At 41.9% G+C, this 115,343-nt stretch carries 98 protein-coding genes, 1 tRNA gene and 2 pseudogenes (2 of these 101 running past the window's edge); 22 read left to right on the top strand and 79 right to left on the bottom strand.

Going from position 1 to position 115,343, the window contains the following annotated elements; all coding sequences use genetic code 11:
• The 6 genes from ACTU7M_RS00860 to ACTU7M_RS00885 all read right to left on the bottom strand — a co-directional run.
• Positions 1–514, bottom strand: the beginning of a protein-coding gene (locus ACTU7M_RS00860; protein WP_443472477.1) for an amidohydrolase family protein. It extends 716 nt beyond the left edge of the window; only the first 514 of its 1,230 coding nucleotides appear in the window; the start codon lies at positions 512–514; its stop codon lies beyond the left edge, outside the window.
• Between the two features lie 15 nt (positions 515–529).
• Complete coding sequence (locus ACTU7M_RS00865; RefSeq protein WP_443472478.1) at positions 530–1,888, bottom strand: citrate transporter; 1,359 nt, start codon at positions 1,886–1,888, stop codon at positions 530–532.
• A 191-nt stretch (positions 1,889–2,079) separates the two neighbouring features.
• Complete coding sequence (locus ACTU7M_RS00870; RefSeq protein WP_443472479.1) at positions 2,080–3,330, bottom strand: MFS transporter; 1,251 nt, start codon at positions 3,328–3,330, stop codon at positions 2,080–2,082.
• 174 nt (positions 3,331–3,504) lie between these two features.
• Positions 3,505–4,878, bottom strand: coding sequence for an allantoinase AllB (gene allB, locus ACTU7M_RS00875; RefSeq protein WP_443472480.1), 1,374 nt, complete (start codon positions 4,876–4,878; stop codon positions 3,505–3,507).
• A gap of 56 nt (positions 4,879–4,934) precedes the next feature.
• Positions 4,935–6,419 carry an allantoin permease gene (allW, locus tag ACTU7M_RS00880; protein ID WP_443472481.1) on the bottom strand — a complete coding sequence of 495 codons (1,485 nt, stop codon included), beginning with the start codon at positions 6,417–6,419 and terminating at the stop codon, positions 4,935–4,937.
• Between the two features lie 387 nt (positions 6,420–6,806).
• A complete protein-coding gene (locus ACTU7M_RS00885) occupies positions 6,807–8,018 on the bottom strand; it encodes a pyridoxal-phosphate-dependent aminotransferase family protein (RefSeq protein ID WP_443472482.1) in 1,212 nt (403 codons plus the stop codon).
• 169 nt (positions 8,019–8,187) lie between these two features.
• Here ACTU7M_RS00885 and ACTU7M_RS00890 point away from each other — a divergent pair, with 169 nt between their 5' ends.
• Entirely contained in the window at positions 8,188–9,816 is a 1,629-nt protein-coding gene (locus ACTU7M_RS00890; RefSeq protein ID WP_443472483.1) for a PucR family transcriptional regulator, read from the top strand.
• A 43-nt stretch (positions 9,817–9,859) separates the two neighbouring features.
• Here the strand turns inward: ACTU7M_RS00890 and allD (ACTU7M_RS00895) are convergent, their stop codons facing one another.
• The 9 genes from allD (ACTU7M_RS00895) to ACTU7M_RS00935 all read right to left on the bottom strand — a co-directional run bounded on the left by allD (ACTU7M_RS00895) (position 9,860) and on the right by ACTU7M_RS00935 (position 19,133).
• Positions 9,860–10,933, bottom strand: coding sequence for an ureidoglycolate dehydrogenase (allD, locus tag ACTU7M_RS00895; RefSeq protein ID WP_443472484.1), 1,074 nt, complete (start codon positions 10,931–10,933; stop codon positions 9,860–9,862).
• A 20-nt stretch (positions 10,934–10,953) separates the two neighbouring features.
• Positions 10,954–11,742, bottom strand: coding sequence for a (S)-ureidoglycine aminohydrolase (allE, locus tag ACTU7M_RS00900; RefSeq protein WP_443472485.1), 789 nt, complete (start codon positions 11,740–11,742; stop codon positions 10,954–10,956).
• 30 nt (positions 11,743–11,772) lie between these two features.
• Positions 11,773–12,999 carry an allantoate deiminase gene (gene allC / locus ACTU7M_RS00905; protein WP_443472486.1) on the bottom strand — a complete coding sequence of 409 codons (1,227 nt, stop codon included), beginning with the start codon at positions 12,997–12,999 and terminating at the stop codon, positions 11,773–11,775.
• A gap of 451 nt (positions 13,000–13,450) precedes the next feature.
• On the bottom strand, positions 13,451–14,284 hold the full coding sequence (locus ACTU7M_RS00910) for an alpha/beta fold hydrolase (protein ID WP_443472487.1): 834 nt from the start codon (positions 14,282–14,284) through the stop codon (positions 13,451–13,453).
• Between the two features lie 65 nt (positions 14,285–14,349).
• Positions 14,350–15,462, bottom strand: coding sequence for a VOC family protein (locus tag ACTU7M_RS00915; RefSeq protein WP_443472488.1), 1,113 nt, complete (start codon positions 15,460–15,462; stop codon positions 14,350–14,352).
• Between the two features lie 160 nt (positions 15,463–15,622).
• Positions 15,623–16,408: a 2-keto-4-pentenoate hydratase gene (locus tag ACTU7M_RS00920; RefSeq protein ID WP_443472489.1), complete on the bottom strand. Its 786-nt coding sequence runs from the start codon at positions 16,406–16,408 to the stop codon at positions 15,623–15,625.
• 9 nt (positions 16,409–16,417) lie between these two features.
• Complete coding sequence (gene dmpG, locus ACTU7M_RS00925) at positions 16,418–17,443, bottom strand: 4-hydroxy-2-oxovalerate aldolase (RefSeq protein ID WP_443472490.1); 1,026 nt, start codon at positions 17,441–17,443, stop codon at positions 16,418–16,420.
• A gap of 13 nt (positions 17,444–17,456) precedes the next feature.
• Positions 17,457–18,335, bottom strand: a complete 879-nt coding sequence (locus ACTU7M_RS00930; RefSeq protein ID WP_443472491.1) for an acetaldehyde dehydrogenase (acetylating) — start codon at positions 18,333–18,335, stop codon at positions 17,457–17,459.
• A gap of 21 nt (positions 18,336–18,356) precedes the next feature.
• Complete coding sequence (locus tag ACTU7M_RS00935; protein ID WP_443472492.1) at positions 18,357–19,133, bottom strand: 2-keto-4-pentenoate hydratase; 777 nt, start codon at positions 19,131–19,133, stop codon at positions 18,357–18,359.
• A gap of 209 nt (positions 19,134–19,342) precedes the next feature.
• Here ACTU7M_RS00935 and ACTU7M_RS00940 point away from each other — a divergent pair, with 209 nt between their 5' ends.
• Positions 19,343–20,128 (top strand): IclR family transcriptional regulator, encoded by a 786-nt coding sequence (locus ACTU7M_RS00940; RefSeq protein ID WP_443472493.1) that lies wholly within the window; start codon positions 19,343–19,345, stop codon positions 20,126–20,128.
• A gap of 63 nt (positions 20,129–20,191) precedes the next feature.
• On the opposite strand, the gene ACTU7M_RS00945 is transcribed toward ACTU7M_RS00940, so the two are convergent.
• Together ACTU7M_RS00945 and ACTU7M_RS00950 are read right to left on the bottom strand one after the other, a co-directional pair.
• On the bottom strand, positions 20,192–20,863 hold the full coding sequence (locus ACTU7M_RS00945) for an ABC transporter ATP-binding protein (protein WP_443472494.1): 672 nt from the start codon (positions 20,861–20,863) through the stop codon (positions 20,192–20,194).
• A gap of 9 nt (positions 20,864–20,872) precedes the next feature.
• Complete coding sequence (locus tag ACTU7M_RS00950; protein WP_443472495.1) at positions 20,873–21,958, bottom strand: ABC transporter permease; 1,086 nt, start codon at positions 21,956–21,958, stop codon at positions 20,873–20,875.
• A 498-nt stretch (positions 21,959–22,456) separates the two neighbouring features.
• Here ACTU7M_RS00950 and ACTU7M_RS00955 point away from each other — a divergent pair, with 498 nt between their 5' ends.
• Positions 22,457–23,707 carry a dicarboxylate/amino acid:cation symporter gene (locus ACTU7M_RS00955; protein ID WP_443472496.1) on the top strand — a complete coding sequence of 417 codons (1,251 nt, stop codon included), beginning with the start codon at positions 22,457–22,459 and terminating at the stop codon, positions 23,705–23,707.
• 142 nt (positions 23,708–23,849) lie between these two features.
• Here the strand turns inward: ACTU7M_RS00955 and ACTU7M_RS00960 are convergent, their stop codons facing one another.
• The 11 genes and pseudogenes from ACTU7M_RS00960 to ACTU7M_RS01010 all read right to left on the bottom strand — a co-directional run.
• Positions 23,850–23,972, bottom strand: coding sequence for a hypothetical protein (locus ACTU7M_RS00960; RefSeq protein WP_443472497.1), 123 nt, complete (start codon positions 23,970–23,972; stop codon positions 23,850–23,852).
• A gap of 209 nt (positions 23,973–24,181) precedes the next feature.
• Positions 24,182–25,072, bottom strand: coding sequence for a diacylglycerol/lipid kinase family protein (locus ACTU7M_RS00965; RefSeq protein ID WP_443472498.1), 891 nt, complete (start codon positions 25,070–25,072; stop codon positions 24,182–24,184).
• 18 nt (positions 25,073–25,090) lie between these two features.
• On the bottom strand, positions 25,091–26,260 hold the full coding sequence (locus ACTU7M_RS00970; RefSeq protein ID WP_443472499.1) for a GNAT family N-acetyltransferase: 1,170 nt from the start codon (positions 26,258–26,260) through the stop codon (positions 25,091–25,093).
• A gap of 18 nt (positions 26,261–26,278) precedes the next feature.
• Positions 26,279–29,146, bottom strand: a complete 2,868-nt coding sequence (locus ACTU7M_RS00975; protein WP_443472500.1) for a DEAD/DEAH box helicase — start codon at positions 29,144–29,146, stop codon at positions 26,279–26,281.
• 18 nt (positions 29,147–29,164) lie between these two features.
• Positions 29,165–29,563 (bottom strand): (deoxy)nucleoside triphosphate pyrophosphohydrolase, encoded by a 399-nt coding sequence (locus tag ACTU7M_RS00980; RefSeq protein WP_443472501.1) that lies wholly within the window; start codon positions 29,561–29,563, stop codon positions 29,165–29,167.
• Between the two features lie 153 nt (positions 29,564–29,716).
• A complete protein-coding gene (locus tag ACTU7M_RS00985) occupies positions 29,717–30,172 on the bottom strand; it encodes a hypothetical protein (protein WP_443472502.1) in 456 nt (151 codons plus the stop codon).
• The gene (locus ACTU7M_RS00990; RefSeq protein WP_443472503.1) at positions 30,169–32,190 is read right to left on the bottom strand and encodes an AAA family ATPase; all 2,022 of its coding nucleotides are present in this window, start codon (positions 32,188–32,190) and stop codon (positions 30,169–30,171) included. The genes ACTU7M_RS00985 and ACTU7M_RS00990 overlap by 4 nt, the downstream gene beginning before the upstream one ends.
• Positions 32,191–32,367 (bottom strand): hypothetical protein, encoded by a 177-nt coding sequence (locus ACTU7M_RS00995; RefSeq protein WP_443472504.1) that lies wholly within the window; start codon positions 32,365–32,367, stop codon positions 32,191–32,193.
• Positions 32,339–33,709, bottom strand: coding sequence for a DEAD/DEAH box helicase family protein (locus ACTU7M_RS01000; RefSeq protein WP_443472505.1), 1,371 nt, complete (start codon positions 33,707–33,709; stop codon positions 32,339–32,341). Before ACTU7M_RS01000 ends, ACTU7M_RS00995 begins: the two co-directional genes overlap by 29 nt.
• Before the next feature lie 17 nt (positions 33,710–33,726).
• Positions 33,727–37,377, bottom strand: coding sequence for a hypothetical protein (locus ACTU7M_RS01005; protein WP_443472506.1), 3,651 nt, complete (start codon positions 37,375–37,377; stop codon positions 33,727–33,729).
• Positions 37,378–37,557: 180 nt separating this feature from the next.
• Positions 37,558–38,808, bottom strand: a pseudogene (locus tag ACTU7M_RS01010) (type I restriction enzyme subunit R domain-containing protein); the annotation flags it as partial.
• Positions 38,809–39,579: 771 nt separating this feature from the next.
• Here ACTU7M_RS01010 and ACTU7M_RS01015 point away from each other — a divergent pair.
• A complete protein-coding gene (locus tag ACTU7M_RS01015; protein ID WP_443472507.1) occupies positions 39,580–40,770 on the top strand; it encodes an IS256 family transposase in 1,191 nt (396 codons plus the stop codon).
• Positions 40,771–41,282: 512 nt separating this feature from the next.
• On the opposite strand, the gene ACTU7M_RS01020 is transcribed toward ACTU7M_RS01015, so the two are convergent.
• The 20 genes from ACTU7M_RS01020 to ACTU7M_RS01115 form a co-directional block, all read right to left on the bottom strand.
• Positions 41,283–41,516 (bottom strand): hypothetical protein, encoded by a 234-nt coding sequence (locus ACTU7M_RS01020; RefSeq protein WP_443472508.1) that lies wholly within the window; start codon positions 41,514–41,516, stop codon positions 41,283–41,285.
• Between the two features lie 22 nt (positions 41,517–41,538).
• A complete protein-coding gene (locus ACTU7M_RS01025) occupies positions 41,539–41,961 on the bottom strand; it encodes a very short patch repair endonuclease (RefSeq protein WP_443472509.1) in 423 nt (140 codons plus the stop codon).
• A gap of 432 nt (positions 41,962–42,393) precedes the next feature.
• On the bottom strand, positions 42,394–43,152 hold the full coding sequence (locus ACTU7M_RS01030; protein ID WP_443472510.1) for an SDR family NAD(P)-dependent oxidoreductase: 759 nt from the start codon (positions 43,150–43,152) through the stop codon (positions 42,394–42,396).
• A 23-nt stretch (positions 43,153–43,175) separates the two neighbouring features.
• The gene (gene allD, locus ACTU7M_RS01035; protein WP_443472511.1) at positions 43,176–44,243 is read right to left on the bottom strand and encodes an ureidoglycolate dehydrogenase; all 1,068 of its coding nucleotides are present in this window, start codon (positions 44,241–44,243) and stop codon (positions 43,176–43,178) included.
• Positions 44,244–44,724: 481 nt separating this feature from the next.
• Positions 44,725–45,660, bottom strand: coding sequence for an ABC transporter ATP-binding protein (locus tag ACTU7M_RS01040; protein ID WP_443472512.1), 936 nt, complete (start codon positions 45,658–45,660; stop codon positions 44,725–44,727).
• Entirely contained in the window at positions 45,644–46,729 is a 1,086-nt protein-coding gene (locus ACTU7M_RS01045) for an ABC transporter ATP-binding protein (RefSeq protein ID WP_443472513.1), read from the bottom strand. Before ACTU7M_RS01045 ends, ACTU7M_RS01040 begins: the two co-directional genes overlap by 17 nt.
• 3 nt (positions 46,730–46,732) lie before the next feature.
• Positions 46,733–47,779, bottom strand: coding sequence for an ABC transporter permease (locus tag ACTU7M_RS01050; RefSeq protein WP_443472514.1), 1,047 nt, complete (start codon positions 47,777–47,779; stop codon positions 46,733–46,735).
• Positions 47,772–48,713: an ABC transporter permease gene (locus ACTU7M_RS01055; RefSeq protein ID WP_443472515.1), complete on the bottom strand. Its 942-nt coding sequence runs from the start codon at positions 48,711–48,713 to the stop codon at positions 47,772–47,774. Before ACTU7M_RS01055 ends, ACTU7M_RS01050 begins: the two co-directional genes overlap by 8 nt.
• A gap of 112 nt (positions 48,714–48,825) precedes the next feature.
• Positions 48,826–50,490, bottom strand: coding sequence for a peptide ABC transporter substrate-binding protein (locus ACTU7M_RS01060; RefSeq protein ID WP_443472516.1), 1,665 nt, complete (start codon positions 50,488–50,490; stop codon positions 48,826–48,828).
• A 579-nt stretch (positions 50,491–51,069) separates the two neighbouring features.
• Entirely contained in the window at positions 51,070–52,083 is a 1,014-nt protein-coding gene (locus ACTU7M_RS01065) for a LacI family DNA-binding transcriptional regulator (protein ID WP_443472517.1), read from the bottom strand.
• The gene (locus tag ACTU7M_RS01070; RefSeq protein WP_443472518.1) at positions 52,058–52,963 is read right to left on the bottom strand and encodes a DMT family transporter; all 906 of its coding nucleotides are present in this window, start codon (positions 52,961–52,963) and stop codon (positions 52,058–52,060) included. The genes ACTU7M_RS01065 and ACTU7M_RS01070 overlap by 26 nt, the downstream gene beginning before the upstream one ends.
• A gap of 4 nt (positions 52,964–52,967) precedes the next feature.
• Entirely contained in the window at positions 52,968–54,623 is a 1,656-nt protein-coding gene (locus tag ACTU7M_RS01075; protein WP_443472519.1) for an amylo-alpha-1,6-glucosidase, read from the bottom strand.
• A 13-nt stretch (positions 54,624–54,636) separates the two neighbouring features.
• Entirely contained in the window at positions 54,637–57,552 is a 2,916-nt protein-coding gene (locus tag ACTU7M_RS01080; RefSeq protein ID WP_443472520.1) for a glycoside hydrolase family 2 TIM barrel-domain containing protein, read from the bottom strand.
• Positions 57,553–57,568: 16 nt separating this feature from the next.
• Entirely contained in the window at positions 57,569–58,399 is an 831-nt protein-coding gene (locus ACTU7M_RS01085) for a carbohydrate ABC transporter permease (protein ID WP_443472521.1), read from the bottom strand.
• 1 nt (position 58,400) lies between these two features.
• Positions 58,401–59,333: a carbohydrate ABC transporter permease gene (locus ACTU7M_RS01090; protein WP_443472522.1), complete on the bottom strand. Its 933-nt coding sequence runs from the start codon at positions 59,331–59,333 to the stop codon at positions 58,401–58,403.
• A 70-nt stretch (positions 59,334–59,403) separates the two neighbouring features.
• Positions 59,404–60,633, bottom strand: a complete 1,230-nt coding sequence (locus ACTU7M_RS01095) for an ABC transporter substrate-binding protein (protein WP_443472523.1) — start codon at positions 60,631–60,633, stop codon at positions 59,404–59,406.
• Positions 60,634–60,810: 177 nt separating this feature from the next.
• Positions 60,811–61,083 (bottom strand): hypothetical protein, encoded by a 273-nt coding sequence (locus tag ACTU7M_RS01100; RefSeq protein WP_443472524.1) that lies wholly within the window; start codon positions 61,081–61,083, stop codon positions 60,811–60,813.
• A 129-nt stretch (positions 61,084–61,212) separates the two neighbouring features.
• A complete protein-coding gene (locus tag ACTU7M_RS01105) occupies positions 61,213–61,644 on the bottom strand; it encodes a DUF1801 domain-containing protein (protein ID WP_443472525.1) in 432 nt (143 codons plus the stop codon).
• A 71-nt stretch (positions 61,645–61,715) separates the two neighbouring features.
• Positions 61,716–63,518: a heme NO-binding domain-containing protein gene (locus ACTU7M_RS01110; RefSeq protein ID WP_443472526.1), complete on the bottom strand. Its 1,803-nt coding sequence runs from the start codon at positions 63,516–63,518 to the stop codon at positions 61,716–61,718.
• A 254-nt stretch (positions 63,519–63,772) separates the two neighbouring features.
• On the bottom strand, positions 63,773–65,371 hold the full coding sequence (locus tag ACTU7M_RS01115; RefSeq protein ID WP_443472527.1) for an ABC transporter ATP-binding protein: 1,599 nt from the start codon (positions 65,369–65,371) through the stop codon (positions 63,773–63,775).
• Between the two features lie 101 nt (positions 65,372–65,472).
• Here ACTU7M_RS01115 and ACTU7M_RS01120 point away from each other — a divergent pair, with 101 nt between their 5' ends.
• The 5 genes from ACTU7M_RS01120 to ACTU7M_RS01140 all read left to right on the top strand — a co-directional run bounded on the left by ACTU7M_RS01120 (position 65,473) and on the right by ACTU7M_RS01140 (position 70,486).
• Positions 65,473–66,372 (top strand): Rgg family transcriptional regulator, encoded by a 900-nt coding sequence (locus ACTU7M_RS01120; protein WP_443472528.1) that lies wholly within the window; start codon positions 65,473–65,475, stop codon positions 66,370–66,372.
• A gap of 62 nt (positions 66,373–66,434) precedes the next feature.
• Positions 66,435–68,402: a S9 family peptidase gene (locus tag ACTU7M_RS01125; RefSeq protein WP_443472529.1), complete on the top strand. Its 1,968-nt coding sequence runs from the start codon at positions 66,435–66,437 to the stop codon at positions 68,400–68,402.
• 115 nt (positions 68,403–68,517) lie between these two features.
• A complete protein-coding gene (locus ACTU7M_RS01130) occupies positions 68,518–69,105 on the top strand; it encodes an acetate uptake transporter (RefSeq protein ID WP_443472530.1) in 588 nt (195 codons plus the stop codon).
• Between the two features lie 77 nt (positions 69,106–69,182).
• Positions 69,183–69,497, top strand: coding sequence for a hypothetical protein (locus tag ACTU7M_RS01135; RefSeq protein ID WP_443472531.1), 315 nt, complete (start codon positions 69,183–69,185; stop codon positions 69,495–69,497).
• A gap of 98 nt (positions 69,498–69,595) precedes the next feature.
• Positions 69,596–70,486, top strand: a complete 891-nt coding sequence (locus tag ACTU7M_RS01140; RefSeq protein WP_443472532.1) for a serine hydrolase — start codon at positions 69,596–69,598, stop codon at positions 70,484–70,486.
• A gap of 42 nt (positions 70,487–70,528) precedes the next feature.
• Here ACTU7M_RS01140 and ACTU7M_RS01145 read toward each other — a convergent pair whose 3' ends face one another.
• The 4 genes from ACTU7M_RS01145 to ACTU7M_RS01160 form a co-directional block, all read right to left on the bottom strand.
• On the bottom strand, positions 70,529–71,143 hold the full coding sequence (locus tag ACTU7M_RS01145) for a CadD family cadmium resistance transporter (protein ID WP_443472533.1): 615 nt from the start codon (positions 71,141–71,143) through the stop codon (positions 70,529–70,531).
• The gene (locus tag ACTU7M_RS01150) at positions 71,140–71,658 is read right to left on the bottom strand and encodes a hypothetical protein (protein WP_443472534.1); all 519 of its coding nucleotides are present in this window, start codon (positions 71,656–71,658) and stop codon (positions 71,140–71,142) included. The genes ACTU7M_RS01145 and ACTU7M_RS01150 overlap by 4 nt, the downstream gene beginning before the upstream one ends.
• Positions 71,659–71,891: 233 nt before the next feature.
• Entirely contained in the window at positions 71,892–72,896 is a 1,005-nt protein-coding gene (locus ACTU7M_RS01155; protein ID WP_443472535.1) for a PfkB family carbohydrate kinase, read from the bottom strand.
• Between the two features lie 152 nt (positions 72,897–73,048).
• Entirely contained in the window at positions 73,049–73,828 is a 780-nt protein-coding gene (locus ACTU7M_RS01160) for an IclR family transcriptional regulator (protein WP_443472536.1), read from the bottom strand.
• Positions 73,829–73,957: 129 nt separating this feature from the next.
• Here ACTU7M_RS01160 and ACTU7M_RS01165 point away from each other — a divergent pair, with 129 nt between their 5' ends.
• On the top strand, positions 73,958–74,959 hold the full coding sequence (locus ACTU7M_RS01165; RefSeq protein WP_443472537.1) for a nucleoid-associated protein: 1,002 nt from the start codon (positions 73,958–73,960) through the stop codon (positions 74,957–74,959).
• Positions 74,960–75,060: 101 nt separating this feature from the next.
• Here the strand turns inward: ACTU7M_RS01165 and ACTU7M_RS01170 are convergent, their stop codons facing one another.
• Both ACTU7M_RS01170 and ACTU7M_RS01175 read right to left on the bottom strand, forming a co-directional pair.
• Positions 75,061–76,833 (bottom strand): ABC transporter ATP-binding protein, encoded by a 1,773-nt coding sequence (locus ACTU7M_RS01170; protein WP_443472538.1) that lies wholly within the window; start codon positions 76,831–76,833, stop codon positions 75,061–75,063.
• The gene (locus ACTU7M_RS01175) at positions 76,817–78,571 is read right to left on the bottom strand and encodes an ABC transporter ATP-binding protein (protein ID WP_443472539.1); all 1,755 of its coding nucleotides are present in this window, start codon (positions 78,569–78,571) and stop codon (positions 76,817–76,819) included. Before ACTU7M_RS01175 ends, ACTU7M_RS01170 begins: the two co-directional genes overlap by 17 nt.
• 167 nt (positions 78,572–78,738) lie before the next feature.
• Between ACTU7M_RS01175 and ACTU7M_RS01180 the strand changes: the two genes are divergently transcribed.
• Positions 78,739–79,575 (top strand): helix-turn-helix domain-containing protein, encoded by an 837-nt coding sequence (locus tag ACTU7M_RS01180; RefSeq protein WP_443472540.1) that lies wholly within the window; start codon positions 78,739–78,741, stop codon positions 79,573–79,575.
• A 137-nt stretch (positions 79,576–79,712) separates the two neighbouring features.
• Positions 79,713–81,050, top strand: coding sequence for a DUF1576 domain-containing protein (locus tag ACTU7M_RS01185; protein ID WP_443472541.1), 1,338 nt, complete (start codon positions 79,713–79,715; stop codon positions 81,048–81,050).
• Between the two features lie 189 nt (positions 81,051–81,239).
• Here the strand turns inward: ACTU7M_RS01185 and ACTU7M_RS01190 are convergent, their stop codons facing one another.
• The 6 genes from ACTU7M_RS01190 to ACTU7M_RS01215 form a co-directional block, all read right to left on the bottom strand.
• Positions 81,240–81,980, bottom strand: coding sequence for a sulfite exporter TauE/SafE family protein (locus ACTU7M_RS01190; RefSeq protein WP_443472542.1), 741 nt, complete (start codon positions 81,978–81,980; stop codon positions 81,240–81,242).
• A gap of 524 nt (positions 81,981–82,504) precedes the next feature.
• A complete protein-coding gene (locus tag ACTU7M_RS01195) occupies positions 82,505–83,725 on the bottom strand; it encodes a YcjF family protein (protein ID WP_443472543.1) in 1,221 nt (406 codons plus the stop codon).
• A gap of 22 nt (positions 83,726–83,747) precedes the next feature.
• Positions 83,748–84,347, bottom strand: coding sequence for a TetR/AcrR family transcriptional regulator (locus tag ACTU7M_RS01200; protein WP_443472544.1), 600 nt, complete (start codon positions 84,345–84,347; stop codon positions 83,748–83,750).
• Between the two features lie 162 nt (positions 84,348–84,509).
• Positions 84,510–85,214 carry a zinc metallopeptidase gene (locus ACTU7M_RS01205; protein WP_443472545.1) on the bottom strand — a complete coding sequence of 235 codons (705 nt, stop codon included), beginning with the start codon at positions 85,212–85,214 and terminating at the stop codon, positions 84,510–84,512.
• Between the two features lie 55 nt (positions 85,215–85,269).
• Positions 85,270–85,884 (bottom strand): 5' nucleotidase, NT5C type, encoded by a 615-nt coding sequence (locus ACTU7M_RS01210; protein ID WP_443472546.1) that lies wholly within the window; start codon positions 85,882–85,884, stop codon positions 85,270–85,272.
• 125 nt (positions 85,885–86,009) lie between these two features.
• Positions 86,010–87,344: a uracil-xanthine permease family protein gene (locus ACTU7M_RS01215; RefSeq protein ID WP_443472547.1), complete on the bottom strand. Its 1,335-nt coding sequence runs from the start codon at positions 87,342–87,344 to the stop codon at positions 86,010–86,012.
• Between the two features lie 448 nt (positions 87,345–87,792).
• Between ACTU7M_RS01215 and ACTU7M_RS01220 the strand changes: the two genes are divergently transcribed.
• Positions 87,793–89,349 carry an NAD(P)H-hydrate dehydratase gene (locus tag ACTU7M_RS01220; RefSeq protein ID WP_443472548.1) on the top strand — a complete coding sequence of 519 codons (1,557 nt, stop codon included), beginning with the start codon at positions 87,793–87,795 and terminating at the stop codon, positions 89,347–89,349.
• 57 nt (positions 89,350–89,406) lie between these two features.
• On the opposite strand, the gene ACTU7M_RS01225 is transcribed toward ACTU7M_RS01220, so the two are convergent.
• Positions 89,407–90,282, bottom strand: a complete 876-nt coding sequence (locus tag ACTU7M_RS01225) for an SDR family oxidoreductase (protein ID WP_443472549.1) — start codon at positions 90,280–90,282, stop codon at positions 89,407–89,409.
• A 72-nt stretch (positions 90,283–90,354) separates the two neighbouring features.
• Positions 90,355–90,954 carry a cob(I)yrinic acid a,c-diamide adenosyltransferase gene (locus ACTU7M_RS01230; protein WP_443472550.1) on the bottom strand — a complete coding sequence of 200 codons (600 nt, stop codon included), beginning with the start codon at positions 90,952–90,954 and terminating at the stop codon, positions 90,355–90,357.
• Positions 90,955–91,067: 113 nt separating this feature from the next.
• Here ACTU7M_RS01230 and ACTU7M_RS01235 point away from each other — a divergent pair, with 113 nt between their 5' ends.
• Positions 91,068–92,258: an AI-2E family transporter gene (locus ACTU7M_RS01235; RefSeq protein ID WP_443472551.1), complete on the top strand. Its 1,191-nt coding sequence runs from the start codon at positions 91,068–91,070 to the stop codon at positions 92,256–92,258.
• 120 nt (positions 92,259–92,378) lie between these two features.
• On the opposite strand, the pseudogene ACTU7M_RS01240 reads toward ACTU7M_RS01235, so the two are convergent.
• From ACTU7M_RS01240 to ACTU7M_RS01260, 5 genes and pseudogenes are all read right to left on the bottom strand, one after another.
• Positions 92,379–92,516, bottom strand: a pseudogene (locus tag ACTU7M_RS01240) (DUF2087 domain-containing protein); the annotation flags it as partial.
• Between the two features lie 48 nt (positions 92,517–92,564).
• Entirely contained in the window at positions 92,565–93,572 is a 1,008-nt protein-coding gene (locus ACTU7M_RS01245) for a hypothetical protein (RefSeq protein WP_443472552.1), read from the bottom strand.
• 3 nt (positions 93,573–93,575) lie between these two features.
• Positions 93,576–94,295, bottom strand: a complete 720-nt coding sequence (locus ACTU7M_RS01250) for a 16S rRNA pseudouridine(516) synthase (protein ID WP_443472553.1) — start codon at positions 94,293–94,295, stop codon at positions 93,576–93,578.
• Positions 94,285–94,665 carry a DUF1622 domain-containing protein gene (locus ACTU7M_RS01255; RefSeq protein ID WP_443472554.1) on the bottom strand — a complete coding sequence of 127 codons (381 nt, stop codon included), beginning with the start codon at positions 94,663–94,665 and terminating at the stop codon, positions 94,285–94,287. Before ACTU7M_RS01255 ends, ACTU7M_RS01250 begins: the two co-directional genes overlap by 11 nt.
• Before the next feature lie 87 nt (positions 94,666–94,752).
• Positions 94,753–96,210 carry an MFS transporter gene (locus tag ACTU7M_RS01260; RefSeq protein WP_443472555.1) on the bottom strand — a complete coding sequence of 486 codons (1,458 nt, stop codon included), beginning with the start codon at positions 96,208–96,210 and terminating at the stop codon, positions 94,753–94,755.
• Between the two features lie 327 nt (positions 96,211–96,537).
• Here ACTU7M_RS01260 and ACTU7M_RS01265 point away from each other — a divergent pair, with 327 nt between their 5' ends.
• The gene (locus tag ACTU7M_RS01265) at positions 96,538–96,828 is read left to right on the top strand and encodes a TIGR04104 family putative zinc finger protein (protein WP_443472556.1); all 291 of its coding nucleotides are present in this window, start codon (positions 96,538–96,540) and stop codon (positions 96,826–96,828) included.
• 18 nt (positions 96,829–96,846) lie between these two features.
• Here ACTU7M_RS01265 and ACTU7M_RS01270 read toward each other — a convergent pair whose 3' ends face one another.
• Complete coding sequence (locus tag ACTU7M_RS01270) at positions 96,847–99,027, bottom strand: DNA topoisomerase III (RefSeq protein WP_443472557.1); 2,181 nt, start codon at positions 99,025–99,027, stop codon at positions 96,847–96,849.
• A gap of 95 nt (positions 99,028–99,122) precedes the next feature.
• Between ACTU7M_RS01270 and ACTU7M_RS01275 the strand changes: the two genes are divergently transcribed.
• Positions 99,123–99,761 (top strand): HI_0552 family protein, encoded by a 639-nt coding sequence (locus tag ACTU7M_RS01275; RefSeq protein ID WP_443472558.1) that lies wholly within the window; start codon positions 99,123–99,125, stop codon positions 99,759–99,761.
• A gap of 245 nt (positions 99,762–100,006) precedes the next feature.
• Here ACTU7M_RS01275 and ACTU7M_RS01280 read toward each other — a convergent pair whose 3' ends face one another.
• Positions 100,007–102,427 (bottom strand): AAA family ATPase, encoded by a 2,421-nt coding sequence (locus ACTU7M_RS01280; protein ID WP_443472559.1) that lies wholly within the window; start codon positions 102,425–102,427, stop codon positions 100,007–100,009.
• A 240-nt stretch (positions 102,428–102,667) separates the two neighbouring features.
• Between ACTU7M_RS01280 and ACTU7M_RS01285 the strand changes: the two genes are divergently transcribed.
• The 3 genes from ACTU7M_RS01285 to ACTU7M_RS01295 are packed head-to-tail and all read left to right on the top strand — an operon-like array spanning position 102,668 to position 104,754.
• Positions 102,668–103,285: a phosphoribosyltransferase gene (locus ACTU7M_RS01285; protein ID WP_443472560.1), complete on the top strand. Its 618-nt coding sequence runs from the start codon at positions 102,668–102,670 to the stop codon at positions 103,283–103,285.
• 33 nt (positions 103,286–103,318) lie between these two features.
• On the top strand, positions 103,319–103,552 hold the full coding sequence (locus tag ACTU7M_RS01290; RefSeq protein WP_443472561.1) for a DUF1858 domain-containing protein: 234 nt from the start codon (positions 103,319–103,321) through the stop codon (positions 103,550–103,552).
• Positions 103,549–104,754 (top strand): DUF438 domain-containing protein, encoded by a 1,206-nt coding sequence (locus tag ACTU7M_RS01295; RefSeq protein ID WP_443472562.1) that lies wholly within the window; start codon positions 103,549–103,551, stop codon positions 104,752–104,754. Before ACTU7M_RS01290 ends, ACTU7M_RS01295 begins: the two co-directional genes overlap by 4 nt.
• Here ACTU7M_RS01295 and ACTU7M_RS01300 read toward each other — a convergent pair.
• Both ACTU7M_RS01300 and ACTU7M_RS01305 read right to left on the bottom strand, forming a co-directional pair.
• Entirely contained in the window at positions 104,751–105,317 is a 567-nt protein-coding gene (locus ACTU7M_RS01300; protein ID WP_443472563.1) for an NUDIX hydrolase, read from the bottom strand. The two genes, ACTU7M_RS01295 and ACTU7M_RS01300, sit on opposite strands and share 4 nt — an antisense overlap.
• 15 nt (positions 105,318–105,332) lie before the next feature.
• On the bottom strand, positions 105,333–105,569 hold the full coding sequence (locus ACTU7M_RS01305; RefSeq protein ID WP_443472564.1) for a hypothetical protein: 237 nt from the start codon (positions 105,567–105,569) through the stop codon (positions 105,333–105,335).
• Positions 105,570–105,691: 122 nt separating this feature from the next.
• On the opposite strand from ACTU7M_RS01305, the gene ACTU7M_RS01310 reads away from it, so the two are divergent.
• Both ACTU7M_RS01310 and ACTU7M_RS01315 read left to right on the top strand, forming a co-directional pair.
• Complete coding sequence (locus tag ACTU7M_RS01310; RefSeq protein ID WP_443472565.1) at positions 105,692–106,012, top strand: putative heavy metal-binding protein; 321 nt, start codon at positions 105,692–105,694, stop codon at positions 106,010–106,012.
• A 20-nt stretch (positions 106,013–106,032) separates the two neighbouring features.
• Positions 106,033–106,710, top strand: coding sequence for a Crp/Fnr family transcriptional regulator (locus ACTU7M_RS01315; RefSeq protein ID WP_443472566.1), 678 nt, complete (start codon positions 106,033–106,035; stop codon positions 106,708–106,710).
• Positions 106,711–106,935: 225 nt separating this feature from the next.
• On the opposite strand, the gene ACTU7M_RS01320 is transcribed toward ACTU7M_RS01315, so the two are convergent.
• The 5 genes from ACTU7M_RS01320 to ACTU7M_RS01340 all read right to left on the bottom strand — a co-directional run bounded on the left by ACTU7M_RS01320 (position 106,936) and on the right by ACTU7M_RS01340 (position 110,991).
• Positions 106,936–107,820 (bottom strand): VOC family protein, encoded by an 885-nt coding sequence (locus tag ACTU7M_RS01320; RefSeq protein WP_443472567.1) that lies wholly within the window; start codon positions 107,818–107,820, stop codon positions 106,936–106,938.
• An 18-nt stretch (positions 107,821–107,838) separates the two neighbouring features.
• On the bottom strand, positions 107,839–108,159 hold the full coding sequence (locus ACTU7M_RS01325; RefSeq protein WP_443472568.1) for a hypothetical protein: 321 nt from the start codon (positions 108,157–108,159) through the stop codon (positions 107,839–107,841).
• Positions 108,160–108,195: 36 nt separating this feature from the next.
• Positions 108,196–108,942, bottom strand: a complete 747-nt coding sequence (locus ACTU7M_RS01330) for a DNA/RNA non-specific endonuclease (RefSeq protein ID WP_443472569.1) — start codon at positions 108,940–108,942, stop codon at positions 108,196–108,198.
• 3 nt (positions 108,943–108,945) lie between these two features.
• Positions 108,946–109,407 carry a hypothetical protein gene (locus ACTU7M_RS01335; protein ID WP_443472570.1) on the bottom strand — a complete coding sequence of 154 codons (462 nt, stop codon included), beginning with the start codon at positions 109,405–109,407 and terminating at the stop codon, positions 108,946–108,948.
• A 75-nt stretch (positions 109,408–109,482) separates the two neighbouring features.
• The gene (locus tag ACTU7M_RS01340; protein WP_443472571.1) at positions 109,483–110,991 is read right to left on the bottom strand and encodes a DUF1846 domain-containing protein; all 1,509 of its coding nucleotides are present in this window, start codon (positions 110,989–110,991) and stop codon (positions 109,483–109,485) included.
• A gap of 126 nt (positions 110,992–111,117) precedes the next feature.
• Here ACTU7M_RS01340 and ACTU7M_RS01345 point away from each other — a divergent pair.
• Positions 111,118–111,189 (top strand) — tRNA-Val (locus ACTU7M_RS01345).
• A 149-nt stretch (positions 111,190–111,338) separates the two neighbouring features.
• On the opposite strand, the gene ACTU7M_RS01350 is transcribed toward ACTU7M_RS01345, so the two are convergent.
• From ACTU7M_RS01350 to ACTU7M_RS01360, 3 genes are all read right to left on the bottom strand, one after another.
• Positions 111,339–112,391, bottom strand: coding sequence for a winged helix DNA-binding domain-containing protein (locus ACTU7M_RS01350; RefSeq protein ID WP_443472572.1), 1,053 nt, complete (start codon positions 112,389–112,391; stop codon positions 111,339–111,341).
• A 13-nt stretch (positions 112,392–112,404) separates the two neighbouring features.
• Entirely contained in the window at positions 112,405–112,917 is a 513-nt protein-coding gene (locus tag ACTU7M_RS01355; protein ID WP_443472573.1) for a hypothetical protein, read from the bottom strand.
• An 80-nt stretch (positions 112,918–112,997) separates the two neighbouring features.
• Positions 112,998–115,343: the 3' portion of an ABC transporter ATP-binding protein/permease gene (locus ACTU7M_RS01360; protein ID WP_443472574.1), read on the bottom strand. The gene runs 261 nt beyond the window's last position; 2,346 of the gene's 2,607 nt are visible here — the last part of the coding sequence; the start codon falls outside the window, past its right edge; the stop codon is at positions 112,998–113,000.

A 115,343-nucleotide genomic window follows, 5' to 3' on the forward strand; every position in this document is an offset into this window, starting at 1 on the left:
CGCCCATGTCCATAGCCTTATACATTAACTCTTCCGTCCCGGGGGATTTGATGATTCCTTCTTGCGGGAAAGCAACGACCTGCATGTCCACAAACTCTTTATATTTTTCTTTTAGTTCCATGATGACTTCAAAGCCGTGGAAACCACCTACCGGATCAAATTCCGCATGCGTCCGGATATGGGTTGTCCCCCGCTTAATGATCATCTGTAAAGCTTGCTCCGCACGCTCTTGTACATCTTCGCGCGTGAAAGTCGATTTCAATTCGGCCGTCACTTTCAACGCTTCCTGCAGGGTACCTGACTTATTCGGAAGACGGTCCGCTATCAAAGCCTTATCGAGGTGAATATGCGACTCGACCAACCCCGGAATGACGACCCGACCTTCGCCATCGATAACACGACTGGCTTCTACTTCCAGTTTTTTTCCTATTTTTTCAAAGACACCATTTTTAACTGCGATATCAACCAACTCATTCGATTCATCCAGGATGACATTTTTGATTAAAATATCCATTTTAGCACTCCTTTTTTATAGCATGACTAAACCGATAACAACGAGTATAACCAATGAACCCAAGATATATTTGGTGTTACCTTTAACAACTTGCAGGATGGGGATATCAAATCCTGAAGATTGGGCTTGCATCGTGATATTAACGAAACTCATCTGACTTCCCAAACCAACACCCATCGTAATCAACCCGATAGCCAATAGCGGCAAATCAAGTGAAATCGCAATCGGCAAAATCAAGGAAAGAATAGTCGCGACATACGCCCCTGCCGGAACCCCGATTGCATAACCAGCAATAATCAAAGCAGGAACCAATATCGTTGCCGGTGCTGACTTAGCCACATCGACGATAGCGGTAAACGCACCCGTTTCACCAATAATGTTGATGAAAGTGATGAAGATACCCACTTGGAATAAACGGGTCAAGATGTATTGTGAGCCGTCAACCAAGGCTGTCGAGGATTCCTTGACATTAAAGTTTGTACAGAGGGCAATCAAACCTATCGTGATTACCAGATACATTAACGGTCCTAAAATCGGCATTCCTACCGCTTGGTTTATATAGGGCCCCACGATAACCGCAAACAGTAAAAAGATGGCCGGAATTGTGTTAATGAACAGTTCTCTGTTCGATTTAGCCTTGATTTCCTCGGACTCTTCACCAACGAAGGCTGCGCCTCGCATCTTGGTTCCTATAAAACCAATCAAAATCGCGATGGCTGTGAACAACATCCAATAAGGCCGCATCGTCACCACATAATCACCCACATTAGCGCCGCTCAACTGGGACACAATACTCGTTTCCAGGGAGGCAGGAGAAGTGGTGAAGGAAACCGCAGCTGCCAAACACATAGCGGCAATCAATTCCGGGACAGCACCCACGGCGGCGAACGCTAACGGAGCCAACACCATGGCTGTTCCGCCCCCGATACCGGACATATAGGTTGCAGCCGCCATCAAGAGCACAATGAAAGCAGCGAAATATTCCACCCTTCCGCCAATACCGCGACGTACAAGCGCGAGTGCAGATGCATAACCACCTGATTTAAATACGGCCGTGGCAATGGCGGAGTTGATAATCGGAACCGTTATCGAAAGCATGGCAGGAATCGATGACAGCAACAGTTCATTAGCACGGGTAAGGGAGATACCCCCAATAATCATCGCCAATATCCCGCCTGCCAAGCCGGCAACCAACATATCGACTTTTAAGAATAAAAGCACCAATATTACAATGATTGGGATGACACTAATAAGGGCCATAATCCCCTCAGGTGCGGGAATCGTAGTGATATCCTGACCGGAAGCGAAGGTGACTGTCGGCAATAGAAAAGCGGTTGCTAGCATCCCCAACAAAATAATGACAATACGTTTCATGATTATTCCTTCTTTCCTTGGTAGTCTAAAAAAAACGGTTACCTCTTCAAGAGCAATGCCTCCTGACCACGCTCGCCCTTATTGTAATTAAAAATGTATGCGCATACAACTCATATGATGGCTAAGTATCTGTTGTTTTTTTATCCCGCATAGATAAAAAAAAAGCCGAGAATCGCTCTCGGCCTGTCATACTATAAGTTATCTTTTCTTTCCTGAACTTTATTAAGCACATAGAATAGTGTCGCTCCGACAACGATAATCAAGACTGATAAATAAAAGGCATAAACTTTCGATCCCGTTGCATCAGAAATGACTCCCGTTAAGGATGGCACGATGACGGATGCGGTCATCCCGAAGAAGTTGAAGAAGCCAAGTGTTGTACCCAATCCCGTTTTCGGAACATTTTCCACTAACCAGGATAAAATAATCGGTTCAACTGCCAATTTCCCAAAGAATCCATATGCAATCAAGCCAGTCATCATCATGCCTGCATTCGGTGCGATGACTGCTAACAACATCATTGCACCTGCAACAAATTCAAGGAACATGATCAAGGCAATTTTTTTATGGTAGAACTTGTCGGCAATCCGACTGAAAATCAAAGCACCCGGAATGGCAGCGAAGAATACTAAAGATGTGGCTACCCCGATGGATGCCCCTTCAAAACCGCGTTCTGTCGCCAAGAAGTTCGGCAGCCATGTATCCGTCAAGTAATAAGCATAACATGTTGCGAAATAAAGAATATAAGCACCAATCATGCGCGGTTTAAATAAATGAGAGCCTTTGCTTCCGCTTGGCGTTTGCGCAACTGTTGCAATTTCTACTTCTTCCTCTTCTTCTACTTCGTTACCTTTGATGAAACGCATGAAGATAAAAATCATGATGACAATCAAAGCAAGTGCGAAGAACATCATACTTTGCCATGGGAAACCCAATTGCGCTACGAAGTAACTGGAGGAAACCATTCCTAAACCACTACCTACAGCCGTCCCGCTATTAACAATAGCTGTCGACAAACTTTTTCTTGAACTTGGGACATGTTTCCCGGTCAAGGAGTAAGCAACCCCATAATAGGTCCCACAACCAACACCAGCCAATACACTACCGACATACACTACCGTGATGCTGCCTGCTAACGCTACAATCAACGTTCCGAGACCGAATAAGATGAAGCCAGGAATCAAGACGATTTTTTGTCCGAACTTATCAACTAAAATCCCTGACGGTATCTGCATCAACACATAACCCAGGAAATACAAACTTGAAATTGAACCGATTTGCGAATCTGAAATACCCCCGAAGTATTCACTGATTTGAGGATAAATAGGTGCAAGAGCGGTCCGATATACCCAAATGGCTATCCATCCTGCGGTCAGGACATAAATGATTGTTTTCCAATAAGGATGTCCTGCATTTTTATTTACTTTATTTGTAGCCTCCAACTTCCATTCTCCTTTACCGAATAAAATAACGCTTCTTTTTTTCATTATATAGCATAAGGAAGGTGAATGCTTTATGCTATTTGCACATTTAAAATGCCAATTTGTTCATTTTGTTCCTAAAACAAAAAAGAAGGAGGACAGGCCTCATGCCCGATCCTCTCTCCCCTCTAAGCTTTATTTATTTGTTAAAAGGAATTCACCGTTATGTGTATCAGCCACGCCGTCTTCCAAGCTGTAAACAGTTTCCCCGCGTAAAATAGTCCGTGCAACTTGTGCACCAATTTCACGTCCGATGTATGGACTGATTTTGTTTCTGTATTCCAAATCTTCCGCTTTCAACGTGTAAGCTGAGTCTGGCTTGATGAAGACAAAGTCTGCATCCTTACCAACGGCGATGTGACCTTTACCTTCAATAGCAAAACGATCTGCAGGATTTCCAGCAATCACTTTCGCAAATTGTGTCAAGGACATGCCACGTTTTTGAACACCTTCGTCAAACAAAACATCTACGTTGTTTTGTACGCCGGAAATTCCGCCCCATGCTTCGAAAGCATTTTCTTTGTCTTTCAAGTCTGGTGTACATGGTGAGTGGTCGGAAGTCACGAAGTCGATTTCACCTGCCAATAATTTTTCCCACATACCGTTTTGGTTTTCTTTATCACGGATTGGTGGTGAACATTTCACAACCGGTCCGATTGCATCCAATTCATCTGTTTCAAAGTATAGGTAGTGCGTACAAGTTTCACACGTTACGTCAACACCTTCATTACGTGCTTTCGTTACTTCTTCAACACCTTCAGGACAAGCAACATGACAAATATGGATACGGCAGCCTGTTTCTTTAGCGAACAAGATGGCACGTCTGATTGGTTCAACTTCTGTAAATACCGGACGGGTTTCAACATAAGCTTTCAAAGTTGTTTCACCGTTCTTGTAAGCAATTTCACCTAAACGGTCTGTAATTGCAGCATTTTCAGCATGTATTGCCAATACTTTACCAGTTTTAGCAATTTGTTTCATACCTTCGTATAATGCATAGTCATCGACGTTCTCGAAGTCGCCATCGATGGTGCGGTCGCCACATGTTGCCATGAAGGCTTTATAAGCGTGAACCCCACCTTCATCCAACTCTTGGATGCCGCCGCCCAAATTGAAAGGAACAAGGCCCCCGAAAGAAGCAACGTCAGCAGTCAATTTATTTTCACCAGCCGCAAATTTCACTTCCAAAGATTCTTTACCAACTGTAGCTGGAACTTGGTTCAATGGCATTTCCATGAAGGAAGTTACCCCACCTTTAGCACATGCTCTTGTACCGGTTTCGTAACCTTCCCAGCCGTCACGGTAACCGCCACCTGGCTCAGTGATATGCACGTGGGCGTCCACCATACCTGGGCTGACAATCAATCCTTTTGCATCGATTGTTTCTGTTGCTTCGCCCAAATCGGAACCAATTTCAACAATTTTGCCGTCTTTTACCGCTACGTCTGTTTCAACTTCACCGTTGTCTAGGATAACCAAGCCATTTTTAATGATTAAATCAAAAGCCATTTAAATTCCTCCTATTTTATAATTCTAAATTAATTTATTTCCAGAACCAAGAATGATTAAGCAGCCGCTTTACCTTTTTTCAAGACGTAATACAGTCCGAAAGCCAAGCCCGCACCTATCAACCAAGATAGGTTGGAGATGAATTGTAGCGCCGGGAAGAATTGGCCACTGATGGATACTAATAAAGCAACGATTGTCGCAATATACCCCTCTTTGTTCACGCCCCGGTAAGGATTACTTGGATCAGTTTTTTGTTTATCAAAGTACAAGGCATCAAGATTGATATTTTGTTTCTTGATCAAGTAGAAATCAGCCAACATGACCCCAGCAACCGGTCCTAAAACACCACCGATAATATTCAAGAAAGCGAAAATACTGTCTGAGTTTTCCATCATTTTCCAAGGCATGATCAAGTAACTGATAACACCGGCAATCAGAACCCCGCGACGGTAGTTGATTTTCTTAGGGAACAATGCTGATAGCTGGTATCCTGCCGGAATGATGTTACCTGTTGCATTTGTGGAAATTGTTGTCATCAACAGAACCACCAATGCTAGTATGACAGCTGGCATGCTATCCCATCTGTCGATGATGTTCAAGACATTCCACTCTTGGATATTGTAGTAAATAGAGCCACCGATCAAAATCGATACGGATGAAACAGCAAAAATCAAGTAAGCAACCAATAAACTTGCCGTTTGACCAATTTTTTGGTCGTTAGTTGAAGTCGCATTTTGAGTGAAGTCGGAAACACTGGCACCAGGCGCAGCCCAAACAGCAATAACCGAGTTGATGATAATCAAGTAAACCAGTAGCGGTGGGTTTGATTGCACACCACTCAACTCATAGGTAAGAATATTTCCGATGCCGCCAGCAGCCCAAATCGCCCATACGGTCATCCCACCAAACACAACGTAAATCAACGGATTCAAGATAGCGGTAAATTTGTTCAAAACATTCCCGCCTCCGAAACCAATCATGACATTAATGGCCCAGAAGAATGTGAAGGCAAGCAGTCCCGGTAAACCAATTCCGAAGAAACTGAAGTCACCACCCAATTCCAAAAATCCTGGCCAGAATTTCCCTACTAAAATAAGTAAAGCCAATGATCCAGTATAGTTCTGCAAACCGAACCAAGCAATAGCAGCAATAATACCACGTAGGAATCCTGGGAGTTTGGCACCCAGTTCTCCATAAACGGAGCGCAAATGCATGGCAAATGGTATCCCATATTTTGAACCTGCCCTACCATTGATTACCATGAATGCGGCAACAGCCAAAGCACTTACCACAATCGCCAACATGACATTTAATGGTGATAATCCGAGAAACAAGAAACCACCAACTGCTGTATAGTTCGGCACATTATGAACGGACCCCATCCATAAAGTAAAATAGTTTTTCTTGTTCATATTTCTTTTATCTTCTGTTTTAGGCAACATATCATCGTTGTAGCCTCTGTCTTTGAAAACACTCGCTGTGTTTTCGCTTACAAAAACATCACCTTCAAATTGTTGCTCTGTTTGCGAATCTATTACCAACTTCTTCCCCCCTAAATATAGTGAACAAATTTGCGAAAGCGTTCTTATCCCGTTCGTTTCAGCGCTTTCACTTACAAACTTATTGTAACCAGAAATGTATACGGATACAATTGTAGGATTTGGCAGTATTGAAATACCGTTTGTTCAAAATTAACAATGACATTTGAGCAGATTGTTCAAATGGATTTTTTTCCTTGAAAAATAGGAGGGTGAGACAAAAGTCTCACCCTCCTTCCTGTATACGAATATCTGTATTCTAAACGTGCGACAAAAGGCAGCCCCGACGTCCACTTCACGAATAATGCTCAGATGGCCTGCGACCATCTTGCGCTTATTCGCTCCAGTGGTTCGGGGCTAACCGCCTTTTGTCCCACTCCCCTTCGTTAATTATTTGTGATATTCGGCCAAGGCAGCGGGTATTGCTTCACCCACATTGATTTTAGCCCCATGATAAACCAAAGCACCTTCTAGTGCACTTAGGACATGCAGGACATTGTCTTTGCGACTGCTGTAACCCATATTTCCGATACGCCAAATTTTACTTTTTAAGTCGCCGAAAGATGAAGCTATTTCCACACCGAAATCGTTCAACATGGTTTGTCTGATTGGTTCACCATCAGTCATGCCTTCAGGGAAGTAAACGGGTGTGACAGTTGGCATTTTCGTGCTTACATCACCGAATATTTTCAGTCCCATCGCTTTTACCCCTGCCTGGATGGCGCGATCATTCAACAGGTGGCGTTCAAAACTCGCTTCAAGACCACCTGCGAGCAAAATACGTAAACCTTCATGCAGGGCATAAATCATGCTCGTTGCCTCGGTATGGTGATTGATGCGTTCTGGCCCCCAGTAACGTTGCAATTGACTCAAGTCCAAATAGTTGCTGGAAATAAAGTTATCGTTTCGTTCATCATCGCCAAGTCCCAACTCTTTTTGGTAACGGGCATTCAATACTTCTTCAATGCGGTCGTTATAGGTAATCAAGGACAATCCCGAAGGGACACTGACACATTTTTGGGTCCCTGCAATTGCGATATCGATGTTCCATTTGTCCACTTCAATCTGGACTCCACCATAAGTCGCCACAGTATCCACAACAAAGAAAATTCCTTTTTCCCGACAATGTCTTCCGATTTCTTCCAACGGCTGCATTTGTCCGTTTGCGGTTTCACCATGAACCATGGACACTATTTTTGGATTGACTTCATCAATTTTACGGATGATATCTTGCGGATCAAAGACACTTTCCCAATCCTTCTCCTGATAAGTGACATCCGCCTTTGCCCGTTCGCAAATTTCGCCTAGTAAATACGCAAAACGGCCATATGCCGGAATTAATACTCTATCCCCCGGCTCAATCAAGGCTATTAGAGCTGCTTCCAATCCCGAGCGGGAAGTTCCGTCAATTGCGAAAGCTTGCTTGTTTTTCGTTCCGAAAGGCATCTTGATCATTTCTTTTGTTTCATCCATTATTCTTAAAAAGGCCGGATCGAACTGCCCAAGTATCGGTGTCGCCATCGCCCTTAAAACCAATGGATAAACCTCAACTGGGCCTGGTGTCATTATGGTGCGTGGTGGTACTTGTAATTCATTATACAAATCGTTTCCCCTCTTTTCGACAATATCTCATGTTTCATTCTACATCTAGCCTAACGGCACAAGTATCCGCAAAACGGCTAAAAATGCTGATCGTTATGTTCAAAATGAACAAAAGAATCTGGTTAATCAGTCCTTTTTCGGTTACAATTGTTCTGAAGGAGTGAATATCGTGACTACATTAAAAGAACTTTTGCAAGTACCTCGTTTTTCTGATTTAAAATTATTGAACAGTGAGGCCAATCTGGATGTGGAAGTGACCTCTATTGAGATTACGGAAACACCAGACGTTGCTCTCTATATACCCAAAAATGTGTTGATTCTTTCAACCGGTATGATTTTTAAAGACAACCAGGAAGATTTGATTCCCTTCATAGATTCACTCATCCAAGCAAAAGCTGTCGGCCTCGGCATCAAACTGTCGCGCTTCTTAAATGAAATTGATGCGGATGTTCTCGCGTATGCCAACAAAAGAAACTTCGCCTTGATCGCCATCCCAGGGGTATCTCCTTTGGGATCGTTACTGCATCAAATCCAAAATTTCCTTTGGGATACCAAGGAAGAAGAAATAAATTACGCGATGGATATCCAGAAGACATTTTCGAGCCTCTTAATCGGGGATGCGAACTTGGCCCACTTTACTAATGAACTCGGAAAAATCATCAAGACACCGGTTTTGTTATTGGACCCGTTCTTCAAGCCCATAGCTCATTCAAAACATTTCCAACATTCGCGCTACTCCGAATCCCATCTTTCTAACGAAATATGGAGCCATTACCACCGGATTCAATTGGAAAAAGATAATTTCTTGATCAAATCGACAACAAACGAAGATGTTCACGTCGCAGTGTATCCGATAAAAGTCTTTACTTATTTCCCGCATTATTTGGTTATTGTCTCCCCAGAAAAAATACCTTTTCCAATTTCTTCGTTTGCGATTGAACAGGCAGCACTGGTGCTCTCTTTTGTCCTTTTCAAGAACAGAAAAGTAAAAGAATCCGAACAAAGTCTCCAAACCAGCATTTTGCAAAAATTTGTGGAAAACAATTCTGCAGCCTTGACCCAAGCCAATGCCAAACTGCTTGAGTTGGGAACACCTTTGCGTTTAATCGACAGCCGGCATAACCAAATCATTTTGATCCATCATGCCGATAATGAGGAGACGGGACCGAGACTTAAATATGATGAAGAGAAAAAACAACTGATTCTGCAATGGTTCAAGAATCGTTTAGCTGAAATTTTGGATCACGCTCCCATCATGTATCCTACTAACAATAATAATATCATCTTTTTACTTCAAACGAACCAAATTGGTACTGAAGAAAAGTTAAATAAAATGGCCGAGGAGTTGGAGTCCGTCTTCCCTATCAAAATCACCTTCTTCTTGGGTGGTGTTTACGAATCTTTGGAAAAAATCTCAGATTCCTTTATTGAAGCAGAAATTGCCCAATCCACTACAAAACAAATGAAGGAAGTCGCGCGTATGAATTATTTCCGGCCCCAAGGATTGAAGCAGCTTTTCACGCCGGACGACAAAGACGCCATCTATTACTTTGCCACCTCGGTCTTGAAGGACTTGGCTTATCCAACAGATGATTCTCAAATCGAGTTACAAAAAACATTAAAAAGCTACCTGGATAATCAATCCCAAATCACCAAAACGGCAGAAGTCCTTTTTATCCACCGCAATACGGTCAAATACCGGATCGAACGCTGTGAAGAAATACTGGGAAAAAAATTGAGTGACCCGACTGTGAGCCTGAATGTCCGGTTGGCTTTGGAATTGATACAAATAGAATAACCAAATAAGCAGGTTCCCAGATGCGGGAACCTGCTTATTTGGTTTATTCTTCTATTTTTTCGGCAAATGCATTCAAGCCGCCGTATTTATCGAAGTGGATGGTGTCACTTTCCAGGTATTCATAAATGTTTTTTTCAACTGGAATACCTTCGGCCATGTAATTTTTATAGCGAATTTGTCCCAGCTCACCCGGAACATAAACTTGATCGAAGCCAACCGCAGGGCGGGTATTGTGCAATTCTTCAATGGTTTGCTCAATATTGGCTTTGAATCCTTCCAGTGAGGTGAAGCGTTTTGGATCGATTAAGATAAAGAGCTGACCCAAATCACGCCCTTCCTCCATTTTGTCATACATGGAAGAAACATGTTTCCCAAACGGCAAGCCCAAAAGGACACCGGAAAGGATATCAATCATCATCATTAAGCCATAACCCTTTGGACCGGCAATGGGCAAGAGTCCTGCCACTGCATGTGGATCGGTTGTCGCTACTCCGTTCTTATCCACCGCCCATGTATCTGGAATCGGATTATTTTTCGAGCGAGCATCCAAAATTTTCCCCCATGCCTGCACTGTAGTAGCCATATCAAAAATCAGAGGTATTTTTGCTTCGCGTGGAATCCCGAAAGCAATCGGATTGGTTCCATAATAAGTTTCCGCCCCACCGAATGGTACCACCATTGGGTCGGATTGACACATCGCAATGGCAAGTAAATCTTGTTGGGCCGCTTTTTCAACGTAATAGGAGAGCATGCCGCTGTGACTCATTTTGGAGACACCAACAACAGCCACACCAGATTCTTTGGCCAAGGAAATAGCTTCACCAAGTGCCAGGTTTGCAACATAATGACCTTGTCCGTTATCACCGTGGAAGATAGCGGAACTTGGACCGGTTTTTTCGAAACGGACTTTTGGTTCTATGGTGACTCCGCCTTTTACGATGCGTTCTGCATAGTAGTCAACGCGAACTGCCCCATGGGAGTGCACGCCATTGGCATCGGCATAAACCAAATGTTTCGCTACTTCTTCAGCCTGCTCTTCTTTCAAGCCTGCCTTTTGTAATTTCGTCTTCATTAAGTGATGCAGCTTCTCGGGCATCACTTTAACTATATTAGTCATTATTTTATCACCTGTCTAAATTAAATTTTTGGATCGCGGTTGCTGTCTTTGGAATAAACGTAAGCCAATGGTTCGTCGCGTCCAACTGCGTAAGCTGCTTGTTGCGAATAAGAGCCCATGAAGATATAATCGCCTTTTTCAACCGCCATCCAGTTGTTGTCCAGGTTGTACATACCTTGTCCGGAGATGATGTAAGCGCCATGCTCTTGGTAGTGGGTCTCGATATAGCCATGGCTCGCACCTGGTTCAAACGAAAGGATATGCATGTTCATGTCGAACCCTAAATCAGTGGTTGGCAACAAATCCCATAATAGGACATCTTTCATGCCTTCATATTCGATCGGTTCAATATCATTTTTATTGCCGACAACTTTATGTGGTTCAAAGCCTTCAAGTGGCTCATAACGGCGTTTATACAAAAATGCTTCTGTGTCTTCAGTTTGGCCGTTTTCCATGTACATTTTCACACCCGCCGGTAAATATACGTAGCCGCCTGCAGTCAGTTCATGGGTTTCTGTACCATCACTGACTTTCAATTTCCCTTCAATCACATAGATGAATGTTTGGACACCTTCTTCACCAAATCCACGTTTGTTTTGACCACCTTCGTGGAAAGTAATGATGTAATCAACGAAGGATGCTCCCAATTTAGGAGAACCCAAAATTGACATTGACACATTTTCAAAACCCGGAACAGAGTTACGGACAATTCCATCATGGGGAATCAAAGCAAAGTTACCATGTTTGATGACGGCACGAGACTCCAAAAGTCCATCTCTGTAGCCCGTTTTATTATTTTTGTATCCCATTTTAAACACTCACTCTTTCTTTAATATATTTTAATAAGCTAATTTATGAAGTGATTCCGCTAATGCTTTAACACCTTCCGTTAAATCCTCTAGCTTTGTTTCTTCAGCTGGATTATGGCTGATACCATTAATACTTGGTACGAAAATCATGGCGGTAGGATAGTGTGGTGCGATGATTTGTGAATCATGGCCTGCTCCACTGTGCATCACGCGGTACTTCATGCCTTGTTCTTTTACAACACTCTCAATTGTCGCAACGATTTTTTCATCCATTGGAACCGGCGCTTCATCCATCCAGCGGTTGATGTCAATGCCGATCTCCATGGCCGCTGCAGTATCTTTCATCAATGTTTCCAATTCCTCAGTGAATGATTTCAGCACTTCAGCGTCTGTATGGCGGCAATCGATTGAGAAAATTGTTTCACCCGGTACTACGTTGACAGTGTTTGGTTTCGGTTCAACACGACCAAATGTCAATACAAGTGGGTCGCCCATTTTTTTGGCACGGTCAATTGCTTCAGAAGCTATTTTACTGAAGCAATAAATGGTGTCTTTACGGTAGCCCATCGGTGTTGTACCCGCATGGTTTGATTCACCCTTAAGCGTAATCGTGTAGCGTCTTTGACCGGCAATATTATTGACTACCCCAATTTGGAGGTCCTGCATTTCCAAGACGTTTCCTTGTTCAATATGCACTTCCACAAAAGCCTTGATATCATCGCGGCGGACACGGTCTTCTTCTTGCTTGAAATCAAAACCGGATTCGCGCATGGCATCCACGAATTTCACGCCTTTTGCATCCGCAATCTCTTCAACTGCTTCACGGCTTTCTTCATTGACAAAGTTTTTGCTTCCCCAGAATACGGTTGGAAAACGACTACCTTCTTCTTCAGCCATAGAAATGACTTCCAAAGAACGCTTAGGTTGGCCATATTTCTCTAATAAATACTGAACTGCCAGATAACCTGCTGTAATGCCGTATTGGCCGTCCAATGTTCCACCGTTGACAACAGTATCGACATGGGATCCAGTCATGATGGTTTCGTTTGGTAATTCAGAACCTTCAATCCGGCCGTATAGGTTTCCGACTGCATCATATTTGACTGTCATACCAATTTCTTCCATTTTCATTTTTACTGCCTCTTGCGCTTTTACCCAAGATTCTGTATAGAGAAGACGCGTCATACCACCTGTTGGATCGCTTCCGATTCCCGCGAAGAATGCAATGTTCTCTTTAACTAATTTTGTTAAATCCATGATAATGCCTCCTAAGTATGCTTCGATATCTATCTTATATTGTAAGCGTTTCTTTCCTCTATTGCACTGACTCTAATGACAAATTATCTAATCACTTTGTTCAATTTAGATAAAAAAGATTGTGAAGTTAAGCACTATGTCCATCTGCTTTAGCAATACAAAAAAACGGTTCTTGGTTATCTGGTGTTGGCGAAGGAAATGCCCTTCGGCCTGCGTGTTTGCTTGTGTACTGCCGTGGGACCGCCCTGAGCCTGTAGTCTCCGGGCTTGCAAGCCTCAAAGGGACCGTAGACGCTGAAGCATCAACGCTCCCTACTTTCGCATTGCATCCTTGACACGGCCACAAGCAACCCCACCGTCCTTCGGGATTTCCGAGAAGAATACCTACCAACACCATAAATAATAGAACTAAAAAAACCAGGCGCAAGGTCCTGGTTTTTCTCATATTCATATTATTGTGCAATAAAGTTTCGAACCAAATTCGCAAATTCTTGTGACTTCTCGATTTGCGTCCAGTGTCCGCAACCGCCGAAGATGTGTAGTTCCGCGTTTGGCAATAGATGAATCAAGCGCTCTGAGTTCTCAACTGGAACAACTTTGTCTTCGCGACCGTGTACCAATAACGTTTTATGCGCAATTGTCTTGAAGGTTTCATCCGGGAATGACAAGTCGTCAACAGACGCTTGACGTGGATGCGGGAACATGGAGCTGAACGCTTCATGGAAGCCTTCTTCCATTGATGCTTCGTAGCGCATTTGAATCAAATCTTCAGAAGCGAATTTCTTGTTGAAAGTGAACAAGTCAATCAATTCTGCCATGTTTTCCTTTGTACCTTTGTAACCCCAAACTTGATCCAGGCCGTAAGGAATATCTCCTTCAGTACCCATAGCACCCATCGTGATGATTTTTTCAACACGGTCGGGAACTTCAAGCGCTGTCGAGAATGCCAATGAACCACCGAACGAGTTACCCACTAGAATAACTTTTTCAATATCCAATGCATCCAGGAAATCAATAATTTGTGTCGTCCATAAATCTTTTCCGTAGTTCACTTGGTCTCCGGTTGGTTTATCAGAGAAACCAAATCCAACCATATCCATCGCATACACATGCGCCACATCTTCCAATAATGGCAATACTAAACGCCAGTTAGCATAAGCTGAAACCCCTGGACCTGATCCATGGATGAACAATAGCGGTGTTCCGCCGTTCTTTTCGCCTACTTCTAAATAATTCGTTGTAAAGTTTCCTGTTTTTACACTTTTTCCTACTTCTGGTCTACTCATGTCTACATTCCTCCTCATTAATTAAAAGTCCGGGAAACAAAGCCCCGGACTTTCAGCATCAACAATTATCCTCTAATATGCTCAGCTTCTGGGCGTTTTTCTTCGATGGCTTCCTTGAATTTAGGTTCAAGTCTGCTTTGAATATTTCTTTCTTCTTTCAGTTTATTCTCTATTGGGTTGTAGTAGATGTTTGAAGCCTCATCTTCATCTTGAATTGCTGGTGTACCATAACGGAAGTAAGTACTTGGTAATTCCCCACCGTACCAGATAATAGCCAATTCAGTATCTTTCGCTTCCCATTCAACCGTTGGGAAATCTGGATCCAGGATTAGGTAGCCAGTATCTCCAAATAGTTCGATACGGTTTCCGCCTGGCTCGATGATATACATACAACGTGCTTGGGATACACCATGTTTCAGTGGACCCGCTTCGATTGGAATATTCCACTCTTTACATGCTTCAGATAGATCGTCCAAATGTTGCGGAGCGCCATACCAGAATGCCAAATGGTGAAGACGGCCATGTCCACCTAATGTATCTCCCATCAGTGCAACCTCATGAACAAGTGGTGAAACGGATAACCAAGTTGCAAAGTATGAACCATCTGGATTCTTAACGCCTTCACGAATTCGGAATCCTAATAAATCACGGTAGAACTCAGCATTAGCAGGTACAACTTCTGGATTAGTCATGAAGTTAACGTGGTCGATACGACGTACCGGAACACCATGTAATGGTTTACGTTGTGCACGGTTCAATAGTTGTGATTTTTTATCCTCTGGAGCAACATAGCGCTCAACATCCCAGAATAATTCCAAACGGTGACCATCTAAATCATCAAATTGGTAAGCACGGCCGTGACCATAACTCTCTTCGATCCATTCACCTTTAACGCCTGCTTCTTCCAATGCTGCAACACGACGCTCCAATGCTTGCGGAGAACTTGTACGGAAAGCCGTATGTTTCATCCCTGCATCTTCACCTTTAGTCAAAATCAAGGAATACACATATGTATCTTCATAAGCACGTAGGTAAATGGAGTCTCCCTCTTCATGGACAACAGTCATTCCCAAAATTTTTGTAAAGAATGCTTCTGATTCTTCCAATACCGGTGTGTACAATTCACAGTGAGCCAATTGATGCGTATCGAATAATAATTCTTTGTAAGTTTCAGTCATGATTAATTCTCTCCCTTGTTGTTTGTTTTTTTAGTTTTTAGGAATCGCTTACAATTCTTGCATAATTTAACCTTGCTTCAAAACCTTGTATTGGATGATCACATGCTGCTTTTCCAATGCGATAAGTCGTCCCCCTCTACGCTGGATTGTTTTTAATTTTTTATGCCATAATGAAGGATACTTCTCCCAAGCCATCGATTTTAACGGAGACAAAGTCGCCACGTTCAATCCGGACTGCTTCTGTCATACCGCCAGTCAAAATCGGTTGACCAGCTGGAACTTTTTCGCCTTTTAGAGCGAGCATATTCGCCAATCGTGCCACAGCGTTAGCCGGGTGACCCAGCACTGCTGCCCCTGTTCCGAGGGCTTTCACTTCACCATTGATGGTGAGGACGGCACCTAAGGCATCCAGTTCCAGATTTTCAGGAGTTTTGATCGTTGTTCCCATTACCAGACCTGCGGCGGATGTATTGTCCGCAACTACGTCCGGGAGGGTGAAATTAAAGTTTTCGTAGCGACTGTCGATAATTTCGATAGCCGGGAAAACAAAGGCTGTATTCGCCAAGACTTGGGCTCTGGTAATACCGGGGCCTTGTAAGTCCTGTTTCAGGATAAAACCGATTTCCGGTTCAACCTTTGGATGAATAAAGCGGTCGATCATGACTGTCGACCCATGGTTTTCTACCATATAATCAAAGGTATAACCGTATATGGGGTCCGTCACATTCATTTGCTTCATTTTTGCATCACTGGTCAATCCCATTTTCGGACCCAGAATTTTATGTCCCTCCGCCAATTTCTGCCGGATGATTTCTTCTTGGATCAGATAGCCTTCTTCCAGGGTCAGGTCCGGGGCTGGATCGGCACTTGGTCGCAAAACTTCCGTGCGCTTTTTTTCTGCCCCGTGTAGAAAATCAGCCAGAGCTTTAATTCTATCTGTTCCCATGGTGTCCTCCTATACTGTCACTTTTTCCTTTTCTTCGGCCATCTTGGCGGCCATATCGTAAATCATGTCTTCTTGACCACCGACTACTTTTATTTCGCCTAGTTTAATCAAGATGTCACGTGGTTCTAAATTGAATTGACGTGCTGCACGCTGCGCATGCAACAGGAATGCGGAGTAAACACCGGCATAGCCTAATGTCAAACTATCACGCGTAATTTCCTGCGGTTTCGGTAATAAAGGTGCTACAATATCTTCCGCAGCATCCATAATCTTGTACAAATCAACACCTGTTTCGATGCCCATTTTTTCAAGAACCGCAATCAATACTTCTGTTTGTGTGTTACCAGCCCCGCCACCCAATGCACGAATACTACCATCGATATACGTTGCGCCGGCTTCAATCGCTACTAATGAGTTCCCAACCGCCAGTCCCAAGTTATTATGGGCATGGAAGCCAATTGGAATCGAAAGGTTTTCCTTAAGAGCTGCCACACGTTCACGTACTTGATCCGGTACCATCGCACCTGCAGAGTCCGTCACGTAAACAACATCCGCTCCGTAACTTTCCATCAACTTCGCTTGTTCAACAATCACTTCAGGTGGAGCCATGTGTGCCATCATCAAGAATCCGACGACTTCCAGCCCCATGCTTTTCGCAACTTCAATATGTTCCCGGGAAACATCCGCTTCCGTTACGTGTGTCGCCACCCGTACCATTTTCGCTCCTGCCTCCACCGCTTCTTTCAAATCCTCTACTGTCCCAACACCCGGTAACAAAAGAACACTGATTTTCGAAAAATCGGCTACCTCTGCTGCCGCGCGGATTAAATCGATATCGCGAACTTTCGACATTCCGAACTGTAAGGATGATCCACCCAGTCCATCGCCATGCGTCACTTCGATATAAGGAACTTTTGCATCGTTCAATGCTTTTGTAACGTCAACTACCTGCTCAACTGTGTACTGATGGGCCACCGCATGACTTCCGTCACGCAAAGCCACTTCTGTAACAATCACATCTGGTTTTCTTGTCAATTTATCCACCCCCTCACACCAATACTTTTACTCTGGCAAATTCTTCTGCAACACGAACTGCAGATGCAGTCATGATATCCAGGTTTCCGGAATATTTAGGCAAGAAATCGCCCGCACCTTCAACCTCGACGAAAACGGTTACTTTATTGTTATCAAAAATTGGTTTCGAACGAATGCGATAACCAGGTACGTATTGTTGTACTTCCGCAACCCGTTTGTTGATTGCTTCAGTGATGACTTCTTCGTTCAGCGCATCTTCTTCAACTAATACGAAGACGGTGTCACGCATCAAGATTGGCGGATCTGCTGGATTCAGGACAATGATTGCTTTACCTTTTTTAGCTCCGCCCAAATCTTCAATCGCTTTTGACGTTGTTTCGGTAAATTCGTCAATGTTTGCCCGTGTTCCTGGTCCAGCACTTTTACTGGAAATCGTAGCAACGATTTCAGCATATTCAACCGGTGCCACTTCGTTGATCGCTTGAATAATCGGCGTTGTCGCTTGGCCACCACACGTTACCATGTTTACGTTTCTGGCATCCAAGTGTTCTTTCAAGTTAACTGTAGGCGATACGAAAGGCCCGATTGCCGCTGGGGTTAAGTCAATCATGAGGACGCCATGTTTTTCTGCAACCTTGTCATTGTACTCATGAGCTTTTGCTGAAGTAGCATCGAAGAGGATGTCTAGTTCCCCTGATTTCTCAGCCCACTCATCAATTCCTCCTGCATAAACGTCAAGACCCAATTCTTTCGCTTGAACCATTCCACGCGATTTTGCATCAATCCCGATCATTGCGACCGGTTCAATCAAATCCGATTTGAACAGTTTCATCATCAAGTCGGAGCCGATATTTCCGGAACCGATAATGCCTGCTTTTAATTTATTCGTCACGATGTATCCTCCTTCTATCTTCTACTTTTCAAAATGCACACTTACTTCACCTAAATCCGAGAACTTAGCCTGGAAATAGTCACCTGGTTCAGCCACTACCATCGCAGATAATGCTCCGGATAAAATCACTTCGCCTGGTTTCAAGGTAATGTCATACTGGCTCAACTTATTGGCCAGCCATGCAACACAGATTGCTGGATCTCCCAAGGTCGCTGTTCCGACTCCCGTGTTTTCCAAATGGCCGTTTTTATAAAGATTCATGCCAACCATTTTCAAATCGACATCCGTTATTTTGACTGGTTTGCCACCCAGGACATAAAGCCCACTGGAAGCATTGTCCGCTACCGTATCCGCCAAGGTGATTTTCCAGTCTGCCACGCGGCTGTCAACAATTTCCAGAGCCGGTAAAACATAATCCGTAGCTTGGAGAACCTCCATTGGGGTAACGTTTGGTCCTTTCAGTTCATCTTTCAGGATAAAAGCAATCTCACCTTCAACCTTCGCTTGCAGCAACGCTGACCTTGGAACCGTTCCACCGTTTTCGATTACCATGTTATCCAGCAGATGACCGTAATCCGGTTCGTCCACGCCAAGCGCTTGTTGAACAGCTACTGAAGTTAGGCCAATTTTCTTACCGGTGATTTTTGCTCCGTTTTTAACTTCGCGGTCAATCGTCTCCAGTTGCACATGGTATGCTTCATCAATTGTAATATCAGGTTTGATGGAAATTATTGGTTGGACCCCTGTACCTTTTTCATGGGCACTTGCAAGATGATCCGCTAAATCTTTGATATCCATTTGGCTTTCCCCCTACAACTTTATCGTGATGTTGGATAAATATTATTCGTTTATTTCTTAACTGACTTTATTGTAAGGGTTTTCTTTTTTAAAAAACAGGGTGTTGTTCCGCTATATGCAACAAAAACGAAAGATTTAAACTTTTTTGATAAAAATCGTGTATACTGATATTAAATGAAGAAAACGGTTACACGATTAGGGGGATGACTATGGAAAAAGTAGCCAAGCGTAGCGATACTTTAAGCTCTGTTCGAAATGCCGCGCGTATATTAAATAGTTTCACCGCCGATAATCCGACACAACGAGTGAGTGATATTGCTCTGGACTTGGATTTAGGCAAAAGTACGGTGAGCCGTCTGTTGGCCACCTTAGCAGAAGAAGGTTTGGTGACGAAAGATCCAGAAACACAAGAATACCATCTGGGTTCAAACGTTTTGACAATGGCCGGCGTCCTTATTAACAATATGGATATCCATAAAGAAGCCGCACCTGTTTTGAACCAGGTTGTCCAACAAACAGGCGAAACCGCCCATCTTGCTATCATGGATGGACTCGATACGATTTATATCCATAAAGAAGAAGCGACCCACCCAACCCGGATCAAAACCCATCTCGGTAGACGCAACCCTTCCTATTGTACGAGCTCCGGAAAAGTCTTGATGGCTTTCAGCGATCCGGAATTAACCGAAAGAATTATCGCCAAGGGATTAACCCCTTATACTGAAAAAACAATCATCAACGCCGAGCAATTGCGGACCGTGTTGGCCAACATCAAAAATAACGGTTATGCGACCGCCCGCGAAGAATTCACCAAAGGCACGATTTCCATCGCGGCTCCAATATTCGACTATACCGGGAAAGTTGTCGCTGCACTGTCGGTTGTCGGTTCCGCCAAACGAATGAAGCCATACAAACGCACCGAATTCGCGGCTATCGTCAAAAACGCTGCAGCCGACGCCTCCGAAAGACTCGGTTATGACCAACGCTACTTATAAACGCAATAAACCAGGAAGGGATCAGCCCTTCCTGGTTTATTTGTTGCTATTTGTGCACTGTTTCTACTTACGCTCACTCAATACGCCATCTTTCATGACGTAAACCTTGTCACAATATGAAATCAGCCGTTCATCATGCGTAACCATGATCGTGGCTTTTTGCTTATCCTTCGTTTCCCGAGCCAGAGTCTCCACCACTTCAAAAGCTTTTTCCGTATCCAAACTCGCAGTGGGCTCATCCGCCAAAATCACCGCGGGATCATGATACAACGCTCGCGCAATCGCAACTCGTTGGCGCTGCCCACCCGACAAATCACTCGGATACTTCCCAGCCAGCTCCTGAATATCCAAACTCTTCAACAATTCCTCAATCTTCTCACGATCCAGCTTCGAACGATTCACTTTATTAACCAAGCGTAACTGGTTTTTAACTGTCAAAAAAGGAACCAAATTCGAAGCCTGTAAAATAAAACCAATCTCCTCAAACCGCAGCTTACTGCGCTCCTTGTCACTGACCTCACTAAACGCTTTTTCCTGAATCTCAACCTTACCCGTCGTAGGAGTCTGCAAGCCACCAAGTATTGTCAAGAGCGTACTCTTACCTGAGCCACTCGGTCCGATAATCGCCACGAATTCACCCGCCGATACCGAAAAATCAGTTGCCTTCAGTGCTTCGATTTCATTACCACCATCATTAAATTTTTTCGAAACATCCACCGCTTCAATTAATTTCATAAGTGCCCCCTAACCGATCGCTTCCAGCGGATCTATTTTGACAATCGCACGTACCGAGAAGAATGCCCCCAGTACCGCAAACAATACCAATAGCCCCGTTATCGCCGCCAAGAAAAGTACATTTGTCGAGTACGGGACCGCGGTTGGCAATACCAACGATGTTCCAACTGTTAAAAGTAAACCAATGCCGACACCGACCGCCGCTAATATAAACGTCTGTGCAACGACCGACTTAGCGATATACCCAGTCGAAATCCCCTGTGCTTTCATTACACCAAACATACTGGACTTTTGCACCGTCAGCACATACATGAAAATACCAATCACAACTGCCGCAATGACAATCAAAAACCCGATCATTAAGCCAAACGTTAACACTTGCGCCATATAGCCAGGAATCTCTTCAATATATTCCTTAATCGAATAAAAGCGCAGATCATCATTTTCCAAATCGATTTCAGACAGCGCATCGTCCCTAACGACCAGTGCACTAATGCGTCCTTCCTCAGAATCATCCACCTGATCAAAGCGCACATCTTGATACGTATTCACGGTTGTATATAAAACAGGTGCAACATTAAATTTTGCATTTTCCGTGAATCCGACTACTTCAACTTCCAAGTCCGAGCCAGCCATCTTGAGCGTGTCGCCCAAACCAATACCGAACTCTTCCTGCAAACTAATATCCGCTACGACCTGATAATCCTCTTCAAACGCTCCCCCTTCAATAACCTCCGGCATGATGAATTGCTCTTTTTCAATCCCGAAGAACGTCACGTTTATTTTGGCATCCTCACCAGTCTCGCCTTCTTTACGAACCACACTTGCTGTCTGTCCCAAAACAGCGACCTCATCTGCATCCACATCGTCCGCCAAGCTTCGTGGCATCATGGACATATTTATATTGGCATTCGATTCGTCTGTCAAAACGATTCCCGAAGCATCCCATTTATCAACACTTGTCCGGTTATCCATCGCCAGCCCATAAGCCAACCCCACCAAGAAGAAAACCAAATAAGAAACCAAAGTCATAACCCCGATAATCAAGGCAAAACGCAATTTCGCATGCTTAATCTCATTCCAAGCCAAAAACATCCAATCACCCCTCCTGTATTAACTTCCATTTATTTTATCAAACGATAATAAAATCCAATAACGACAAGCCTCTCTTCACGACAAAACATACTAATTTGTATAAAAAAAATGTAAAAACCGCTATATTTCATCCAAACTCTGCACAACTCCGGCCCAAACCTAATAAGTTGTGAACAAAAGACTCAAATATAGAAAATAAGTTCCATAATGGGAAGCATTACGACCCTACCTTTTGTCCATTTCGAACAAATCATACCCTCACATTTGTATAAAACGTCATACCACCTTTATTGAAAGCGCTGTATATTTAAGCCAAATGTAAAAAGGGGGAATTTATGGGTTTGAATATTAATGAAGGAGGTCGGTGGAACTGCACGAAAATGATAACGCATTCAGTAAAATCACACGCGTGGTCGAGGGGTGTTAGTCATTATTATTGATTGTTTTTAATTTTATCGTTGAACTAATTTATCATTTCTTTTACAAGGAGGAATTTAGATGAAACGTTTAAAAAATATCAGCATGACCAATCAAATTATGATAGCAATGGTATTGGGGATTGTCGCCGGATTGATTTTCGGACCAGCAATTGCACCAATTGAAGTGATTGGACAAATCTTTCTTCGCTTGATTCAAATGGCTGTAGTGGTCATGATCATGGGGGCGGTAATCGAGGCAGTCGGGACGCTGGATCCGCAAATATTGGGTAAACTCGGTGGTAAAATGGCTGCTTGGTTCCTAGGCGGAACTGCAATTGCAGCGACATTAGGCTTGGCGCTTGGTTATCTTATTCAACCGGGAGCCGGAGTTGACATGCAAATCGATACCACTGCCGAAGTAACAACTATGACAAGCAGTTTGACGGACGTCATTTTAGCGTTTTTCCCATCCAATGTTATTCAGTCCATGAGTACCGGTAACATGATTCAAGTTATTATCTTTTCCTTACTGTTTGGTTTATCCATCAGCATCTTGAGTACACGTCGCGACCTGACCATCTTGAAAACAGCGATTTCCCAATTCAACGAAGTAATCCTGCAATTGGTTACGACCGTCATGAAATTGGCACCACTGGGTATTTTCGCTTTGTTGGCCAATGTAACCGGCGTTATCGGTCTGAGTGTTATTTTACCACTGGCCAAGTTCCTCTTGGCGATGGCAATCGGTTCAGCCATTTTCTTGGTACTTTGGACCTTCCTTACAGCCGCAATTACGAAGGTGAATCCGGTCCATATCGCAAAAGGCCTATCGCGCATGACCATCATGGCCTTTACGACAACTTCGTCCGCGATTACATTGCCGGTCAAAATGGAAGACCAAGAAAATAAACTTGGTGTCAGCCGTCGCATCTCTCAATTGGTTGGACCTTTGGGCATGGCAATGAACAGTAACGGCTTATCGCTTTTCCTTGCCATTGCCGCTATCACATTGGCGCAGTTTTACGGCCTGGACTTCACCCTGGCAAACGCAGTTCAAACCGTTACCCTGTCAACGCTAGCCACTTTGGGAACCGTAGCTGTTCCTGGCGGTGGTCTTGTAGCACTGACAATTGTTATCCCGGCACTTGGCTTGCCACCAGAGAGTATCGGTTTGTTGGCAGGTATCGACTGGTTCTCCGGCATGTTCCGGACCATCCTTAATGTGGATGCTGACGCAACCATCGCCATGATCCTTGCTTACGGCGAAGGCGAACTAGACCATGAACGTATCAAAGCAGCCAACAGCGACACAGTAACAGAGGCTTCATAGGAATAAATAATCGAACGCCCCTGCTTCCTAACATCAGGAAGCAGGGGCGTTTCTTAATTAACCATCATACACAACATACATACTGGCAAACAGCGAAGCCACTACTTCTCACCGCATCAACTTGTTCATGAGACTGATTCCGTTAATGATCTTCATTATCGGGGGCGATACGAACCAGGACCAGGTTTGCTAGGTTTTGGACTTTGAAATAAGCTAAAAGGCTGATGATTATAAAAGAAGTAATTAGAAGGTAAGTCTTTTCCATTTGAATCCCCTCCTCATAATGATTCTACCCTAAAGTTTTTGCTAATCTCCAGGCTTTGAAAAGGTCATTTATCAAAACTTCAATAAATATACTCTTATCACTGTAAGCATACTCCCCTCTCGTCCCAAAGACCAATCTTTCGCGTTTTTTTGCAAAAAAAGAGCCTATCAGCCCTAAAAGGCCAACAAGCTCTCTTCAACCACCTAGTCCTACTTCGGAACCAACACTGTCAAATGTTGTGGCAGTACAGAAATCTCCAATGGCAATGGATCACCAGGATCACCATCCACATTTGTAATCAAATCAACCGCACCTTCAACTGCAAAGCGCCCTTTTTCAAACGAGCGATATATAACATTCTCGTCATCAAGTGCCTTGCCAGAGAAAACCTTTGGCAGCAGTCCGAGCTTATCCGCTAAATTATCACCCTTCAAAACGATCAAGTGCAGCTTGCCATCATCATAGGACGCCTCCGGAATCAACGTTTCCATACCTCCAACCGAATTCGTCAATGCCACCAAAACAGCCATTGATTCTTGTTCAATACGCTCACCATCAATGTCCAAGGAAAAATGATAACTTTTATTATCCCGAACAGCCTTCAAACCTTCTAGAATATAGGCGAATGCCCCCAATTTAGTTTTCTGCTCTGGCTCAACAGCCTGGACAGCTTCAGGAATCGTCCCAATTGCCACCACATCGATAAAATATTTATCATTAATTTTACCAACATCCAGTTTCTTCTCTACCAAATAATCCAGTTGCGCTACAGCCTCATCCGGGTCCATAGAAATCCCTAAAGAACGACCCAGATCATTCACTGTCCCGAGCGGAATAAAACTAAACTTCGGACGGAATTCTTCTTCCGCCAGTCCATTGACACCTTCGTTCACAGTCCCATCGCCGCCCATAACGAATACAGCCTCAAATCGATCCCGAGCAGCCTGCTTCGCAAATGCAGTCGCATCGCCCGCTTTTTCCGTATACTTCACGACGACTTCATCATACTTTTTCTGCATCTTCTGTTCGACAGCTTCTGCATATTCTTTCCCGGCTTCATGACCCGACGAAGGATTCACGACCAATAGTGCTTTTCCCATAACATCCACTACCCTCTCCTAAAAGTTCTCGTTCATACTCGGGAATCCAGTCGGCAACGCCTTACGCCACAAAGGTACCATGGCAGCATCCACTACCGCAGCCCCATTCCGCACATACCAATCAATCCTGTGGAACCCGGCCATCAGCGCAGAAAACGGCCCAATATCCATCCGCAATACTTTATCTTCCGGCACCTCCAACACCCTTTCCACCGAACCATCAACAGCAATTCGGAAAAAGGCGTCGTTCCACTCCGCCTGTGAATCATTTACTTTCACGAACAACGTTTCTTCCAGCATCACAAACGGATACTGTTTCAAGAAAGCTTCCACATCCACAATCCGGATCATCTTATCGAAATAAATTTTCCGTTTGATATTCGGTTCCTTGAAAAGGACCGGAAAAGAATCCTTGGCAGGCGCAGTGCCAACAACCTCATCCACCTGCGAACTATGCGAACGAATATAGCCCCATAGTACTTTTTCCGCATGATAATTGAGCGTATAGAAATCTTTCACCGTAAATTTTTCATTTTTGATGTTATAACGAATATATCCTTCAATCTTGCCTTCCGCATCCAGACTGGCCGCAAAATGATCTTCAGGTGCCCGACTTTCCAGACGCTCCCACCACGTTTCATCGCGGAGGACGTGTCCGTTCAATATTTTCGCAGCTTGATGCTGAAAGGCTCTCATTTTCTCAAACCATTCGCCTTTTTCCCGATAGCTAAAGCGAACAACTTCGCCAGCTTCAGGTGCCTGCAATGTCAATTCATCTGCCGAGATCCGGTATTCCGTGTTTTCGAAATACACTTCCCAACCGAATTTGCGGTAAAAAGCATCCGAAAAAGGTGCGAGGGTAGACAAGACTTGCCCATTTTCCCGCATCATCACGAGAGATTCACGCATAAGTTGGGACGTATGCCCACCCGTCCGATACTCCGGATAAGTCGATACCCAACCGATGCCACCCATTTTAATATCAACACCAAAAACATTCATTAACAATGGAAAGACAACCAGCTGCGTCGCCAACGTATCCCCGTCATAGCCACCGAGAATCACGCCCTTTTCCAGCCACGGTAACATATCCTCTTCAGGCGTATTTGCGTGCGGCGGTTCAAAACAATACTGTCTTAAATCTACTACTTGTTTAAGTTCTGAGGTCGGAATGATTTTATAATGCATGGAAGACTCCTTTCGGGATTAAAACACTGCTTTCTCAGGTTCAAATTCTTGGTAGAGTGCAATTGGTATTTTATCTTCTAATTGGTACTGAATTTCAATCGGCTTCTCATTTTGATGAGAAATCGCATTTGCTTGGCCGATATAAGTGAAACGTTGAGTGACATTATTCACCGTTTTAAATTTACGCACGAAGAGATGGATTGTTTTTCCTCGGGAGTGATTTTCAGTCAGATCTTTCCCACGTTCTGAATTTGCACGTGTAGCATTCGGACTTTCCCATTGGAATTGTTTTTGCGTAATAAATTTATCTTTGTAATTAATACTTTCGTCAATATTTACTTCTTTATGCAAGTCAATAAATAGGAAATAATGATTGCCACCTAATTTATTTTGTAAGGTACTTCCTCTAAAAGAAGAATGGGTATTACGGTAGTTCGTCATCATTCCAACTTCGCGTTGTGAATATTCACTGTATAAATGTAAGAATGGATAACCCAAATTCTCATGACCAAACTCATTTCTATAGCGCATCAGGCCATAATGAATAGCATCACTTATAAACGGTCCTGCTTCTTCATCCTTCAAACACTTTAATAAGTCCTTATTGAAAGCATACTGATTGTCGGCAACTTCTTCAACAATTTTGATGCCGTGGATTTCATTTATATCCGCGTAATTGAGGTTAAAAGTCTCCAAAGCATGTTTCGTTGCTTCGCTTTGTTCTCCTTCAACGTAACGATTAACTTGTTGTAATGCTTCATCTAAAGTAAATTGTTCTTGGCTAAAGCAAAGCTCTAAAATTGCAAACTCATGTGGGCGTTTTAACGGCAAGTAACTCAACAGTTTGGTATAGATTTCCATAAATCCTTTATCAGAGGCTAATTTCTGAACCAAGTCATTATTCTTTTCGACCTTTTGTAAAAATTCAATGTAGTTATCAGACTTGTTATTCGAAACTGATTTACTAAAGAACAGAACGGGATCTGGTGCCCCTTCCAAGGTCAAATAATCTTGCAGACGGAAAGGTATTTTCCCCGCCAAAGCACTCTTAAAGGCTTGATAGTCTTCTATTAAATACTTCAATGCATAAAAGTTCTCATTTTCTAGCTGCTCTAAAATTTGGTTCTTAGCAATTTCATCCATACGAATATTAGTTGGACCAGGAATATTTCTAAAGCCTTTGCGAACAGCATGTGTAATTTCTTTCTTTGTCACCGAACGGGATCCATAAAGTGCAATCGCTATTAAAAATGATTTACTATAATTGCCAATAAAATCCAGAACTGTTAAGAATTCTTTCTGTTCAGCCTTGCGCAACCCACGTCCCAGTTGTTGTGTAAAAACAATTGCGGATTCAGTCGGACGTAGCATCAGCACGGTATTAACGCTTGGAATATCAATTCCTTCATTAAAAATATCCACTGTAAAGATGATATTTAATTTATCCGTGTCACTTTCCAGTAGTTTAATTTGGCGCATCCGTTCCGCTTCAGAATGTTCTCCTGTTAAATAAGCACTCGGAATACCACGTTTATTAAATTCTTCAGCCATAAATTCCGCATGTTTTTTCGTGATACAAAAACCAAGAGCCTTTCTCTTTGGACCATCATGGCCATAGAAGTTCATTTTCTCGATGATGTAATCAACACGACTCGTTACGTTTAATTTTTCCGCAATTTGGTCTGGTGTTAATTTATCATTGCTCAAATCAACATTGGTTTGATCGGTAATACCATAATAATGGAAAGGGACTAACAAGTTTTCTTCAAGCGCTTGACGAAGACGAATATCAATCGCCAAGTTGTTATCAAACAGGTCAAAAATACTCTCACCATCAGATCTTTCTGGTGTTGCTGTCATTCCCAGTAGGAATTTTGGTTCGAAATAATCGATAACCTTTCTATAGGTCGGACTTGCTGCGCGATGCGCCTCGTCCACAATGATATAATCAAACTCATTCTTGGCATAGTCTATGTGTTTTTTTTGCATCATATCAATCGTCGCAAATAAATAATCTGCATCATAACTCTTTTTATTTCCCGTCAAAAGGCCCATTTTATTCTTAGGGACATTTACAACTTTCGCAAAAGATTCCATGGCCTTTTCCAGAATCATTTCTCGATGAACTAAAAAGAGCATTTTCTTCGGCTTCACTTGTTGAACATCGAACGCTGCCATAAAGGTTTTACCAGTTCCGGTTGCTGCAACAGCTAATGCCCGTTGACTCCCAGTTTCACGTAACAACGCAAGTTCTTCCATAGCACTCTTTTGCATGCTATTCGGTGTTAGACGGGGTCCTAATGGGTAAGTGAACACTTTACGTGTATCAATATCAGGAGAATTCACCAAATCTTGATAACGAATGCCACGATAATGCTTCTCATACTGGAGTAAGAAATCCTCCGTTGTTTCGAGACTACTATCCCAAATTTGGTCAAAGCTATCTTTCAAATAATTCAAAAACTCTTCATTGGAGTCATCTGTTTTTGCGATAACCTGGAGATTCCATTCGATATTACTTTTAAGAGCGTAGTTAGTTAAGTTAGATGAGCCTACGATTACTTTGTAATAATCATCGTATTCAAAAATGTACGCCTTAGGATGAAACCCTTGTGTTTCCGTAGCTAAAAATACGCGCACATCAAAATCATTGAAAGTCTTCAACTTCCGAACAGCTTTTGGATCGGTAAAATTTAAATAAGTTCCCGTAATTATCTTACCCGTGATGCCCTTATCCTCTGCAAGCTTAAAACTATCCAGTAATAACTGAACTCCCGAATAACTGACAAAGGCAACATTAAAATAGAAACGTCGACAACCTTCTAAAGATTGGGTCAACTCATCTAATAAATTCTTCTGACTCGTATTATTGACTAACGTATACACGTGACTACCTTCTCTCCACTAAATCGTCTTTGCCCCCATCAAAATATCTATTGCTGGAATATCAGCCGGTGCCCAATCTAATGTCATTAGTTCCTCAACTGAAAGCCACTTAACCGCAACATGTTCAGTGAGCGAAGGCTCCCCTTCCAGCAAATCGCATTCAAATGTTGTTAAATTTACAAAACCAAAATCATATTCATAACGTGTCGTTGTAACTTTATCTTTTACATCAATTTTGCAAAGTAATTCTTCACGGATTTCTCGCTCAAGAGCCTCTTTCTCCGTTTCCCCTGCTTCAATCTTGCCACCAGGAAACTCCCATAAATAGGCTAATGATTTCCCTGGACCTCTTTGCGCACAAAGGATTTTATTGTCTGATTTTATAATTGCTCCTACTACGTGGATTTCTTTTTTCATTGTGGGACCTCTTTCATCTAGTTCATTATAAATCCATAGTAGCATAATTTGGGATTATTTAATTTATGGTCACACTCTATACAAGATGTATTTAAAAAAGAAACCACAGCAAAGCAGTCGTCGCTGTGGTTTCTTAACATTTATTGATTAACTTTAGAATGGTATAGCACTTAATTCTGAATATACAAATTTCAACAGATCAACATCGTAATTAGCATATGAATCTGAGAGTTGATTACCATTAAAATTATTTTTTAAAACTCTCTCTATCAATATCTCCATACCACCATTGGAGTATTTTTGGTATTCTCTAATAACTTTTGCTATTGCATCTTTATCTGTTGGGTTTTGTAGGATATTTATCTCTTCCAAATTACCTCCTATAGCATAGAGAATTGAGCGCTGAGTTTCAGAAAGGTATGTCACACGCAATTCTTTTTTACCAACTTGGAAATCTGAGCTAGTGCGTTGATTTTTATATCCTAAAACCACACAGAGAAAGAAGATATCTTGAATTTTCAAACCCGTCTTCTCATTTAATTTTGTATAAATATGTTCATATTTTTCGTCTGCTTTGATTGTACGAGACCCTTCTTCCAAGAACTTCATAATGAACGGATCACCTCTAATTCCTTAATGTCTGCTTTTTCTTCAACCGTTGTACGTCCTTCTTTATTTACCAACTCATAAATTCTTCCAACACGACCGTAACGATTAAATGCTTCCAATTCTACATTCGTAAGTTCGGTGTCCGTAAGCAGGAGAATCCACTGATTGGTTAAATCCGGTATACATTGAATTAAATTGTCCCTATTTTCTCGACTTAACCTTGCAAATGGCGTGTCCATAAACAAAGGAAATTCAATTTCTTGCCTTCCTTTTGAAGCTAGTTTAGCTAAGGTCGTAATAAATGCTAAAGTAAAAATTTGTCCTTGTCCCATTGATAAGTCTTGAACTCTATTACGGCCCATCTTATCCAGTAAAGAAATTTCATAATCAGCATTAATGACAACTTTCTCGAATAAATTCTTGTCTTTACTACTTAGTAATGTTCTGAAGGTTGCAGTCATTTCTTTAGAAAGTACATCAATAATCTCGGTTGTATAGTCCTCGGTAATGTGACTTAGAATTTCTTTCATATCTTTTAACTTGTCAAGGATTTTCACTTCATGCTGCAGTCCCTCTTGCGCTGCGGTGAGCAGGTCAATTTCTTTACCGATTTTTTCAATATCATTTTCCGAAATCGACACTATTGCATGCTTTCTATTTATTTCCTTTTCAAGAGTATCGTAATTTGCTTGATGAGTGGACAATTGTTGTTCCAATACTTGAAGATTAGCTAAAAGAGACGCTTTCTCTTTTATTTGTTCTTTTATTTTGTCAAGAGCCCTTTCGTATTCTTCGATATTTTCTTCAGTATGAACTATTTTCTTAATATATTCTCCAAATTTAGAAATTTCGCTATTCTTCTTCTCTCTAAGAACATTCGTAGTTCTCTTAATTGCCTGTAACGTGGGCGTCGTATCAGAAAATGAATAATCCTCTAATAATTTCTTCAACACACTAACCTGATTGGAATCATCTTCGAATCGTGTCCGACATACTTGACATGTGCATGCATCCAGCGAATGTCTTATCAAGTCGATGGGAATAGTATCTGACTGTTTTGCCAGGAGTTCGTCGTACTGAACTTCATTTTTCTCGAGAATGTCTAAAGCTAATAAGTTAAAGGACTCTTCCAACATCCCCTTGATATTATTTTTTTGTTCGTTATAGATAGATTGCTCTTTTTGAAAATTACTTTCAACATTTTTGATTTCATTTTGAAGCGTTCTGATATGTTCATTACTGCTCAGCTTATTTTCAATTCCTGAAATATGTTCTTTTATAAGAATCCTTTCGCTTCTTTGCTCTTCTATCTCAGCTTCCAGAACTTCTTTTGAGGATTCCATTTCTTCTTTTTTCTGTTGAAGTTCAATTAATTTTCCATTCTTGGCTTTATTAATAATTTCCCTGTTTTTTTTATTGAAAAGATCATTGAGAAGTTCTCCACCTACATCAAGACTTTTTATCTGTAATAGTTTTATCAAGCCATTTTTTATTTCTTGTGACATTTTTTTTGACGACTTGGTTGTGTTCAACAACTCCATTTTCTCTGCATCAAAAAAGAAAAACTCCCGAATACTTTTTTCTAAGATGCTATTGATAAATAAATCAGGATCTTCAGTTTCCTTTATGAAGTCTCCAAATTCACCCATTCTATAAAGTTCAGCAGGAGAGGTCTGACTGTCTATGATTGTCCCATTTTTCAAACTCGTTATCTTCCTAGTAATCGAATAGATTGTCTGTCCATTCTCAAATTCCAGCGTCACTTGAGCCGACACTGGCATATGCAAGTTCTCATCTAGTTTATCCATATTTACCAAATGAATATTTTTAACATTACCATCTTGCTCAAGCAGCATATCACCGTATAAGGCAAACATAGCTGCCCGAAAGATACCTGTTTTCCCATTTCCGTTTGCGCCCAGGACGATCGTTACGTTTTCAAGATCTGTACCAAACTCCAAGGTATGGTGACCGTAAAACTGTCTGAAATTTTCTAATTCAATTTTCCTTATTTTCACTTATCTTCCCTCCTCTTCTATTACTAATTCTGTCAGCTCATACAAAATGAATTCTTTAATTTTAGTATGAGAGACTGTTCCTTTTTCGATTTTTTCAATAAGTTCAAGCAAAAGATCTGCATATGTCGGGTCACTGTATTCCTCAATTTTACGTTGTATTTCCTGTTGAATACTCATTTTCATCCTCATTTCTCATATTTTTATAAACATCCCATGGTTTGATTTCGGTTAGGTGCTCTAAATTATGCTTTTCTAATAGTTCCATAATAGTTTGCTTGGATTCATAAGAATTTATCGCTCCCGATGAAAATTCAGCAAATCGCGGCATCTCCTTTACCGCAATGCTCCTGAAGACATGATTGTCGGCTGAAGACGGAAGTACTATGAAATCATACACCTCTGCAAATATTTTCCCCTTGTATTTTCTTAAAATACGCCCTCTTCTTTGAATAAATTCTTTAGGATTAGATGTGCTCGCCAAGAAGTAAGCGGTTTGGGTAGCGGGTATATCAACTCCCTCATCTAAACATTTTATGGAAACGAGTATTTGAATGTTCCCTTCATCAAAGCGCTTTAAAATCCCACTTCTTTCTTTATTGGGGATTTCCGAATTGAATCGATGAACTCTAATTCCTAATTCAGCAATTGCATTTACAACAAAATCCACTTCACCTTCCGCACAATAAACGATCGCATGATGGATTTCCTTGGTCTGCCTCAACATTTTAATGAGTATTTCTTTCTTATTTGCTGCACTTTTTATAATTTTCGTCCTGTTTAACAAAAGTTTTTCCAACTGTTCTTTCTCAGCAATTGTTTTGTTTTTCTTGTTGTATAAAACAGCAATTCGGAATGTTAATCTTTCGTATTCTTCAATTTCTTCTAGCGTTAACTGCACTTGAATTGGATGGTATCGGTAGTTGGTTAAATAACCTTCACTAATAGCTTGCGATAACGTAAACTGAAAAACCGTTTTATCAAAAAAACGTTCTATTTTAGAAGTGCCTTCATCGTCCCACCATCTTTGAGGGGTTGCTGATAAACCTATTCGCGCATCAAACCCTGAAAATTCAGAAAGTGAGATAGATTCACTTCCGAGGTAGTGGCATTCATCTGCCAAAACAAAACCTGATTTCTTAATTTTGGATATCGCTCCTAAAAAATCCTTGTCCGCGATGCTTTTGTAAGAGCCTATCAATACGACTCGGTTTCTAAAACCATTATTATAATCCCAGATTAAATTTTCTATGTTTGGTAACCATTTTTTCTTAGCATAAGCTATCACATGATAATTTTTTATATCAAACAGGCCGAAATCATCCACCCACTGGTCTATTAAGTGTAAAAATGGAACAATTATGACAAGAAATTGTTTTCCTTTCTTCAAATAATGTTCATTCGCACAAGCCAAGCTAGTAATAGTCTTTCCAGTTCCAGTTGCCATTTCAAATAGTCCATTAAAACCATTGTTTTTGAAGTTGTCGACTGCTTCCGTTTGGTAATTCCGTAGCTTAATCATGTTATCAGTATTCTCCTTTAAAGAAATTTGATAGTTCCGATAGAAGATACTTCTAGAACATTATTGTAGAATAAATCTTTTGGTAATATCTGTTCTTCTTTCAAGGTCCGTTTTAATAAGCCTTTTTCAACAAGATATTCAGCCACATTCGTTTTGAATAATACGCCCTGGTAAATACCAAGCACCTCTTTGACTAAATCATAATACCCTAATCCTGCATGTTTCTGATTCAATACTATTAACGGATCAGTTCTATACGAATTATTATCCGGCTTCACAAAGTTGTATCCTAATATATTCAAACAATATTGAATTAATTGGGGTTTCCATCGGTAACCTTTTATTTTTGGCAGCTTACTCCTCAGCCCTGAAATTTGATGAAGCGAACAAAATTTACGATTATTTAATTCTTTTTCAATTAAACTTCTAACTTGATCTAGCACTTCCTCAGAGATATTCAATGCCTGTTTCAAAATTAAATCGTCTTCACTGACTGGAACTAATTTTGCTTGCTCAATTAAACTGTTAATAGTCAAACTCATCGTTGATTCTGCATACCCATACTTACTTCCTATTTCGGATATTTCTTGTCTTGTCCATGTTCTGTCTGTGGAAAGTTCAGAAATGATAATTTCCTCAATTGATATAGGCTTATCTTTAGGATAAATAATTTTTGTATGGCCTTCAAAATCGGGAAACACATATTTTAGAGCATTCATAAAATCTACATCAGTTTTTATTTGAGCATCCTTAAAAAATTGAGCCGCTTTAGGTTGGAATTTCAATTGTTGGAAAATGATATTCGAAGAAATATATCCTTTTTCCATTACCATTTGTTGCCCCAGTTTTAAAATTTCTTCTTTTATTTCTCCTCCGAGAGTTGTAGACAAACTACCAACAGCTCTAATAATGCCATTCGTCGACACTAACCTGTCTGATTTGCTAACTGCTTGCTCGATTGTATATATTTCTACTCCTAATTCGTCGGCCAATTCTGCTTTGCTTACGCTGTTTCCCATATTTACTATTTTTCTATAAACTAATTCTTCTGTCGTAAATTTTTCTTGGTGCTTACTATATATATACATCGTATTCCCATGGCCAAAAGAAAACTCTTCTTCATACAAGTAACGTAAATAATAATACATTTTGAATAATGAAATATCCATTTTTTCGAGAGGCTCTTCGAAAATTTGATACAGTTTTTTTGAAGTAATAAAATCTTCTTCAGTTAGATAAGTGGATAAGTAAGAATATATTTTCTCAAATAAGTTTGAAGGAATATGCTTTGGATCAAACAGCTCATAATACATTGAAGCACTTTTGATATAATTCTCATGTCTATCTAAAATAGCAGGAATATTTCTATCGAATTCTGTGTCTATTGAGAAATCAATATCTCCAGTAGATAGCTCTTTATATAATCCTTCAAATATTTGCCTATTTTCTAAATCATTGAGGTCTATTCTTCCTCCCATTTTATGTTCGATTATATATGCGACTTTATCTTGTTTTGAGATTTTATCTTTAATAAATATTCCTTCGTTATATTTCTCATAATCTAACTTGCTCATTATAGCTTCCAAATTATGAAGCAAGTAATATTTAACCTGCTTGTTTTCATCATTTATACACCCTGTTATCGTGTCTAAGACAACATCTTCTGAGACAATTTTAGGTAAAAAGTCCAACTTTTCTTTTAGCCCAGAAAGAATGATAGATACTCTTTCTGAATTATAACTTGGAACAATTAAATCAAAGGTATGGTCATATATGAAATAATCATTAAATATATCTTGATAAACAAACGTATTAAGTAAGTCATGCGATTTGATTAATTTATTTAAATTATCTAAATAATTTGCATTTCTATTCGACAATACATTAATAATAAATTCTAAATCATCACCGAAATATGCAATAATTTTCTTTTTTAGTTTAAGTTCTATCTGACGCACTCTTTCTCTAGTAACACCAATTAAATGCCCTACTTCTTCTAAGACAGCCTCGTTAGATACTAAGCGTAGATCCCAAACAACTTTTTCGTTTTCATTTAAGGAGTCCTTAAAGCTTTCATTAAATGAATGAAATACTTTTATCTTGTCAGAGTAGAAATGGACCAGGTATAAATAAAAGGGATGATCTTCTAGGTTTATGGCTATTAACCATTCATTTATTGTTTTATCTTGGTTTTCATTAAATAGCCCTTGACTAAGTGATGGAATCATTGTATTACTGAACTTAAAGGAAGAATGAAGCTGACTTAATAACTGTTTCATCGTAATATCAAATTGTGAATCTAACAAATCAATATCTCCCGCTCTTACTGTTTTAAGTTCCTCTAGACGTTTTTGCATGGTCGTATAAAATTTATTAAATGCTTTCTTCGAGAGTTTAAGTTCATCTTTCTTAATTTGATAAAAATTGTTTATGCTGCTAGTTAACTCATCTGCCCTCATTATTAAAGAGTTATAGTCATTGCAATAAGAAATGTATTCTTTGCGTGTTGAGAGACAGAACGCAGGGTAATATTTTTCTGGAGAAACAGTAGTTAGATAGTCTGGCTCTTGTATTTCCTTCTCAGTTTCTGATTTCCTTTCTACTGAATTTTCTGTTGAATAGAAAGAATATAATTTATCAAAAGTATCAAAAATTTTTTTCTTTCCTGTACCGTTACTAGTGATAAACGCACTAATAAATACATTATCGATTTGAGATATATTAGAGACTTTCAAATTAGTTGCTACTTTTTTTAACTGATTGTAGCTATTTCCAGAAAAATACTGAAAAATGTTCATATCAGATACTATTGTTGCACCTTCTCTCATTCTCGTTAAAATATTTTGATACAGCGGAACAGAGCCTAGTCCAACAAGATTTTGATTCAATGCCTTGTTCAATTCTAAATAATAGTCAAACAGCGTTTCTCTTGAATACATACTATGTGAGAAAGTCTTTTGTGAAATATCTGAAAGATAATATATCCCATCACTTTCCAAGCCTGTTATTAATGACTGATATTTTATTTTTGTAATTATTTCTCGAAGTTTAAGAGGCCGCAAGAACTCTTTACTTGAATATTCCTCTAGTAAATCTAGGATTTGAGCTTCTTCTTTCGAAAGGTTCTCTTTAACGTCCGAAGAATCGCTATACAATTCAAGTGCTATAGGTTGGAGAGTATAATCCGCCTCATCTTTCAAGAGGAAACCAGATTCGATAAATTCGTTTTGCAGTAGTCTCTCATCAACATGAGGATTTAACGACTTAAATCCGTATAGCGGAATGCCGCTGAAAAAATTATTGCTTCTTATGTTGAAATGCCTGCACAAATAGCTGAAGTCAAGTAAACCCCAGTCGATATTTAAATAAGCATCCTCTTCTAATTTCGCAGGTACAGAAATTACTTCATTGGTATCTTTTCTATAATTCACAGGAAAAAGTGCCTGCCCTTTTTCCACTTCAAAATGTGCACCCCTTAATGCTAACTCATGAACAGTTTTATTAAATTTATTTTTATCTGACCCATAAAGAGATCGAAAATAATCTAGAGAAATGAAACGTTCATATGTAAGCGAAGTTTTCATTTCTGCAGTCAGTTCCTCAATGGGTAAATTTAGATGTGATAACGATTGACAAAAATGTGGTATAAATACCCCTTCTTTTAACATATTTCTTCATCCTTCGGCTATCATTTTTTGTATATTGGACCAATATAGATATTATTATTTAAATCTTATCAACTTACTTACTTTAATTCAATAGGTCAAGTGAATTTGCTAATATAAAAGCATCTTTTGTTATTCAGTTTGACTGACAAAAGATGCTTTTTGCAACCTCACGGAAAGTAATTAAAGTTTACTTCTTAATGTCTTATACAAGTCTTTCGCAACCAACGTATATACAAATTTGTAATATTTATCATCAGAACCAAAGAGTTTCTCATAGGATTGCTGATTATTGGTGTATTCATCCATTATTTTATCTTGGAAGAATTCAGGGAATAGTGATTTTCCGAACATTTCAGCATCATTCGTCTTAGCCATGGTAACTAATTTTTGATCAGGATTCTCAACAAATGATCTATAAAGTGATTCCAATAAGACGCGATCCTTGTCATTGAAATCATCGGGAAAGCGTTCATTAACGCGATGGATAATTTCTTCCAAAGAATCCCGTTCATCGGGTGGCTTAACAGTGGCATTCATCTCTTTTGGATGAGTTAGTAATCCTGCAGCTGGATCTTCAGCGATAAGATGGATATCACCAGCGAAATCTTCCCGAAGCTTGTAATACTCTAATTTTATCTTATCCTTGAGATCGACTCTTTCTCTCTGCTCCCGTGGGATAAATTTCAATAAATGGTTAACAAAGACGTTTTCCTCCAACATATCCATGTCAAAAGTCCGATCGAGTTGCGCCACATAGTTATACCATTTATCAAAATTCCTTGCCGTTACCCTGAAATCATAACGTTGGTCATCACTCAGTTCGTCATAGCGATTTGTGATCGGTTTGAATTGGCTGGACAACCGGCCCAACAAGCGTTCGTCCTGTTTTTTCTGCGCTTGTTTGATCAGTTTGATGACGTTATCGATGTCCATTTGGTTGTACACATTGAATTTACGCAGTTTGGCTTGGGTATCGTAAATCAAATTTATATTGATCTCTTCGTCCAAACGTGTTTCTTCATAAAACGGTTGGAAGGCATCCTGGATGTCTTCTTCGCTGTTGACGAAATCCAGGATAAACGTATCCTTCTTGCCAGGCATCGTCCGATTCAAGCGTGAGAGCGTTTGGACGGCTTTCACACCCCGTAATCTTTTGTCAACAAACATCGTGTGCAGGAGCGGCTCATCAAAACCGGTTTGATATTTTTCCGCAACAATCAAGACGTTGAAGCCATCGGAATGGAAAGCTTCCTTAAGTTGCGACTCCTTGATCCGTTCGCCTGCCTTGGTTTTGTTCAGGGATGATTCGGTAAACTCGTCGCCTTCTTCAGTGGTAACTGAACCAGAGAATGCAACAAGAACATCCAAGTCACGGTAGCCTTTTTCCTTGATGTAGGCCTTGAACTCCTGCAAGTAGCGCACCGCATGGAGCAGGTCTTTCTTGGTTTTGATAAGTGCCCTTAAATGGCTGTCCAGCAATCGATAAAAACGTTGTTTATCGACCGGATTGTTTGCTGATGATGCAGTCCTTTTTGGTGTCGTTTTCATTTTGGAAGTCGACTTCTTTTTTGGTCCTGCCGTGGCGTAGTCCGGACTTTTGAGACCTTCTTGATTGAGTATCTTCCTGATAACTCGCTTGTCCACCTTATGTTTCTCTAACATCTGTACGAGATTTTGTTTATGGAATATTTCAGTTTTATTAATTCCCTTTTCAATGAAACAATCTGCATATGCTAAAAATACTCTTTCGATATTTTCCCGTGAACAAGAATACCCTTCATATTTCGTCATCAGTTCTCGGACAGCTTCAGCTCGTTTGCTACCGGTGGGACATTTTTCCGCTTCTATAGATAAGTCTTTATAGAAGTTTTTTCTGTTTTTTACAGCTTCTTTTTTCCAACCTGACCCTTTGATGTCATACATTGCGTGTCTATCTCTATTTCTATTAAGGTTTCCTGCTCCGACAAAAATAATACTTTGACCCACCCAACTCTCTCCTATCTGCTCCAAATCTTGTATGTATAATTTCTTTACAATTATTACTATATCCAGTATAACAAAGTTAATATTTATTTATATGGTCTTTTATACGTAATATTGACCTGGTTGAGAGTGTAAAATATTTTGTGTAAATAGAAAAAAGGAAGTCCCTTCTGTAGAATAGAGTTACCACAACACATTCACAGAAAAGAGGACTTCCCTATGAACGATTTTACTACAGAAATTCTAAAGACTCTAGCGAACAAAGGCGATTTGAATGAATTATTCCGTGTCCATTTGGAGAAAGCTGTCAATACGCTTCTCAAAACGGAGTTAACGGCTTTCCTCGATTACGAAAAGTACGATCGCATTGGTTTTAACACGGGTAATTCTCGTAACGGCTCCTATGACCGTACGGTCAAGACCGAGTATGGGGAACTTCATCTCCAGATTCCGCGCGACCGCAACGGCGAGTTCAAGCAACAGACTGTTCCTGCTTATAGACGGACGAATGATACCTTAGAGGAGACCGTCATTCACCTCTTCCGAAAAGGTATTACCATGTCGGAAATCGCAGACTTGATTGAGAAAATGTATGGGCATCACTACACGCCCCAAACCATGTCCAATATAACAAAATCTTTTACAGAAGAGGTCACGTCGTTTAAAGAGCGGGAGCTTCATGACCGTTATGCCGCTATTTATATGGACGCAACGTATATCCCTTTAAAGCGGAAAACCGTCGCCAAGGAAGCCATTCATATCGCAGTTGGCATTCGCCCGGACGGTTCAAAGGAAGTGTTGAGCTACGCGATTGCACCAACTGAATCCATCACGATTTGGGAAGAGATTTTAATGGACCTCCAGGAACGTGGTGTGAAAAACGTCCTCCTTTTCATCACGGATGGTTTAAAGGGGATGGCAGGGGCCGTTCAGCGGTTCTATCCCAAAGCCCGTTTTCAACATTGTTGTGTGCACGTTTCCCGTAATATCAGTCACAAGGTACGCGTTGATGATCGCAAGGATGTTTGTGACGATTTTAAAATGGTGTATCAAGCTGCGTCTAAAGAGGCGGCATTGGAAGCACGTGGTGCTTTTGCGAAAAAATGGAAAGTAAGCTACCCAAAAGTGGTGGCATCCATCCTCTCGAATGATAACTTGCTTACTTTCTATGATTTCCCCGTAGCCATACGCAAGAGTATTTATTCGACGAACCTGATTGAATCCTTCAATAAGCAAATCAAGAAGTACAGCCATCGGAAGGAACAGTTCCAGAATGAAGATTCTATGGAACGCTTCCTGGTCTCGTCTTTTGATACGTACAACCAGAAATTCTTGGGCCGTAGTCATAAAGGCTTCCAACAGGCCGAAGGCGAGCTGGAACAAATGCTATGCGAACTGTTGGAAGTGTAGAAGCAATCTGCAGCAGGGAAAAGCCATTTACACAAAATTATTGACGCTCCCACCTGGTTTTTTTCTGATGTACTAGTTAGCAATGGTTTGGAATTTTGAAAATACAACAATAACATCCCCACAAGAAAAACATTTGATAAAAATTAAAAAAAGGACGCAACCATGTTAGTTTTTACAACTAATATGGTTGCACCTTTTTTTATAAATCAATTCTTTAATAAATACTCCCCTACAGAAATGCGTCTTTAGCCGTAATCCATAAGATAGGTAACGGCAGCCAGCTATGTCAACAAAGGCAGTCGGACACCCGTTACTAGCGTGGCCACCTTCAACGTCATAATCCATTCTTAATTGAATTTTTTGCCACTGATTTTTCTTATCAATCTGCAAAATCGGTCCCACTCCTCCGGATACTGGTTATCGCCGTAAATACGAATATTTTTCTTGTCTCCAACAACTTCAATCTCCTACTGGGTACCATCGCAAACCAGCGGATCACTGTATTCTTTCTTTCATCGAAGTAAACCTAAGTCCCTCAACTCATTGATAAATTTGTCGCTCGTGTTCTGTCTGATCGTTTTTGCGTAATAATCGACTTCGCCGTCCCCTCGGTGTTCCCACTTCAATTCCTTGCTGTCAAAATGGATTTCCATCTCATAATAACCACCAAAATAACCACCGACAGATGCTTTCAAATTTCTAATCTCACTGTAGGCATCAATGTTTGATAGCTCTTTGTTTGTCATGTTTTAATATCCTTCCAAGTGTCTATTTATTTTTTCCAGATTCTTGATTTACAAATGCAATAATCTTTTCGATTACACCATTGAAATTTTCTTTGAGCTCATGTTCCCATATCCGCAAGACTGTCCAGCCTTGTTCCTCATAATGGTCTGTGACTTCTCGATCGTGTTCTACGTTCCTCATCAATTTATTTTCCCAGAATTTTATGTTTGTTTTCGGCATCGTACCGTGGACGGGGCACCGGTGCCAAAAACAGGAATCAATAAATATAACAAGTTTGTACTTTTTAATTGAGATATCCGGGGTACCATAAAGGCTCCTATCATTCTTACGGAACCGAAGACCCTTTCTCCAAAGAGCGCGTGACACAGTGTTTTCAAGTTTTGACTGCGCACGAATGGAACTCATTGTCTTATGACGTTGCTCCTGAGTCATTTTGTCAACCATTCTGAACACCTTCTCGTTCGTTATAGTTATGAAACAAGAATCCCCTTTCATTATATCACGATTTAAACTTGAACAATTGAGTAGTCATCGGTGTCTTAAAGAAATAGGTAAGATCGAACCCCCTGCAGAAATCGTGATTGCGGGGTAGCCATGAATGAGGATGAAATGCGAATTAGGCCCCGTTCCGCTTCAGCGGTTACGGGGCTTTTGAGGCTTTCAAGCCTGGAGACCTTGGCTCCAGGCGGTCCCATGGCGGACCACAAGCAATCACGCATTTCGGAAGGGTGTCTCCAGAGAAATACAAAGAAGTACCCTACTCCAAAAAAGAAAAGTACTTCTGTTTAGAATTTTATCTAAAATATAAAGTACCAAAGCAAAACACCCTCAAAATTATATTGAGGGTGTTTTCCTGAAGGAGGTATTTCAAAAAAATTATTTACAAGCACTCCAGCCGCCATCAACGGGCATTGTAACAGCTGTTACATAAGAGGCTTCTTTTGATCCCAGGAAGATGGCTGCAGCGTTCAATTCACCTGCACAACCATAGCGTTTCATTGGGACAGTGATATCCATATAACCTTGGAATGCATCTGTATTCAGAGTATCAGTGGTCAATTCAGTTTCAAAGTAACCAGGACAAATAGTGTTTACAGTGATGTTATGTTCAGCTAACTCACCCGCAACAGCACGTGAGAAGTTCACGACACCGGCTTTAGAAGCGTGATAAGCTGACTGTAGTTGATTCGTACCCATCAACCCATACATAGAAGAGATGTTAATAATCCGGCCGTAGTTCGCTTCTTTCATCGCTTTTGAATAGCAACGCGTCATTTTGAAGACACTTGTCAAGTCCAGCTCCATCGTGAAGTCCCAAGCTTCGTTGGTCATTTCAGTGATAGCACCGCCTTCACTTGCACCAGCATTGTTTACCAATACATCCACTTTACCGTATGTTGCTAAAATTTTATCTAGTGAATTTTGGATACTTTCGTCATTTGTTACGTCCAAGCGGATAGCTAATGCTTTTCCACCTGCTGCCTTAATTTCTTCAGCGATTTCTTCCAAGCGGTCGACGCGACGTGCCATCAAGACAACTGTTGCGCCTTGTTTCGCAAAACCTCTTGCCATTTGGACTCCCAAACCACTTGATGCACCAGTAATTGCGACAACTTTACCTTCATAATTAAACATTTTTTCTTCCTCCAAATAAAATATTAGTTAGCGAAGGCGCCTAAACCTTCGTAATTATCACTGTGAATAACATCTGATTTCAAGTAGTTAATGATTGATTCCGGAATTTCCACGCCTTCTGTTCTGTTTTTCTCATAACGTTGGTTGGATCCCTGACCAGGGTAACGAACGCTTGTATTGCCGGTAGCCGGTTTAACGCTGTTCAATTCTGCCATTGTCTGGGTGATGTTTTCCTTGAATGTATCAGCATTGCCAAAGCGTGCTGGATCGATGACGATGTATAGTTGGCCCAAGTTACGACCTGAATGCAAGTCATGGTACATGGAGCTGACGTGCTTACCAAATGGCAAGTTCATCAAAATACCAGAGAAGATATCCACCATCATCATTAAGCCATACCCTTTTGGTCCTGCAATTGGCATCAAACCATTAACTGCATTTGGATCTGTGGTTGGTTGACCATCGCTGTCAACAGCCCAGTCAGATGGAATTGAACGACCTTTCGAACGCGCATCCAGGATTTTTCCCCATGCCTGAACGGTTGTTGCCATATCAAAAATCAGTGGTGTGTCCATTGAACTTGGAGCACCGAAGCCAAGTGGGTTCGTACCATAGTAAGGTTCTGCTCCGCCGAAAGGAACCGCCATCGGATCGGATTGGGTCATGGCCATACCTACTAATCCAGCTTCCGCAATTTTACGCAAGTAGTATGAAAGTGTACCGGTATGCCCACATTTAGAAACACCGATTACTGCCACACCTGATTTTTTCGCCATTTCGATGGCTGGCTCAAGCGCCAGGTTTGCCACGTATTGTCCTTGGGCATTGTCACCATGGAATACGCCGGAACTTTCCCCCGTTTTTTCAAATACGATTTCTGGTTCACGAGTGATGCCACCTTTGTTGATACGTTCGGAATAATATTCAACGCGGACCGCACCGTGTGAGTGCACACCGCATAAATCGGCATAAACCAAGTGGTTTGCTGTTTCTACTGCTTGCTCTTTTGGCAAACCGGCTGCTTCAAGTTTATTTTGGATTAATTCGTGTAGTTCATTAGGAGTAACTTTGATCATTTTTTCTTCTGACATTATATATAACGCTCCTTTTATTAGACTAGTAACTTTTCAAGTGGGGTGTTTCCACTCCCTCTTCGTTGATAAGTTCATATTATCACAATGTTAGAGTGTGCGACTTAGACAAAACAAACAAAAAAACGTTATTTTTTAGTTAATATATATAAAACGTTTAAATCAAAACTCTTCAAGAGTCCATTTAAAAGCTTTTTTAGTATCTTTTTTTAAAAATAGACTTATATGACAAAATGCACAAATATACACTTACTTATTGTGAATTTTTTATCAATTAACGAAAATGTTTGTTTTTATATTTACGACAGCACCCATATCCCTTTGAGGCTTGCAAGCCCGGAGACTTTAGGCTTCGAGCGGTCCCACGGCAACACACAAGCAACACGCAGTCCGGAGGGCATTTCCTTTACCAATAACCCAGAACAAAAAAATACCCCACTCTATTCGAATGAGGTACTTCTCTTTGAAGTTGAATCTGAACTTACCCTTCCTGCAACCACCCAGTCACATCTTCATCAGTTCCCAGAACATAATGGGTGCCATCAATCAGATGCTGTGTGCCTTTGGTATAATCCAATCCACTCGTTTCATAATCGTATGCTAACGCAACACGTTTACGTTCAACGACCGGATTCGCATGCGGGATTGCGGAAATCAATGATTTCGTATAGGGGTGAATCGGATTGTTGAAGATTTCATCGGTTGTGCCGGTTTCAATCATATGTCCCAAATGAAGCACACCGATGCGGTCGGAAATGTAACGAACCATCGATAAGTCATGGGCGATGAACAAATAGGCGATATTGGTTTCTTCCTGGATTTCTTTCATCAAGTTAACAATTTGCGCCTGGATGGAAACATCCAGCGCACTGATTGCTTCGTCCGCAATGATTAAATCAGGATTCATGATCAACGCCCGAGCAATCCCCAGACGTTGCCGTTGCCCCCCGGAAAACTGGCTCGGGAAGCGGCCCGCAAAATCACGGGATAAACCGACCCGTTCCAAAATATCCATGACCTTTTCAGCTCGTTCATTTCTTGTGCCGGCAGTACCTTGAATATCAAGTCCATGGGCAACAATATCCATGACGTTTTTGCGTGGATTCAAACTTGCCATCGGATCCTGGAAGATCATTTGCATTTTCGTCCGCAGCATACTGTTGGTTTCTTTTTTTAATTTGCCGGAAATATCCTGACCGTTGAAATTGATCGAGCCGTCGGTAATGTCATGAAGACGGATAACCGAGCGGCCAATCGTGGATTTTCCGCTTCCGGATTCCCCTACCAAACCATATGTTTCACCCGGATAAATATCGAAGGATATGCCGTCGACAGCTTTCACTGTATAGTTGCGATTTACCTTAAAGTATTGTTTTAAATCTTTGACTGCTAATAGTGGTTCACTTTGCAACGCCATACGTTTCTTCCTCCTTCTTCATCCGTTCGATACGTTCCACCAATTCTTCCGGTAACGTATATTCTGGACCATTTTCACTCAACAACCAGGTTGCCGCAAAATGTGTATCCGTCACTTTCATGAGATGCGGTTCTTTTTCTTTATCAATATGCAGAGCATACGCATTTCTTGGGTAGAATGGATCACCAACGATTTCCCTGGCCATGTTTGGTGGATTACCGGGGATGGAATACAATTTATCCGTGTTCGTATTCAAATCAGGCATAGCAAGCAGCAAGCCCCATGTATACGGGTGTTGCGGATTGTAGAAAATCTCGTCGGTTGTACCTTTCTCAACGATTTTCCCTGCATACATTACATTGACGTAGTCCGCAACTTTCGCTACCACACCCAAATCATGAGTGATGTAAATAACGGAAATACCGGTTTTCTTTTGAATGTCTTTGATCAGTTCCAAAATTTTGGCTTGGATGGTTACATCCAATGCCGTGGTCGGTTCATCACAAATCAGAACATCGGGATCACAGGCCAAAGCAATGGCAATGACAATCCGTTGACGCATTCCACCGGACAAATGATGTGGATAGCTCTTCATGCGTTCTTCCGGATTGGTGATACCAACCAGTTCCAACAAGCGTACCGCTTTTTCGTATGCTTCTTTTTTCGGCGTCTTGTAATGCGTGCGCATACCTTCCATGATTTGGTTACCGATGCTCATGGTTGGGTCCAATGAAGTCATTGGATCCTGGAAAATCATCGCAATGCGTTTACCATTAATCGTGTTACGCATTTGTTTTTTGGAAAATTCCAAAATGTTCTTGGTCACTTCTGTTTCTTTATCTTCATAGGTGTAATTAATTTCGCCACTTTCAATGGTTCCGTTTTTGCTTAAAATCCCCATGATGGCTTTTACCGTCACGGACTTCCCGCTTCCGGATTCCCCCACAATCGCAACTGTTTCACCGCGGTATAAATCGAGGTCAATGCCACGGACCGCTTTCAGTTTGCCGCCATGTGTCTTGAAACTGATGGCTAAATCCCTTATTTCCAATACTTTTTCTCGTGTCATGTGTTACACCTCTTTCAACGTTGGGTCTAACGCATCACGTAACCCGTCTGCGAGCAAGTTGAAGCTCAACATCAATAGTCCCAATACCAATACTGGTGGAATAATCATATAAAAATGTGTTGTTAATGATTTAAAGTTTTCGGAAATCAATGATCCCAACGAGGCCATCGGAACGGGAATCCCGATTCCCACAAACGCCAGAAAAGCTTCCGTGAAAATCGCACTTGGGATTGAGAACATCGACATGATCAAGAGTTGCGAGAAGATGTTGGGCAAGACTTCCTTGAACATGATTTGCAGGTCATTGGCTCCCATTGTGCGGGCCGCCAATACATACTCACTGCCCTTCAACTTCAACATCGAAGCACGGGCAATCCGGCTCATACCGATCCATCCGGTCAAAGCAATTGCCAAGGTGATACTCAACAGACCCGGTTTCAAAATGATAATCAATAGCGTTACAACAACCAAACTCGGGATACCATTAATGATTTCCAGGGTCCGTTGCATGATATTGTCGATTGCACCACCATAATAACCAGAAACCATTCCGTAAGACATCCCGATCAATACATCCACGATTACCGCAATCAGTGCGATATAAAGGGAAATCCGGGTCCCCATCCAGGTCCGGGTAAATAAATCACGCCCCAAAACATCGGTGCCGAACCAGTGGTAGACATCTTCGCCACCCGCCAAGGTTTCGTATTTGTTTACCACGACTTCTCCCGTGGAGGTCTTCAACGTTTCGGATCCGTCAAAGATACCCAGGTTTTCAAGCACGGGAATACGTGGCGCCATACTCTCATGGCCGGTGATTTGTTGATCGTACTCGTATCCGGAAATCATGGGACCAAAAATGGCCAACGAGGAAATCAAGACAATCATGATGAACCCAAATACAGAACCTTTGTTGCGGGCAACACGTTTCAGCATTTGTTTCCATTGGGGATCTTCGGTATAAATACTTTCTTCCAATAAGACATCTTTATCTTCAACAAAGGTCAGTTCTTTTGGAAGTTGGTTTATGTTGTGAATTGTATTATCCATTTACATTCTCCTTTGCCAAGCGAATCCGTGGGTCAAGGACACCGTATAAAATATCCACCACCAGCATGATGGCCACATACATGGCACTATAAACGAATGCTAATGTCAAAATAACATTATAGTCATTGGATTGAATCGCCTGAATCATCAATTGACCGATTCCAGGTACCGAGAAAATTTTCTCAACCACGAGACTACCGGTCATCAAGCTAACAACCAACGGCCCCAAGATAGTGATGATGGAGATGGATGCATTTCGCAACGCGTGCTTGAAGATTAATTGCACACCGGAAACACCCTTACTCTCAACCAGTTGCACATAATCCGAGTTCAATACTTCAATCATCTCTGTCCGGGTAAAACGCGCGACTGTTGCCGTTACCGTCATGCTTAACGCCATGGCTGGCAGAACATACGCAATTAAACCTTGGTCTTGATTGAACAGCATCGGGAATAACCCCAATTGAAAGCCTAAATAATACGAAAGACCCAAAGCGAACACATAAGATGGAATTGAAACCCCAATAACTGAAAAGAAAGTTGCGGCTGTATCAATGAAAGTGTTGTGTTTCAAAGCTGCCAAGATTCCCAAAGCCAAACCGGAAATCGTTCCTAATACGATGGAGATAGCTCCCAGCATCAACGAGATAGGGAGACGGTTTTTTAAGAGAACCGATACAGGTGTATTTTTGGAAATCGTGTAAGAATCGCCAAAATCACCCGTTAACATGTTCTTGACATAGCGGAAAAACTGAACCACAACGGAATCGTTTAACCCGTATTTCTCTCTAAGCACCATTTGTTGCTCGATGGATAGCTTCTCGTCGTTGAACGGGGAACCAGGCATCCACTGCATTAGGATAAATAAAACGAGAACAATAACAAATAATGTGGCAATGGACATAACGAGACGTTTTCCAATATATTTTTTCATTTGATTGGTCCTTTCTTTCAAAATGAAAAAGACGAGCGCGTTGGATTTGTTACGGACGCAGCCGCATCTTGTCCTTTCACACCCGTGCCTTTTCCATTTTCAGAAACTATTATTAATCGATTGTTGCATTTTTATAAACTTTTGGTACTCCAACGGCATGGGAGTCTACTCCCTTAACGTTGCTCTTCACCATTACTGCACTACCTTTTTGGTAAACAGGCAGGATTGCTGCATCATTCAACAAGATGCTCTCAGCTTCTTTTAGAGCTTCCCAACGCGCTTCTTCATCGTTAGCCAGGTCTCCTGTTTTAGAAGATTCCACAAGTTCGTCGTATTTTTCATTAGACCAGCTACCATTGTTGTTAGAAGCATCCGTAACCCATAGATCCAAGTATGTCATCGGATCCGCGTAGTCAGGTCCCCAACGTGTCAAGCCCATGTCATAGTCTTTTTGTTGCATACGTTCCAAACGTGTTTTCTTAGGCATTTGTTCGATTTCAACGGTTAGGCCTTCAAGGTTCGCTTCAACTTGTGATTTAATCATTTGTGAAACGTTGATGGCACTTTCAGTATCTTCAACCAGCAAGCTGAATGTGAATTCTTCCGCACCTAATTCTTCTTTCGCTTCTTCAAACAATGCTGCTGCAGCGTCTAAATCATGCGTTAAGTAAGTATCGGCTGTTTCCCGGAAATCTTTACCATCTGGTCCGTTTGCCAAACCATTTGGAATCGCGAAGTCAGCTGGGACTGAACCGTCTTTCAAAGCAGTGTTGACAATTGCTTCTTTGTCAATCGATTTTGCAACGGCTTCTCTTAGTTTGTTGTTGCCCAATCCTTCAACTTTCGTATTTACTGAAACATACCAGAGGTAACCATCTTGTATGTTTGTGAATTCTGGATCATCCTTGAACAAGTCAACTTGTTCACCGGCCAACGTTACTACATCCAAATCGCCATTTTGGTAAGACAGCATGGCTTGTTGAGAATCCTTGATGACTTGGAAATTCAAGCCTTCGATTGCAACGTTAGCGGCATCATAGTAATCAGCATTTTTTGCTAATTTGATACTTGTAGCTAACGGTTCATAAGATTCCAATGTGAATGCACCGTTTGCGATTGTTGTTTCTGGTGACGTTCCGTAATTAGCTCCGACTTCGGTCATGAATTTTTCATTCATCGGGAAGAAAGATGGGAATGCCATCAAGCTTTCAAAGAAAGGAACGGGATGTGTTAATTTCACTTCTAATGTTTTATCGTCTTTAGCTGTTACACCTAGTTTATCAGGCGTTTCGGAGCCATCCATGATTGCAGCAGCATTTTCGACGCCGGCAATATCCATGATGTACGCATACTCGCTCGCCACTTCCGGGTCAACCAAACGTTGCCATCCGTAAACAAAGTCATTCGCTGTGACTGCATCACCATTGGACCATTTTGCGTCTCTAATAGTGAATGTATAGGTTAGACCATCTTCACTGACTTCTGTGTTCTCAGCCAAACCTGCCACTGCATTTCCGGATGAATCTAGTTGGTATAGACCTTCCATCAAACTGGCAATGACTTGGAATGAAGCCCCGTCAGTTGCAATTTGCGGGTCCAGTGAAGCTACCTCAACATCAAATTGGACATCAAGTAATTTGTCCCCTGTCGCTTCTGTATTTGAAGATGTATCTGCGGTACTTTCAGTTGTACCTGTAGATGCCCCGCCACATGCTGCCAACAACGCCGTTGCAGCTAAACTTGTCGCGTATAGTTTTAATTTTGCCTTCTTTACCATCGTCAACCCTCCAAATTACCAACCCACAATAAATAGATTAGAATCTTTTAATTTTTAACTAACGAGATTATAACCTTGTTTGTCATGCATAGTCAAATCTTTTTTAACTATAATCTCATTTTTCAGTCAAACATGTCAATTAAGTGATGGTTTTGAGGCAAGAATTATGAGAATGCGATGGCCTACAGTTCCAACTCAAATATGATTTTAGTGAGTGAGCTGGATTATTTTACAAAAAGTTCCAGCTCAGAAGTTTGAGTTGGAACTTTTGCGAAAAAAATACTGCTGGAGAGGATGTCTCCAACAGTATTTGCGATTACTAACAAAATCAGGAACTATCATTTATGGTTCGGGTAGGTATTCCTGTCGGAAATCCCGTAGGTCGGTGGGGTTGCTTGTGGCCGTGTCAAGGATGCAATGCGAAAGTAGGGAACGTTGGCGCTTCAGCGTCTACGCTCCCTTTGAGGCTTGCAAGCCCGGAGACTACAGGCTCCGGGCGGTCCCACGGCAGTACACAAGCAACCACGCAGACCGGAGGGCATTTCCTTCACCAACATCCAATAACCTAGAACCCAATTATTATTCTTTATAGAATTGTGCACTTTTTCTTACTATCAAAGTACTCGGAACAACAATTTGAATCGGCAACGGTATTTCTTTATTGATCGTTTTTTCTATCAAATCAATAACCAGTTCCGAAAGATAATTGATATCCAGGCGTATCGTCGTTAGAGGTGGAATCATGTATTGCGCATTGGCTAAGTCGTTAAAACCTATTAAACTTACATCTTGAGGTATTCGTACCCCCAATTCATGCGCCGCCTTATAACAGCCGCTTGCCATCGAATCATTGGCTATCATGACTGCTGAAGGTCTGTTACTCTCTCCCATTAACTCAAGAAACATCTCATAACCGGTTCTTGGTGAATAAGTACCTAATTTCAAAAAATCTGGATTAAAGAGCCCTCTTTGTGAAAGATAGTGTATAAACGTATCTTGTCTTTCATCGCCAATAAAATAGGGATCATCTACTTGATCTAAGTCGTCCCTACCACCGATAAAACCTATCTCTTTGTGACCGAGTTCTAAAAGATAGTTTAAGGCCTTTCTGGTTGCCCGACCAAGATTGAAATTAACCGAACTAAACTTGTCAGGGTTGGGACTGGTATCCGCAAACACCAATGGCTTCTGAAGTGATTCCAACCAATTGATGTGGTCCTTGGAAAACAAACCGACACAGATAATGCCATCAACATGTCGGACCGAAGAACGGGTATCATTGAAAGTTATGATGGGCATCGAATGCCCCTTCACCTTAAGTAAACTCTCAATCTCCACGCGAAGACTTAAATAGTAGGTATCCTCTACTTCGACATTCGTATCAATCCCAAAATACAAGCCGATAATTTTTTTTACAGTATTATTTTTTTTGACCGGTTCATAAGACAATTTCTCAGCCACTTCAAAAACTTTTTTCTTTGTTTCAATCGTTACTTGCAAATCTTCGTCATAATTGAGAACACGCGAAACAGTAGCGGGAGAGACTCCTGCTACTGTCGCTATATCTTTAATAGTCACTCTTTTTTTCTTCATAAAGGGCCACCGTCTTCTTATGTACTTTTGGTTTCGGTTTTAATTGCACAAGAATAACTCCCATCAGAATCAATAGGGCTCCAACCAGCATGCGGCCAGAAATAAATTCGTTCAAGAGAATTGCTGAAAATAACATTCCAAAAACAGATTCTGTTGAAAGGATAATGGCTGTTTCAGTCTCTTTTGTATATTGTTGCGAGCCTGTTTGCAATAAGAACGACAACATCGTACTAAAGATCCCTAAATACAGGATGGATAGGTTACCGGACAAGCTTGAAAAATCCATTGGCTTATTCTGTATCATTGCCACGCTCATTGCCAAGATAGCTGCTGTGCCCATTTGAACAGTATTCAAGGCAAAAGCATTTTCTCCAGCTACATAAGTACTGGTATAAATAATCTGCAAGGCAAAGAATATCGCACAAATCAAGGTCAGGATGTCACCGACATTAACACTATTAAAATCATTGAGGGACATTACAGCAATACCAATTATAGCAAAGATGGATCCGATTATGGTCATCCGGGACATTTTTTTCTTTAAGAAAACAACCCCAATCACCGGTACTAACACAACATTAAATGCGGTCAAAAAAGCATTTTTTGAAGGGGTCGTATACACAAGCCCTACAGTTTGGAAGAAAAAAGCGAGATATAAAATTATCCCCAGAATGCCACCCTTGATCAATGTCGCTTTGGTTATATGTTTTAACTGGTTATAAAAAAGAATCAGCATCGACAGAAAAGCAGTCGTAAAGCGCAGTGCCAGGATATGGATTGGAGAAAAAGACTCTAATGCGATAGAACTCATCACAAAACCAGATCCCCAAATTATTGCCACGATAAACAATCCTATCTGGCCTTTGATACGTTCACCCATGAAACTAGTCCTCCTCCAAATTCATTTGATTTAAAAGCAGAAACACACTGGAAGTCCACGAGAAGGCTAAATCATCATTCCCCTCACCTGTATGTGCGTTGAAGTTTTCAGCTAATCCCCCGACTAATGTTGCATCGCAGAATTTCTTCGCAATCCGCAGCGCATCATCATGGTAGCCAGCTTCGTATAAAGCATCCACAAAAATATACGTCTCCGGTGCCCAGACCGGCCCTAACCAGTAACCATCTCCGGTAAAGAGCGAGCTGGTTGGTTCTTCTGTTGCAATACCATACTTGCATTCAAAACGATTTAGAAGTTCGGAAATCAGTTGTTCTTTGTCAGCGTCATTGAAGCGGTAAGCAAGGACAATCGGCAAGAATAAGATGGCACTCGTCGTACTCTTGATTTTTTCACCAGAAAAAGTATGAAAAGCGCGTAATTGTTTGCCATCAAAAAATGCCGGCAAAAATTTATCATAGAGAAGATCGGCTTTTTCCCGCCAGTCATGCGCTTCTTTCTGCTTGCCCAATTTATCGGCGAAATCACCAAGGATATCCATTTGCCTGATTAAATAGGCAGTTAAATCTGGCGCAGTAACGGGGAAACCTTCATGGAAGATGGAGGCATTGTCCCATCCTGAATCATTACCATGGGTATAATACGGTAAGCCATCATGCGTGCGATGATTTAACCAAAAATTGGTATTACGAGAAAAACTATCATACATTTCAGATAAAAATTTATCCTCGGAAAATTTTGGATTTACTTCCATCATTTTCTGATAAGCCCAGGCATGAATCGGGGGTTTAACGCAGTTATAAGAAACATATTTATCGTTGATGAAATCCGGATAAGCGCCTGAATCATCTTGGTAGTTATTAAAAATTTTCAACTGGTTATAAGCCAATTCGGGATAATTTTCCGCCATCAAAATGGCGTTAAAACAATTATCCCAGCTCCAAATATTTTGCATCCAGTTCTTCGACATATAAGTAATGGGAAGATTCAAGAAACCATCCACTCGTACCGTATTCGTCCAAAGTAAATAAGAAGCTAGGTCATGCGGCAACTGATATTGTGGATCAGTGGTGGGCATATTATTGAGCCATTCTTGATATTCCTTTTGAACCGCTACGTGTGCATCTTCAAAAGATTGCGGCGTTACTGATTCATGAATGACTCGGTAATTTGTCAGGTATAATTCACTATCATTAGCGAGTTCCAGCCTAATATGTTCGTTACCGACTGTCTTCCATGGTGCATCGACTGAAAGGTTTCCTGATAACACCTCCAGGTGGTACTTGGTTTCTTTTTTATAAGAAATATATTCATAGCTATTGCTACCCATCTGATTGAAAGAATCATAGCGAACTTTGATCGCTTCAAGTTTCAATGCCATCCTTGTAGTCCGGATATGCACTGTTTTATCGGTTGGATAAATAAACTCTATTTTATTTTCGGCATTATTCTTACTAAATACCGTAAACTTTGTTTCATTGCATTCAAACGCTACTTCTTCGTTGAATGATAAACGAAACAGTTCACTCGGCGACTCGTCGCCGCCGTGAACGTCTCTTAACAATAACTCCCCTTCAAAATAAGAAATAACAAAATAAGATCCATACCTTGAAAAAGGAATTTTGCTAATAGCAATCTTCATCCTCTTGCTCCTCTCACTCTGAAATGACAAATGAAATTGAAAACGGCTCTAATTTTGTGCGATACTGAGCCAGTTGATCTTGCCCACAACTATTACTTCCCAATCCCGTTTGTTTGTAATCAATATTGACGACATTGTAGTCTGCATATTGAAGTTCATCGATATGTTTCGCAGCCTCCAATTGTTCTTTCGTATAATCGTGCACGGTTACCGTGTATGGACTCGCTAATTCCAGGCTGACTTTTTGATTGCCATCTTCGAATTGTACCCATTCCGTTTCAGAGCGCGCCCCATTTTCTTGCGGGAAGATATATTCTGTATGCATCCCTTTTACTGTGTTTTCATACAAACCTTTTTTAACTGAAGCATGGCTGTCCCAGTAACTTTCGCCCGGACCATAACCAAACCATTTTACATTTTCAAATGATTTCGGCATCGTGAATTCAATTCCTATCCGCGGCAACATGGTTGGCAATTCGGTTCCACTCATGCGCGGTTTGCCGTCGACTGCTACTCTTACCTTGCCATCTTCCAGCAATTCATATACATATTCCAAATCGAATCCCCAACCTTGGTTCGTTGTTCCAAAGTATTTATGGAACGTCATTTTACCATCTTCGACCTTCCAGTCGTACATGGTTTCCGAACCTTGATGCAGGAAATATGTTTCTTGCCAGTCCTTCAATTGATACATGTCATTGTCAATCGGTGCACGCCACAGCGTCACAACCGGTCCTTGGGAAATGATGTCTTTTCCATTTCTGGAAACAGTTTTCAAACTTCCGGTTACAATGTCAAACACCATTGCAGTAGACGCATTGGAAATCGTCACCGTGCGGTAATCGTTTTGCTCAGAAGAAACGTGTGCTACAGCTGTCCCTGTTTCTTTTTCTGGACGATATAATTCATTTTCCTTGCCGAGTGTGAATTGTGTAAAGTAAATAACATGACTTTCATTTAAGTATGGTTTTGGCCCATCAATCAATTCGGCATCCAGGAAGTAACGTTTGTTTGCATCGAATTCAAGTGGTAATGCTATCTCTTTGTTGGAACGTGCTGGTATGCAAGGTAAAACAATTTCATTGCTTTCAACCTTTTGATCTTGTTGATGAAGCGAATAACGAATGGTCAATCCTTCCAAGTTACGGAAGTCATAACGGTTCTCGACCGTCAAAGCGCCGTCTTGATAGCTAAACCTAACCGGCGCGATAACTTGTTTGTATTCCAACAATGATGTGGAAGGTTCCCGGTTTGGTTTTAACAGTCCATCAATACAGAAGTTGCTGTTGTTCGGCGTATCGCCAAAATCACCGCCGTAGAAATACGTTGTTTCGCCATTACGTTCAACTGCGATTCCATGATCGTACCATTCCCACAAGAAGCCACCGTGGAGACGCGGATATTTCCGCATTACTTCCTGGTGCTCTTCAAGCGCTCCCGGTCCATTCCCCATCGCATGGCCATACTCACAGTGGATATGCGGCTTTTTACCATTCGTATCTTTTCCAATATTTTCCAACCGCTCAAGGTATGAGTACATCGTCGTATAAACATCGGAGTAAGCAGCGTTACGATCTCCTTCGTAATGAACCAAGCGCGTTGGATCAATCGCTTTTGCTGCATTGTACATATCCATGAAGTTTTGACCTGCTCCGGATTCGTTCCCTAAAGACCAAAGCAAAACAGATGGGTGGTTTTTGTCACGCTCCACCATCCGTACCATGCGGTCAACATACGCAGCGGACCAATCTCGGTTGTCACTGATCCAATTATAATCTCCCGTGTTTTCGAAACCATGACATTCCAAATCCGTTTCGTCGATGACATATAATCCGTATTCATCACACAAGTCATAGAGATAGGGATGGTTTGGATAATGCGCCGTACGGACTGCGTTGATATTGTTTTGTTTCATCAAAATAATATCTGCTTCCATTTGTTCTTTCGTGACAGTAACACCCGTCTTTGGATTGAAGTCATGGCGGTTGACGCCATTGAAGAAAATATTCTTTCCATTCAGAAGAATCAGGCCGTCTTTGATTTCGACATGACGGAAGCCTACCCTGATTGGAACAAACGACGCCTTGGACGTAACAATCAAATCATATAAATGCGGTGTTTCTGCCGTCCATGTTTTCGGAGCCGCAATCCATTCGTCCACTTTTCCATTTTTAATTTCGAATTCTTTTAGTAACGCACCTTCATAATAAAGAGCCGCTGTATCTGCTTGGCCTTCTACTTCAACGACGAGTCTAAAGTCTTTTCGTTCCTCATCCGGCAACGTTTGAACTTTAATGTCAGTTGGTGAGTCTTTGTGCTCGGTATAGATTTCGACATCACGGATGATTCCTGATAACCACCACATGTCTTGGTCTTCTAAATAAATGCCATCCGACCATTTAACAACCTCCACGATTATTTCGTTCTCACCGTCCTGCAGTGCGTCCGTAATATCAAATTCGGATTCAAGACGACTTCCTTTACTCCACCCTATCTCCGTTTGATTGATCCATACCCGGAAGAAGGAAGAGACGCCATGGAAACGCAGAATGATTTTTTCATCTGCATTGTGCTTCGCTTCAAACGTTCTGATATAGACGCCAGTTGGGTTCTCTGTCGGAACATACGGCGGATTGATCGGGAATGGATAGAGTAAATCCGCATAATGCATGGCATCATACCCATTCATCTGCCAGCAAGAAGGTACTTCCGTTGGTTTGAATTTTTCGAAATGACGTTTTGAAATATATTCCTCTGCTTCAAACGGAGAGGAGAACAAGTCGAACTGCCACTCCCCATTCAAAGTCTGAAAACCATTGATATTGTCGTTTTTATCCAACGCATCCTTCAACGTTTGATAACGATGAAAAGAAGCGCGTGGCTTTAAGCGGTTTAACCCGATTTCTTTATTATTTTCCCATAAATTCACAAACAATCACCCTTTGTTATTTTATCGAACCTTCCAACCCTTCAATAATATATTTCTGTGCAAACAAGAATATCAGAATGGGTGGAATCATCATCAGAATCGTAATAGCCATTATTCCGATTGTGTTATTTCCATGGACCCCTTGGAATGATGCCAGACCAAGTGCCAAAGTATATTTCGAACGGTCCTGCAAGAAAATTAATGGACCCAAGTAGTCATTCCATACTGTTAAAATATTCAAAATCGCAATCAAGATAAGTGGTGCTCTCATGATCGGCAAAAAGATTTTTGAATAAATCTGGAAATCATTTGCCCCGTCAATTTTGGCAGCATTCGCAATATCATCCGGGAAGTTCATCAAGAATTGGCGTAGCAAGAAGACATAATACGCCGATCCCAACATCCCAGGAATGATAAGTGGTTTAAGTGTATTGATCCAGCCAATTTCATTAAACAACATATATTGTGGAATCATGGTTACGTCCCAAGGCAACATCATGGAGCTCAAAAGCATCATGAATAAAATATTCTTGAATTTAAAATCGTACCGTGCAAAACCATACGCAACCAAGGAACTCGAGATGACCTGCCCAATCGTCGTAAATACTGTAATCAAAACAGAGTTAAGTAAATACGTCGTAAACGGCTGGGAATTCCAGGCATCACTGAAATTCGACCAACGCCATTCGGATGGCAGAACCTGCGGCGGATACATGTTGACCTCTGCTTGTGTTTTAAAAGCGGTCAAAATAACCCAAAGAAAGGGACCGATAAAATAAAGAGAGAATAAAATTAATCCAGCATATATCACAACTTTTGTACGTTTTAACTGCCCTATATTACCCATTTTATTTTCCTCTCTTTACTTTTTTTGTTTTCTTTACTTCATTTTCATAGAACACCCATGCTGATGAAGACTTGAAGATAACAGCGGTCATTGCCATAATAATGAAGAACATGACCCATGCGTTCGCACTTGCATAGCCGAGTCGGTGATGCTTAAATGCATTCTCATAAACAAACAAACCATAGAAATAAGTGGACTTCATTGGTCCTCCACCAGTCAAAAGGATAACCAATGTTAACTGTTGCAGGGCGGAGATGGTAGATGTTACCAAGTTGAACAAAATAGTCGGTGTTATGATCGGAATCGTTATCTTGAAAAACTGTTGGATGGGTGTTGCACCATCGATTACTGCTGCTTCATAATAACTGCTCGGGATACTCTTAATGTCGGTATAGAAAATAAGCATCATATTCCCCACACCCCAAGCACTGGCAACAACAATGGCTACAATTGCCCATTTTGGATCCTGCAACCACAAAGGGCCATCAATCCCGATTAAGCTAAGGATGTAGTTCAAAATTCCGTTATTAGAATCAAGAATCCATCCCCAAATGATTGCTACTGCTACCCCCGAAACAACTGAAGGGATATAGAAAATAACTCTGAACAAATTGACTCCTTTTACGTTCGTTGCAATCAACATCGCTAAAACGAGTGCGATAATCATATTTAATGGAACAAATATCAAAGCAAATTTGAGTGTTAATCCTAATGAGTCCCAAAACTGTGGGTCTTCGGTAAACATACGGATATAATTTCCTAAACCGATAAAGCTACTTTCTCCAATAACCGGCCAGTCATAGAAACTCATGACAAGAGATAGAACAAGTGGTCCTGCGGTAAATGCCAAAAAGCCAATTAACCAGGGTGATATAAATAAATAGGGCGTTATTTTTTCAATAACTTTACTTTTTTTACTTAACGGTGCTGCCATCCATTTTCCAGTCCTTTCTGGGAATAAAATGGAGCTTTTCTTTAACAATAAAAGAAAAGCTCGCTTTTTATTATTTTACGACCGAATCCAAAGCTTCTTGTGGTGCCAATCTTGTTGTAGGATTGAACACTTGCTCGAACGCCATTTCCAATTGGTCTGCAAAATCGCTCCAATTTTCAATTTTGAATGAACTTGGTCCATATTCAGTACTGCGCTCCAACATTTCATAGAAGACGCTCTTATACTCATCATCTTCCAAACCTTCTGATTCTACGACACTTTTCAGTACGGATAATTCATAATCAATCCGTTCAATATTGGCTTCTTCGTTTGTCCAGAATTTAACGAATTCCCACGCTGCATCTTTGTGTTCAGAGTCAGCAGAGATTGCCAAACCGGAAGAACTCAAGACAGATTTACTTTCTTGCCCTTCAAAGCTCGGAATAGGTGCAGTACCGAAGTTTACCCCTGCATCAGTAAAACTTCCGATATCCCATGCTCCCGAAACAACCATAGCAGCTGTTTGAGATGCGAACTCATCTGTTCCCCATCCTTCTGAAGCTACTGCTAAATCATCATTCATCAAATCTTGGAATGTTTGCAAAACTTCAACAGCTTCTGGTGAATTCACATAGCCATCCGTTACAGAACCATCTTCACTTGCATAAGCTGTGCCATTGCTCCAAAGGTACATTTCAAAATCGTACGGATCTGGTTTTCCAGGCATAATATAACCAAAGACATTTTTTTCTGGGTCGGAGATTTTCTCTGAAGCTGCTCTTACATCGTCCCAAGTCCAATCATCTGTTGGGTAGTCAACACCCGCTGCATCAAAAAGATCTTTATTATAGTACAAAGCATGTGTCGTGAAACCAACTGGGATTCCGTAAACCGTGTCATCGATAGAGTTATAGTTCCAAGTTGTCTCATAGAAATTTTCCTTGTACTCTGCTCCTTCCGACTCAATATATGAATCTAGCGGCTCCAATCCACCAGAGTAAGCAGGATAATTCCACATGTACATAACATCCGGAGCATCCCCTGCTCCCATTCCGGCAGTGATTTTCGTATCATACTCCCCGCCATAACCTTCCAATAGAACTTCAACGCCATCTTGCGATTCATTAAACTTGTCTACCAATGTTTGTTGGGCATCTAGACTTGCTTCACTATCCCAAGTAGAAAATCTGATCTGAACTTTTTCTCCAGAGTCCGCTGTATCTCCGGATTCAGCTGTCCCACCATTTCCACATGCTGATAAAACTAAAACAGATGCCAAGCCCAAATATAGTTTCTTCATTCGATAATCCTCCGCTTCATTTGATGACACGAGTATAGTCTATTATTTAGTAAATGTAAACGGTTTTATTAAAATTTAGTAATATTAGACGGTGTGTCAATAAAAATTATCGTGTTTTAAACTAAAAAAGACCAAACCCTGTTTTATGGGGCTTGGTCTTTCCAAACATTTGGTTATTCAATGCGGAAACATAATTTCAGCGAGTACCCATATTGTTAACAACAAGCCGAGTACAAGGGTGATAATAGTCATGATTGCTCTGTCTTTATATTTCAAAAAAGCAACCACACCTAAGATGAAGCCTATTATTCCGATTACAGCGATGACTAGTGTCGGTAGCGGAAGTCTCCCTATACTTGTCATTTTAAGGGCCAATAACACGACAAAAGCCGCCATTAAGCCTGTTGCCCATTTCCCAACGGTTGACTTGGATAAAAAATGCACATTCATAATGATTGCCTCCCCTTACTTCTGCGCTTGAATGACTGGTTCATAAGTCGCCAAATACGTGAGTCCCGCACTTCTATCTTTTGACTTTATTATACCACCAACGCTCAAAAGAAAGGTTTATCATCATCTTTATGTCCTTGTGGTCAGGTAGCGTTTTTCCACGTAATCCAGCGATTCTTTGATGATTTGTTTCAAAACTTCTTCATTGATATCGGCAAGCTTGTTTATATAGAGACAGGCTTTACTGGCACGATGTTTACCTAATTTCGCCAACAGTTCTTCTTTACGGTCTTCTTCCAATGCAAAATAAATGGTATGCGCCGATTTCCGTGGTGAAAATCCGACCCAGTTCGCTTCTCCTGAATGGCCAGACGCGTATTTGTATGCGTATTTTCCATAACCAATAATAGATGGTCCCCACATCACGGGATTCATACCTGTCACTTCGTTGTACATTTCCAATAAACGATAGGCATCGGCTTTTTTGTTTTTTGACGCAATTTCCTCGATGAATGCAATGACACTTTTTTCGGTTGGTTTCAGCTTTGCTTCATTGGCCAAGTCGGTTCCTCCTCAAAATAATGCTTTTTCTTTATTATACGTGAAGTGAGTGGGTCACCAAAGTTTTACTACTATATTTTATATTTCTCCAAATCCTCACTGAACGCTGTACTGACTCGTTTAAATTCGTGGATATGGGTGCTCATGGACGCAATTTCTTCTGTATAGGTCAAGACACTCGCCGAAACTTCTTCAGTGGAAGCAGAATTCTCCTCGGCTATGGCGGCCAGTGAGGTGATTGTTTCCGATATAGCATTGAAGTGTTTTGTTTCTGTAATCAAGTTATCAATCAATTCCACAATGAGGTTTGAAACAGCCACCACCGATTCAATGGAGTCTGCATTCTCCATCGTGATGGCATTCAATTTATTATTTTCTGTTTCTATCACTGAAAATTGGGAGGCTAATCCGTTCATGAATATCTCGATATTAGCGATAAAATGTTCTAATTGACTATTAATGGAAAGAACAGCAGTCCGAGATCCTTGAGAAAGTTTCCTGATTTCAGTAGCTACCACTGCAAAGCCCTTACCTTGTTCACCAACGCGCTCAGCCTCGATCGCAGCATTCAACGCCAGTAGGTTCGTCTGACCGGCAATGCCTTCCACCACTTCCACAATTTTTCGAACTTCTTGAACATTTCGCTGTAACGCTTCCCCTTTTTGCTTAAACGTTGTGAACTGCTCTAAAATATTATTCAGATTATGGGAAGTCAATTCCATTTCCTTGAACCCGCCCCTGATCACTTCAACAGATTTCTCTAGAGCGACTTTCCCTTGGTTCTCTTTTTCAAGGACGCCATTTAGTGAAGCGATAGAATCGTGAAGTTGGGAAGATACCTGGTGCGTTTCAAAAGTTTGGCTTACGGCTCCTTCAGCCACTTGATCGACAATGGTCGCAATATCCCGCGAAGTTTCGCGCATATTGTTTGAGATATCGGAAAAACTATCGGCAAAGACATTCAATTCATCCGTTGTGCTTTTGTATCCGACAAAATCAGTCTTGATTCCCGCAATCAAAGCTACGAGTTTGTCATTCAATTCCTCAAAAATATCATCCGTTGAAATTTGATGGGCGATCGAAAAATCTTTTTCCTTCAGTTTATCCAGATAACGGTTGATATAAATGATTGGTTTAAATAATTGCTTACCTGTAAAAAATGGTATAATTAGCGATAAAGCAAGGATACCAGGGACGGCAATGTTGTTTGGTGAGTAACTCGCCAACAGCGCCCCAGGAATTCCTACGAGAAATAGCGTCGCAAGCGCCAGTTTCGCTTCTAATTTTTTGACGATTCCAAATGTAAGTAATTTATTGAAGTGAAAATTCTTCTGAAGCGTAATGGGCTGTTGAAATCGTATGGCAATTTTCAGAAAGTCATCTGTCCTTTCCAGTGTTTCCACAGTTACATTCTCCTTAAAATGAAAACTCGCGCCTTCCAGCATGCCAAGGAAATAGGAAAACATGCCGCGCGGCGATTTATAGGTCATATGCGCGTTATAGGTGTCCACTGCTTCGATATGAAGGATTGGCGGTTTAGCTCCTCTAAACTTTTGCGTCACAATCACATGAATATCATACATGGCTTGCAAAAAAGAATAGAGATTATCATATTTAAAGAAGGCCGGATAAATTTTGGAGTAAGTTTTCACATTTTGATGTGCCATTGTCCGCCACATAACATCGGGTGATTTGTCGACCCTTTTTCCGATTGCTTCAACCATCCCTAAAGCAATACGATCAGCCACCTCTTCAGTTGGCGTGAATATCTTGTTGGCTTTGAGCCCATAGCTTGTCATGACTTCACTGACTATTTCTTTTCCATACAATTCCTTACAAGTATTCATCCATGCAGATACAATCGTGCCTTTCATACATTTCCCCCTAGATATTCGAATTTACTCTATCTATCGGACACACTTTTGAAAAATAAAGCGGGTTTTCATGTAATAAATTGGCACATTAATTGTGCATTTCATGGCATAACCCGAAAAAAGCTCACTCAACTGGAATTTTCTCCGTGAGTGAGCTTTATTTTAGAAAAAAGCTCACTCAACTGGAATTTTTAATCTGAGTGAGCTAAATCCGGAAAAAAAGCTCACTCGCAAAGTTGAGTGAGCTTTTTTATTTAGGCATTGCCAAGCACTACAACCCGGTCCAATTTATCCCGGATAGAATCACGCAGTTGATGCGTAATCATGAGTACGGTCAGTTCTTCATTTTCCAATAACTGCTGTTCAATCTCCAGTGCACTCTCCTCATCCAAACTTGAAGTGCCTTCATCCAGCAAAATGATTTTCTTGCCGCGCAAGAAACCACGAGCCAATGCGACTCTTTGACGTTGCCCACCTGAAAGTAAACGACCCGCCTCCCCGATGTCTGTGTCCAGGCCGAGCGGCAAACTTGCCACCACACCTTCCAAACTACTCGCCTTCAGTGCTTTAGCCAATTCTTCATCAGAGTATGTTTCTCCCAATGTAATGTTTTCTCGCACTGTTCCTTGGAACAAATAAGGAATCTGATCCATGTATAAAATGTGATGACGCAGCTCCTGTCCGGATAATTGATTTAATTCATTCCCGGAAAAACGCACCGAGCCACTGTAATCCGTCAACTTACCGTTCAGGATATTGAGTAGTGTGGTTTTCCCGCTTCCACTCGCACCGACTATGGCGTATTTTTTACCCAGGTTGAAAGAGGCATCCAGTTCCTTTAAGACCTGTTTGTTCCCATAGGCATAACTGACCTGTTGCAGTTGGATGCCGGAAACGACATTTTGAATTTTTCCGCCAGGTCTTTCAAAAGAAGTCTCGAGTGCCTCGAATTTAGTAAAAATCGGATCCACTGCTCGCATTGCTGCCAATTGTTGACTCAAGTTACCGACCGTATTGAAAATCACCGCTGCCAAGCCACTGGTCGCCATCATGGCTCCAATTGGAACCAATGAACGGAATACAAGATAGCCGGTCAGACCGGTGACAGACAACTGCCCTAAAATATTCCCGAAGGCACCCAGTATGGCAACTTTCGCGGTCACTCTGGTTTGGTTATTTTTAGCATCCGCCAACGCGAGCGATGCTTCTTGCGTATTCTTCGATATTTTTTGCAGTAAATTGAAGGAAAAGAAGGTATCAAATCCGTTCAATGTGTCGGTAACTTTGCTGATGAAGCGTTCGTTTTCTTCAGTCGTGAACAAGGAAGCCGCCTTCAATTTCTTTTCGTACAATTTCGGCAAACCCAGTGTCAAGGCAGTGAGCGCAACCGTCATGACCACAATGCTCCAATGGAAAGCGAACAGAGCTACGACCGATGATACTGTGGCAATGATGCCGCCCCAAATTTGATAAAATAGGTCAAATCCATTCGTTTCAATCGTATTCAAGTCATTGCTCAGCCATGATGTATAGGTCCCGACTTGTTTCTTATGGAAGCTGGTATAGCTGGACTGCTCCATCCGTTTGGTAATGTCGGTTCGGATGGCGGTCGCCATTTTTTGTTTTGTTTCACTTGTCTTGTTGATTTGAACATTCAGGACAAAAAGGAATACCAAGAATAGCCCCATCACTTCCGCCAATACCTTGAAAAAACTCTCGAAATCCAGATTCACCAACGTATCCAGGGTAGCCGCCATCCGCACGCTGACAATGGTTTGGATGACATTCGTTACTGTCAATAAAAAGAAAACCAACGTATTTTCCTTCCAGAATCGTTTGATATAAGTTTTCATATTCTTCACACCTTTGCTGTTATTTGTAACTAAATTTTATCTCGGTTATACTAAAAGGAAGATTATAATTGCATATCTGCAAAAAATAAGGGTGTGAAAACATGGATTATGGTGAACTACTCCGGCAGATCAGGACCAGTAAAGGGATGAAGCTCAAGGAAGCGGCAAGTGATACCCTCTCTACCTCACAACTTTCCCGTTTTGAGAACGGCCGCTCAATGATTCCCGTTGACTCTTTTCTTGAGACGTTGAAAAACATCAATACCACCCCACAGGAGTTTTTATTCCTTTTTGGTGATGATGACCATAAGGAGATGCAGAAAATTTTTGAAAATATCGAATCCTTTATGGCAGAACATCAGTATGACAAGGTGAGGGAATTACGTGACATTTTGAGGAAACAAAACCCTGCCCCCTATAGCTGGAAACGATTTGTCTTTTTGTTCATTGAGAGCTTGTTGGTCTTGACCGACGGAGAGGAACCCCAGAACCAACCGGAAGTCTTGACTTACTTGATGCAAGTTGCGGACTGGGGCGAAATGGAACTCCGGATTTATGCGTTATTCGGGTTTGTGTTTGATGTCGAAACAACCTACCTTTTGATGAAGACCGCTGTCAAAAAAAGTCAAAAATACATGGCCCTTCCCCAGGATGCCAAGTTGCTATTTTCGATTTTGTCGAATAATTTTTCGACATTCGTTTTCCATAAACGCTATGATTATGCTCAAGCAACTTTAGCGATTTTCGAAGAGCAATTAACCGAACGGGTCGAATTGCTCGAACCGCATCTCGATTTTCTGTTTAATCAAGGAATCCTTGCGTTTTGCCAAGGAAGAGAAGCAGATGGCATCAGGGATTGCGAGCGCGTGGTTGAATTGTGTCAGTTGTTCCGACAACATTGGCGTGAAAAGCGCTACAACTGGCGCTATCAAAACTGGCGCCATGGCTACAAGGATCCGGAATTCCGCGAATTGGCAATCAACATTGGGGTAATTGAGTAAAGGCTTTACAATTATTCAAGCGTTTGTTTAAAATGAAAGAAGTATAAAATGGAGGCGATATTTTGGGTAAAGAAGCACTAACAATAGATAGTTTGTTCGAACTAAAGAGTCTGGGCCAGCCGATTGCTTTTGGCAATCGTATTTTTTATAGCGAAACAACACCAAATAAAGATGAGAATGGCTATCATTCTTATATTTACAGTATTGATCGCACAACAAAGGAACGTCGCCGTTGGGGAGATGCAGGTACGAGCCAATCCCAATTGGAAATTTCACCGAACGGAAAATATTTATCATATATCGGAAATGCGACCAAAGACAAAAAACCGCAAGTCATGGTTATGCCGCTTGACGGTGGGAGCGCCTTTGCTTTAACGGAAGAAAAAGAAGGCGTCTCAAATTATCATTGGACAAAAAATGGTGCTTCCGTTTATTACCAAACAACCAAAAAAAATACGGATGAAAAAGCTGACGAACCAAAAGAAAAGAAAATGCCCAATACAACTGAAATCGACAAGTTGACTTACAAGTTGGACGGTGCCGGTGTCTTGCCGAAAGATTTGACGTATCAAATCAAGAAAATCGGTGTGGCATCGCGTGATGTGGCGACGATCCTTGAAGATCAGGAACGCGTTGGCCTGAACTACGTTGCCAATGATGAGAGCTATTTATTGGTGGCCGGTGAATTGGACAGCGCTGATGAGTGGAATTATGGCGGCACAGTTTATTATTATGATGTGGCGACGAAAGAAAAACGCTCGTTGACGACTTCCGTTCCCAAAGGCAGTTTCTCATTTGCGGCGATGTCGGAAAACGAAGATTATTTATTATTGAACGGAAATGATTTTGAATATGCTTTTGTGACATTGAGCCGCATTTACGGTTACGACATGAAGACCCATGAATTGGTGTGTTTAACAGAAGATTTGGATGTGGAAATCAGTGACGTGATGGTCGCGGATTTCCAGCAAAATGTCTATGGGATGCCCGTGGAATGGTTGAATGAAAATGAGTTCCTCTTCCCTGCTACCAAGCATGGTAAAACCCAGTTGTATAAAGGCAATCGCGCCGGAGAAGCAACGCTGGTATTTGATCAACGGATGCATGTGACGGATGGACACATCATTGCTGGAAGCGAAGAAATTGCGGTAACGTATTCCACTTTGACAAAAACGTCGGAGCTGGCAGTTCTCGACTTGGTGAGTGGCGAGTTGGAAGTATTGTATCAGCCAAATGCTGCCTTTTTCCAAAAGCATGCCGTTGTAGAACCGGAAATGTTCTGGTTCAAGGGTGCGGATGGTTGGGACATCCAGGGTTGGTACTTGGCGCCGGTTGGGGAAAAAGTGAATCACCCGGCGATTTTGTATATTCATGGTGGACCACAGGTGTGTTATGGGGAATCGTACTTCCATGAGATGCAAGTGTTGGCTGCGCGTGGGTACGGTGTGATCATGTTAAATCCGCGTGGTGGTAATGGCTACGGTCAGGAGTTCGTGGCATCCATTTTGGGCGATTATGGTCATAAGGATTTTGAGGATTTGATGTTGGGAACCGACTATGTGTTAGAACAGCATCCGGAAATTGATAAAGACCGTGTTTATGTGATGGGGGGCAGCTACGGCGGCTTCATGACGAACTGGATTGTGGGTCATACGGATCGATTCCGGGCGGCGATTTCGCAACGGTCGATTTCGAACTGGATCAGTTTCTATGGAACGAGTGACATTGGTGCGTTCTTTGTGGAATTTCAATTGCAACGCGATTTGTGGGATGTGGATGGGTTGTGGCGGATGTCCCCGTTGGCGCATGCGGCCAATGCGAAAACACCGATTTTGTTGATGCACAGTGAGCAGGATTTACGTTGCCCGATGGAACAGGCGGAGCAGTTCTATGTAGCGATGAAGAAACATGGTGTGGAGACGAAATTGATTACGTTCCCGGAATCGAATCATGGCTTGTCGCGGAACGGATTGCCTAATTTGCGGGTGAAACGTGCGGCTGCAATATTTGAGTGGTTGGAGAAACACTAGCATACTGTTGAAAGAACACTTTAAATTCTTTCGGGATATTGACTTTGTGCACCCATACTAGCTATAATTCAATCTAGTGTGTGGAGCACAAGTATATCTTAAGGAGTTATCGGAATTGGAAAAGGAAAAGACAGTTTTATATAAAGAAGTGACGGCAAATCCGGCACCGTTAGGTTTGATGGGCTTTGGGATGACAACGATTTTGTTGAACATTCATAATGCAGGTTTCTTCTCATTGAACGCAATGATTTTGGCTATGGGTATTTTCTATGGTGGCATGGCACAAGTAATCGCTGGAATCATGGAATTCAAAAAGAACAACACATTCGGAACAACAGCTTTCACATCATACGGTTTCTTTTGGTTATCATTGGTTGCATTAAATATTTTACCGTTGATGGGTTATGGTGAGGCTGCGGATTCATTGTCGATGGCTGCTTACTTGTTTATGTGGGGATTGTTCACATTCTTCATGTTCATCGGAACATTGCGCATTACAAAATCACTTCAAGTTGTGTTTGGTTCCTTAACAATTCTATTCTTCTTGTTGGCATTGGCTAACTTTACTGGTTCAGAATTGATTCTGACAATTGCTGGTTATGAAGGAATCATTTGTGGATTCACGGCAATTTATGCGGCAATGGCACAAGTGTTGAATGAATTATACGGCAAAACTGTATTACCGATTGGCGAAGTAAAATAATTAAACAGGGAGTCTGGTATCTTTTGTACCGGGCTCCCTTTTTTCGTATAATAAAGGAAAGAATGGAGATGACGCGAGTGGAAGTTCAAAACGAGAAAGAGTTGCTGGCAGGTTTGGAACGACGTGAGGAGACTTTGGTGGTTAAGGGTGAGTTGCGGCAAAAGGTACGTGATTTGCTGAAGACGAAGTTATCGGATGAAGAGTTGATGGGTTTCGAATTGGGGTCTGCTGGCAGGGGTGGTATCGTGGCCGAGATTGTGTACTGGGTAATCAGCCGGTTTAGCAAGGATTCGGTGATGCAAAAAGATTTGGAAGCGGCTATTCGTCAGTATAATGCCAAAGTGGATGCCGATAATAATTTGATATTGTATTTGAGGCAGTTGGATTATTAATAAGTGGAAAGGCAATTTCGAACGAAATGGTCTTTTCGGTATAGTTATTTTGTTTGCAATATGTTAACATATTGTTAAAAAGATAATCGAGGCGGATTATGAATAAAAAAATTCAAATTTCACTAATTTTGCTGTTGGTAACATTTTTGGTGATTTTGGGCTGGGTTACTCTTTTTAAGGACGATGAACATTCAGTTGTGGAGAGTATCGCAATCTCGATGGAAAATGAATACGATATCGAACTGGGTGCGACGGTTGCGGAAACAATAAATGATATTATGGTGTATTTTGATGTGGATGAGAATCAGATTGCGATTGCTTATTATGATTTTGTGGATGGCGAGCATTACTATTTAAATGCGGATCAAGCGATGTACGCGGCGAGTACAACGAAAGTAGCGATTGCGGCACTGTATGCGGACTTGATTGAGAATGGAATAATGGATTGGGATTCAAAATTGCCCTATTACGATTCTTATTATGAATCCGGCGAGGGTGCGGTTACGAACGCAGAAAAGGAAGATGCTTATCCAGTTGACGAGTTGATTCTGGAGATGTTGATCCATTCTGACAATACGGCTACGAATGTGCTGGCTTTTTATTACATTGAAAATTTCAGTGGTGATTTTGAAAAATACCGTCAAGCGATTGCGGGACTGAGTGGACTGGATGACCTTCCCGATATTGTTTATACAGAAAACTATGCAACTGCTCGGATGTTGGAACAAACGTTGATTCATGTTGCAAATAATGATGCTTACACATTTATTATTGAAACAATGATGGAGGCGCAAGAGGGCTTTCGTTTGAAAGAACTTGTTTCTGTTGGTATGGCTGCGAAATATGGCAGTAGTGAGCAGTGGAATCATGATATGGGAATTTACTATGAGGATGGTGTTCCGATTTACGCCATCGTGGTTATGACGGAGGATGTTCTGGAAGCCGATGAATTTATGGGCATTTTGAATTTTTATTTGCATAAAATGTAAGCAGCACCTGGAATATTGTCCGGGTGCTGTTTTTGTTTCTTATCAAATTAAATCAAAAAAAGCTTGGATGGTGCTATTCTCAAATAAAATATAAATCCCGAGCCCTATAAAAACTATCGGAACAATGATGCGCTCATATTTTTCCAAGGTTTCCGAAATAAAGGATAGCTTGGCTAGATGGTGACTCGTATAGCAAAGAACAGGAATAGCTATTGCGAAAACGATGAGAGTCATGAAGATTGCAGTTATGTTGATAGAAGTGAAAAAAGGAATGTAGATTCCTAAATTATCACCACCGGCAGCAACGGTAATCAAGGCAACCGTGCGAACAAGATGGCTGCCTCCACGCGATTCCAATTTTTCAATTACCTCCTCTTCTTCAGTCTCATCTTCCCCTTGCATCGCCTTCCGGATTCCCAAATAGATTGGAATAAATCCCAGCAGACCAATCATCCAGTCCTGGGGAATGTAGTGAAGGACATCGGCGGTGAACAGGCTGACTGCTACTAATATACCTGTCCCGAGGTATTGGCCTAGGTAAACGTGAGAAACGCTCTTTTTGCTATCGGCTTGAGAAAAAATAATCATCAGAATGAATAAGTTATCGATATTTGTGGAAATAAAAACTGCCAGTGCTGATAAGATACTTTGCATCATGTAAAATCCTCCGCAATCATGAATATAAAATGGTCGTTTGGATTCCAAACATGTAAGTCATCAGCCACATAACCACGCAGCCATAAATTACCTTCTATATTTCTCAAATAGAAACCTTTCGGGAATTCATCATCGAGGCTGATCCGTTCTGATGCTACAGTGATGGATCCTGATGGTGCTTGACGTTTTTGAACGGGGTTGTCCTTAACCCCTTCCGGCTGATTGAAATAAGCTAACCGCAAATGCGGCCCTAGTTCAATCGGGCACAACGCCAATCCCCTCACCTTAATCCGGTCCAGTATCTGGGGCATCACAGCTCCGTCAGGGAAACCCAAATCTTTACCTGTAAGTTCAACCGTGTGGACGGTATGCTTCTTTTTTGCAGTGGTAAATCGTTCATCCATCAATAGCTGTTCTGCGTACTCATTCATCATAATACCTTTTTGTTCTAACCTACTCATGAGTTGTGTTGGTGTAAACCCACCAATTTCGACGGACCCCTTTATTAATCCCAAGTGCTTTCCTCCTTGCTGTGATTTCGCTTTTACCAAGAATCTATATTTTACTTCAAGCCTATACAATCAACAAGTTAGGCTATTTAAAGTGACTTACCGACAGTTTTGGAGGACTAAGTCATTTTAAATAAAAACAAAATGACTTACTGCCATTTTCGCGCCACTAAATCATTTTAAATAAAAATAAAGTGACTTAGTCTCCAAATTTCGGGACTAAGTCACTTTAAATTATATTAACGCTCTACTGAAGCGTCAGCGGTCATTGTTTTTTCAGTTTCCTCAACAGAGAATGGACTCACGTCTCCGTTTACGGTATGTTTCAAGGAAGAGAATGCTGTCGCAAAGTTGATGATATACTCTGGGTCTTTTTCTTCTAGAATGCCATGAAGAACACCGGCAGCGAATGCATCCCCGCCCCCAACGCGATCGATAATATGGTCCATATTCTGTACGGTTGAGTAGTAAGTTACGCCGTCTTTCCAAAATGTTCCTTGCAAAGTGTTATGCGTTGCAGAAATGACGTTACGTAAAGTTGAGTAGAAAATTTTGATATTCGGATACAATTCATTCATTTTTCCATAGTAATAATCCAATTCAAATTCTTGCTCGGAAATTTCCGGAACGCCAAAGAATGTGATGGCGTCACGTTTGCCAGCGGATAGGTAATCCACATATGGCAGGACTTCTTTCAAGAATGCTGTACACTCTTCAATGGACCATAGTTTGGAACGGTAGTTCACATCAAAGTTGACAGTCACGCCTTTTTTGTGAGCTTTCTTCATCAACTCTTTCGTTACTTTACGGCTATCTTCAGAAAGTGCTGCTGTTACACCCGTGATGTGAAGCATGGTTTTTCCTTTTAAAAGTTCATCCACATCCACTTCAGAAATTTTCATTTCCGCAATCGCAGAATGAGCGCGATCGTAAATGACTTTGGACGCACGCGGGCCTGCCCCAGACTCCAGATAGTAAGCACCTAAACGGTCGCCGCCGTAGATCACTTCACTCGCATCTACGCCGTACTTTTGCGTATGACGGATTGCGGATTGACCCAATTGGTTATCAGGTACTTTGGTAAAATACGTCGTTCTATGGCCAAGCGAGCTCAAGTTGATGGCAACATTCGCCTCTGCTCCACCGTAATGTAAACTCAATTGCGTTGTATCATAAAAATGCGTTCCGACCTGAGTTGAAAAACGCATCAACGTTTCCCCTACACATAAAATATTTTGTTTCATCAAACATCCCTCTTTTTCATGGTTTATGATTACGATTACATTTCCAAATAGGAAATTAGATATTCATATAAGAAACTTCTTACTCATTATATGACAGAAAAAAAAAGAGAGCAACCGTTTTCTATGAATTCATAGAAAAAGATTTTCCTCTCTTAGATATACATGTAAACATTTTCCAGTTCTTTTAAAATACCATTGCGGGCAGCCTTGATTGCAGCGGCAACTGTCGCCTCTTTTTCTGGTGTCCGGCGGTATGTCGGCATACTGACACTAAACGCGCCGTAATTTTTGCCGTTAACGGACAAGGTCGTACCCATGCAAAACACTTCAATCTGCTCCTCGCTGTTGTCGAACGCAATTCCCTGTTCACGAATCTCAGTGAGTTCATTTTTGATGGCCGCCTCAGTGACCAATGTATGTTGGGTAAAAGGCTTCAACTCCACTCGGGATAAATAAGCATCCAATTCTTCCTCCAATAATTCCGCGAGCATGGCTTTTCCCATGGCGGATGCATACATCGGTTTTGAGAAGCCAATTCGGGATGTCGTCACGACAATCGGGCGCATTGATTCCAGTTTGTTTACGTACAGAATCTCGTCGCCTTCGCGGATGGAAAGATGAACGGTTTCGTCCAATTTTTCATGGAGTTCTTTTAAATAGGGATAGGCTATTTTTGAAATGTCCAGATCCGCCAAATATTGATTGGCATAACGGACTAAGCCGCTTCCCAAACCATATGTTTTGTCGCCATCATTTTTTCTGACATACCCGATCAATTCCAGCGTTCCCAGGATTTTCAAAGCAGTCGGATTGGTCATATCCGTCGCTTTGGCGATGGCATGCAGGGGTTGCGAAACGTTGACCGATGCCAAGAAATTCAGTATTTTATCAGCTTTTATCAGTACCGTGCCGTACGGTTGTGGTTGCGTCATTTTCCTTCTCCATTCTCTTACTGTTGTTTAAAATATAAGTGATTTTCGAAATTAAGTAAAGGTTTGTTCTTTTGCGGGGTCATATTTTGTGAGATACTGGTACTTGTGATTTCAAAATGGAGGGACATAATGATCTATATTCAAGAAGCAGTTTTGCATATACTTGACTTAAATACAAATGAACCGATTTATTCATTAGCTGGATTGGATATTTCGGAAAAGTTCACAATTGACTATATCCATGCCATGATCGAAAAAGTAGAAGATTCCGATAATATGAAAGAAGGCACATTGCTGGCGGACAATCCGACTGTGGGGTTATTGGAAAATGTAGCCGATGATTTCATCGGGGCAACGCGTGCATTGACGGACAAATTCTATAATATCACCAAAGTGAATTACGAGATTCCGGCTGCAGACTTGCTGTTTGCTAAATTTACCTTGGACGAAGTTGCCTGTTTGGGGTTATTTAAACTAAACTACTCGGATAGTATTACGCACCACGTATCGCAAGAGGCGGACACGCTGACGAATCAGTTGGTGGTGAATCGCGCGATTTTGCCGAGTGCGCGGCAGGCGATTCAGGAGGGTATGGTTTTGAATCTGGAGACGATGCAATACCATGTACTCGAGAAGAAGCATATGATTACGGAATTGGCGGAGAAGAAGTTTTATTTCACGGAAATGTTTCTCGAGGATCAGCCGAAACCGAGTCTGAAGGAAAATATTTCGATGATTAAAAAGGCGGTTCAGAAGACGAGCAAGGCGTTTAATGATGAGGAGTTTGTGGCGCTGGCGGAAACGAAACAGGCGATTGTACATAGTATGGAAGAAGAAAATGTGATTGATAATCATGTGATTGCAGATCAGTTGTTTGGTGACAATTACGCGAAGAAAGAGAAGTTCTTCCAGGAAGTCGAGGAGCTGGGGTATGTGGACCGGGCACCGGCTGAAGTTGCGGTGGCGGGACCGAAGTTTTCCAAGCAGAAGTTGCGTTTGAATAATGGCATTGAAATCAGCATCCCGATGGACTTATACCAGGACGCTGAGGTTGTGGAGTTCATCAATAATCCGGATGGGACGATTTCGGTCATGCTTAAAAATATTGAGAAAATAAAAAATTTGTTTTAAACAGGACATAACGCTATCTGCCACGGAAAGTTATGTCCAAAAACAAATATAAACGGACATAACTCATGGGGGTTCCCAAAGTTATGTCCGTTTTTTCCTTACTATAGTCTCTTCAACAATTCAGATTGTGTCTTGTACAAGTGGTAGTAACGACCGCGTTGTTGCAACAACTCTTGATGGGTACCGGATTCGAGAATCCTGCGGTCACCAATGAAGAAGATGCGATCACTGTTGCGGATTGTGGACAGACGGTGGGCCACAACGAATGCGGTCCGCCCCTCCAGCAACCGGTCGAGTCCCTCTTGCAACAACACTTCCGTTTGCGTATCGATACTGGACGTCGCTTCATCCAAAATCAATACTTTCGGATCCGACAACAAGGTCCGGGCAAAGGAAATCAGTTGGCGCTGACCTGCTGACAACGTACTTCCCCGCTCCTGAACATAGGTGTTGTACCCACCTTTCAGATCTTTGATGAAATCATGTGCACGCACGACTTTAGCTGCGGCAATGATTTCTTCTTCGGTGGCATCCAGCTTCCCATAACGGATATTATCCATAATCGTTCCGGAAAAAATGAACGTATCTTGCAACATGACACCCACTTCGCTCCGCAGGGATTTCATCGTCACATCGCGGATATCAATGCCATCCACCATTACTTTCCCCTTTTGAACATCATAGAAACGCGGGATCAAGTTGGTGATGGTAGATTTACCGGCCCCCGTCGGACCAACCAAAGCAATCGTTTCACCGGGGTTTACTTTGAAAGAAAGATCTTCGAAAATATTTTGACCTTCTTTATAGCCGAAAGTCACATTTTCGAAAACAACTTCCCCTTTGACCGGCGGCATGTCGAATGCATCCGGCGCGTCTTTTATCAACGGCTCCAAATCCATCATCTCGAACACACGCTCCAGATAAACCGTACCGGAAACCAGGGAATTATAGAAGTTACCCAGGTTGATGATTGGGTTCCAGAAGTTCGTCACATAGGCAACAAAAGCAATCAATACCCCGGTGGAAACTTCCACACCCAGTCCACGAATACCGGCGAAATAAATGAAGGCAATGGTCACACTGGAAATAATTTGTACCATCGGCCCCAAGATAAACTGAACTTTGACAGCCCTCATCCAGGCCACACTTTGTTGATTACTGACATCCGCAAAGATATCAAAGTTCATGCCCTCACGGGTGTAAGATTGCGTTGTCTTTATCCCTTCAATCGACTCATGAATGTAAGCATTCAGGTTCGCCTGTTTCGCACTCAGTTCCTCATAAGCAATCCGTTGCTTGTTTTTGATAACCATGGTGATGACAAACAATAAAGGAAGCAATAGGAAACTGTACAATGTCAGCACTACGTCAATCGACAACATAATCGCCAAGGTTACAACAATACTCAAGATGTCAGAAATAACCGTAATCAAGCCGGATGATAAAATATTACTCAAAGCATTGATATAGTTTACTACACGGGTCAAAATTTTTCCGTGCGGTCGTGTGTCAAAGAAGCGGAATCCTAATTTCTGGATGTGGTTGAACAAATCCGAACGGATATCACGCAATACATCCTGCCCGAGCTTCGTGATGTGGTAAATCCGGTAACGGATTGCTCCCGCATTCAAGACGGAAACAACGGTATAAAACACCGTGACCCAAATCAAAGCGTTCGTGTCTTGATTCGGGATGGCTGAGTCAATCACATAACTGATTAAATATGGACCCAGGATTAAGGCGAAGTTGGAAAACAATAACATCACCAATAATTTGAGGATATTGGATTTATAAGGTTTTAAATAGGACCCAATCCGCTTAAAGCCCTGGAAGTCTATTTTAGTTGATTTTGTGTCTTCAAATTCCATCTTCATCACCTACTTCCGCTTGTCCCAATTGTTCTTGATAAATTCGATAATAGAGTCCGCCTTTCGCGAGCAGGCTCTCGTGTGTTCCCCGCTCCACAATCCTACCTTTAGAAAGGATAATGATTTTATCGGCATTTTTAACCGAAGAAATACGGTTTGCGATAATAACGGTTGTTTGTTGGGCAGTAGAACCTTTTAGTCCCTCCTGAATTTTCACTTCGGTTTCCATATCGACCGCTGAAGTCGTGTCATCCAAAATCAAAATCGCCGGGTCCTTTATCAAACCACGGGCTAAGGACAACCGTTGTTTCTGACCACCTGACAAACCGCTTCCGCGTTCGCCCAAATAGGTATCGTATTGTTCCGGCATCCGTTCAATAAACTGACTGGCATCGGCCACTTCCGCTACTTTTTGAACCCGTTGGAAAGGTACTTTTGGGGCGCCGTAAGTAATGTTATGTTTAATCGTATCGGAAAACAGGAACACATCCTGCATTACCACTGCAATCTGTTGACGCAAATTGATGACATTCATTTCTTTAATGTCGATGCCATCAATCAATACCCGCCCTTTCGTTGGATCAAAGAAACGGGAAATGAGGTTGACGAGGGTTGATTTTCCTGAACCCGTTTCGCCCAATACACCTAACGTTTCGCCGGCTTTAATGCTGAAGCTGATGTCATGGATGACATCCACTTCCGGTTCATCGGAAAAGGCAAACGAAACATTTTCAAACGTAATATCGCCACGTAAACGCGGCACTTCAATTCGTTGTTCAATCGGAATCTGTGGCTTCACAGCCAGCATTTGCCTAATTTTTTGGGTACTGGCATCAAAATTTTGCAAGTCATTTACATGGTTCCCCAAGTTACGCATCGGCACATTCAACATCCAGATAAGGCCGTTAAAAGTAACCAAATCCCCGATGGTCATGGCACCATTCATTACAAACAAACCTCCCAGACCAACCGTGATGATTGCTAAAAACCCGGCAAACACTTCAATGATCGGCAGGTAACGCGCAGAAACCTTGGCAGAGTCCAGGTTGCGTTGACGAAAGTCTTCGTTGTAACGATTGAACTTCTCAATCTCGAACGCTTCCCTCCCGAAGGCGCGGACCACTTTGTTCCCACTGATATGTTCCTCCACCACTGTATTCAAGCGCGAAAAACTTTCTCGAATTTGGTAGAAAGCGCGGCCGGCATTGCGAGATAACAGGACCGTGAAAAAGGCTATGAACGGCGTAACAATCAAGAGTGACAGCGTTAAGCGCCATTCTATCGCACTCAAGAAAATGAGGGCCGAAATAAAGAGCACAATGTTATCCAAAATATTATAATAAGCCCAAGCCACAGCATGACGAACCGCATCCGTATCCCCTGTCATCCGGGCCATAATATCCCCTACGCGATTGGTATTGAAGAAAGTAAAATCGAGTTCTTGTAACTTAACATATAAATCCTCACGAATTTTGAACAAGACATCTTGACTGATTTGTTCAAATCGAATTTGATACAGATAGCGTATGACCATTCTGATGATCGTTATCCCAATTAAGAGCCCCAGTAACGGCACCAACCATTCTGTTTGTCCGTTGGTAATAACTTGGTCAACAATCGTCCCACTAATATAGGGCGTTGCGATATTGCTGAGGGCAATGAAGATTGTTAAAATGCTGGCCCATAACCAACTCATACGATACGGTTGAAGGTATTTTTTTACCCATTTAATACTGCTGTTCATCGTAGTTCCGCCTTTCTTATTCATTTGCTTACTATTTTAAAGGAAAATCATTCTAAATCGAATGGATTATACACTCAAATGTAATGGACAAAATTATCAAGAGCCATTTTCATGGCTAGAAACCAGAGAAAAAGCTATAATTCTATTGATAGACAGGAGGTGGCGCGATGCTTAATATTGATTCCAAAACATTCAATCCGGAGATCCTTTATGTGTTTGATTCCGAAATGATTGGTCCAAGATCAGGTAAAAATCATTACCATGATTTTTTTGAAATATCCATTATTTTAGAAGGCCAATCCGAATATACAATTGAAGGTGAAACGCGCCTCTTGGAAAAAGGTGCCATCTTATTATTCAATCCGGGTGTTTACCATTATGAACAAATTCCCAAAGGCATGCATAACCGCCAAATCCATATTGGAATCAGACATTTTTCCATCGACCGCTTTCCCCGTGATTTTTTCCCACTGGAAGCAACGATTGTGCACCTGAGTGAATATGAAGATGTTTTTTTCGAAACTTGCTTTGAAATTATCAAGGAACGGAACGAGCGCAAGAGTGGTTATGATATCATTTTGAAATCGTTGGTACTAAAATTAATGGTTTATATTTTGCGGGACAAGAGTACGGACCAGCTGGAGGACAAAGAGCTGGTGTTGACGGATGAGGAATTGGAACGGCAACAGTTAGTTGATGGAATTAAGCTATATATTGAAACGAATTATCGTGAGGATTTGACTTTGAATCGGATTGCGGAGGCTTGTTATGCCAGTCCGGCCACCATTTCCAGAATATTCAAGGACCAACTTGGGGAATCACCGATTAATTATTTAATTCGGTATCGGTTGGAGAAAGCGAAGACACTTCTGGATAATACGGAGGATATTTCCATTAAGGAAACGGCACACTTGATTGGGTATGAGGATGCGTTGTATTTTAGTAAATTATTCAAGAAGTATTACGGCAGTTCGCCGACTGATTATGCAAAACGCAATAAGTAAACGTTATCGTAAATATGTTGTCCAGTCACGAAAATACTCGAAAAATACACATTATTGACTTGCCAATAAAACGCTAGTTATAGTAAAATTAAACAAATTAATTTGCTACGTCACTTTTTTTGATTGGGAGGAATGTTATGACGGTAATACCATTAAATACAGCTTCAAATTTTCAGCCATTGCCGACAAAAGTGCTTTATCGCTTGTTTGTCAGCATTTCATTTGCAATGATCCTACTGGCTTTTACTTTTAATACACCTTGGGAGATATGGGATGGCTTTTGGCTCATTACCCGTTCTCCTGCCAACTTATTGACTGACTACATGGCCTTGGCAAACCCTGGCGCGACTTTAATCAATGCAGCAGTGATGACCCTGCAGGCACTCGGTGTTGTCTGGCTATGTCGGGCAAAAATAACCGGTCCCGTTATTTCGGCTTTATTTTTGATTATCGGGTTTTCATTTTTCGGAAAGAATTTTTATAATTCAATGCCAATCGTGCTTGGCGCACTCGGCTATGCGAAAATAACGCATAACCCGTTAGAACGCTCGTTGCTGGCGGCGTTATTTGGAACGGCTCTTGGTCCTTTGGTCAGTGAGTTGACCTTTAATCAAGGGTTGTCGTTACCGGTTGGATTAGTGGTTGGTATTTCCGCTGGCTTTATCGCCGGGTTTATTTTACCACCATTAGGACATCATGTTATTAACTTTACCAAGGGTTTTAGTTTATATAACGTTGGCTTTACGTGCGGGTTCGTCGGAACGATTTTCATCTCCATCATGCGCAGTTTCGGTATGGAAATCGAGGCAGTAACGATTATTTCAACGGAGTATACAGTGGCCTTCAGCACGATTTTACTCGGATTTTTTGGGATAATGGGGCTTTATGGTTTTGTTATTAATAGGTTTACACTGGCTGGTTTGTCGCGCATTTACAAACATACCGGTCAATTATCAACGGACTTTATTGATATTGGCGGCATCGGCGCAACCATTATTAATATGGGGTTGCTGGGAATCTTTTCTACCCTTTTCATCTTATTATTGGGTGGCGATTTAAGTGGACCCGTCATTGGTGGCATTATGACTATCGTTGGTTTCGGATCTTTCGGAAAGCATCTACTCAATATTGCACCTATCATGATTGGGACGACGTTGATGTCGTATATTACAGAGCATTTGACGCAAGATCCCAGTATTTTAATTGCGATTTTATTTTCCACCACTTTGGCTCCGATTGCGGGTCGTTACGGAACAGTGGTTGGTATTCTCGCGGGTGCGATACACCTGACGTTGGTTGTGAATGTTGGTTTTTTGCACGGCGGGGTTAATTTATACAACAATGGCTTTGCCGGCGGTCTTGTGGCTGGAATGATGGTACCGATTTTGGATGCCATTCACGCTCACCGGGCAGCTCGTTTCAATCCACAAAGTGCTGAGGTCGATCCAGCCGAGGAAATTGAGACGTTGGATTAATAATGGGTTTATACAAAGAGGGTGAGACTTTTGTCTCACCCTCTTTCCTGTATACGAATATCTGTATTCTAAACGTGCGACAAAAGGCAGCCCCGACGTCCACTTCACGAATAATGCTCAGATGGCCTGCGACCATCTTGCGCTTATTCGCTCCAGTGGTTCGGGGCTAACCGCCTTTTGTCCCACTCCCTATAGTATTAAACGTATTGCGGTGACCGCAGTCATCACGATGACGAGACGACGATACCATCTTTCACTGATATGGTTGACAATCCAGATACCACCCACTGCACCAAGCGCGATGAATGGGATGGCAAAGCCGGTATATTTCACGGTTTCAAAGTCAATCGTGCCCCAGAGAAAAATGTGGAACGGTAGTTTGATGACATTCATCAGGAAAAAGAACCAAGCTGTCGTTCCGATCATCGTTTCCTTCTTAAGATTCTGTGCCAGAATATAGACGTTGAAAATAGGGCCTGCTGCGTTTCCTATCATGGAAGAAAAGCCGCTCAGCACTCCGACAGCACTTTTCAAGACCGCGTTATCCGGTAAAGGGATCGTTTGTTTTTGATATTCGCGAATTGCCAAAAGGACAACACAGATGATGACGATAAGCCCAATTAGGAATTTGAATTGGGCGTCATTGATCCAGGCACCGATGACAGCGCCGGCGATTATCCCTACAACGGTAGCGGGAATCAATTTAAGCACATCACGGACATTCCCTTTTTTACCGTATTTGAAGATGGCAACAAGATCTCCGACCATCAACATGGGTAACATAATTCCTGCCGAACTTTTTCCACCAAAGATGATGGCCATCATCGCCACTGCCGGAATCGTAGCGCCCTGGATTCCAGCTTTTGAAAATCCTACAATTAGAGCACTCGTTACAAGCATTACCATTTCAATTGTTTCTAATCCAAACATCTCACACCGCCTCAGAGTTTTAAATTAACTATAGCATATGCGAGGGATTTAGGGGCATCAAAGATTTCATTTCCAAACGACTCTGATTTTCAAGATAAAAAAAAGAAACCTGCGTCCTCCGCAGGTTTCTCAAGCTTGATTATTCATGTTCGTTTTGTAGTTGTTTACCGTAAAGTACAACCGCATTTAATAGTTCTTCCCAGAATGTTTGTTTTTCCATCATTATCTCTCCTCTTATTTTCTTCTATATACTTTTCAGTGCAAACGCACCATCAACTTGATTACAATATAATCATACACCATTTTCATAAATACGTCAAATGTAATGTTTGTAAAATTTTAATCAAAACATTGTTTTGATAGTGTATTTTTGAAATAATGATGAAAACGCTATATAAAATTAGTGTTATTTTGGTTTAATTTAATACATTATAGACATTGTTAAGTTTTTAACTTGTTATCAACATGTAACTATTTTCATTTTCATCAACCCAAATAAAAAACCACTCCAATTAAGGAATGGTCTATTTTTTCTTCTTGAATATTTTTACTACTTTTTGCACAAAGTTCTCTTTTTCTAGTTCAACTACTGCGTGTTTATCCATCATCTCGCGCATTTCAGGATCTTTATCGCTATTCTTCAAACGTGTTTGAAGTTCTTTCCGCATTAATTCTCCTATATTTTTTAAATCAGGGTACTCGCCTTTGACTTCACCCTTGGCTATGAATGCCAGTACCTCGATGTAACTCAATGCCAATGCCGTCGTCAAGATGGAAGCTGTCCCGCCACTGATAATCCCGCCTGCCAATGTTCCGGCACCTGGGATCAACTTGATGACATTTGATACAATATAACGCCCCAAGTAAGTCGCGCCACTCGTTCCACCTATCGCACCCAGGATGCTTGCAATACTTGTCTTCTCCAAGGAAATACCGAATATAGCAGTAATGTGCGCCATCATCGTTATTTGCATCGGAACTAAAACAGTCGCATCTGAAAATGGAATCGGAGTAAAACCAACACCGAATGTCGTTGCTATGTATCGCCTCGCCCAACTCCTGGCTGCTTTTATTTTGCGCTCAATATCCACTTGTTGGGCGTTATTAAAAGCTGTTTTTGCATCAGAAGGAATCACGTCGAAAGTCAACGTAATCAACTCTACTAATCCTTTTTGCGGAATTGTTAAATCATCGGAAATAACAAAGGGTTCTGCCATTACCGTTCGAACAGCTATGACATTCAGATTCAAATCTTCGATGTATTTCTGGAACACTTCTGCTGGCTGACCGATAGATTGTGTCAAGACGATAATGACCGGTACTTGCTTGGCCAACTCATTGATAAAATCGATTTCCGATTCTTCAATCCGGGATGAACTGGCATTAATGCAATAATAGACAACGTGAATCGCTTCTTCCGGTCCTTTTTTTCGATTCTCCTCGAGTGCCTGGAAGATTTCTTTACGTACTTCAGACTGAACACTTTCACTTAGTTCCAAGCCCCGCGTATCGTAAAGAACAATAGGTACACCTTCTTTGGAAATACGGCGTAAATGTTTCGTAATCGGCTTCCCAATTCCAGTCGACGCAAGCTTTTCACGAAAGACATTATTGACTAATGTACTCTTTCCTACTCCAGTTTTCCCTACCAATAAAATATTTACGGGCGCCATTTTTTCAATTTCAGCTTGGGTTTTATTCAATAATTCATCGACTAAACCCAAGTCAAGATTTGTTCTCGCCATTTTTATCACCTCACTGGCTTCTTTACTTCATGAATCCATTCAAGTAACGGGAGAGTATTTCATATGAGATTTTCGCCATTTGAGCCGGTGAATCTTTCATTCCTTCATGTAACCAGGTCTGGACTGTTCCTTGAATTGCATACGAAATGGCGGATACCACATAAACGGCCGGAATTTCCAAACTCATGGAACTAAAGCGGTCCACAAAATTATCTTTTAACAGTTCATTGAATTTAATATGGAAGGAATAATTCCCATTTTCACCAGTCAAACTCTTGATGAAACGGTGATGTTCCTTAATATAGTCGAACAAGGCAATTAAACCTTCTTCAATTTCCTCACGAACACTTCCCACACCATTGTTATTGACTGCTAACGTAATGATTTCGGTCCCAATTTCACGCATTTCCAAAATCAATTGGTTAATACTTTTTTCCATCAAGTCGTACTTATCCACATAATGGAGATAAAATGTCCCTCTATTTATACCTGCTAAATCAGTGATTTCTTTCACTGTAATTTCATCAATTGTCTTTTGTTCCAGTAAAGTTGTGAGTGCATTCAAAATTTCTTTTTTTGTCCGAACAACACGACGGTCGGTTTGTTTGCCATTAATTCTCATAGTAACCTCCTATAATTGGTGCGTGCCGATACATACTAGCTTTTTCTCATTATATTACAAAAGCGCTCTTATTCACAACAAAAACTGGATAACAGTTGAATACTAGAATAAGTGTTGAAAAAACAGAAAAACCCGGGGACAATGGCGCCCCAGGGTGATGAATCAGTCTCTTCTGCGGCCACCAAACAATAGAACCAATCGTAATAATTGTAGGAAGCTCATAATTGCTGCAGCGACGTAAGTCAAAGCCGCAGCATTTAAAACACTTTTTGCTTTAGGAACTTCATCGCGCTCCAAAATATTTCCCCCGCCAAGAATTTGCAAGGCGCGGTTTGAAGCATTGAATTCTACGGGTAAGGTCACAACTTGAAACACAAACGTCATGGCAAACATCAAAATACCGAGTTGAACCAAGAACTGTCCACCCGACCCGATGATAAGCCCGATCAAAATCATGGGCCAGGAAATACCTTGACCAATATTAGCGAGTGGCACCAATCCATGGCGCAAACGCAATGGGATATAACCAACCTGGTCTTGAATCGCGTGGCCAACCTCATGAGCTGCAACACCGATAGCTGCTACCGATGTGGAATCGGCTGTTGTGTCGGAAAGACGCAATACTTTGTTACGGGCATCGTAGTGGTCTGTCAAATCGCCACGAACACGTTCAATCCGGACATCATGGATACCAGACTGGTCCAGGATATATTGTGCTGCTCGCGTAGCCGTGAATCCTTTCCGGCTGGCAACTTGACTGTATTTAGTAAAGGTACTTTTTACATAAGCTTGCGCCGCAAGGGAAATAACGAGACCAATGATTATTAAGAAATAGGTTCTGTCAAAAATGGGATATAAAAAAGGCATGTATACCCCTCCTTTCTAATTTATCATATCAGATGGATATGAATTTTCCATGAATTTATTTGAAGGCTGCCAAAGTTTTTTCATAATTTTTTAGTCTTCGCTCACGCGTTTCTTCAACCCGGTCTTTTTTATTGGCAACGAAATGTGTGTGGGCATCCAACCAGTTATCAATACGCGTGAATGGCGCTTCGATTTTTTGATTAAAGTGTGCCGTGTATAAAATACCGGTCCCCTGGAATTGATGCAGTTGTTTCAAGTTGTCATCAATCAAATAATCGGAGCGAACCACTTTTTTATTTCCACAATAAATATAGTGATTCACATCCAAAAACGGGAAGTATTCTTGGAGCCACTCGAATTTATCCTGGAAGGAACCGGGAATTTCCATGGCAGCAGTCGCGATATAGACATCGTAGATACTATTTAATTCCTCAACCACTTCGATGGCATTTTCTTTCACCACTAAATCCCGCGTAAAACCCGGTGCATTCATTTCGTTAAACAATTGGACCATCGTCACTTCGTCGAAGAGATTCTCTAAATCCATTGTCAGCAAATCATCCGGCACATAGTTGGTTTGCTTCAAAGCGTTATAAGACAAGACCATTTTCTCCGTGGTTCCCGCTAAAACATCATCCATATCGATGGCAATACTTAATTTCTCAGTCATATTTAGTTGATCCCCTTATTTAGTTTCTATCTATATTATACCAGAAACCATTGGCTGATAAGAATTATCAAGCTTTTGTAAAAACAAAAAGCGAGCCGATCATCGGCTCGCTTTTCTTGTATTTATTATAATTCTTCAGCTATTTTTTTTTTTGGCAAACTAATTTCTGGTACTTCCTTTGGGTCATAAGATTCTTCTTGCGGTAAAATCAGGTTCAAGATAATTCCTGCCAAAGCGCTTAGGGCTGTACCGGAAAGCGTCAAGAAGCTCAATTCCAATGTTGCGCCACCCAGACCCAGTACCAACATGGAGCTAGCAATGATCAGGTTACGGACTTGCCCGAAGTCTACTTGCTCTTCAATCAAAACTTTCAAACCGTTACTTGCGATAACACCATATAACAGGATAGACATTCCGCCCAGTACTGCGTTTGGAATAGTAGAAATCAAAGCTGTGAATTTACCAAGGAAACTCATTCCGATTGCAAAGAATGCTGCGTTACGGATGATGGATACCGAAGCGATACGTGTCATACCAATAACGCCGGTATTTTCGCCGTAAGTTGTGTTCGCTGGTCCACCGATGAAAGCAGAAACTGCGGTAGCGACCCCGTCACCAATCAAGGTGCGGTTCAAGCCTGGTTCTTTCAAGAATTGACGGTTACAGATTTTACCAAGAACAGTATGGTCCCCGATATGTTCAGAAATCGTTACAAGTGCAACTGGTACAAGCGCTAAAGCTTCAGGTCCGAAGTATAAGTCATACGTTTGGAAGTAACCTGTTTCAAACGGTAAGTAGAAACCTGGAATTTCAAACCATTTTGCTTCCAGTACAGGTGTGAAGTCGACCAAACCGACGGCAAATGCTACCAAGTAGCCGCCCACAATCCCTACTAAGAAAGGAATGATTTTGAAGAAACCTTTGCCCTTCGTATTTACAAAAGCGGTGATCAAGAAAGTTGCTACTGCAACGAACATATTACGGATATCACCGCCGGCCACGAAACCAGCGTTAGATACCGCTGAACCTGCCAAGCCTAAACCGATAACCATGATCATTGGTCCGATGACGATTGGCGGCAACAATTTGTCGATCCATTTTGTTCCAATCAATTTGATCAATCCTGCTACCAGGACGTAGACCAAACCAACCATCACAACACCCGTTTGTGCGGCACTGATATCGCCGCCCATTTGTTCTATGGCGACTCCCATGGCAGCAATGTAAGCAAAAGACGATCCCAAGTAAACCGGTACTTTTGATTTTGTAGCAACTTGATAAATGAGCGTTCCGATACCACTTGCGAACAACGCGACTGAAACAGGCATCCCTAAGATTAGTGGTACAAGAATTGTAGCACCAAACATTGCAAATACGTGCTGGAAACTTAACAAGATTCCTTTCAATACAGGTGGTTTTTCGTGAACATCCAACAATAATGGTCTTTGATTAATAGCCATACCTTATTCCTCCTAGTTTTTGGGCATAAAAAAACGCCCTTTTTCTACGCAAAAGGACCTATAGGTATCAAATATGGATTTGTTACCCTTCTTGACCTCTCTGGATCACTTTAAAGGACTTTGCTCCGGATAATATAGCATGGCTTTTCAAAAAATGCAAGAAAAGATTCTTTGAAAAGACTATGGTAATTTTAATCGAATTTTCGTTAAAATTTTACACAATCCAAAAGATTTCTTCACATTTTTCCAGTATGCTATTCATGTAAGTAAAAGCCATGGCTTTTCAGACCTAAATTTCATAAACATTGTTAGGAGCTGCAACTCCTATCCCTTTAAACAACGCTGAGGCGTTGTTTTTTTTCGTTTAAAAAAGTAACGGCTCTTCGTGTTAATTTCTAAGCGAAGGGTGTTATACTAAACATGAGCGATTGATAATGGAGGAGTTTTAATGAAAAAGTTAGTAAATAGTGCCCAAATGAAAAAAATAGACATGTATGCAATCGATAATATCGGCATTCCTGCTCTTGTTTTGATGGAAAATGCAGCCTATGCCGTTGTGAGCAATATGGAAAAAGTCATCTCTAGGGAAGATATTATTTTAATTGTATGCGGGTCTGGAAATAACGGTGGCGACGGGCTGGCAGTGGCACGTATTTTATTAAATCGCGGTTATCAAGTGGACGTGTTTTTGGCAGGAAATCCTGCATATTTGTCAAAAGAAACAGCGCAACAACTTAAAATCGTCGAAAATTTGGATATGGTCATTTGGAATACATTGGACGAAGTGAATTTCGCCAACTATACGATTTTAGTCGATGCCCTTTTTGGTATCGGATTGGATCGGGATGTGGATGGCGAGACAACTTCCATAATCAAAGCAATGAATACGCATGAAGGCATTATTTTCGCAGTCGATATGCCCTCTGGTATTTCCGCAGATGACGGGAAAATAAAAGGTGTCGCAGTCAGAGCTGACTACACGGTTACGTTCGGTGAAGAAAAAGTAGGCCAGCTTCTATTCCCCGGCAGTGCTTATTGCGGAACTTTGGTGGTGGCTGATATTGGTTTCCCACCCATTGCAGCGGATACCGTTGATTCAGAATTTTATCGCTATGAAAAAAGTGATTTGGCGCGTTTGCCGAGACGCCAGGCCTACAGCAACAAAGGAACCTTTGGGCGTGTGTTAATTGTGGCAGGTGCCATAAATATGAGTGGGGCTGCTTATTTATCAGCACATGCGGCTTATCGTACGGGTGCCGGCTTGGTTGAGATTTTGACAGTTGACGCAAATCGAACAATTTTACAGACGCAATTACCGGAAGCAGTTTTAACGACATTTAATCCAGATCAATTGGATGAAGCAGAAGAAAAAGAAAAAATCAAACAAGCCGTGAAACGTTCCCGCGTCATTGTGATGGGACCAGGACTTGGTGTTTCCGATGAATCGAAAAAATTGTTGGATTACGTGACTTTGCAAGCGAATGTTCCGTTGATTGTGGATGCGGATGCGATTAACGTTGCCGCACATTTTTATAACACTTTCCCATTGATGCGTGGAAATGCCTGTTTACGCCTGGGTGAGTTGAACAATTCATTACCAAAAGGAACCATTTTAACGCCGCACTTGCTGGAATTGGCACGGTTGATGGATATGCCTGTTAATAAAATTCAGGAAGATTTGTTGAATACAGCGGACATTTGTACGAAAGATACCGACTTGGTTTATGTACTTAAAGACGCGCGTTCGGTGGTAGCGCATGGGCACGAACGGTATATCAACTCTTCCGGAAATAATGGAATGGCAACGGCTGGGACTGGCGATGTTTTAACCGGAATTTTAGCGGGGTTGGTTGCGCAAGGAATGGACTCATTCGAGGCAGCGAAGTTGGGCGTTTACATTCATGGTTTGGCCGGAGATGTGGCTGCCAGCAAGAAGAATCGCTACAGCATGATGGCTTCTGATGTCGTGAACGGACTTGAGGACGTATTGGGTGGAATGGTTTAGACAATAATTATAATAAATCAAAAAAACCTGCAGAAATCTGCAGGTTTTTTTGATTTATTATCCGTTCACAATCTCGCCACCGTTAACATGGATGGTTTGGCCGGTTACATAGCTCGAATCGTCACTTGCCAGGTAAACATAGGCTGGCGCACATTCGTAAGATTCTCCGGCGCGGCCTAACGGTTGGTCGCCACCGTGTTCTTCTTTGTCGCGTCCAGTTGTGGCAGGAATGAGCGGTGTCCAGATAGGTCCTGGCGCAACCGCATTGACCCGGATTTTTTTATCTAAAATTTCTTGGTTCTGTGCAAGTGAACGAGTGAATGCCAAGATGGCACCTTTTGTGGAGGCATAATCCAGCAAGTTCGGTGAGCCACGATATGCCGTCACAGATGTACTGTTTATGATACGCGCGCCTTTGGTGAAGTGTGGCATGGCAGCTTTCACGAAATAGAACATGGCAAAAATATTCGTTCTGAAGGTTCGGTCAAGTTGTGCTGCTGTAATATCCATGATTGATTCTTGCTGCAACTGTTGCGCTGCATTATTAACCAAGATATCAATCTGCCCAAACGCTTGAACAGCCTTGTCGATTACAGTCTGCGCAAAATCCTCGTCACCCACATCGCCCGTCAGCCAAACGACTTCGGCGCCGTATTTCTCACAAAGCGTCCGCACTTTTTCCGCATCTTCCTCATTATCTAAATCCGTCAGGACTAACTTGGCACCTTCTTTGGCAAAGGCGACGGCAGTCGCAGCACCAATCCCACTATCAGCTCCCGTTATGATAGCAACCATATCGCGTAACTTATCTGCTGGGCTGTAGTCCGGGTTATCAATCTGTTCTTCCGGAGACAATACTTCGTTTTCATCCGGAGACAGGTACCCTTTTTTTGGCTCTTCCGTTTCGATGATGTCTTTTTCCTTATCGGTCATGATGGTTCCTCCTTCAATGACTAACTAAGTTTTTTAACACATCTTCATTTTAACAAGAACGATTTTGAAAGGCTACTGATTACGTTTTTCGCGGGAAACATGGAAGACTTTCTCACTACGTTCATAGGGCACATCGACCACATCGTTACGGACATTCATAACGCGTGCAACCACAAAGAAATAATCCGACAAGCGGTTCACAAACTTCAACACAAAAGGGTTCACTTCTTCCGGATCCGCCTGCATAAAGCTCACAATCGTCCGTTCCGCATTCCGTGTTTCCGTGCGTAAAACATGCAGCCAGCTAGCAGCCACTGTCCCACCCGGAATAATGAAATACAAAATTTCCGGTGGGATTGCATCGTAGGCATCAATCCGTCCTTCCAGCCATTCAATGTGCTCTGTTGTTATTTTATATTCACGGTGTCCTTTGGGAATCGAAAGGTCCGATGTACAATCAAACAAAAATTGTTGGATAATCCGCAAATCCTGTTGCACATCTTCCGCATGATTTTCTTTTGCTAATGTCGCTTCGACCAAGCCACACCATGAGTTAATGTGGTCCACTTCGCCAAAAGCATCCACGCGCGCGTCATTTTTATCAACCGCTTTTCCGCCGCCAATGCGGGTCTTCCCTTTGTCGCCCGTACGCGTATAAATTGATGGTTTCATCCTATCACTCCTTTTTTTACCATCATACCAAAATATCCAACCTTTGGATGAGATATAATGCTTGTTCTTATGCTAAACTAAGGGAAAATAAGGAATATAATGAGGTGTTTATCATGATTGAAAAAGAAAAAAGGCGAACTCCCGCCACTAGCGACCAGCGCTTCATACGTTTCTTTGGCGGCAATAAGTTGCTTTTCAGTCTCGTTGTTTTAATTATGCTGGGAATTTTGGTTATGATTTATAATCAAATTTCATTTATTTTTACTCCGTTACGGGTTATTTTTTCAACTATCGTGGCCCCGGTTATTCTGGCTATTGTTTTCTTTTATATTCTGAATCCGCTCGTTACGTTTTTGGAAAAGCGTAAGGTCAATCGGACTCTCGGGACCGCGATCGTCTTCATCATTTTTCTACTTTTGTTGACGTGGGGAATTGTATCGCTGATTCCCATTCTGGTTTCTCAAATAACTTCCTTTGTGGAAGCATTCCCTCAGTACATCGATACCCTGACAAGTCGATTTGAAGAATTTATTGTGGGGAGTCCATTTGAATCTTATTATCACGACGCCACTGAAAAATTCGATTCCATCGTGGGTGATATCCCTGCCATGATTTGGAACTGGGTCAATAACTCCTCACAGCGGATTGTCAGTGTCTTTTCCACCATTTCAAACGTCGTGGTTGTCTTGGTAACGTTCCCCATCATTCTCTTCTTTATGCTGACGGACCGCGGGAAATTCAAACCTTTTATCATGAAGATGACACCACCGGTTTGGCGGAATGATTTAAATGTGTTGGGAAACCGAATGACTGAAGTACTGGGATCCTATATAGTTGGTGAAGGGTTGGTTGCTTTGAGCTTGGGTGGAATCTTATTGATAGGGTACCTGATTATCGGACTGGATTATGCTTTTGCTCTTACGGTTATCGCCACAATCACCGCGGTTATACCTTTTATTGGGGCTACGATTGGTATTATTCCAGCGGTGGTAGTCGCTGCCTTTACCTCGCCCAGCATGCTGTTGAAAATGGCTGTTGTTTGGGTAATCGCCCAGACAATTCAGGGGAACCTGATTGAACCAAATATCATCGGCAAGAGCTTGAAGATGCATCCATTAACAATCATTATTGTCTTGTTGATTATGGGGAATCTTTTAGGTTTGATCGGTATGATTTTAGGTATTCCAATCTTCGCGATTATCCAGGTCTTGTTCGAGCACATTTTCGAAAAATTCAAGAAACACTATAACCGTTTCTACGGCGACGTCGCTGGACATTACGAGTTTGAAAATCTGGATGACTAAAGTGATTACTCAACCGAATTTTGGGACCTGAGTAATCACTTTATAAGCTAAGCTGATTACTCAAATGATCTTTTTGCCCTGAGTAATCAGTTTAAACCAAAAAGTGATTACTCACGGCCATCATTGGCTTGGAGTAATCACTTTTTTCTTCGTATAACTGCTTCCCGCCTTATCGCGTACAAGAAATCCAAAATCCACCAAATAACGTCGCAAGGTTACGAAATCGAGATGAACGGATTTCAGGATAGCATTAGTTTCCTGCTCGGAAAATTAGTGATTGGCCCTTCTGAAACGTTATACACTGTTTCACTTCTTTAAATAATATTTATGCACACGATCGATACTGCTTGGCTCCACCTCCAAAAGCACCGGACCTGATAAGAAATTATCTCCAATCTTCACAAAGTTGGCACAATATAGCCAATCATCCAATCTAAACATATTCATAGGGTCGTATCCCGTTATTTTGCCGGTTAGATTCTTAGCTTGGTCAAATGAAGCAAGCGTGGCTCTTCGCCGCGCCACTTCTTTGGTCAGCAATTCGGTTACCCCTGTTTCTAGCGAATAAATAAACCGTTCCGGTACGATGTCTGCTATCAACGATAGATAGAGTGGGTCTTTATGTTCTAAATTTTCGTGCTTCTTCTCAGATAATACAATTAACAACAACGTACCTGTATAGTATGCTTGACGCCTGACCGCAAATATTTCATCGGATAATCGGGTCAACTGCTCTAAATAATACATCAGACGCTTCTCGTACTTTTCGGGCGCAAGTTGCCTCAGCGCTTGCAGCCCTACAAACTCCGCTGCTCCTTCCACAGTTTCCACTAACAATTCGTTGTAAAAGTGATGGCCGATCAAACGCTCACGCTCAAGACGCAGATAAACAAACTGCCTTAGCAACTGCTCATCTTTTGAATGGATAAAGTCCGCGAGTAATCTGTTCTCTACAGCCTTCATTTGAAAGTTTTTGCTGTCGAGCGGGTAGGTCAGCAACTCCAAATCATCAGGATAACGACTTTCTCCCTTTTCTGCCTGAAAACAATGAAACATTTCATGAACCAGGTTAGCAGCCAACAAATCTAAATCTTCATTCTCGTTAAACGTCATATTCCAAATAGCCAACTGATTGCCTTCATACTCTATGGCTGTGTTGGCCAAAAACCGTTCATCCCACGGTATTTCCCTGTCAGCCAAATACACCGTTTCCTCATCGTAAAGAGCAAATGGAAAAGAATGGAACCCGTCCCAAAAGGAAGAGAAGTCCAACCCACGTAATTTTTCCTGAATCTGTTGGTATTTTTTTCGCATCGTTTACCCTCCTTTATAAGTAAAATAAGGTTTCAGCAATGCCAACTCGGTGTCTGATAGCGGGCGATAATCACCCAATCCCAACCCTGGATCAAGTTCCAAAGGCCCCATGGCAGTCCGTTTCAAATGAACGACCTTTTTCCCGACCGCCAGGAACATTTTTTTCACTTGGTGGAATTTCCCCTCTGAAATCGTCAAGCGTGCACGGTGTTCGTCCAACAATTCTAGATGGGCCGGCTTACATGTTTCCCCACCAATAAAAATAATCCCTCTCGCGAATTTATCCACATCTTCTGTTTCCAGTGGTTCCTTTGTCGTCACCTCGTATGTTTTCGAAACTTTCTTGTGCGGAATCAGTAACTGGTACCCCAACTGACCATTATCCGTCAATAGTAACAAGCCTTCCGTATCACGGTCCAGGCGCCCGACCGGATACACATCCACGGTTTTATCCTCTTTCTTCACCAGGTCCAAAACCGTCTTTCGTGTTGCATCTGTAATGGCCGTTACCACGCCATTCGGTTTATTCATCATCAAATAAATATGCGTAAAACCACGGATTTCTTCCCCGGCTACCGTCACTCGATGTAGCCGCTCTTCAACATTGAAGCTTCCGTCCACGACTGCTTCACCATTGACCAAAACGACCTTTCTTTGAAAAAGGCGTTTTACCACCTTACGCGATCCGAATCCCTTTTCTTCTAAAACTTTATCAATTCGCACGCTTCTTGCCCGTTCCTTTCATTTCATCCAAACGATGCACCAATTTACTTTTTTCACTTGTTTCAATTTCCCAGTGGATAACGACGGTTAAAATAACCCGCAAGACCACAATGGCCGCCAAAATGATAAATTCATCCAGCGTTTGGATAATAACGGACTTCAGGATTTCGGCCGCCAATTTAAATTCTAGACTGTACGACAGCGCTTTGGCTAAATCCAATTTGGGATCAGAAGCCATTAAATTCCCACGCGATAATAAAAACAAAAATACCGAACGTGTGACACCATAGATAATTATGATAACACCGACAAACTCAATAATAGCTGCTAGATTTGGGATAAAACGTACTAACAATCCATGTAAATCCATCTCGTTCTACCTCCTGTTCATTTTCTTCTATTGTACCCTTGCGCAAAAAAATAGACCAGAGGCATGTGCCTCTGGCCGTATACATTATTATGCTTTATGAGATTTTCTAGCTGCAATATCCATTTGGATTTTGTCCATTGCTTCTCTATTAAGTGGGTATTTGCGGATCAACACAAGAACCACCAAGTAAAGAACCATTGGAACACCGATCATCAACAAACCACCTGTTAAAAGGTTAGATGTTAATTGTTCTGTTGCTTCTGGATAGCCATCTGTAAATCCGATACCTGCAACGATAAATCCGATTACAATTGGCGCTAGTGAAGAAGCGATTGAGTCAGTCAATGAGAAGACTGTTCCGATTAGACCGGAAACAAAGCGTCCTGAACGTGCTGTTTCAAAGTCAGTAATGTCAGCTGACATTGTCAAAACGATAGATGTTGGGTATGCGTTACCAACCTTCAAGCCGATATATCCGATAATGAATAGCGTTGACAACAAACCACCATTCGTAAAGATTTGTGTAGGGTCTTCAGAGAAGAACAAGATTGCCAACATGATTGCTGATGACGCTAGTGCAACAAGAACTGAAATTGTGTAAGAAGATTTCAAGTCACGTTTCGTTGCTAGACGTGTGAACAATACCACGATCAACAAGTTGGGAATGATTTGCAATAGTGAGATACGTCCAGATAAACCATAGTTACCTAAGATGATACCGAACAAGATTACCAAGAATGCTTGGTCTCCGATTAGCTGTGCGTTAAATTTCATGATACCACCACTCAAAGCAAGAACTTGCAATGGCGTGTTCCCTTTAATGACTGACCAGTAGTCTTTAAGTGATTTCGTTTCAACAGTTTCTTCACCTAAACCAAAGTATTCTGTGCGGTCTTTTCTGCTGATACCGATAATAGCAAGGACTGTTAGAACCGCTGAGATGACCATAACGCCACCAAGGAATTCAGTAAAGAATGCTGTGTTAAATTCGCCACCATGACGTGGTGCCAAGAAGTTAGAAACAATAACTTGACCTAAAGCAAATACCCCGATTGAACTGAAAACTGTATCGTAGATAGAGAACAATGGACGTTGTGTCGGGTCATTAGTCAAAGCCGGTTGCGCTGCTTTAGTAACAGTTTGTTGGAATGAGTACACAATTTTATGGAATACAAGTGCTACTAAGAATAAAACTGTTTGAGTTACTCCCGTAAAACGGTGAGTACTGAACAATAGCAAGAATGATAGAATCAAGCCGATGTTAGAAATTAACATTAGCGGACGGAATTTACCCCAACGTGTATTGAAGCGGTCCATGACAACCCCGATTGTCGGATCAATAAGACCATCAAATAGACGAGCTGCTCCTAATAGGTTACTTACTAATAAAGTCGTAAATCCTGCAACCCCTGTTGCATAGTAAGTCAAGAATCCAAAAGCAAAAAGATATAAGTTCGTTGCTGAGTTGTTCAATGAGAAGAACGCAATCTCCCACTGTTTAGCACGATGATAATTGCTTGTTGTACTAGATTGATTTTGTGACATATTAAAGCTCCTTCCAGTTCGGAAATTATTTTTTCAATAAAAGATAGATACTTAACTGTAAATCGCTTTCATTGCATAAGATAATTATAGCTTAAATTAAATTAAATACAATACACTTCATGTTGATGCATTTGTGCGTCTTTTTAAAAAAATAGGCAATATAGTTCAATCTTTGCAAAATGATGCGTTTTCATGAAAATGTAAAACGTTTTATTCAAACGTTTTCTTTTTTATTTTTTCTTGTCCAAAGCTGTTATGTGAAAAGATGAGCTTTTCAAGTGGTTACGTGATATGATATTTCTGAATATCTTTTAAGGGGGAGCATATATGATTCATTGTCCGCACTGCAACCAGAAGCAAACGTTTTGGCAAACCTATAAAGCCTTTTATAAAATGAAGCACTGGCATATTATATGTCCGCATTGTAATCAGGAAATCACACTCACTTACAAGGACCAAGACAAGGTCATGTTTTTGCGCATCCCGATTCTATTGCTGGTTTTGTTGTTATTGCCGGATAATAAGTTATATTTCACGATTGTCTTTTTATATACACTTTTCATCCCCTTGCTTTATCCCTATTTATTAGCGGATACGTTTAAGAACCACTCCTCATAGTTGAGGAGTGGTTCTTTTTTAGTCGTCTAATTTCAGGCCTTTAAGGGCCTCGAACAATGGATTATTGATTGGCTCTTCTTTTTGCTGGTTCTTCAAGAACTTTTGGACATCCCGTTTATCGGCTTTTTTATTGCCTTGTTTTCGGCGATTCTGGAATACAGAAAGCTTTTCACGGTGACCACAATTCTTGCAGACAAACATCTGGCCGTCGCCCTCTCCCACCATTTCTAATTTCTTATGGCATTGCGGACAACGTGCATTCGTAATCCGGGAAATGTTCTTGCGATGACCACATTCACGATCTTGGCAAACGAGCATTTTGCCCTTCTTACCGTTCACTTCCAGCATCGGCTTGCCGCAATCCGGGCAAAGTTTCGAGGTTATATTGTCATGTTTGAATTTCGTATCGTCTTGTTTGATTTCTGAGACGATTTTTGTCGTGTAAGCTTTCATTTCTTCTATAAAAGCTTCCTTGTTCAATTGGCCTTTGGCGATTTTTTCAAGTTTCAATTCCCATTCGGCCGTTAGTTCCGGTGACTGCAACTCGGTTGGGACAAGTTCCAACAACTGACGCCCTTTACCTGTAGCATGGATATTATTGCCGCGTTTTTCAATCATGAAAGAGTTGAATAGTTTATCGATAATATCGGCACGCGTCGCAACTGTTCCCAGTCCTCCTGTTTCTTTTAAGGTTTGCGCGAGTTTCTGATCGCTGGCATCCATGTATTTCGCTGGATTTTCCATTGCGGTCAAGAGTGTCGCTTCCGTGAAAGGTGCAGGTGGTTTGGTCTGGCCATTTGTTTCGGTTACGTAATCAATCGGAAGTGTGGCGCCAATTTGTAGCTGTGGCAAGAGTTGATCTTTTATTTCTTCCTCATCTTCGTCCTGGTGGTTGTAAATATCACGCCATCCAGCAGCAAGGATGGTTTTTCCTTTTGCAAAGAAGGTTTCGCCCTGTAAATCGACTTCCAAAGTGACTTGTTCCCACTCGTGGTTCGGGGACAGAACGGCCAGGAAGCGTTTGACGACCAAATCGTAAATCTTGCGTTCGCGATCGGTTAGTTTCTGAATCTGCACGACTTCCTCGGTTGGAATGATGGCATGATGATCGGAAACCTTGTTGTTGTCGACAAAGGATTTGTTGGCTTTGATCGGTTGGGACTGGATTTTATTCGCAGCCGCGCGGTAAGCTGGAATCGCGATTGCTTTCAAACGGTCCGGTAAAGTCGCAACAATATCGCTGGATAGGTAACGGGAATCCGTCCGCGGATACGTCAACAGCTTATGGCGCTCGTAAAGAGTTTGCATCAAGTTCAGCGTTTCTTTGGCGGAAAAACCAAAGAGACGGTTGGCATCACGCTGTAGTTCCGTTAAATCGTAAAGCCCTGGTGCAGGGGTAGTTTTGCGCTTACGGTCGATATTTTTGACTATTGCGTCCTGATTACCGATTTGCTTGTGCAATTTTTGAATGTGCTCGCGATTGAATGAGCGACTGTTATTTTGTTTATCGCGCCAAGTCAGTTTCAGTCCGTCTTTGGTACGTGCTTCCAGACCGTAGTAAGTTTTAGGCTGGAATTGCTTGATTTCTTCTTCACGTTTGGCAATGATGGCGACGACCGGCGTTTGCACCCGACCGCAGTTTAGCTGTGCATTGTGTTTCGTGGTCAATGCGCGGGTAGCGTTCAAGCCGATGTACCAGTCTGCTTCAGAGCGGGCAACGGCAGATTTGTAGAGATTTTCGTATTGCTTGCCAGGCTTCAGGTTGTTGAAACCATCCTTGATGGCTTTGTCGGTAACAGAAGAAATCCACAAGCGCTTGATTGGTTTATGGACTTTTGCCATGTCGATAATCCAACGGGCAACCAGTTCCCCTTCACGGCCGGCGTCGGTCGCGATGATGATTTCGTTGACGTCCTTGCGGAGAAGTTGTTGTTTCACGGCATTGTACTGCTTACCACTTTGACGGATGACGGTAAGCTTCAGGTCTTTCGGCAACATCGGTAAGTCGTTGAGGTTCCATGTTTTGTATTTATTATCGTATTGCTCCGGCTCGGCTAAAGTAACGAGGTGCCCCAATGCCCATGTTACGATATAGCGATCGCCTTCCAAATAGCCTTGGCCTTTCTTGTTGCACTTCAATACACGTGCAATATCACGCGCCACAGAAGGCTTTTCGGCCAGTACGACACTTTTTTGCATAATAATTTTCAATCCCCTTCGGTTTTAGAGTCTGTAATACTATACCATAATTTCGAAGGTTGGTTTGTTATAATGACTCAAAGGAGCTGTGGTGGATGATAATCGATATTGCTGCGATGGCGCATTATTTGACCTATCGCGATTTAAAATATATTGCGCCGGCGAAGGCTGGTGAGCGCATGGCTGAGATGGATATATTCAAGAAGGATGGTCAATCAGCGCGGAGAGCTTTTGTTATATTGGCTAAGATGGTGGATGAGCAGCTGGTTGATTTTTCGATGCAAAAAGTGAGCGGCTGGATGAATCAGGCCCAGGTTGGTCGGCCTCTTTTTTTCTGCTACTACCATTATGAAGGCGCCAGTCGCTTGGACCCGACGTTTGCTATCCGGTTGCTGACGCTTGAGGGACGGTTGGGCATTTCTGTTGAGGTCAGTTTCATCGAGCGCGGTGTGGTGCCGGAAACGGTGGCGCGCCAGAATCAGGTGCTGGATATTCCCGCTTCGGATGGCATGTATTACTTGGTACAGCAGGATGGGGAAAACCACCGGGAAGAGGGTACCGAGGAAGTCCGCCTGGCACTGCGAGAGAAGCGTGATGCAGGCGTCATTCGCAAAGCGCTCGTGAAGCATGATATTCCCGATTTGGCTAAGTTTGAGACTGACGAAACTCTGATAGCAGCAATCCTTGAGGGCTTTCAAGTGTTGAGTCCCTACTTTGAGGCGACCCGGATTTGACAAAGTGATTACTCGCGGGCAATTTTGGCTCTGAGTAATCACTTTTCCCTCTAAAGTGATTACTCAGGAGCGATTTCTTGGTTGAGTAATCACTTTTGAACCCAACCCGCTTACTCAGACGGAAATTTGGATTTGAGTAAGCGGGTTGAGTGGACATAACTTTTCAATCGCGACTAAGTTATGTCCAAATCCAATCAAAAACGGACATAACCCGGGGCACCCCTAAAGTTATGTCCGTTTCATATTTATATTTCCTTGATATCTTCCGGCAAAATGATAAAGAGGTCTGCCTCTTCATCCAATGCCAGGCGATTACTCTGTTGCAGCTTCGTTTGCTCAAACAAACTGCGCGCTGCACGGGCATTTCCGAAATGGCGGTCGCGTTTTGCATAGGCTGCTTCGAAAACTTCCTGCAATTTCGCCACTGTTTCATCCGGCAACACAAATCCTTGCTTCTTGGCACCAGCCCGGAAAATCTCCACCAACTCGGAGCTACTATAATCATGGAAATCAATCGTGTAGGCGACTCGACTGCGGATTCCGGCGTTCATACTGAGCATCCGTTCCATTTCGTCCGGGTAACCAGCCATGATTACCACCAGCTTGTCGCGGTTATCTTCCATTTCCTTAATCAGGGTACTGATTGCTTCATAACCGAAATCATTTTGCGATCCTGAATAAAGTGAGTAGGCCTCGTCGATGAATAACACGCCACCGTAGGCTTCCTTGATTTTTTCAAGTGTCTTGGGACCCGTCTGGCCGACGTATTGACCGACCAAATCGTCGCGTGTCACTTCAATCATATGACCCCGCTTCAAAACGCCAATCGATTTCAGGATTTTACTGATCAAACGGGCGATAGTCGTCTTACCGGTACCTGGTTTTCCAGTGAACACCATGTGTAGCGACAAATCGGTCATCGCATACCCTTTTTCCTCGCGGCGTTTTTCTGCACGCACATAGTTGGTAATGGATTTAACCTGTTCCTTGACGTTATCCAGCCCAATCAATTCTTCTAACTGACCCATCAAATCCTTGATGTCGTCGCCGAACAGCTGCGCCGGATCAATTCCAAAGTCCAATGGCTCCAAAATGACCAAATCTTCCTCAGTAAGTACCTCTTCGCTCAAACGGAAAGCCCGTTCGCGCATCGCAGCTTCCATGATATTACGAACCGCACGTGCATTCGCAAACTGGGGCAACACTTTTTCTTGATTAATTTTCACCAAGAAAGCTTTCTCCCCGTTTTCCGTCAATGTATAATGGTTCGCTTCCGCTTGTTGCTTGGCGATTTCCAATAACTCAAAATCAGAAAAATCATCGAAATTCACTTGCATGTTGATCCGACTCGATAGACCGGGATTCGATTTCAACAGATCTTTCATCCCTTCGTCGTAACCCGCCAAAATGACGATAAAATCATTACGGTAGTCCTCCATCGCCTTGATCAACACTTCCAGCGCTTCCGAACCGTAGTCGGACTGATCATTTTTGGCAGGCGTCAAAGCGTAAGCTTCATCTATGAAAAGAACCCCACCTTTGGCCGATTCAATCACTTCACGCGTCTTTTGTGCCGTTTGTCCCATGTAGCCGCCAACCAAGTCCGAGCGATCCACTTCCACCAACTGCCCGGTTTCCAAAATACCCAAGGCTGTGAAAATATCACCGATGATGCGGGCAACTGTCGTCTTCCCCGTCCCCGGATTTCCGGAAAAGGCAAAATGATAGCTTGGCTGCAGACTCTTTTCAATGGAGAGCATATAGGAACGACGTTTCTCATACTCAACCAATTTGACGATGCGATTCACTTCACGTTTTACTTCGTCCAAACCAATCAATTGATTCAACTCTTCCAAAGCATCGTCCAGGGATCGTCTTGTTTTTTGATTATAAGGCTGGGCCGGTTCAAAACCGAAGAAGTCGGCTTCATTTGACCGGCGACTTTTTTTCGGTTGCATGCTTTCAATCAAGGAGGCCACTTTGGCTGTGCTATGCGACAATGGGCGGGTTTGTTTCAAATATTCGAATATTTTTCGGCATTCTTCGAAATCGCCATGAATATAGTAAGCATAAACACGGTCGTATTCAATGTCATCATCATAGCCATATTTTTCCGAAGTTGTGATGGATTCCAAAATCGTATCGAGTGGCGCTTCTTTTTGCAGTAAAATCTTGGTTTTCAAGCGATGAGACGTATAGGTTTTTGGTCGTTCTTTCAATATTTCCTCGGTCAAGGTCAGTGCCTTTTCCAGTTGATTGCGGCCAAATGCCATCTCAGACAATATTTTTGCTGCTTCCCAGTTGCTACTATCCGCCTCGTGAGCGCGGGCAGCATAATGTTCTGCTTCTTTAGGTAACTTCAAATCAAGGTATAATTGCGCCAATAATACCAGATAATTATCCCTTTCCGGTTCTGCTTCAACTGCTTTTTGAGCAAAGGCCATTGCCTTTTTGTAATCATGACTCTTGAAATAATTCAAGGCCAACAAGTAGTTAACTTGTGGGTGATCGGGATAAGCCTGATACGCTTCACGTAAAATAGGCACGCTACTCAACGCCATATTATTTTTGATATTATATTCCATCCCACGCAAACGGGATTCCATTGATTCGACGGTCATCCCATCCATTGTAATAGCGTCATTTTCTTTAAAAGTCGATTCCACAAATTGGCCTCCTTTCATATATTCTGTATCTAAATTTAAAATTTCTGTTTCAATTATCGCCTCTTATTTTAACATATTCTGCAGGTGATTTCCCGTTTACATGCTTATATTCACAAATTTCCAGGCAAATGAAGCAGTTCAAAAATTCTGTTTTATTATAGGCTTTGGGATTTTTTTCATTTCGTGCTATTATTAGGGTGTAAGAAAGCGTTTTATTCAAGTCGGAAAGGAGTCGTTATCATGTTCAAAAATCGTGAAGATGCTGGGATGCAGCTTGCGGAAATGTTGCTTGATTATCAAGACCAAGAAGTCGTTGTTTTTACTTTGCCTAGAGGGGGCGTTCCCCTAGGAGTCGCAGTAGCGAAACGTCTGAATGCCCCTTTGGATTTGATTATAACACGTAAAATCGGCCACCCCTTTAATCCCGAATACGCAATTGGTGCTATCTCAGAAAATGGGAAAGCTTTCTATAATCAGCTGGAAATCGCAAAGGTCGATGATACCTGGCTGGAAAATGAAGAAGCACGCTTGAGAAATGAAATTAAAAGACGACGCCATAAATATGGTGCGAAAGAAGTTTCTGTCAGTAGCAAGACCGCTATTATAGTCGATGACGGTATCGCCACGGGCTTTACCATGTTGGCGGCCATCGATGACGTCAAGAAAGATAATCCGAATCGGATCATCGTTGCCATCCCAGTTGTACCGGAACGAATGGCGGAACAACTCGAGAAGGAAGTAGATGAAGTCGTCGCTATCGAACGCACACGCGCTTATCTTGGTTCAGTAGGAGCGTATTACAAAGAATTCGGGCAGATAACAGATGAAGAAATTCTGGAACAGCTTGATTTTAAATAGTTAATTGTTTAGTATTTTAGGCGAGGTGAAGGAATGAAAGAAATCAGTTTGAAAGATACAGTCTACGAAACAGTAACCAATAATCCTGAAGTACGCGAAGTTATTGTGGGTTTGGGATTTGCACCGTTACGTGATGATAAAATGTTACAGACTGCAGGAAGAATGATGACTTTGGGAAAAGCTGCCAAGCAATTTGGGATTTCCTACGAAACCATTGTAGCGACCCTTCAGGCAAACGGTTTTACCGTTAAGGAGGACAGTCTGTGATTGAAGATTTGAAAAATAAACGTTCAAAAGATTTCGAAGATCGCCAAGCCATTTTAAAGGATTTAATTTTGCGTTTGCATGCCGATGAAAATCCAGACGTCATCAAACAAGAATTCAAGGAACACTTCGGAAATGTGAGTGCGTTTGAAATCTCAGTCATGGAACGTCGTTTGATGGGCGAAGGGATTGAAGCGGAAGAAATTATGCGTTTGTGTAATGTGCATGCTTCCCTTTTCAACGGCTCCATTGAAGCCGTCTATCAACAAGGTGAAGGCCATGACAGCCCCGGACACCCGATCCGTGTACTGAAAGAAGAGAACTTGGCCCTTGAAAGTACAATGGATAAGATCGTTAATCTGTTGGCCGCTTATCTAGAAGAACCAGATGCGCAATTAAAAAAAGGTTTGTTGATGCAACTCGATATGCTCTGGGAAATTGACAAACACTATGCGCGCAAGGAGAACTCCTACTTTCCGATTATGGAACGTTACGGGATGACGGCTCCACCGAAAGTTATGTGGGGCGTGGATGATGAAATTCGTGAATTAATCAAGGATTTTCGTACCCGTATTGAAAATGATGAACGTGAGGGTCTTGATTTCGAACCCGTTAAATATGAAGTGGAAGAAATGATTGTAAAAGAAGAAGAAATTATGTTGCCCATGATAATCCCCTTCTTCAATGAAGATGACTGGATTTCCATCGCGGACGAGTCTGAAGAAATTGGTTTCTGCATCGTCAAACCTGAACAGAAATGGATACCAAAACGCGAAAAAGTGGAGGCATCTATTGAATCCGGTAATATCGATCTAGGGCTTGGTGTCTTGACTCAGAAAGAACTGAAAAAAATCCTGGATTTACAACCGCTGGAATTAACGTTTATCGATGAAAATGACATCGTAAAATACTTCAATGATGGTCCGGAACGCAAGCTCTTCCCGCGTACCAAAAATGCCATTGGGCGGGAAGTTTATAATTGCCATCCACCGAAAAGTCAGCCTATCGTGCGCAAACTGATTGCAGACTTCAAGGCTGGGGCCAAGGATAGCGAAACGCTCTGGTTCCGTGCCCGCGACACCTATGTGATGGTCAGCTACGCGGCTGTGCGTGATGACGATGGCACTTATATGGGAACATTGGAATGGGTACAAAATATCGAAAACATTATTAATATTGAAGAAGAGAAACGGACAATCGATTAAGATTGTCCGTTTTTTGGTAATTTGTCATTCAGCTTTTGGTAGATGGGTTTCATCTCCGGTTCTGTGGTCCGGGCCACCGCTTCATCCAATTCCATCCAGGCCACTGCGCTGTTCTCATCGGGTTTGATGGCGAGTGTGTCAGTTTCGGATGCTTGGAGTAAGTAGGTCACGTTCAAATGAAGGTGCGTGCGGATCTTTTTCCCTTTTTTCACATGAGCGGGAACATCGAGAATTTCGATGGCATAAATATTTTCACTGACGGGAGTAATGTTCTGTAGGCCGGTTTCCTCCTCGACTTCTTTAAGTGCGACGCGAAGAAAGTTGTCGTCGCCATCAACATGGCCGCCCACCCAAGACCAGGAGTCGTAGATATTGTGATACGCCATGACTGTTTTGGTGAAATCTTCATTAACCACCCAAGCGGATGCCGTAAAATGTGCAGCATCATTATTGCGCGTCAATATATCCTGGAAAGTATCGATATATTCGAGCATGCGGGCCTTGTCTGTCCGTTCTTGTTCATTATAAGGTTCATAATCCATGATTGCCTGACGATAATTCACAGTCCCTCTGTCCTTTCAGTTAACGTGGTATTTTTGGACCACGAATTGATTTTTTTTATTACGTTTGCCATAAATGACAACTGTTTTGCCCTCGGTGACGTGGAAAAGAAAGTTGAGTGAATGATTTTTGATCAGACAATTTTCCTTGGTATCACGCTCACCGTTCAAAGTAAAACGCACGAGTGGCATCTCATCCAACTTCAAAATTTTAATCTTTTCTACCTGCCCTTTCAAGTACCATGTATCTTCCATTTTCCGCACCCCGTTTCTTTGTTTCAATTATACGAACAAGCGTTCTTGTTTGTCAAGCGAACAAGTTGGAATGATATGGTATAATTTTTTCAGATACAACAAAACACAAGGAGGCATTTTTGATGATTATCACAACTACGAGTAGTATTGAAGGTAGAACAATCGTGTCCTACGAAGATGTTGTTTTTGGCGAAGTTATTTCCGGGATTAATTTTATGAAAGATATCGGTGCGGGCATGCGTAACTTTTTCGGCGGCCGTTCACAAGGCTATGAAGAGGAAATTGTCGTGGCGCGCGATCAAGCGTTAAACGAAATGGAAAACCGTGCGCTTCAGTTGGGTGCCGATGCGGTCATTGGCGTAAAAATGGACTATGAAACACTCGGTGCTGATAATGGAATGATTATGGTCACGTGCAGTGGGACTGCAGTGAAACTGAACTAATTTAGAAAGGTGTGAAATGGGTGCCTAATAATCAACCTGGTTACGTTCATTCTTGTGTCTCGCTTGTACCGATTTTTAACCACCTGGAAGTTGAGCAGATGGATGAAATTTCTAAGACAGCGCACACTCGGCACTTCAAAAAAGGTGAATTTATCTATCAACCCCAAGAAGAATCGGATTCTTTATATATCGTCCATAAGGGCTGGGTAAGGATTTATCGCTTGACGGAAAATGGGAAAGAGCAACTCGTCCGTTTCTTGGGACCGGGTGATTTCACTGGAGAAATGGCATTGTTCCGTTCCTCCGTTCACGACTCGTTTGCTGAAGCTACCCGTGATACCGCAGTTTGTGTGATTACCAAAGATGATTTACAACCGCTATTGGCAAATTACCCTGCTATTTCCTTGAAAATCATGGAAGAATTTTCAAGGAGGCTGGAACAGTCCGAACGCCAAACTACGATTGTGGCAACGGAAAAAGTGGAAGTGCGGTTAGCCATGTTCCTGGTTGAATTGATGGAAGAAGGTTCAAGCGTTGTAAACTTGCCAATGTCAAAAAAAGACTTGGCTTCATTCCTGGGAACGACACCGGAAACCATTAGCCGGAAATTGGGATCGTTGGAAGATCGCGGATTGATCAAGCAAATTTCGAACAAAAAAATAGAAATCATGGATGCGGACGAATTGCTGTTGGGATAGAACCAAGGCTTTTTAACGAATTAAACCATTTTAACTGAAATTTTTACCGCAAATGGTTTAATTAACCAGAATAAAACCATTTCGACATAAATTTTCACCACAAATGGTTTAATTAACAATTATTAAACCATTTCAACCTAATTTTGCGGACCAAATGGTTTAATTAATCAAAATCATCGCGAGAACGACAAAAAACTGGTGCACCCATTGAGGCGCACCAGTTTTTTATCCTTTAAAAGCCTCACGTAAGGCTGCAATATCCAACTTCTTCATTTCCAGGAACGCCGCGACTACACGTTTTTTCGCCTCCGCGTCTTTTGTCAGCATCATTTCGTCGAGTTCACGCGGAACGATTTGCCAAGAGACACCAAATTTATCTTTCAACCAGCCACATACCTCGGATTCAGGTACGGCGGTCAATTTCTCCCAGTAATAATCAATTTCCTCTTGCGTGTCGCAATACACGATAAAAGAAAATGCTTCGTTAAAATTAAAATTGTGGGCCACACTGTTTTCGCTTATGACGAAAGCGACATCCTCGTACAGTTGTTTGGAAAACATCACCGTACCTTCTTTTTCAGTTGGAAGTCCCGCTGGATTGCGATAAATCTCAAGCATTTCAGAATGCTTGAATACATCCAGATAATGATTGATCGCTTCTTCAGCATGTCCATACTGCTCATTGATATACATCAATGCAGGATAAATTTTCTGTCGCATCTCGCTCGCATTCGTATCGTACATGAGTTGCCAAGTAAGCCCAAAGCGGTCCTGCACCCAACCAAATCTTTCACTGAATGGGTACTTATCCAATTCCATTAACGCAAAGCCGCCATCAATCAGCCGCTCCCACAAAGCATCCATTTCCTCTACCGTATCACAAAACACCATCAAAGAAATTGAAGGATTTAATTTGAAAAAAGGACCTGCGGAAATAGCTACAAAATCAAGTCCGGCTAACTTAAAACCAAATTGCTCACTGTCCCCTGATGGTGTGTCTTCAACCACCGTGGACCAGGTTATTTCTGAATCATCAAACAAGGAAACATAAAAATTGACAGCTTCTTTTGCCTCAGTGTCGTACCACAAACTTGGAACGATTTTATGCATGTTACTTCCTCCTTATTTTTACCCGATGAAACCTCCCAATAAAAATCCTGCCAACAATACAGCAATCGGTATAGAGATGACAAAAGCCAAAATTCCCAATAACGAACGATCCTCACGCCAAACAATTGCAATCAGGCTACCTACCAAACTGATAAAAGCACCAAGCATTCCCGTCAGCGTGAAAAAAATCATGAACCAGTCAAATGTATTCGGGTTCCCTGTTTCACCGCCGAATCGCGGCTGTAAAAGAGTCGCCGAAACCCAGGTTAAAATGAAATAAATGATTCCCCATGCGGATATTTTACCAAGCTTCGTTCTCGGACGTAGTTTTAGACTCATTCAGATTCCTCCCCTCCACTGACACTTCTTCTGCTTCTATTTTACCATTTTTCTACTTGTTCCATCACTATAATTGATTTCGTAACCGTCTTGAACGTTAAAAATATAAACATTAAAACGCAAACCATCATCTTCAACCGACTGCGCCATCAATTGTACCCCACGTGCCACTTTTTCCTCATCGCGGAAAATCGGTCGCACCATATAACGCACATGGTTATTCGTTTGTTTCAAATAATACGCAATATCATTTTCAAAGCGTAACATATTCGGATTATTCAAACTGCGTGTCCCCGTCATCAAGTTACGGATATTATTATTTTCTCCGGTCAACTGAAAACCGATTAAGTGACTGCGATTATATAACCATTGCCCATTATCCAACTTCTTTTGCTTCCAGCCAGTTGGGTCGATATACAAACCCTCACGTTCCTCGGTCGGAAATAAGTCGGTCCCAAGCATAGCATGAGCGGGACCAACCCGGTTAAAGTGATCCAGTTCCGTAAAGGATTGCCAGCTGCCATCCACCAATGATAATTCGTCCTCACTGAATTCCGGCACGTTATCGTTTACTTCAACTACCTGGTTAATCCCGTCATATTCCAAATACGCCAATTCTGAATCTGGAATCGTTTGGGTCATCAAAATGGATTCTACAAATTCCTGGATAACCGGTAAAGGTTGTGTCATAAGAATAAAGAACGAGGCAGCCACCGCCAGCACGCTCGATATCACTTTCAAGTTAACGTCTACTTCATCTTTCTTTTTTCTACCTTGTGCCATTGCCTAACCTTTCTGAAAACCTTCATCGTGCAGGTAGCCTTCGCCTGCTTCTTTCGTTTTAAATATTCCTTCTACTTGTCCGTCTGCCAACAATACCGACCAAATAGGGTTTTCGTAAGTCAAACGCAAGGCTTCGCCATTCGCGTCAAACCATAATTCATAATAGCCATCCTCGTAGCCATCCTCGGTTTTTTTCAAATGTGCAATCGCTTTGTCTACCCACTCACGAAGGCCCGCTTCATCCTCTTCCAAAACCGAAACGTACCCTTTTTGTGTTTCTTCTTTTGGCAAATAACCCGCGTAAATCAAAGCGTTGCCGTTTGGATGCAAATTACGTACGACTACTGTTTTAGCAACCGCACTTCCTTTAAAATGATAATTCAATCTTTTTAAAGAAACCGGTGCTGATTCCAGTTCCGCGTAGCTATCAAAAATTCTTTTTTTCTCTTCAAATGATAAGGTCATACGACACCTCTTCTAATATTAGTTCACCTCATTATAACAGAAAACGGAGCGCTCCTGACAGCACTCCCGTTTCGTTTAAATATAATAAAGGTTTTCGGATGGATATTGTGCATCACTGGTAATATCGATTCCCAAATTCCGCAGAATTTGTTCATCGTCTTTCTTCAACATTACCGTCGAATGGGCCTGAACACCTTCCAATTCGGATAACTTGTTGTAGCACAGTTGCGCTGTCGGGTTCGTTACCGCACTAATTGCCAAGGCAATCAAAATTTCATTCGCATTCAAGATTGGACGACGGTTATGCAGGACGTCTGCTTTTGTTTTTTGAATGGTTTCCAAAATCGTCAAGGACAGCAATGGAATTTCATCGGCCACATTGGCCAAAAATTTAATGGAGTTCAAAATAGCTGCCGAGGAGGAATCCATTAAGTTGGATGTTCGTCCGGTTACGATGCGCCCATCGTTCAGTTCAAATGCCATCACAGCTTGCGTTTCATTGGTTTCAGCACGTTGACGACACTTATCGGCATAATCACGTGCTGGTTGGACCGAGAGACGATCCGTGTGTGTCAAATCCGCTTCGTCCAACAAAATTTTCATGCGATAAACAATATCCTCGCTTAACAGCCCTTTTTTGTAGTCACATTCCACGCCAAAACTTCTGCGAATCATTTCTTGTTTGGATGCTTCACGAACGACTTCGTCATCCACAATCCCAAATCCAACCCGATTTACGCCCATATCGGTTGGGGATTGGTATACCGATTCTTTTTGCGTGATTTTTTCGATAATCCGTTTGATAACCGGGAAGATTTCGATATCACGGTTATAGTTGACCGCCACTTCATGGTATTTTTCAAAATGGAAGTTATCAATCATGTTAACGTCTTTCAAGTCAACTGTTGCTGCTTCATAAGCCATGTTCAACGGATGTTTTAAAGGAACATTCCAAACGGGGAAAGTTTCAAATTTTGAATATCCTGCCGAACGACCCATTTGATTTTCATGATACAACTGGTTCAGACATGTCGCCAATTTGCCGCTACCGCCACCCGGTGCCGTCATTACGACGATTGGTTTGGTTGTTTCAATATATGAATTTGACCCGAATCCTTCTTCGCTTACGATCATTTCCACATCTGAAGGATAACCTTCGATATTTTTATGGGTGTAAACTTTGATATCGCGTTTTTCGAGTTTATTAATGAATACTTTTGTGCTTGGTTGACCATGATAGCGCGTGATTACGACGCTGTTGACGGACAGGCCATATTCCCGAAATTCATCGATTAAACGAAAGACTTCCATATCATAAGTAATTCCGTAGTCACCACGAATTTTATTACGTTCAATATCGCCGGCATAAACACAAATCACGATTTCCGATTTGTCTGCCAAGCGTTGTAAAATTTTGATTTTCGCATCTTCATCGAAACCAGGTAGGACCCTTTTTGCATGCTTGTCGCCAATTAATTTCCCACCGAATTCTAGATATAGCTTATCGTAGTGATTCACACGCTCTGAAATATAGCGCGTTTGTTCTTCGATGTACTTCTTTGAATCAAATCCTATTTTACCCATTTCCTACCTCCTCGATTCTGTTCAACTCTATTAATTATAGCGATTTTTCCGAGCATAGCAACGTTTGGTTTCATCATTGACTTTATCACCGGTAACATCGTATAATAAATATGTTACCCCTATAACGGGCCGTTAGTTCAGTGGGAGAATGCTTCCTCGACAAGGAAGAGGTCACTGGTTCGAACCCAGTACGGCCCATCTATAAAATAGCGTGAACGCCAATGGATTTTTCCTGGCGTTCGCGTTTTTTGCGTTTCCGGGTACCGAGGTGCGGCGATTAAATTTTTTCCGCGCGCGCAACGCCGCTTTTTAGCGAAAAATGCGGCGTTCCCAGATGATTTTCCTGCTTAACGCCGCATTTGGAATTCAGAAACCTGTTCTACCCCCTCAAAATGGTGGCCAAAAAAAGTGGCATAGGCTTTTGCTTGTTTTATCAGCAACGTTTGGGGAATTTGGACGTTGGGGTGGATGCTGTAGGATAAGGTTACCTTTTCTCCTTTAACGATAGGCTTCCAACTCCCCACCACTTTGCCGTTAAACAACAGCGGGCGATAGATACCTCGTTTCAAGGGATCGAGTTGTATGCGCATTGCCTCTGTAAGAGAAGCCGTTCGGTCTTGGTAGCCAATCAGGAATTCATCCAAAGTTGGTAGGAGATGAAGTGATGGTTCGAAAGCTTCCATTACGGGATCAACCGTGACAGTCGCCATTTCCATAGCTTTTTTGGCCTCTCCTACGCTCAACCCGGCCCACCACGCCAAGTCTTTTGGGGTGGCAGGTCCATGACTGGCCAAATAACGGCTGGCCAGTTCTTTCAAAGCTGCTTCTCGTGTCGTGAAAGGACTGGGTGGAGCCCACTCGGATACCAACCCCAGTGTCTGTTGTTTTCCTGCCATGGGGCCGATGAAAATAATGCCCTTTTGAGCGGCATACCAGAGTATATGGTAGTACCGTTGCCCTTTCGTATCGACATTCGCTTCTTCGAGTATTTTCCGGAGCTTGAGGCGAGGTATGAGTTTTTTGCCTTTCAAGGCTGCTTCAATAATAAGCAGGGCTTGTTCCAGGTCTTTTGTGTCAAGACCCGTTTCTTTTAGCATATGGTTTTTATACCGTTTTAGCATACGGTCCCGGGATAGTTCCATCATCCAGGTTAAGTCTTCTATCGCCACAAAATGAATGGTATGGCGCATGGTCCAAGACCGAACGATTTTCATATCAGCGACTGCTTGTTCGAGGTCTTTTTTAGTGACACCCGGCGTCCGCATCGCTATCGCCCATAATGCTGGATGATAGTCTTGTCCCTGGACTGCCAGCATCCAGCGAACCGTTTCTTCAGGTGACTGGAAATGTTTCTTTGCTAACAATTGCCTCTGCAAACGTTCCGCAAGTACCTTTTCCAAATATACCCCTCCCTTACCACTCCTGATAATTCGCAAACAATTCCTGATACTCTTTAATCATGGCTTCTTTCCGTTTTTTCAAAATGGTTATAGCCCCCAAAAGTTGGTCAGGTTCATCAGTCATATCACAGTCTTCTTTTTGTCGTTCCATTGCTTCTTCGACAGGTTGGTATGGGGCTTCGCGTTTGATTTCATCCAGCATCGCATAGATTTGTTTCCGCATCCGTTCCATTCGTTCCGGCTCGGCGGCTTTAATTTCATCCAAGTGTGCCAGGACAAAGCGAAAATTTAAATGGCGCAGCATGCGACCATCTTTCACGTGCACATATTCTTTGTTAAACGGCGAAACACCTTGTGCCTGGCCGTGGATTTGATACCAACCATCATATATTTCCCAAACGCCTTCTGGACTATCCGGTTGGAAATCACGCTTCAATTTAAAGGTCGGGTCTTCACCCGTGATTTCAGCTACCCATCGTTTCTCATCAGCCGTATTCGGCATCAACTGTAAAATTTGTGGTTTCAACTTGTCACATCCTTTGTATCTTCGTCTCTATTTTACGAAAAAAAACCGCCACTAGCTAGAGTGACGGTGTCCAATATTTATTATTCAGATCGTAAAGCTTCTACCGGGTCTTTCTTGGCAGCCATTTTTGCCGGGATCAAGCCCGCGATGACGGTCAATACTAAACTGACAAGGACCAGGAATACTGCTCCTTCAATCGGTAAGGATGAAATTCCGGAAATGTCTGTCATATTTTTGATTATCAAGCTGATTGGAATATTCAAGAGCGCTGTGATTCCAATACCTAATAAGCCGGAGAACAAACCGATAATGAACGTTTCAGCATTAAAAACGCGGGAAATATCACGTTTGGATGCCCCTACACTACGGAGAATTCCGATTTCTTTGGTACGTTCCAATACAGAGATGTAGGTGATAATACCAATCATGATGGAAGAAACCACTAAGGATACGCCAACAAAGGCAATCAACACATAACTGATAATGTTGATGATGGATGTTACGGAAGACATGATCGTTCCAACCAAGTCGTTATAAGTAATTACGTTCTCATCACGACCCGCTTCGGTTTCACGTTGGTTGTAATCAGAAATAATCGTTTCTAAATTATCCTTTGTTTCGAAATCTTTTGCGTAAATATTAATGGCGCTAGGTTTTTCTTCATCCACTGCAGCCAATGTTTGCAGGTTCGATTCATACGTCGTACTGTAGTTGTCTTGGTAAGCATTCAACAATTCAGCTAAATCCTCTTCGGAAAGAGTCGCCATATAGGCACGTTCTTCATCTGACAGGGCTGCGAAATCAAATTCTTCATTGGTATTTTCCGGGAAAGCCATGCCCGTGAAAATGTTTGTCTCTGGATTATTCATTTGTTCCTGAACTATTTCAGAATCATTAACCGATGCCATGATATGTTCTTTCAGTTTGCTTGTGTATCCGATTGAACCCGTTTCACTTGTTGTCACAGCTTCTGGGTTAGGACGCATAATCCCTACCACTGTAACATCTTCACTATTTGCGACAACTTCATCAATAAATGCCTGATCATCACTACGGTCCATCCAAATGCCATTTTCTTTTTTATACAAATCGGTGTTGATGACCAATTTGAACGTCATATCAAGTAATTCTTCATTTGTATAAGTGGGAATATCAGGCAGTTCATGGTCTTCCCCTTTCAATACGGACTGGAAGCTTTCGCCCAGTTCTTCCTGGCTCAACAAACCGAGGGAATATAACATATAATCGCTCACCCGATTGTTCTCGTCCACAATCAAGATAACTTCATTGTAATCTTCGGGCCAACGACCGGATACCGTATCGTACTGGCTCTCCAATAAGGGTTGATTGTCCAGTAATTCTTTCCAGGAATCCACACCCGCAGGTCCCACCATTGCTCCGCCACCCATTGCATTTTGTAGTGGATTTGAAGATTGAGCATCCATGGTCTGCCCCATCCCGATCGCGTTCATGACGTTGGAAGGATTTACTTGAACGACACCATCCACACCCTCTGCGTTATAAATATTAATCGGAATATTATAACTGTATTGAATCGCATTGATATTCGCTTTAACACCTGCGTCTTCTTCCAAAAATTCTTTGAAGGCAGTCAAGTTATTGGAGTCTTTGCGGCTTGCCAAAGTATCCATCACGTCAGTCATTATGGGCGTTGCAGCAACTTCACCTTCTGGAACTTCATCCAAATCCTCCGTATTAACACCCATCAAAGCACCAATAATCATTCCCATATCCAATGTTGATTCTTCAATCGTCAGTGGATAGGAAGATAAGGTGTCCTCTTCAATACGCGCGATATAGTTTTGGACTCCGTTCGATAGGGACATAATCAAGGCAATCCCGATAATCCCGATACTACCGGCAAATGCAGTCAGTAGCGTCCGCCCTTTTTTCGTCAACAAGTTATTGAAACTTAAACTTAAAGCCGTAAAGAAGGACATGAATGTTTTATCGTTCTTGAGAATTTTACTATCACGAATTTCCGTCTCACTCGCCGGATTAGAATCGGACAGAACTTCTCCATCCAATACCTTGATAATCCGAGTTGAGTAATCTTCAGCCAACTGCGGGTTATGCGTAACCATGATTACAAGGCGGTCAGAAGCAATTTCCTGTAACAATGCCATAATTTGTACGCTTGTTTCCGAATCCAAGGCTCCCGTTGGTTCATCAGCCAAAAGGATTTCTGGATCATTTATTAAAGCCCGGGCAATCGCGACCCGCTGCATTTGACCACCGGACAGTTGATTGGGACGTTTAGTGACGTGGTCTTTCAAGCCAACTTTTTCCAAAACATCCTGGGCACGTTTGCGACGTTCTTCTTTCGAAACACCGGACAAAGTCAAAGCCAGTTCAACGTTTGACAAAACGCTTTGGTGAGGAATCAAGTTGTAGCTTTGGAAAAT

It is taken from the genome of Jeotgalibaca sp. A122 (genome assembly GCF_052266715.1).
In the GTDB taxonomy this organism is placed as follows: Bacteria; Bacillota; Bacilli; order Lactobacillales; family Aerococcaceae; genus Jeotgalibaca.

Bases quoted from the DNA above. Each gene is read 5' to 3' on its own strand.
- allD (WP_443472511.1), bottom strand. From the start codon at position 44,243: ATGTCAGAAGAAAAAATGATCAAAGTTACTCCTAATGAACTACACGAA.
- ACTU7M_RS01190 (WP_443472542.1), bottom strand. From the start codon at position 81,980: ATGTTTGGATTAGAAACAATTGAAATGGTAATGCTTGTAACGAGTGCT.
- ACTU7M_RS01145 (WP_443472533.1), bottom strand. From the start codon at position 71,143: ATGATGCAAAGTATCTTATCAGCACTGGCAGTTTTTATTTCCACAAAT.
- ACTU7M_RS01115 (WP_443472527.1), bottom strand. From the start codon at position 65,371: ATGAAAACTTATATCAAACGATTCTGGAAGGAAAATACGTTGGTTTTC.
- ACTU7M_RS01095 (WP_443472523.1), bottom strand. From the start codon at position 60,633: ATGAAGAAACTATATTTGGGCTTGGCATCTGTTTTAGTTTTATCAGCA.
- ACTU7M_RS01230 (WP_443472550.1), bottom strand. From the start codon at position 90,954: ATGAAACCATCAATTTATACGCGTACGGGCGACAAAGGGAAGACCCGC.
- ACTU7M_RS01110 (WP_443472526.1), bottom strand. From the start codon at position 63,518: ATGAAAGGCACGATTGTATCTGCATGGATGAATACTTGTAAGGAATTG.
- ACTU7M_RS01055 (WP_443472515.1), bottom strand. From the start codon at position 48,713: ATGAAAAAATATATTGGAAAACGTCTCGTTATGTCCATTGCCACATTA.
- ACTU7M_RS01070 (WP_443472518.1), bottom strand. From the start codon at position 52,963: ATGGGTGAACGTATCAAAGGCCAGATAGGATTGTTTATCGTGGCAATA.
- ACTU7M_RS01025 (WP_443472509.1), bottom strand. From the start codon at position 41,961: ATGGTTGACAAAATGACTCAGGAGCAACGTCATAAGACAATGAGTTCC.
- ACTU7M_RS00955 (WP_443472496.1), top strand. From the start codon at position 22,457: ATGAAACGTTTAAAAAATATCAGCATGACCAATCAAATTATGATAGCA.
- ACTU7M_RS01180 (WP_443472540.1), top strand. From the start codon at position 78,739: ATGCTTAATATTGATTCCAAAACATTCAATCCGGAGATCCTTTATGTG.
- ACTU7M_RS01320 (WP_443472567.1), bottom strand. From the start codon at position 107,820: ATGCATAAAATCGTTCCAAGTTTGTGGTACGACACTGAGGCAAAAGAA.
- ACTU7M_RS01335 (WP_443472570.1), bottom strand. From the start codon at position 109,407: ATGACCTTATCATTTGAAGAGAAAAAAAGAATTTTTGATAGCTACGCG.
- ACTU7M_RS00915 (WP_443472488.1), bottom strand. From the start codon at position 15,462: ATGACTGAAACTTACAAAGAATTATTATTCGATACGCATCAATTGGCT.
- ACTU7M_RS01285 (WP_443472560.1), top strand. From the start codon at position 102,668: ATGTTCAAAAATCGTGAAGATGCTGGGATGCAGCTTGCGGAAATGTTG.
- ACTU7M_RS00950 (WP_443472495.1), bottom strand. From the start codon at position 21,958: ATGTTTTTGGCTTGGAATGAGATTAAGCATGCGAAATTGCGTTTTGCC.
- ACTU7M_RS01040 (WP_443472512.1), bottom strand. From the start codon at position 45,660: ATGGCGTTGCAAAGTGAACCACTATTAGCAGTCAAAGATTTAAAACAA.
- ACTU7M_RS01005 (WP_443472506.1), bottom strand. From the start codon at position 37,377: ATGTTAAAAGAAGGGGTATTTATACCACATTTTTGTCAATCGTTATCA.
- ACTU7M_RS01305 (WP_443472564.1), bottom strand. From the start codon at position 105,569: ATGGAAGATACATGGTACTTGAAAGGGCAGGTAGAAAAGATTAAAATT.
- ACTU7M_RS01310 (WP_443472565.1), top strand. From the start codon at position 105,692: ATGATTATCACAACTACGAGTAGTATTGAAGGTAGAACAATCGTGTCC.
- ACTU7M_RS00935 (WP_443472492.1), bottom strand. From the start codon at position 19,133: ATGGATATCAAAGATTTAGCGGATCATCTTGCAAGTGCCCATGAAAAA.
- ACTU7M_RS01175 (WP_443472539.1), bottom strand. From the start codon at position 78,571: ATGAACAGCAGTATTAAATGGGTAAAAAAATACCTTCAACCGTATCGT.
- allE (WP_443472485.1), bottom strand. From the start codon at position 11,742: ATGGGATACAAAAATAATAAAACGGGCTACAGAGATGGACTTTTGGAG.
- ACTU7M_RS00995 (WP_443472504.1), bottom strand. From the start codon at position 32,367: ATGAGTATTCAACAGGAAATACAACGTAAAATTGAGGAATACAGTGAC.
- ACTU7M_RS01235 (WP_443472551.1), top strand. From the start codon at position 91,068: ATGATTGAAAAAGAAAAAAGGCGAACTCCCGCCACTAGCGACCAGCGC.
- ACTU7M_RS01215 (WP_443472547.1), bottom strand. From the start codon at position 87,344: ATGGCTATTAATCAAAGACCATTATTGTTGGATGTTCACGAAAAACCA.
- ACTU7M_RS01205 (WP_443472545.1), bottom strand. From the start codon at position 85,214: ATGCCTTTTTTATATCCCATTTTTGACAGAACCTATTTCTTAATAATC.
- ACTU7M_RS00920 (WP_443472489.1), bottom strand. From the start codon at position 16,408: ATGGGAACAGATAGAATTAAAGCTCTGGCTGATTTTCTACACGGGGCA.
- ACTU7M_RS00945 (WP_443472494.1), bottom strand. From the start codon at position 20,863: ATGAAATTAATTGAAGCGGTGGATGTTTCGAAAAAATTTAATGATGGT.
- ACTU7M_RS00910 (WP_443472487.1), bottom strand. From the start codon at position 14,284: ATGAGTAGACCAGAAGTAGGAAAAAGTGTAAAAACAGGAAACTTTACA.
- ACTU7M_RS01050 (WP_443472514.1), bottom strand. From the start codon at position 47,779: ATGGATAATACAATTCACAACATAAACCAACTTCCAAAAGAACTGACC.
- ACTU7M_RS01170 (WP_443472538.1), bottom strand. From the start codon at position 76,833: ATGAAGATGGAATTTGAAGACACAAAATCAACTAAAATAGACTTCCAG.
- ACTU7M_RS01185 (WP_443472541.1), top strand. From the start codon at position 79,713: ATGACGGTAATACCATTAAATACAGCTTCAAATTTTCAGCCATTGCCG.
- ACTU7M_RS01325 (WP_443472568.1), bottom strand. From the start codon at position 108,159: ATGAGTCTAAAACTACGTCCGAGAACGAAGCTTGGTAAAATATCCGCA.
- ACTU7M_RS01265 (WP_443472556.1), top strand. From the start codon at position 96,538: ATGATTCATTGTCCGCACTGCAACCAGAAGCAAACGTTTTGGCAAACC.
- ACTU7M_RS01225 (WP_443472549.1), bottom strand. From the start codon at position 90,282: ATGACCGATAAGGAAAAAGACATCATCGAAACGGAAGAGCCAAAAAAA.
- ACTU7M_RS01000 (WP_443472505.1), bottom strand. From the start codon at position 33,709: ATGATTAAGCTACGGAATTACCAAACGGAAGCAGTCGACAACTTCAAA.
- ACTU7M_RS01245 (WP_443472552.1), bottom strand. From the start codon at position 93,572: ATGCGAAAAAAATACCAACAGATTCAGGAAAAATTACGTGGGTTGGAC.
- ACTU7M_RS01030 (WP_443472510.1), bottom strand. From the start codon at position 43,152: ATGTTTAATTATGAAGGTAAAGTTGTCGCAATTACTGGTGCATCAAGT.
- ACTU7M_RS01290 (WP_443472561.1), top strand. From the start codon at position 103,319: ATGAAAGAAATCAGTTTGAAAGATACAGTCTACGAAACAGTAACCAAT.
- ACTU7M_RS01255 (WP_443472554.1), bottom strand. From the start codon at position 94,665: ATGGATTTACATGGATTGTTAGTACGTTTTATCCCAAATCTAGCAGCT.
- ACTU7M_RS01165 (WP_443472537.1), top strand. From the start codon at position 73,958: ATGATCTATATTCAAGAAGCAGTTTTGCATATACTTGACTTAAATACA.
- ACTU7M_RS00940 (WP_443472493.1), top strand. From the start codon at position 19,343: ATGGAAAAAGTAGCCAAGCGTAGCGATACTTTAAGCTCTGTTCGAAAT.
- ACTU7M_RS01275 (WP_443472558.1), top strand. From the start codon at position 99,123: ATGATAATCGATATTGCTGCGATGGCGCATTATTTGACCTATCGCGAT.
- ACTU7M_RS01210 (WP_443472546.1), bottom strand. From the start codon at position 85,884: ATGACTGAGAAATTAAGTATTGCCATCGATATGGATGATGTTTTAGCG.
- ACTU7M_RS01330 (WP_443472569.1), bottom strand. From the start codon at position 108,942: ATGGCACAAGGTAGAAAAAAGAAAGATGAAGTAGACGTTAACTTGAAA.
- ACTU7M_RS01195 (WP_443472543.1), bottom strand. From the start codon at position 83,725: ATGGCGAGAACAAATCTTGACTTGGGTTTAGTCGATGAATTATTGAAT.
- allB (WP_443472480.1), bottom strand. From the start codon at position 4,878: ATGGCTTTTGATTTAATCATTAAAAATGGCTTGGTTATCCTAGACAAC.
- ACTU7M_RS01015 (WP_443472507.1), top strand. From the start codon at position 39,580: ATGAACGATTTTACTACAGAAATTCTAAAGACTCTAGCGAACAAAGGC.
- ACTU7M_RS01155 (WP_443472535.1), bottom strand. From the start codon at position 72,896: ATGAAACAAAATATTTTATGTGTAGGGGAAACGTTGATGCGTTTTTCA.
- ACTU7M_RS01340 (WP_443472571.1), bottom strand. From the start codon at position 110,991: ATGGGTAAAATAGGATTTGATTCAAAGAAGTACATCGAAGAACAAACG.
- ACTU7M_RS01020 (WP_443472508.1), bottom strand. From the start codon at position 41,516: ATGACAAACAAAGAGCTATCAAACATTGATGCCTACAGTGAGATTAGA.
- ACTU7M_RS01200 (WP_443472544.1), bottom strand. From the start codon at position 84,347: ATGAGAATTAATGGCAAACAAACCGACCGTCGTGTTGTTCGGACAAAA.
- ACTU7M_RS01220 (WP_443472548.1), top strand. From the start codon at position 87,793: ATGAAAAAGTTAGTAAATAGTGCCCAAATGAAAAAAATAGACATGTAT.
- ACTU7M_RS01090 (WP_443472522.1), bottom strand. From the start codon at position 59,333: ATGGCAGCACCGTTAAGTAAAAAAAGTAAAGTTATTGAAAAAATAACG.
- ACTU7M_RS01140 (WP_443472532.1), top strand. From the start codon at position 69,596: ATGAATAAAAAAATTCAAATTTCACTAATTTTGCTGTTGGTAACATTT.
- ACTU7M_RS01085 (WP_443472521.1), bottom strand. From the start codon at position 58,399: ATGGGTAATATAGGGCAGTTAAAACGTACAAAAGTTGTGATATATGCT.
- ACTU7M_RS01270 (WP_443472557.1), bottom strand. From the start codon at position 99,027: ATGCAAAAAAGTGTCGTACTGGCCGAAAAGCCTTCTGTGGCGCGTGAT.
- ACTU7M_RS01060 (WP_443472516.1), bottom strand. From the start codon at position 50,490: ATGGTAAAGAAGGCAAAATTAAAACTATACGCGACAAGTTTAGCTGCA.
- ACTU7M_RS01045 (WP_443472513.1), bottom strand. From the start codon at position 46,729: ATGACACGAGAAAAAGTATTGGAAATAAGGGATTTAGCCATCAGTTTC.
- allD (WP_443472484.1), bottom strand. From the start codon at position 10,933: ATGACTAATATAGTTAAAGTGATGCCCGAGAAGCTGCATCACTTAATG.
- ACTU7M_RS01260 (WP_443472555.1), bottom strand. From the start codon at position 96,210: ATGTCACAAAATCAATCTAGTACAACAAGCAATTATCATCGTGCTAAA.
- ACTU7M_RS01120 (WP_443472528.1), top strand. From the start codon at position 65,473: ATGGATTATGGTGAACTACTCCGGCAGATCAGGACCAGTAAAGGGATG.
- ACTU7M_RS00985 (WP_443472502.1), bottom strand. From the start codon at position 30,172: ATGAAGTTCTTGGAAGAAGGGTCTCGTACAATCAAAGCAGACGAAAAA.
- ACTU7M_RS01065 (WP_443472517.1), bottom strand. From the start codon at position 52,083: ATGAAGAAAAAAAGAGTGACTATTAAAGATATAGCGACAGTAGCAGGA.
- ACTU7M_RS01160 (WP_443472536.1), bottom strand. From the start codon at position 73,828: ATGACGCAACCACAACCGTACGGCACGGTACTGATAAAAGCTGATAAA.
- ACTU7M_RS00865 (WP_443472478.1), bottom strand. From the start codon at position 1,888: ATGAAACGTATTGTCATTATTTTGTTGGGGATGCTAGCAACCGCTTTT.
- ACTU7M_RS00970 (WP_443472499.1), bottom strand. From the start codon at position 26,260: ATGCATTATAAAATCATTCCGACCTCAGAACTTAAACAAGTAGTAGAT.
- ACTU7M_RS00965 (WP_443472498.1), bottom strand. From the start codon at position 25,072: ATGGGAAAAGCACTATTGGTCGTGAATCCTTCGTCGGGTCATGAAGCC.
- ACTU7M_RS01100 (WP_443472524.1), bottom strand. From the start codon at position 61,083: ATGAATGTGCATTTTTTATCCAAGTCAACCGTTGGGAAATGGGCAACA.
- ACTU7M_RS00980 (WP_443472501.1), bottom strand. From the start codon at position 29,563: ATGAAAAAAGAAATCCACGTAGTAGGAGCAATTATAAAATCAGACAAT.
- ACTU7M_RS01075 (WP_443472519.1), bottom strand. From the start codon at position 54,623: ATGAAGATTGCTATTAGCAAAATTCCTTTTTCAAGGTATGGATCTTAT.
- ACTU7M_RS00960 (WP_443472497.1), bottom strand. From the start codon at position 23,972: ATGGAAAAGACTTACCTTCTAATTACTTCTTTTATAATCATCAGCCTT.
- allC (WP_443472486.1), bottom strand. From the start codon at position 12,999: ATGGATTTAACAAAATTAGTTAAAGAGAACATTGCATTCTTCGCGGGA.